Source organism: Flexivirga alba (genome assembly GCF_042661025.1).
In the GTDB taxonomy this organism is placed as follows: domain Bacteria; phylum Actinomycetota; class Actinomycetes; order Actinomycetales; family Dermatophilaceae; genus Flexivirga; species Flexivirga alba.
The window spans coordinates 3,347,797-3,461,219 of the sequence record NZ_JBHSWH010000001.1 but is presented as its reverse complement, the minus strand read 5'-3'; the positions used below and the strand labels follow the sequence as shown (position 1 = coordinate 3,461,219).

General features: G+C 64.8%; 110 protein-coding genes, 10 pseudogenes and 1 riboswitch (2 of these 121 only partly in view). Of the genes and pseudogenes, 43 read left to right on the top strand and 77 right to left on the bottom strand.

The window, feature by feature from the left end:
• Positions 1-214, bottom strand: the start of a protein-coding gene (locus tag ACFQDH_RS17050) for an OsmC family protein (protein WP_382403588.1). The gene continues 221 nt to the left of window position 1, outside the view; the window shows 214 of its 435 coding nt (coding positions 1-214); its start codon is at positions 212-214; the stop codon falls past the left edge of the window.
• A gap of 29 nt (positions 215-243) precedes the next feature.
• Here ACFQDH_RS17050 and ACFQDH_RS17045 point away from each other — a divergent pair, with 29 nt between their 5' ends.
• Positions 244-861, top strand: coding sequence for a histidine phosphatase family protein (locus tag ACFQDH_RS17045; RefSeq protein ID WP_382403587.1), 618 nt, complete (start codon positions 244-246; stop codon positions 859-861).
• 4 nt (positions 862-865) lie between these two features.
• On the opposite strand, the pseudogene ACFQDH_RS17040 reads toward ACFQDH_RS17045, so the two are convergent.
• Positions 866-2,346, bottom strand: a pseudogene (locus ACFQDH_RS17040) (glutamate-cysteine ligase family protein).
• 161 nt (positions 2,347-2,507) lie between these two features.
• On the opposite strand from ACFQDH_RS17040, the gene ACFQDH_RS17035 reads away from it, so the two are divergent.
• The 5 genes from ACFQDH_RS17035 (at position 2,508) to ACFQDH_RS17015 (ending at position 8,885) form a co-directional block, all read left to right on the top strand.
• Positions 2,508-3,695: an exonuclease SbcCD subunit D gene (locus tag ACFQDH_RS17035; RefSeq protein WP_382403586.1), complete on the top strand. Its 1,188-nt coding sequence runs from the start codon at positions 2,508-2,510 to the stop codon at positions 3,693-3,695.
• Entirely contained in the window at positions 3,692-6,382 is a 2,691-nt protein-coding gene (locus ACFQDH_RS17030) for an AAA family ATPase (protein WP_382403585.1), read from the top strand. Before ACFQDH_RS17035 ends, ACFQDH_RS17030 begins: the two co-directional genes overlap by 4 nt.
• Complete coding sequence (locus ACFQDH_RS17025) at positions 6,328-6,978, top strand: SbcC/MukB-like Walker B domain-containing protein (protein WP_382403584.1); 651 nt, start codon at positions 6,328-6,330, stop codon at positions 6,976-6,978. The genes ACFQDH_RS17030 and ACFQDH_RS17025 overlap by 55 nt, the downstream gene beginning before the upstream one ends.
• A gap of 67 nt (positions 6,979-7,045) precedes the next feature.
• Positions 7,046-8,290 carry a pyridoxal phosphate-dependent aminotransferase gene (locus ACFQDH_RS17020; protein WP_382403583.1) on the top strand — a complete coding sequence of 415 codons (1,245 nt, stop codon included), beginning with the start codon at positions 7,046-7,048 and terminating at the stop codon, positions 8,288-8,290.
• A gap of 52 nt (positions 8,291-8,342) precedes the next feature.
• Complete coding sequence (locus ACFQDH_RS17015) at positions 8,343-8,885, top strand: histidine phosphatase family protein (protein WP_382404892.1); 543 nt, start codon at positions 8,343-8,345, stop codon at positions 8,883-8,885.
• 21 nt (positions 8,886-8,906) lie between these two features.
• Here the strand turns inward: ACFQDH_RS17015 and ACFQDH_RS17010 are convergent, their stop codons facing one another.
• Both ACFQDH_RS17010 and ACFQDH_RS17005 read right to left on the bottom strand, forming a co-directional pair.
• On the bottom strand, positions 8,907-9,221 hold the full coding sequence (locus tag ACFQDH_RS17010; protein WP_382403582.1) for a hypothetical protein: 315 nt from the start codon (positions 9,219-9,221) through the stop codon (positions 8,907-8,909).
• A 35-nt stretch (positions 9,222-9,256) separates the two neighbouring features.
• Complete coding sequence (locus ACFQDH_RS17005; RefSeq protein WP_382403581.1) at positions 9,257-9,769, bottom strand: hypothetical protein; 513 nt, start codon at positions 9,767-9,769, stop codon at positions 9,257-9,259.
• Positions 9,770-10,027: 258 nt separating this feature from the next.
• On the opposite strand from ACFQDH_RS17005, the gene ACFQDH_RS17000 reads away from it, so the two are divergent.
• Positions 10,028-10,576, top strand: coding sequence for a hypothetical protein (locus ACFQDH_RS17000; protein ID WP_382403580.1), 549 nt, complete (start codon positions 10,028-10,030; stop codon positions 10,574-10,576).
• Between the two features lie 111 nt (positions 10,577-10,687).
• On the opposite strand, the gene ACFQDH_RS16995 is transcribed toward ACFQDH_RS17000, so the two are convergent.
• The 17 genes and pseudogenes from ACFQDH_RS16995 to ACFQDH_RS16915 form a co-directional block, all read right to left on the bottom strand.
• Positions 10,688-10,840, bottom strand: a complete 153-nt coding sequence (locus ACFQDH_RS16995; protein WP_382403579.1) for a response regulator transcription factor — start codon at positions 10,838-10,840, stop codon at positions 10,688-10,690.
• A 41-nt stretch (positions 10,841-10,881) separates the two neighbouring features.
• A complete protein-coding gene (locus ACFQDH_RS16990) occupies positions 10,882-11,340 on the bottom strand; it encodes a response regulator (protein ID WP_382403578.1) in 459 nt (152 codons plus the stop codon).
• A gap of 16 nt (positions 11,341-11,356) precedes the next feature.
• Positions 11,357-11,626, bottom strand: a complete 270-nt coding sequence (locus ACFQDH_RS16985) for a sensor histidine kinase (RefSeq protein WP_382403577.1) — start codon at positions 11,624-11,626, stop codon at positions 11,357-11,359.
• A 5-nt stretch (positions 11,627-11,631) separates the two neighbouring features.
• Entirely contained in the window at positions 11,632-12,495 is an 864-nt protein-coding gene (locus ACFQDH_RS16980) for a histidine kinase (protein WP_382403576.1), read from the bottom strand.
• Between the two features lie 72 nt (positions 12,496-12,567).
• Positions 12,568-15,434 (bottom strand): annotated as a pseudogene (gene gcvP / locus ACFQDH_RS16975) (aminomethyl-transferring glycine dehydrogenase).
• An 83-nt stretch (positions 15,435-15,517) separates the two neighbouring features.
• A riboswitch (glycine riboswitch) is annotated at positions 15,518-15,611 on the bottom strand.
• Between the two features lie 71 nt (positions 15,612-15,682).
• Positions 15,683-16,222, bottom strand: coding sequence for a MerR family transcriptional regulator (locus ACFQDH_RS16970; RefSeq protein ID WP_382404891.1), 540 nt, complete (start codon positions 16,220-16,222; stop codon positions 15,683-15,685).
• A 262-nt stretch (positions 16,223-16,484) separates the two neighbouring features.
• The gene (locus ACFQDH_RS16965) at positions 16,485-16,973 is read right to left on the bottom strand and encodes a bifunctional nuclease family protein (protein WP_382403575.1); all 489 of its coding nucleotides are present in this window, start codon (positions 16,971-16,973) and stop codon (positions 16,485-16,487) included.
• A 105-nt stretch (positions 16,974-17,078) separates the two neighbouring features.
• The gene (ftsR, locus tag ACFQDH_RS16960) at positions 17,079-17,666 is read right to left on the bottom strand and encodes a transcriptional regulator FtsR (protein WP_382403574.1); all 588 of its coding nucleotides are present in this window, start codon (positions 17,664-17,666) and stop codon (positions 17,079-17,081) included.
• On the bottom strand, positions 17,663-18,145 hold the full coding sequence (locus ACFQDH_RS16955) for an FHA domain-containing protein (RefSeq protein WP_465253881.1): 483 nt from the start codon (positions 18,143-18,145) through the stop codon (positions 17,663-17,665). The genes ftsR and ACFQDH_RS16955 overlap by 4 nt, the downstream gene beginning before the upstream one ends.
• 145 nt (positions 18,146-18,290) lie before the next feature.
• The gene (gene gcvH, locus ACFQDH_RS16950) at positions 18,291-18,680 is read right to left on the bottom strand and encodes a glycine cleavage system protein GcvH (RefSeq protein ID WP_382403572.1); all 390 of its coding nucleotides are present in this window, start codon (positions 18,678-18,680) and stop codon (positions 18,291-18,293) included.
• Positions 18,681-18,747: 67 nt separating this feature from the next.
• Positions 18,748-19,515 carry a DUF881 domain-containing protein gene (locus ACFQDH_RS16945; protein WP_382403571.1) on the bottom strand — a complete coding sequence of 256 codons (768 nt, stop codon included), beginning with the start codon at positions 19,513-19,515 and terminating at the stop codon, positions 18,748-18,750.
• The gene (locus ACFQDH_RS16940) at positions 19,512-19,844 is read right to left on the bottom strand and encodes a small basic family protein (RefSeq protein WP_171157714.1); all 333 of its coding nucleotides are present in this window, start codon (positions 19,842-19,844) and stop codon (positions 19,512-19,514) included. Before ACFQDH_RS16940 ends, ACFQDH_RS16945 begins: the two co-directional genes overlap by 4 nt.
• Positions 19,841-20,197: a DUF881 domain-containing protein gene (locus ACFQDH_RS16935; RefSeq protein ID WP_382404890.1), complete on the bottom strand. Its 357-nt coding sequence runs from the start codon at positions 20,195-20,197 to the stop codon at positions 19,841-19,843. Before ACFQDH_RS16935 ends, ACFQDH_RS16940 begins: the two co-directional genes overlap by 4 nt.
• Positions 20,137-20,589, bottom strand: a complete 453-nt coding sequence (locus tag ACFQDH_RS16930) for a hypothetical protein (protein WP_382403570.1) — start codon at positions 20,587-20,589, stop codon at positions 20,137-20,139. The genes ACFQDH_RS16935 and ACFQDH_RS16930 overlap by 61 nt, the downstream gene beginning before the upstream one ends.
• Positions 20,590-20,827: 238 nt before the next feature.
• Positions 20,828-21,418, bottom strand: coding sequence for a CDP-alcohol phosphatidyltransferase family protein (locus ACFQDH_RS16925; RefSeq protein ID WP_382403569.1), 591 nt, complete (start codon positions 21,416-21,418; stop codon positions 20,828-20,830).
• A gap of 73 nt (positions 21,419-21,491) precedes the next feature.
• Positions 21,492-22,174, bottom strand: a pseudogene (locus ACFQDH_RS16920) (formate dehydrogenase accessory sulfurtransferase FdhD).
• A gap of 144 nt (positions 22,175-22,318) precedes the next feature.
• Positions 22,319-23,143 (bottom strand): class II glutamine amidotransferase, encoded by an 825-nt coding sequence (locus ACFQDH_RS16915; RefSeq protein WP_382403568.1) that lies wholly within the window; start codon positions 23,141-23,143, stop codon positions 22,319-22,321.
• Between the two features lie 203 nt (positions 23,144-23,346).
• Between ACFQDH_RS16915 and ACFQDH_RS16910 the strand changes: the two genes are divergently transcribed.
• On the top strand, positions 23,347-23,850 hold the full coding sequence (locus ACFQDH_RS16910; RefSeq protein WP_382403567.1) for an HNH endonuclease: 504 nt from the start codon (positions 23,347-23,349) through the stop codon (positions 23,848-23,850).
• On the opposite strand, the gene ACFQDH_RS16905 is transcribed toward ACFQDH_RS16910, so the two are convergent.
• The 3 genes from ACFQDH_RS16905 to ACFQDH_RS16895 all read right to left on the bottom strand — a co-directional run bounded on the left by ACFQDH_RS16905 (position 23,775) and on the right by ACFQDH_RS16895 (position 25,295).
• Complete coding sequence (locus tag ACFQDH_RS16905; protein WP_382403566.1) at positions 23,775-24,395, bottom strand: M56 family metallopeptidase; 621 nt, start codon at positions 24,393-24,395, stop codon at positions 23,775-23,777. The genes ACFQDH_RS16910 and ACFQDH_RS16905 overlap by 76 nt on opposite strands.
• A 253-nt stretch (positions 24,396-24,648) precedes the next feature.
• The gene (locus ACFQDH_RS16900) at positions 24,649-25,002 is read right to left on the bottom strand and encodes a BlaI/MecI/CopY family transcriptional regulator (RefSeq protein WP_382403565.1); all 354 of its coding nucleotides are present in this window, start codon (positions 25,000-25,002) and stop codon (positions 24,649-24,651) included.
• An 83-nt stretch (positions 25,003-25,085) separates the two neighbouring features.
• Positions 25,086-25,295 carry a hypothetical protein gene (locus tag ACFQDH_RS16895; protein ID WP_382403564.1) on the bottom strand — a complete coding sequence of 70 codons (210 nt, stop codon included), beginning with the start codon at positions 25,293-25,295 and terminating at the stop codon, positions 25,086-25,088.
• A gap of 378 nt (positions 25,296-25,673) precedes the next feature.
• Here ACFQDH_RS16895 and ACFQDH_RS16890 point away from each other — a divergent pair, with 378 nt between their 5' ends.
• Both ACFQDH_RS16890 and ACFQDH_RS16885 read left to right on the top strand, forming a co-directional pair.
• A complete protein-coding gene (locus tag ACFQDH_RS16890) occupies positions 25,674-27,209 on the top strand; it encodes a S53 family peptidase (protein ID WP_382403563.1) in 1,536 nt (511 codons plus the stop codon).
• Positions 27,210-27,241: 32 nt separating this feature from the next.
• Positions 27,242-27,814, top strand: coding sequence for a DUF2231 domain-containing protein (locus tag ACFQDH_RS16885; RefSeq protein ID WP_382403562.1), 573 nt, complete (start codon positions 27,242-27,244; stop codon positions 27,812-27,814).
• A 233-nt stretch (positions 27,815-28,047) separates the two neighbouring features.
• Here the strand turns inward: ACFQDH_RS16885 and ACFQDH_RS16880 are convergent, their stop codons facing one another.
• Together ACFQDH_RS16880 and ACFQDH_RS16875 are read right to left on the bottom strand one after the other, a co-directional pair.
• Positions 28,048-28,494 carry a DUF732 domain-containing protein gene (locus ACFQDH_RS16880; RefSeq protein ID WP_382403561.1) on the bottom strand — a complete coding sequence of 149 codons (447 nt, stop codon included), beginning with the start codon at positions 28,492-28,494 and terminating at the stop codon, positions 28,048-28,050.
• 360 nt (positions 28,495-28,854) lie between these two features.
• Positions 28,855-29,346, bottom strand: coding sequence for a hypothetical protein (locus ACFQDH_RS16875; protein ID WP_382403560.1), 492 nt, complete (start codon positions 29,344-29,346; stop codon positions 28,855-28,857).
• A gap of 9 nt (positions 29,347-29,355) precedes the next feature.
• Between ACFQDH_RS16875 and ACFQDH_RS16870 the strand changes: the two genes are divergently transcribed.
• From ACFQDH_RS16870 to ACFQDH_RS16860, 3 genes are all read left to right on the top strand, one after another.
• Positions 29,356-29,562: a hypothetical protein gene (locus ACFQDH_RS16870; protein WP_382403559.1), complete on the top strand. Its 207-nt coding sequence runs from the start codon at positions 29,356-29,358 to the stop codon at positions 29,560-29,562.
• Positions 29,563-29,635: 73 nt separating this feature from the next.
• On the top strand, positions 29,636-29,827 hold the full coding sequence (locus ACFQDH_RS16865) for a hypothetical protein (protein ID WP_382403558.1): 192 nt from the start codon (positions 29,636-29,638) through the stop codon (positions 29,825-29,827).
• Positions 29,828-29,829: 2 nt separating this feature from the next.
• The gene (locus ACFQDH_RS16860) at positions 29,830-30,267 is read left to right on the top strand and encodes a hypothetical protein (RefSeq protein ID WP_382403557.1); all 438 of its coding nucleotides are present in this window, start codon (positions 29,830-29,832) and stop codon (positions 30,265-30,267) included.
• 168 nt (positions 30,268-30,435) lie between these two features.
• Here the strand turns inward: ACFQDH_RS16860 and ACFQDH_RS16855 are convergent, their stop codons facing one another.
• The 9 genes from ACFQDH_RS16855 to lysA all read right to left on the bottom strand — a co-directional run bounded on the left by ACFQDH_RS16855 (position 30,436) and on the right by lysA (position 39,882).
• Positions 30,436-30,732 carry a hypothetical protein gene (locus tag ACFQDH_RS16855; RefSeq protein WP_382403556.1) on the bottom strand — a complete coding sequence of 99 codons (297 nt, stop codon included), beginning with the start codon at positions 30,730-30,732 and terminating at the stop codon, positions 30,436-30,438.
• A gap of 12 nt (positions 30,733-30,744) precedes the next feature.
• On the bottom strand, positions 30,745-30,978 hold the full coding sequence (locus ACFQDH_RS16850; RefSeq protein ID WP_382403555.1) for a BrnT family toxin: 234 nt from the start codon (positions 30,976-30,978) through the stop codon (positions 30,745-30,747).
• A gap of 799 nt (positions 30,979-31,777) precedes the next feature.
• Positions 31,778-32,977, bottom strand: coding sequence for a dipeptidase (locus ACFQDH_RS16845; RefSeq protein WP_382403554.1), 1,200 nt, complete (start codon positions 32,975-32,977; stop codon positions 31,778-31,780).
• Positions 32,978-33,206: 229 nt separating this feature from the next.
• Positions 33,207-34,001, bottom strand: a complete 795-nt coding sequence (locus ACFQDH_RS16840) for an ABC transporter ATP-binding protein (protein WP_382403553.1) — start codon at positions 33,999-34,001, stop codon at positions 33,207-33,209.
• Complete coding sequence (locus ACFQDH_RS16835) at positions 33,988-34,668, bottom strand: ABC transporter ATP-binding protein (protein WP_382403552.1); 681 nt, start codon at positions 34,666-34,668, stop codon at positions 33,988-33,990. Before ACFQDH_RS16835 ends, ACFQDH_RS16840 begins: the two co-directional genes overlap by 14 nt.
• A 166-nt stretch (positions 34,669-34,834) precedes the next feature.
• Complete coding sequence (locus ACFQDH_RS16830; RefSeq protein ID WP_382403551.1) at positions 34,835-35,740, bottom strand: ABC transporter permease; 906 nt, start codon at positions 35,738-35,740, stop codon at positions 34,835-34,837.
• On the bottom strand, positions 35,740-36,747 hold the full coding sequence (locus tag ACFQDH_RS16825; protein ID WP_382403550.1) for an ABC transporter permease: 1,008 nt from the start codon (positions 36,745-36,747) through the stop codon (positions 35,740-35,742). The genes ACFQDH_RS16830 and ACFQDH_RS16825 overlap by 1 nt, the downstream gene beginning before the upstream one ends.
• 76 nt (positions 36,748-36,823) lie before the next feature.
• A complete protein-coding gene (locus ACFQDH_RS16820; RefSeq protein WP_382403549.1) occupies positions 36,824-38,428 on the bottom strand; it encodes an ABC transporter substrate-binding protein in 1,605 nt (534 codons plus the stop codon).
• 149 nt (positions 38,429-38,577) lie between these two features.
• Complete coding sequence (gene lysA, locus ACFQDH_RS16815; protein WP_382403548.1) at positions 38,578-39,882, bottom strand: diaminopimelate decarboxylase; 1,305 nt, start codon at positions 39,880-39,882, stop codon at positions 38,578-38,580.
• Between the two features lie 140 nt (positions 39,883-40,022).
• Between lysA and ACFQDH_RS16810 the strand changes: the two genes are divergently transcribed.
• Both ACFQDH_RS16810 and ACFQDH_RS16805 read left to right on the top strand, forming a co-directional pair.
• Positions 40,023-40,643 (top strand): hypothetical protein, encoded by a 621-nt coding sequence (locus ACFQDH_RS16810; RefSeq protein WP_382403547.1) that lies wholly within the window; start codon positions 40,023-40,025, stop codon positions 40,641-40,643.
• A gap of 413 nt (positions 40,644-41,056) precedes the next feature.
• Complete coding sequence (locus tag ACFQDH_RS16805) at positions 41,057-41,602, top strand: PucR family transcriptional regulator (RefSeq protein WP_382403546.1); 546 nt, start codon at positions 41,057-41,059, stop codon at positions 41,600-41,602.
• Positions 41,603-42,318: 716 nt separating this feature from the next.
• Here the strand turns inward: ACFQDH_RS16805 and ACFQDH_RS16800 are convergent.
• From ACFQDH_RS16800 to mobF, 6 genes are all read right to left on the bottom strand, one after another.
• The gene (locus tag ACFQDH_RS16800; protein ID WP_382403545.1) at positions 42,319-45,420 is read right to left on the bottom strand and encodes a type I restriction endonuclease subunit R; all 3,102 of its coding nucleotides are present in this window, start codon (positions 45,418-45,420) and stop codon (positions 42,319-42,321) included.
• Complete coding sequence (locus tag ACFQDH_RS16795; protein WP_382403544.1) at positions 45,417-46,487, bottom strand: hypothetical protein; 1,071 nt, start codon at positions 46,485-46,487, stop codon at positions 45,417-45,419. The genes ACFQDH_RS16800 and ACFQDH_RS16795 overlap by 4 nt, the downstream gene beginning before the upstream one ends.
• Complete coding sequence (locus ACFQDH_RS16790) at positions 46,488-47,588, bottom strand: restriction endonuclease subunit S (RefSeq protein WP_382403543.1); 1,101 nt, start codon at positions 47,586-47,588, stop codon at positions 46,488-46,490.
• A complete protein-coding gene (locus ACFQDH_RS16785) occupies positions 47,585-48,472 on the bottom strand; it encodes a restriction endonuclease (RefSeq protein WP_382403542.1) in 888 nt (295 codons plus the stop codon). Before ACFQDH_RS16785 ends, ACFQDH_RS16790 begins: the two co-directional genes overlap by 4 nt.
• A 26-nt stretch (positions 48,473-48,498) precedes the next feature.
• Positions 48,499-50,070 (bottom strand): type I restriction-modification system subunit M, encoded by a 1,572-nt coding sequence (locus ACFQDH_RS16780; RefSeq protein WP_382403541.1) that lies wholly within the window; start codon positions 50,068-50,070, stop codon positions 48,499-48,501.
• Between the two features lie 153 nt (positions 50,071-50,223).
• Positions 50,224-53,193, bottom strand: coding sequence for a MobF family relaxase (gene mobF / locus ACFQDH_RS16775; RefSeq protein ID WP_382403540.1), 2,970 nt, complete (start codon positions 53,191-53,193; stop codon positions 50,224-50,226).
• A 183-nt stretch (positions 53,194-53,376) separates the two neighbouring features.
• Here mobF and ACFQDH_RS16770 point away from each other — a divergent pair, with 183 nt between their 5' ends.
• Both ACFQDH_RS16770 and ACFQDH_RS16765 read left to right on the top strand, forming a co-directional pair.
• Positions 53,377-53,661: a hypothetical protein gene (locus ACFQDH_RS16770; protein WP_382403539.1), complete on the top strand. Its 285-nt coding sequence runs from the start codon at positions 53,377-53,379 to the stop codon at positions 53,659-53,661.
• An 83-nt stretch (positions 53,662-53,744) separates the two neighbouring features.
• The gene (locus tag ACFQDH_RS16765; protein ID WP_382403538.1) at positions 53,745-54,314 is read left to right on the top strand and encodes an HD domain-containing protein; all 570 of its coding nucleotides are present in this window, start codon (positions 53,745-53,747) and stop codon (positions 54,312-54,314) included.
• On the opposite strand, the gene ACFQDH_RS16760 is transcribed toward ACFQDH_RS16765, so the two are convergent.
• Together ACFQDH_RS16760 and ACFQDH_RS16755 are read right to left on the bottom strand one after the other, a co-directional pair.
• A complete protein-coding gene (locus ACFQDH_RS16760) occupies positions 54,282-54,752 on the bottom strand; it encodes an NUDIX domain-containing protein (protein ID WP_382403537.1) in 471 nt (156 codons plus the stop codon). The genes ACFQDH_RS16765 and ACFQDH_RS16760 overlap by 33 nt on opposite strands.
• A gap of 34 nt (positions 54,753-54,786) precedes the next feature.
• Complete coding sequence (locus ACFQDH_RS16755; protein ID WP_382403536.1) at positions 54,787-55,542, bottom strand: DUF5919 domain-containing protein; 756 nt, start codon at positions 55,540-55,542, stop codon at positions 54,787-54,789.
• 118 nt (positions 55,543-55,660) lie between these two features.
• Between ACFQDH_RS16755 and ACFQDH_RS16750 the strand changes: the two genes are divergently transcribed.
• Positions 55,661-56,257 carry a hypothetical protein gene (locus ACFQDH_RS16750; protein WP_382403535.1) on the top strand — a complete coding sequence of 199 codons (597 nt, stop codon included), beginning with the start codon at positions 55,661-55,663 and terminating at the stop codon, positions 56,255-56,257.
• A gap of 2 nt (positions 56,258-56,259) precedes the next feature.
• Here the strand turns inward: ACFQDH_RS16750 and ACFQDH_RS16745 are convergent, their stop codons facing one another.
• Positions 56,260-56,646: a hypothetical protein gene (locus tag ACFQDH_RS16745; RefSeq protein WP_382403534.1), complete on the bottom strand. Its 387-nt coding sequence runs from the start codon at positions 56,644-56,646 to the stop codon at positions 56,260-56,262.
• Positions 56,643-57,107 carry a hypothetical protein gene (locus tag ACFQDH_RS16740; protein WP_382403533.1) on the bottom strand — a complete coding sequence of 155 codons (465 nt, stop codon included), beginning with the start codon at positions 57,105-57,107 and terminating at the stop codon, positions 56,643-56,645. The genes ACFQDH_RS16745 and ACFQDH_RS16740 overlap by 4 nt, the downstream gene beginning before the upstream one ends.
• Positions 57,108-57,204: 97 nt before the next feature.
• Here ACFQDH_RS16740 and ACFQDH_RS16735 point away from each other — a divergent pair, with 97 nt between their 5' ends.
• Positions 57,205-58,236 (top strand): C40 family peptidase, encoded by a 1,032-nt coding sequence (locus ACFQDH_RS16735; protein ID WP_382403532.1) that lies wholly within the window; start codon positions 57,205-57,207, stop codon positions 58,234-58,236.
• A gap of 352 nt (positions 58,237-58,588) precedes the next feature.
• Here ACFQDH_RS16735 and ACFQDH_RS16730 read toward each other — a convergent pair whose 3' ends face one another.
• The 13 genes from ACFQDH_RS16730 to ACFQDH_RS16670 all read right to left on the bottom strand — a co-directional run bounded on the left by ACFQDH_RS16730 (position 58,589) and on the right by ACFQDH_RS16670 (position 70,927).
• Positions 58,589-59,503 carry an FRG domain-containing protein gene (locus tag ACFQDH_RS16730; protein WP_382403531.1) on the bottom strand — a complete coding sequence of 305 codons (915 nt, stop codon included), beginning with the start codon at positions 59,501-59,503 and terminating at the stop codon, positions 58,589-58,591.
• 35 nt (positions 59,504-59,538) lie between these two features.
• Positions 59,539-60,036: a GIY-YIG nuclease family protein gene (locus tag ACFQDH_RS16725; protein ID WP_382404889.1), complete on the bottom strand. Its 498-nt coding sequence runs from the start codon at positions 60,034-60,036 to the stop codon at positions 59,539-59,541.
• 32 nt (positions 60,037-60,068) lie between these two features.
• Entirely contained in the window at positions 60,069-60,299 is a 231-nt protein-coding gene (locus tag ACFQDH_RS16720; protein ID WP_382403530.1) for a hypothetical protein, read from the bottom strand.
• Positions 60,300-60,335: 36 nt separating this feature from the next.
• Positions 60,336-61,151, bottom strand: coding sequence for an IclR family transcriptional regulator (locus ACFQDH_RS16715; protein ID WP_382403529.1), 816 nt, complete (start codon positions 61,149-61,151; stop codon positions 60,336-60,338).
• Entirely contained in the window at positions 61,151-61,930 is a 780-nt protein-coding gene (locus tag ACFQDH_RS16710) for an amino acid ABC transporter ATP-binding protein (RefSeq protein WP_382403528.1), read from the bottom strand. Before ACFQDH_RS16710 ends, ACFQDH_RS16715 begins: the two co-directional genes overlap by 1 nt.
• Positions 61,927-62,568, bottom strand: a complete 642-nt coding sequence (locus ACFQDH_RS16705) for an amino acid ABC transporter permease (protein ID WP_382403527.1) — start codon at positions 62,566-62,568, stop codon at positions 61,927-61,929. Before ACFQDH_RS16705 ends, ACFQDH_RS16710 begins: the two co-directional genes overlap by 4 nt.
• A 15-nt stretch (positions 62,569-62,583) precedes the next feature.
• On the bottom strand, positions 62,584-63,231 hold the full coding sequence (locus tag ACFQDH_RS16700; protein WP_382403526.1) for an amino acid ABC transporter permease: 648 nt from the start codon (positions 63,229-63,231) through the stop codon (positions 62,584-62,586).
• 7 nt (positions 63,232-63,238) lie between these two features.
• Complete coding sequence (locus tag ACFQDH_RS16695) at positions 63,239-64,084, bottom strand: transporter substrate-binding domain-containing protein (protein WP_382403525.1); 846 nt, start codon at positions 64,082-64,084, stop codon at positions 63,239-63,241.
• Positions 64,085-64,141: 57 nt separating this feature from the next.
• Complete coding sequence (locus ACFQDH_RS16690; RefSeq protein WP_382404888.1) at positions 64,142-64,459, bottom strand: NAD(P)-dependent oxidoreductase; 318 nt, start codon at positions 64,457-64,459, stop codon at positions 64,142-64,144.
• Positions 64,411-65,097, bottom strand: a complete 687-nt coding sequence (locus ACFQDH_RS16685; RefSeq protein WP_382403524.1) for an NAD(P)-dependent oxidoreductase — start codon at positions 65,095-65,097, stop codon at positions 64,411-64,413. The genes ACFQDH_RS16690 and ACFQDH_RS16685 overlap by 49 nt, the downstream gene beginning before the upstream one ends.
• A gap of 679 nt (positions 65,098-65,776) precedes the next feature.
• Complete coding sequence (locus tag ACFQDH_RS16680) at positions 65,777-68,029, bottom strand: hypothetical protein (protein ID WP_382403523.1); 2,253 nt, start codon at positions 68,027-68,029, stop codon at positions 65,777-65,779.
• A 148-nt stretch (positions 68,030-68,177) separates the two neighbouring features.
• Entirely contained in the window at positions 68,178-70,211 is a 2,034-nt protein-coding gene (locus ACFQDH_RS16675; RefSeq protein WP_382403522.1) for a hypothetical protein, read from the bottom strand.
• Positions 70,208-70,927 carry a hypothetical protein gene (locus tag ACFQDH_RS16670; protein WP_382403521.1) on the bottom strand — a complete coding sequence of 240 codons (720 nt, stop codon included), beginning with the start codon at positions 70,925-70,927 and terminating at the stop codon, positions 70,208-70,210. The genes ACFQDH_RS16675 and ACFQDH_RS16670 overlap by 4 nt, the downstream gene beginning before the upstream one ends.
• Before the next feature lie 694 nt (positions 70,928-71,621).
• Between ACFQDH_RS16670 and ACFQDH_RS16665 the strand changes: the two genes are divergently transcribed.
• Positions 71,622-71,906: a DUF6112 family protein gene (locus tag ACFQDH_RS16665; RefSeq protein WP_382403520.1), complete on the top strand. Its 285-nt coding sequence runs from the start codon at positions 71,622-71,624 to the stop codon at positions 71,904-71,906.
• A complete protein-coding gene (locus ACFQDH_RS16660) occupies positions 71,906-72,691 on the top strand; it encodes a hypothetical protein (RefSeq protein WP_382403519.1) in 786 nt (261 codons plus the stop codon). The genes ACFQDH_RS16665 and ACFQDH_RS16660 overlap by 1 nt, the downstream gene beginning before the upstream one ends.
• Here the strand turns inward: ACFQDH_RS16660 and ACFQDH_RS16655 are convergent.
• The gene (locus tag ACFQDH_RS16655) at positions 72,648-73,382 is read right to left on the bottom strand and encodes a hypothetical protein (RefSeq protein WP_382403518.1); all 735 of its coding nucleotides are present in this window, start codon (positions 73,380-73,382) and stop codon (positions 72,648-72,650) included. The genes ACFQDH_RS16660 and ACFQDH_RS16655 overlap by 44 nt on opposite strands.
• A gap of 572 nt (positions 73,383-73,954) precedes the next feature.
• Between ACFQDH_RS16655 and ACFQDH_RS16650 the strand changes: the two genes are divergently transcribed.
• From ACFQDH_RS16650 to ACFQDH_RS16635, 4 genes are all read left to right on the top strand, one after another.
• The gene (locus tag ACFQDH_RS16650; protein WP_382403517.1) at positions 73,955-75,397 is read left to right on the top strand and encodes an SCO6880 family protein; all 1,443 of its coding nucleotides are present in this window, start codon (positions 73,955-73,957) and stop codon (positions 75,395-75,397) included.
• A complete protein-coding gene (locus ACFQDH_RS16645) occupies positions 75,394-76,863 on the top strand; it encodes an ATP-binding protein (protein WP_382403516.1) in 1,470 nt (489 codons plus the stop codon). The genes ACFQDH_RS16650 and ACFQDH_RS16645 overlap by 4 nt, the downstream gene beginning before the upstream one ends.
• A gap of 110 nt (positions 76,864-76,973) precedes the next feature.
• Positions 76,974-78,539, top strand: coding sequence for a type IV secretory system conjugative DNA transfer family protein (locus tag ACFQDH_RS16640; protein ID WP_382403515.1), 1,566 nt, complete (start codon positions 76,974-76,976; stop codon positions 78,537-78,539).
• 103 nt (positions 78,540-78,642) lie between these two features.
• Entirely contained in the window at positions 78,643-78,912 is a 270-nt protein-coding gene (locus tag ACFQDH_RS16635) for a hypothetical protein (RefSeq protein ID WP_382403514.1), read from the top strand.
• Here the strand turns inward: ACFQDH_RS16635 and ACFQDH_RS16630 are convergent, their stop codons facing one another.
• From ACFQDH_RS16630 to ACFQDH_RS16615, 4 genes are read right to left on the bottom strand one after another with little or no spacing between them, the layout of a single operon-like run.
• Positions 78,913-79,176 carry a hypothetical protein gene (locus ACFQDH_RS16630; protein ID WP_382403513.1) on the bottom strand — a complete coding sequence of 88 codons (264 nt, stop codon included), beginning with the start codon at positions 79,174-79,176 and terminating at the stop codon, positions 78,913-78,915.
• 51 nt (positions 79,177-79,227) lie between these two features.
• Positions 79,228-80,439, bottom strand: coding sequence for a Zn-dependent hydrolase (locus ACFQDH_RS16625; protein WP_382403512.1), 1,212 nt, complete (start codon positions 80,437-80,439; stop codon positions 79,228-79,230).
• Positions 80,440-80,447: 8 nt separating this feature from the next.
• Entirely contained in the window at positions 80,448-81,692 is a 1,245-nt protein-coding gene (locus ACFQDH_RS16620; RefSeq protein ID WP_382403511.1) for a metal-dependent hydrolase family protein, read from the bottom strand.
• Positions 81,689-82,936 carry a M20 metallopeptidase family protein gene (locus ACFQDH_RS16615; protein ID WP_382403510.1) on the bottom strand — a complete coding sequence of 416 codons (1,248 nt, stop codon included), beginning with the start codon at positions 82,934-82,936 and terminating at the stop codon, positions 81,689-81,691. The genes ACFQDH_RS16620 and ACFQDH_RS16615 overlap by 4 nt, the downstream gene beginning before the upstream one ends.
• 110 nt (positions 82,937-83,046) lie before the next feature.
• On the opposite strand from ACFQDH_RS16615, the gene ACFQDH_RS16610 reads away from it, so the two are divergent.
• The 6 genes and pseudogenes from ACFQDH_RS16610 (at position 83,047) to ACFQDH_RS16585 (ending at position 89,955) form a co-directional block, all read left to right on the top strand.
• Complete coding sequence (locus ACFQDH_RS16610) at positions 83,047-84,099, top strand: Lrp/AsnC family transcriptional regulator (RefSeq protein WP_382404887.1); 1,053 nt, start codon at positions 83,047-83,049, stop codon at positions 84,097-84,099.
• A 335-nt stretch (positions 84,100-84,434) separates the two neighbouring features.
• Positions 84,435-85,993, top strand: a pseudogene (locus ACFQDH_RS16605) (ABC transporter substrate-binding protein).
• Between the two features lie 37 nt (positions 85,994-86,030).
• The gene (locus tag ACFQDH_RS16600) at positions 86,031-86,960 is read left to right on the top strand and encodes an ABC transporter permease (RefSeq protein ID WP_382403509.1); all 930 of its coding nucleotides are present in this window, start codon (positions 86,031-86,033) and stop codon (positions 86,958-86,960) included.
• A gap of 76 nt (positions 86,961-87,036) precedes the next feature.
• Positions 87,037-87,855, top strand: coding sequence for an ABC transporter permease (locus ACFQDH_RS16595; protein ID WP_382404886.1), 819 nt, complete (start codon positions 87,037-87,039; stop codon positions 87,853-87,855).
• Positions 87,856-87,865: 10 nt separating this feature from the next.
• Positions 87,866-88,900, top strand: coding sequence for an ABC transporter ATP-binding protein (locus ACFQDH_RS16590; protein WP_382403508.1), 1,035 nt, complete (start codon positions 87,866-87,868; stop codon positions 88,898-88,900).
• Positions 88,897-89,955, top strand: coding sequence for an ABC transporter ATP-binding protein (locus tag ACFQDH_RS16585; RefSeq protein WP_382403507.1), 1,059 nt, complete (start codon positions 88,897-88,899; stop codon positions 89,953-89,955). The genes ACFQDH_RS16590 and ACFQDH_RS16585 overlap by 4 nt, the downstream gene beginning before the upstream one ends.
• Positions 89,956-90,127: 172 nt before the next feature.
• On the opposite strand, the gene ACFQDH_RS16580 is transcribed toward ACFQDH_RS16585, so the two are convergent.
• Positions 90,128-91,219, bottom strand: a complete 1,092-nt coding sequence (locus ACFQDH_RS16580; protein ID WP_382397973.1) for an IS630 family transposase — start codon at positions 91,217-91,219, stop codon at positions 90,128-90,130.
• Between the two features lie 204 nt (positions 91,220-91,423).
• On the opposite strand from ACFQDH_RS16580, the pseudogene ACFQDH_RS16575 reads away from it, so the two are divergent.
• Both ACFQDH_RS16575 and ACFQDH_RS16570 read left to right on the top strand, forming a co-directional pair.
• Positions 91,424-91,603, top strand: a pseudogene (locus tag ACFQDH_RS16575) (peptide ABC transporter ATP-binding protein); the annotation flags it as partial.
• Positions 91,600-93,389 (top strand): annotated as a pseudogene (locus ACFQDH_RS16570) (gamma-glutamyltransferase family protein). The pseudogenes ACFQDH_RS16575 and ACFQDH_RS16570, both read left to right, overlap by 4 nt.
• A 452-nt stretch (positions 93,390-93,841) precedes the next feature.
• Here the strand turns inward: ACFQDH_RS16570 and ACFQDH_RS16565 are convergent.
• Positions 93,842-95,023 (bottom strand): hypothetical protein, encoded by a 1,182-nt coding sequence (locus ACFQDH_RS16565; RefSeq protein WP_382403506.1) that lies wholly within the window; start codon positions 95,021-95,023, stop codon positions 93,842-93,844.
• A gap of 1,105 nt (positions 95,024-96,128) precedes the next feature.
• Here ACFQDH_RS16565 and ACFQDH_RS16560 point away from each other — a divergent pair.
• Entirely contained in the window at positions 96,129-96,344 is a 216-nt protein-coding gene (locus tag ACFQDH_RS16560; RefSeq protein WP_382403505.1) for a hypothetical protein, read from the top strand.
• A gap of 397 nt (positions 96,345-96,741) precedes the next feature.
• Positions 96,742-97,167, top strand: coding sequence for a hypothetical protein (locus ACFQDH_RS16555; protein ID WP_382403504.1), 426 nt, complete (start codon positions 96,742-96,744; stop codon positions 97,165-97,167).
• Between the two features lie 397 nt (positions 97,168-97,564).
• On the opposite strand, the gene ACFQDH_RS16550 is transcribed toward ACFQDH_RS16555, so the two are convergent.
• A complete protein-coding gene (locus tag ACFQDH_RS16550) occupies positions 97,565-97,966 on the bottom strand; it encodes a hypothetical protein (RefSeq protein WP_382403503.1) in 402 nt (133 codons plus the stop codon).
• Between the two features lie 114 nt (positions 97,967-98,080).
• On the opposite strand from ACFQDH_RS16550, the pseudogene ACFQDH_RS16545 reads away from it, so the two are divergent.
• The 6 genes and pseudogenes from ACFQDH_RS16545 to ACFQDH_RS16520 form a co-directional block, all read left to right on the top strand.
• Positions 98,081-99,178 (top strand): annotated as a pseudogene (locus tag ACFQDH_RS16545) (IS256 family transposase); the annotation flags it as partial.
• 121 nt (positions 99,179-99,299) lie between these two features.
• Positions 99,300-100,397: a tyrosine-type recombinase/integrase gene (locus ACFQDH_RS16540; RefSeq protein ID WP_382403502.1), complete on the top strand. Its 1,098-nt coding sequence runs from the start codon at positions 99,300-99,302 to the stop codon at positions 100,395-100,397.
• Entirely contained in the window at positions 100,394-101,425 is a 1,032-nt protein-coding gene (locus tag ACFQDH_RS16535) for a hypothetical protein (RefSeq protein ID WP_382403501.1), read from the top strand. The genes ACFQDH_RS16540 and ACFQDH_RS16535 overlap by 4 nt, the downstream gene beginning before the upstream one ends.
• On the top strand, positions 101,317-102,615 hold the full coding sequence (locus ACFQDH_RS16530; RefSeq protein ID WP_382403500.1) for a tyrosine-type recombinase/integrase: 1,299 nt from the start codon (positions 101,317-101,319) through the stop codon (positions 102,613-102,615). Before ACFQDH_RS16535 ends, ACFQDH_RS16530 begins: the two co-directional genes overlap by 109 nt.
• On the top strand, positions 102,612-103,004 hold the full coding sequence (locus ACFQDH_RS16525) for a DUF6262 family protein (RefSeq protein ID WP_382403499.1): 393 nt from the start codon (positions 102,612-102,614) through the stop codon (positions 103,002-103,004). Before ACFQDH_RS16530 ends, ACFQDH_RS16525 begins: the two co-directional genes overlap by 4 nt.
• 110 nt (positions 103,005-103,114) lie before the next feature.
• Positions 103,115-103,378: pseudogene (locus ACFQDH_RS16520) on the top strand (IS256 family transposase); the annotation flags it as partial.
• A 106-nt stretch (positions 103,379-103,484) separates the two neighbouring features.
• On the opposite strand, the gene ACFQDH_RS16515 reads toward ACFQDH_RS16520, so the two are convergent.
• The 9 genes and pseudogenes from ACFQDH_RS16515 to ACFQDH_RS16475 form a co-directional block, all read right to left on the bottom strand.
• Positions 103,485-104,312, bottom strand: coding sequence for a hypothetical protein (locus ACFQDH_RS16515; RefSeq protein ID WP_382403498.1), 828 nt, complete (start codon positions 104,310-104,312; stop codon positions 103,485-103,487).
• Positions 104,313-104,347: 35 nt separating this feature from the next.
• Positions 104,348-104,521, bottom strand: a pseudogene (locus ACFQDH_RS16510) (transposase); the annotation flags it as partial.
• A 240-nt stretch (positions 104,522-104,761) separates the two neighbouring features.
• Positions 104,762-105,991 (bottom strand): 2Fe-2S iron-sulfur cluster-binding protein, encoded by a 1,230-nt coding sequence (locus tag ACFQDH_RS16505; protein WP_382403496.1) that lies wholly within the window; start codon positions 105,989-105,991, stop codon positions 104,762-104,764.
• Complete coding sequence (locus ACFQDH_RS16500; RefSeq protein ID WP_382403495.1) at positions 105,988-106,896, bottom strand: FAD binding domain-containing protein; 909 nt, start codon at positions 106,894-106,896, stop codon at positions 105,988-105,990. Before ACFQDH_RS16500 ends, ACFQDH_RS16505 begins: the two co-directional genes overlap by 4 nt.
• 7 nt (positions 106,897-106,903) lie before the next feature.
• A complete protein-coding gene (locus tag ACFQDH_RS16495) occupies positions 106,904-107,683 on the bottom strand; it encodes an enoyl-CoA hydratase/isomerase family protein (protein ID WP_382403494.1) in 780 nt (259 codons plus the stop codon).
• Between the two features lies 1 nt (position 107,684).
• Positions 107,685-110,087 (bottom strand): xanthine dehydrogenase family protein molybdopterin-binding subunit, encoded by a 2,403-nt coding sequence (locus ACFQDH_RS16490; protein WP_382403493.1) that lies wholly within the window; start codon positions 110,085-110,087, stop codon positions 107,685-107,687.
• A complete protein-coding gene (locus tag ACFQDH_RS16485) occupies positions 110,084-110,431 on the bottom strand; it encodes an AMP-binding enzyme (protein ID WP_382404885.1) in 348 nt (115 codons plus the stop codon). Before ACFQDH_RS16485 ends, ACFQDH_RS16490 begins: the two co-directional genes overlap by 4 nt.
• 123 nt (positions 110,432-110,554) lie before the next feature.
• Positions 110,555-111,454, bottom strand: a pseudogene (locus tag ACFQDH_RS16480) (AMP-binding protein); the annotation flags it as partial.
• Entirely contained in the window at positions 111,433-111,651 is a 219-nt protein-coding gene (locus ACFQDH_RS16475) for an AMP-binding protein (RefSeq protein WP_382403492.1), read from the bottom strand. The gene ACFQDH_RS16475 and the pseudogene ACFQDH_RS16480, both read right to left, overlap by 22 nt.
• Positions 111,652-111,725: 74 nt before the next feature.
• On the opposite strand from ACFQDH_RS16475, the gene ACFQDH_RS16470 reads away from it, so the two are divergent.
• Together ACFQDH_RS16470 and ACFQDH_RS16465 are read left to right on the top strand one after the other, a co-directional pair.
• Positions 111,726-112,037 carry a PadR family transcriptional regulator gene (locus ACFQDH_RS16470; protein ID WP_382403491.1) on the top strand — a complete coding sequence of 104 codons (312 nt, stop codon included), beginning with the start codon at positions 111,726-111,728 and terminating at the stop codon, positions 112,035-112,037.
• Positions 111,983-112,258, top strand: coding sequence for a hypothetical protein (locus ACFQDH_RS16465; protein ID WP_382403490.1), 276 nt, complete (start codon positions 111,983-111,985; stop codon positions 112,256-112,258). Before ACFQDH_RS16470 ends, ACFQDH_RS16465 begins: the two co-directional genes overlap by 55 nt.
• A 396-nt stretch (positions 112,259-112,654) precedes the next feature.
• Here ACFQDH_RS16465 and ACFQDH_RS16460 read toward each other — a convergent pair whose 3' ends face one another.
• Entirely contained in the window at positions 112,655-113,329 is a 675-nt protein-coding gene (locus ACFQDH_RS16460; RefSeq protein ID WP_382403489.1) for a UbiX family flavin prenyltransferase, read from the bottom strand.
• A protein-coding gene (locus ACFQDH_RS16455) for a hypothetical protein (RefSeq protein WP_382403488.1) crosses the window boundary here: on the bottom strand, positions 113,322-113,423 show its 3' portion. The gene runs 213 nt beyond the window's last position; 102 of the gene's 315 nt are visible here — the last part of the coding sequence; its start codon lies off the right edge, out of view; the stop codon is at positions 113,322-113,324. Before ACFQDH_RS16455 ends, ACFQDH_RS16460 begins: the two co-directional genes overlap by 8 nt.

Below are 113,423 nucleotides of genomic sequence, written 5' to 3'. Positions count from 1 at the left end.
GTGTCGGCTCGCTGCGCCGCGTGGTGAAGATGTCGACGTCGATTCCGGTACAACCGGCGATCGCCGTCAGGAGCAACTCGACCGGCGTGAACTGGTCGTCGCCGCCACTGCCGAAGTCGAACGTCCCGCCACGCGCGTTGGTCGCGCGGAACTTGCCCGGTGCGGTGCGGCTGATAGTGACGGAGCGGTGTGCGTCAGAAGGCTGAGTCGTCATGTAGCAAGCTTCGCACTACCGTGTGAGCCGTGAGCGCGCACTCGGAGCACAGCATCGTCCTGATCCGCCACGGAGCGACCGAATGGTCGCGACACGGGCGCCATACCGGCACAACCGACCTGCCACTCCTGCCCGAGGGCGAGGAGGACGCCCGCAAGCTGCGCGACCAGGTCAGCGGGCTGGACGTTGTGGCGACGTTCTGCAGCCCGATGCAACGGGCGCGGCGTACCGCCGAGCTGGCCGGACTGACCGGCCTACGGATCGATGATGACCTGCGCGAGTGGGATTACGGTGCGTACGAAGGGCTTTCGACGCCGCAGATCCGTGAGAAGCTCGGCGACCCGTCGTGGGAGATCTTCGCCGACGGTGTCGAGCCCGGCGCCACGCCGGGCGAGACCGTCGAGGATGTCGCCGCACGTGTCAGCCACGTCGTCCGTCACGTCGTGCCGCTGCTCGAGGTCGGCAACGTGGCCCTCGTCGCGCACGGCCATTCACTGCGCATCTTCGCTGCCATCTTCCTTCGCCAGGAAGCACGCATGGGCGCGCAGCTGATCCTCAACGCCGGCTCGTTGTCGACGCTCGGGTTCTACCACGGCACCCCGTGCATCCAGATCTGGAACACCGGCGGCGACGTCGACGGGAGTTGAAGAGCTACGGCAACTTCCAGGTGTGCACCGGCTCGCCGATGTGCATCTTCTCCAGGTAGAGCCGCAGCATCTCGACCAGCGCACTCGCCCGGTCCTTGCCCTTGGCCTCCAAGGCGTTCACGCAGTCGATCTGCCATGACGCGCCGTTCTGACCGGAGCGGCAACGCTCCTCGATGACGCCGAGATAGCGGTCACGCACCTCGGTCGCGACCCCCAGGACTTCAGGCCCTCGTCGGCCATCGGCAGCAGGTGCCGCAGGGTGAGTTCGTCCGCCTGCACCTCGCCGAAGCCCGGCCAGTAGACCTTCGCGTCGATGCCCCGGCGTGCGCAACTGTAGAAATTCTCCTCGGCGGCGGCGAAGCTCATCCGCGTCCACACCGGGCGGTCGGAGTCGGCCAGCGTGCGCACCACACCGTAGTAGAACGCGCTGTTCGCCATACCATCGACAATGGTGGGACCCGCTGGCAACACACGGTTTTCGACCCGCAGATGCGGTTTGCCGTCAACGATGTCGTAGATCGGGCGGTTCCACCGGTAGACCGTGCCGTTGTGCAGCCGCAGCTCGTCAAGCTGCGGGGCGTTACCGGCTTCGAAGACGGCAACCGGGTCCTCGTCGGTCGACTCCGGCAGCAGTGACGGGAAGTAGCGGACGTTCTCCTCGAAGAGATCGAAGATCGAGGTGATCCACCGCTCTCCGAACCAGACCCGCGGCCGCACACCTTGGTTCTTCAACTCGATCGCGCGTGTGTCGGTCGCCTGCTCGAAGAGCGGCACCCGGCTCTCGTGCCACAGCTCCTTGCCGAAGAAGTATGGCGAGTTGGCTCCGATCGCGAGTTGCACCGACGAGATGGCCTGCGCGGCGTTCCAGTGATCGGCGAAACGATGCGGCTGCACCTGCAGGTGCAACTGGACCGAGGTGCACGCGGACTCCGGCGCGATCGAGTCGGCGAACATCGCCAGGCGCTCACCGCCGCCGCCCTCTATGTCGATGAAGATGTCCTCACCGCGTGCTGAGAAGATCGCCTCGTTGAGTGCGGCATACCGAGTGTTGGCGCTCATCCACTCGGTCGTGAAGTGCTCCGGCATCAGCGTCGGGAGGATGCCGATCATCGCGATCTGGGCACCGGCCTCGTTGGCCAGACCCTCTGCGCGGTTGAGGCTTTGGCGCAGATCTTTCTCCAGTTGCAACGCCGAGTCGCCGGGCAGCGGCCGAGGGCTGACGTTGAGCTCGATGTTGTACTGCCCGAGCTCGGTCTGGTAATCCTCGTCGGCGATGCTCTCGAGGACGCTGGCGTTGTTCATCGTCGGATAGAGGTCGTCCCCCACCAGGTTCAGCTCGACCTCCATGCCGGTCAGCTGCCGTTCGAAGTCGAAACTGTGGGTGTGCAGCATCCGCTCGAAGACGTCCAGGTCCTGGCGCACCTTCTCGCGGTAGCGCTGCCGTTGCTCGCGTGTGTATGACGTAGCGGCGACATCTTTGCCCATGGGGGCCTCCTCGGAACCGGCGTGACGACACGCTCGCACATTCTTGCCCCGGTCGGCGGCAAAACGCTGACGGCGGACACGCGTTCCTCACCATGCGGACGATCCGCCACACGCCGAGGGCGTTGCGGTGCCTTGTCGGCGGTGGCTCCTACTGTGCAGGCATGCGCTTGATCCACACCTCCGACTGGCACCTGGGACGTAGTTTCCACGGCGCCTCGCTGGTGGACGCCCAGGCGGCATACCTCGACCATCTCGTCGAGGTGGTGCGCTCGGAGGGCATCGATGCGGTGCTGGTCGCCGGCGACATCTACGACCGGGCACTGCCGGGTCCGGCGAGTGTTCAACTTCTCGATGAGACGCTGGTGCGGCTGCGCGACGCCGGGGCACAGGTAGTTCTCTCGGCGGGCAACCACGATTCAGCGGTGCGCCTCGGTTTCGGTTCTCGCGTGCTGCAGCACGGCGGCGTGCACATCCGGACTTCCGAGCAATCGGTCGGCACACCAGTCCTGTTCGACGACGTCGCCGTCTATCCGCTGCCTTACCTCGAGCCATCCCTCGCCGCACCCGCGCTCGATGCTGCCGAGGCGACCCACGCCGGCGTGCTGCGTGCCTCGATGCGACGAGTGCATGCCGACCTGGCGACGCGTGGGGTCCCCGGGATCGTCATGGCGCACGCGTTCGTCGTCGGGTCCGCGACCTGCGAGTCCGAGCGCGACATCACCGTCGGCGGCGCCAGCGCAGTCCCCGCGTCCACTTTCAACGGCATCGCGTATGCCGCCCTCGGTCACCTGCACGGCGCCCAGCAGGTCGGCGACGTCGGCCGATACAGCGGGTCGCCGGTGGCAATGTCCTTCTCGGAGGCCGACCACCGCAAGAGCTCGGTCCTGATCGACATCGCGGACGACGGCATCTCCACCGAGCTGATCGACGCTCCGGTCGCGCGGCCGCTCGCTCGACTGCGCGGCACCCTGGCCCACCTGCTCGCCGACCCCGACCTGCGTGCGGCCGAAGGTTCGTGGTGCCAGGTCACGCTAACCGACACCACCCGACCGCTCGGTGCGATAGAGCAGCTACGACGACGCTTTCCACACGCGGTGCAGCTGCTCTTCGACCAGCCGGTTAGGCAGCTGCGCGACAGCCGCTACACCAGCAAGGTCGCCGGCAAGGAGACCCTGGAGCTGTGCTGCGACTTCCTCGAACACACTCGTGGCGGCGCCGCGGCCACCGACCCGGAGCGAGACCTGCTGCAGCAGGCAATCGAGCAGACCCGGCTCGAGCGTGACTCCAACGACGGCGCCTCCTGGGTGCACACCGTGGACGACAACGGCGGAAATGCTGGCGTCGCATGAGGCTGCATCGGCTGCGGTTGCAGGCTTTCGGACCGTTCGCCGGCGCTGAGGAGATCGACTTCGACGAGCTGGCGGCCGGCGGGCTGCACCTCATCCATGGTCCGACCGGCGCCGGCAAGACCAGCATCCTGGACGCCATCTGCTTCGCGCTCTTCGCCGGGGTGCCCGGTGGTCGGACCCAGGGGCGGGAGTCATTGCGCAGCGACCACGCCGCCCCGACTGTCCGACCCGAGGTCGAGCTGGAGTTCGGCGTCGGCGAGCGGCGGTTACGGGTGCACCGCTCCCCCGAGCACCAGGTGCCCAAGAAGCGCGGCACCGGCACCCGAGCGCAGCGCGGCAGCGTGACCCTCGAGGAGAGGCGTGCGGGCAGCTGGCAGACGATCAGCACCAGGGCCGACGAGGTTGCCCAGACCATCGGCGACCTGCTCGGCATGGGTCTGTCCCAGTTCGCCCAGGTCATGTTGCTCCCCCAAGGTGAGTTCACCGCCTTCCTGCGAGCCAAGCCGGACGACCGCGGCAAGCTGCTCGAGCGACTCTTCGACATCAGTGACTTCGCTGCCGTCGAGCAGTGGTTGACCAACCACCGAAAAGACCTGGAAACACAGGCAGCTCGCGCTTCCACTGCGCGGGCAACTCTCATTGCGCGGGCCCAGGAGATCCTCGGCGGCGTGGCGCAGGACGTCACCCTCGAGAGTGACGATCAGCCCGCCGGCCTCGACGACCCGAACCAATCGGGCCGGGTGCTCGACGAGATCGTGCGCGACCTCTCCGGTCGCCTGACAGCCTCGCTCGCCGAGTCGGACGCAGCCAGCGGACGCGTTGAGCAGCTGCGTGTGCGGCTCGCCAGTGAGCAGGCAATGGCCGCGCTACAGCGCCAGGCAAGGGCCGCGCAGCAGACTCTCGACAGGGTCGCCGAGCAAGCCACTGCAGTTTCAGCGGCACGAGACCGACTCATGCTGGCCGAGCGCGCACAGCGATGCGGCTCGGCGATTGCCGCGGTCTCCCGTCGCCGATCGACGCACCGCACGACGCTTCTCGCCGCCGAGGCGGAGCGCGACCAACTCACACGGCTTGTGCCCTGGGCCATCCCGGAGCCGCGCGACGACGCCGGACTGACGGACACAGCCCTGCGACCGCTGATCGAGCGAGCAGCCGCCGGCTCCGTTGCGCTGTCGGGGCATGCCGAGCTGCAGCGTCAGCAGCTAACCCTCGAGACCGCTCTACAGACTGCGACCGTTCAGCTGGCGTCCGCCGAACGCCAGGCAACCGACCGGCAGAAGGCCATCGAAGCTGCCGAGGTGCAGCTTGCGCAGCTGGCCGAACGCCGTTCCTCCCTCCTCCCCGAGGCTGCCGCCGAGCCTCACTGGGCTCAATTCCTGGAGGACGTCGAGCGAGCCGGCCGAGCCCTCGAGGCAGCCATCACGGACCTGGACTCCGCGACGTCCGCTCACCAACGCCACCAACGGGCGCAGCACACCTGGACACAGGCCGAGCAGGAAGTCATCCGGCTGCGCAGCGCCCGGCTGGCCGGCATCGCCGCAGAGCTGGCCGATCAGTTGATCGACGGTGACCCCTGCCCGGTATGCGGCTCAGCAGACCACCCGCACACGGCGCAGCCCGCGGCGAATCACGTCGACGCCGAGCGGTTGTCGACGGCTGAGGAGGCGGCAGCCGCAGCGCTCACCGTCGCGAACGGTGCGGCGTCACGCTGGTCGGCAGCGGTGGGCCGCGCGCAGACGACCTGCGGCACAGCGTTCGAGACGCTGTCGCTGCTCGAACGATCCTGCGCGGCAGGCGCGGCCGATGACGACGCCGCCCAGGCTGAAGCTGCCGATGGTGGTGCTGCCGCCGAGCCGGACCCGACTGCAGAGGTGACCGCGCTGCGATCCGAACTGCTGGCCGCCGTGAACGATTCACGCGCACACGCCGGCGAGCTGGCAACCCGCCTGACCGCCGACCCACCAGTTCTGGACATCGCTCTGCCCGGCTTGTTGGGAGAGATCAGCGCCGTGGTCTCGGACTCACGTGCGACGGTGCGCCGCCGTGCCGCCGAGACCGCGTCCGCCGTGCAACAACTGCAGGTGCGAGAGAAGCAGCTACACGCCTTCGAGGCCGAGCTCCGCACCGCGCAGGACGCCGCAAGCACCGCGGCAGAGGCGGCGCGTCTCGGTGCCGCACGGGTGGAGTCGCTCGACGGCCAGGCAACAGCTGCCCGCGATCGGATCGACGAGGTCCTTCGCGAGCACGCGGAGTCGTGCGGTTGCACCGCCAACGCGACCCCGGTGCGTGCCCACGCTCGCTGTGTCGACCAGCTTGACCGCCTGGCGGCACGCGCCGCAGATCAGCGCACGACCTTCGCCGAGCTCGCCACGGCACGAGATGAGCTGGCTTCCCTACTGAAGCAGGCGCATTTCGCCGACGCCGAATCGGCCACGCAGGCAATGCTTTCCGAGTCAGACGCCGAAACCTTGCGGTCCATGGTCTCGACGGCCGAGACGGATGCTGCGAAGGCATCCGGAGTGCTCGAGCAGGCCGAGGTCGCCGCGGCAATCGACGCCCCCGCGCGGAGGTCGACGCGGTCGCGCAAGAGCTGCAGTCCGCCGAGAAGCTGGCGCGCCATACCCATGACGCTGTGGGCGAGATCCGTCGCGCCCTCGGCAGCCTGCAACGCATCGCGGCCGAGTTGACCGCGCACGACGAGCGAAGCGCACCGCTGGCCGATGAGCTTGCGGTCGCTACTTCACTCGCGTCGGCCGTCGCCGGTTCGGGCGACAACACCATGCGGATGCGGCTGACGGCATACGTGCTGGCCGCCCGCCTCGAGTCGGTGACGGCGCTGGCCAACGAACGCCTACAGCTGATGACCGACGGGCGCTACCAACTCGAGCACTCCGACGAACGCGCGGCGCGCGGCAGTAAGAGCGGGCTCGGCCTGCGGGTGCGCGACGCCTGGACCGGGACGACCCGTGACACGGCCACGCTGTCCGGCGGTGAATCGTTCATTGCTTCGCTCGCCCTCGCGCTCGGCCTGGGCGACGCCGTGCTCGAAGCAGCCGGTGGGCGGCGCCTGGAGACCCTCCTGGTCGACGAAGGGTTCGGCTCGCTGGACGAGGACAGCCTCGAGCAGGTGCTCGATGTGCTCGACGGCCTGCGCGCAGGTGGCCGCAACGTCGGCATTGTCAGCCACGTACCCGAGCTGCGGGCCCGCATCCCCGCCCAGATCCGCGTCTGCAAGACCGCCCACGGCTCCACGGTCCAAGTGGTCACCGCCGACGTGGCTTGAGCAGCCCGTTGCGGCCACGCCGCGGACAGTTCGGCGGTCGACCCACACCGCGTGGGAAACTATGGAGGTGCGGCCGATCAAGCAATCCAAGAAACTCCAGGGCGTCCGATACGACGTGCGCGGACCGATCCTCGTGGAAGCCGAGAAGCTGGAGGCTCAGGGCCACCGGATCCTGAAGCTCAACATCGGCAACACCGCACCCTTCGGATTCGAGGCACCCGACGCGGTGCTGCGCGACATGATCCACAACCTGCCGCAATCGCAGGGCTACAGCGACAGCCGCGGCATCTACTCCGCGCGGACCGCAGTCGCGCACTATTACCAGTCGCACGGGCTGACCGACACCACCGTCGAAGACGTCTTCATCGGCAACGGCGTCTCCGAGTTGATCAGCATGGTGCTGCAGGCCTTCGTCGACGACGGCAACGAGATCCTCATTCCAGCGCCGGACTATCCGCTGTGGACAGGTGCGGTCTCGCTGGCAGGCGGCACACCGGTGCATTACCGGTGCGACGAGAGCAACGACTGGAATCCGGACCTGGCCGACATCGAGGCCAAGATCACCGACAACACGCACGCGTTGGTCGTGATCAATCCGAACAACCCGACCGGCGCGGTCTACTCCGAGGACACCGTGCGCGGCATGGTCGACATCGCGCGCAGGCACGATCTCGTCCTGATGGTCGACGAGATCTACGAGAAGATCATCTTCGAGGACGCGGTGCACCACCACGCGGCCACCTTCGCCGGCGACGACGTGCTGTGCCTGACCTTCAGCGGGCTCTCCAAGGCCTACCGGTCCTGCGGCTACCGCGCCGGTTGGCTGATGATCGCCGGTCCGAAGCATCTCGCGGCGGACTTTCTGGAGGGCCTGACCCTGCTGGCCAACATGCGGATGTGTGCCAACGTGCCCGGCCAGCACGCGATCCAGACTGCCCTCGGTGGATATCAGTCGATCGGCGAGCTGGTCGGCCCTGGCGGTCGCTTCTACGAGCAGTCGATGACTGCGTGGCGGCTGCTCAACGAAATCCCCGGCGTCAGCTGCGTCAAGCCGCACGGTGCGCTCTATTGCTTCCCGCGTCTCGACCCCGACGTTTACCCGATCGAGGACGACCAGCAGTTCGTCATCGAGTTGCTGCGCGCCGAGAAGATCCTGGTCACGCACGGCACCGGCTTCAACTGGTTCGAGCCGGATCACTTCCGCCTCGTCACCCTGCCGGACATTGATGTGCTCACCGAGGCCATCGGCCGAATCGCCAACTATCTCAGTGCTGTTCGAGCTGGTGTGAAGGCAGGCACGTCGACGTCATGACGATGCTGCATTGCCCTGCGACGGTGTTGCTCGCCAGGCACGGTGAGGCGGCATACGAAGCAAGAACCTGGTCAGACGAGGAGGCTCGCTGACCCGTGACGGCCGGTCGCAGGCTGCGGCCCTGGCCGACCGGCTGCACGGCCGACGCGTCGCGCACATTTACACCAGCACCATGGCCCGCGCGGTGCAGACCGCCGAGATCGCTGCTGCCAAGCTCGACGTTTCCGTCACCACCCGTCGCGGCCTGCAAGAGTTCGGCGTCGGCAGCCACGTGGACGTCGGGCGCGACACCGACCCGTTCGCCGAGACCTTCGCCCAGTGGCTGGACGGTGATCTCACCGCGCGGGTCGCCGGCGGCGAGTCCGGGGACGAGATCGTCGCCCGTGCGAACGCCGTGCTCCAGGACATCGCCGACGCCCATCCCGGAGAAACGGTGCTCGTCGTGTCACACGGCGGCATCCTCACGCTCGCCATACAAAACTTGTTGACCTTCGAACCCGGTGTGAAACCAAAGCAATTCGCCAATTGCGCGTTCGCCGAGACCGAGCTGCGTGGCGACGGTTGGCGGCTCACCGGCTGGTCCGACCCCACCTGAGCTCCGAGCGCGCACAGAGCTTCAGAAGACGATCCAGGGTATGCCGGGCAGCTGCCACACGAAGGCCTGGCGGGGGTAGTACTCCGTGATGCGCATGTTCTCCACGTCCAGGACGGAACCCAGGGGCCCGATCTTGGAAGTGTTGCGCCAGAGCACATGCCCCGCAGGCGAAACCACGCCCAGTTGAACGGTATTGGTGAACGTCAAGTGGGAGCCGGCAACGTGGGTGTGGCTCTGCCACAAGACTTTCGATCCCCAGCGGTAGACGAGGTTGCCGTCCTTCTGCATCAGCAGCTTGCGGGTGACGGACGTGTTGTCGGCAGTCGACGCGGTCAATGATTGTCCTGCCCAGAGTCTGGACCCGGGCGCCATCAAGCGAGCGGTCGTGCCGCTGCGCCATACGATGCTGCCGCCGGCGTTGTAGAGCGCGAGGATCCCGGAGGGCAACAACGCGAGTCGTTTCCCCCGCTCCCCGACGTGTTGCTGTGCCAGAGCAGCGCACCGGTCGAGTGACGCAGCGTGATGTCACCGTCGCACAGCAGCGACAAGACTGTTGCATCACGGTAGTCGTGGTGGACACCGCGCGGGTCGGACCGGATCCAGGTCCAGACCTGCACGCTGTAGCTCCCCTTCGAGCCAGGGACAGGGGTTTCCTGGTCGATGCCCAACAGGTCGCCATTCAACTGCAGCGCGAAATCGCCGGCAAAGAAGAGACTGTGGAAAGTGTCGCTCTCCAGATGCGTCACGTGATGACAAGCGGTCAACACGGTTGTGCCTGCCGCAGTCGCTTCTGCACTGCTGACCGGTGCCGCGAAACCGACAGCGCCCAAGAGGACCGCACACGCCATTGCCAGGACGTGTCTCGTCCAGTTCCGATGTTTCATGGTTCCCCTTGCCTACCGCCCTGTTCCGACAAACCGGAGGTTAGACCCTGACGCATTCCGCCCGCGGTGGATTGGCTGAAGTGCATCGGCCCGCAGGCGTCCATCACAGCCCGTGGATCCCCTCGCCCGGGTGGAGACGCGCATCCACCCGGTCTCCACCCATAGGTCTGCCCACGGGCGGATCCGCTTTCCCTGCCGAATCCCGATGCTTGAAGTCATCACCGAGCACGACTCAAGCACTCGCGAAAGGCACAATTCATGTCCGACTTCCAGCAGGCGCTCCTCATCAGCGGCGGCATCGCCTTCTTCGTCCTCCTCACCCAGTACGGTCGCCGGGCGTTCACCGCTCACTCAATGATCCGACCGCTGCTGACGATCGTCGGGGTCGCCTTCTTCTACTTGCGCGGTATGCCGACCGACCTCTCGGAGCTCTGGTTGTATGCCGCCGGCCTCGGGCTGGGCCTCGTGTGCGGCGCCGTCGCCACGGTCTTCACCGGCATCGAGCGGGACGCGAAGACCGGCAAGGTCATGACCGTGTGCGGTGTCGGCTTTGCAGCGACCTGGCTGGTCGTCGTGGCCGCACGGCTGGCATTCGTCTGGGAGGCCGACCACAACGGCACCTTCCGGCAGCACCTGGGAACGTTCATGATGAACCACCAGCTGCACGAGGCGTCGATCGCACCGTTCTTCGTGATCTGGGCGCTGGCCATGGTGCTCTCTCGCATCGCGGCCAACGCGGTCCGCGCCGGACGGCTCCCTCAGGCCCGGCAGCAGCTGACGCAGGTCAAGGAGCCGGTCGCCGCCTGACCGCCCGCCGCCACGATTGACCGGCATACCTCTGCTTTGAGCGGCGTAGCGAATCGCCAGGATTCGCTACGCCGCTCAATCAGTTGGTATGCCGGTCAATCACGGGGCGGCTCACTCGGAGGTGGGACCGAGGCCGTGCTGGAACGCGAAAGTCACGGCAGCCGCCCGGTCGCGGACGCCGGCCTTCGCGAAGAGGTTGTTGATGTGCGTCTTGACCGTGCCCTCGCTCACGAAGAGGTGCCCGGCGATGTCCCGGTTGCTCATGCCGGATGCGATCAGCGTCAGCACCTCCTGCTCTCGCGGGGTCAGGCCGGCCGGAGCCACAGGCGGCGCGGCCGCCGAGCCGATCGGACCGCTGCGCTGCATCGCCGCACGGACCAGTTGCTGCTGCACCTTCGGATCGAGCACCGCCTGCCCGCTCGCCACCGTCCGTATGGCGCCAGCGATCTCGGCCCGGCCAGCGTCCTTCGTGAGCCGCGGGCACCCGCGTCGAGCGCCCGCATGATCGACTCGTCGTCGCCATACGTCGTCAGGATCAGCACGCTGGTCTCCGGAGCACGCTCGCTGAGCATGCTCGTCGCGCCGGCCCCGTCGAGGCGCGGCATGTTGAGATCCATCAGGACGACGTCGGCGTGTTCGGCGATCGCAGCGGCAACCGCCTGCTCTCCGTCGGCGGCGGTGCCGACGACCTCGATGTCGTCATAGAGGCCGAGCATCGCCGCGACCGACTCACGGATCACCGTCTGGTCGTCAGCGACAACCACACGAATCAGACTGTCTTCACTGGGCATTCGATTCCTCTGCGTTTCGTCGGCTCGGAAGCTGCGCGGACACGCGCCAGCCACCGGCGAACTCCCCGTCGTTCACCGGGCCGATGGTGCAGCTACCGCCCAACAACTCGACACGTTCTCGGATGCCGACCAGGCCCATTCCGCTGCCTGTGCCGGTCCCGACCGCCTCGCCGGGGCCGTTGACCACATCGACATCGACCAGCTCGCCCGCACACATCACGCGCACCCGGGTGCTCGCCCCCTGGGCGTGCCTGCGCACGTTGGTCAGCGCCTCTTGGACGATCCGGACCGTCTCTTGCCCGGTAACCGCTTCGAGTGCGTCGAGGTCACCGGCAACCTCGAGCTGCTCCCCCGGTTGGACCATCCGCTCGAGGGTCGAGCGCAGGTCGAGCGTTCCGTCCCGGAGCGCACGAACAGCGCGTCGCGCCTCATCGAGCCCGTCGACGACCAGACCGCGCGCGGTCTGCACGGTCCCCGCCCTTCCTCCTGGCGTCCGAGCTCGAGCTGCGCGTCCGCCAGATCCAGCTGCAAACTCACGCCTGACAGCGTGTGCGCCAACACGTCATGTATGTCGCGAGCGATGCGCGTGCGTTCGGCCATGGCACTCGCCCGGGCATCGGACTCGGCTGTGCGTTGCGTCTGCTCCACCAATTGGCGGCTCAGTTGTAGCGTCCTTCGTCGGCTCTGGGACGCCAAGCCGGGCAGGATCGTCAGACCCACGAGGATCACGGCATACCAATTCCAGGCCGCGGATCCGGCAGCCGGGTTGCTGATCATCGCGATCGCGACGGTCATCAGGGTGAGACAGATCGCAACCCGCGTCGGCCACCGCGCACCGAAATGACTGCACGCGACGAACGCCAGCGAGACGCACCACCCGGACGCACCGAAGGCAAGGCCGGCCGTGACACCGAAGGCGACACTGACCGCGAACCTCGGCCACAGGCTCAGCCACCGGTCCGAGAGCAACCGCACGAAGGCGAAGGCCCCGCACAACGCGACCAGTCCGTAGGTGAGCACGGTGTGCCCACCGATCGGCCGAACGGTCAGGAGGCTGAGTGTGACCAGAAAGGCGGCGAGCAATGGCTGCACGCGTTCGTCGAACAGGTCGATCCAAATGTTCGACACCGGGTCGTTATCGGACGACTCGAGCTCGCGTCGCAACCGATTCAGCACCTGATGATTCTGGCACCCTCCGGCTCAGTCCTCGAACGCCTCCGGCGGCGGGCACGAGCAGACCAGGTGCCGGTCGCCGTAAGCGCCGTCGATCCGGCGCACCGGAGCCCAGTACTTACGAAGCGGATCCACGCCACTGGGGTATGCCGCCTCGCGACGCGTGTAAGGGTGCTCCCATTCGTCGGCAGCCAGCGACAACGCCGTGTGCGGTGCGTGCCGCAGCGCCGAGTCGTCGGCAGAGACGGCGCCGTCGATGACCTGCTGGATCTCCGCACGGATCGCGATCATCGCGTCGCAGAAGCGATCCAGCTCCTCCAGCGACTCACTCTCGGTCGGCTCGACCATCAGCGTGCCGGCGACCGGGAACGACATCGTCGGGGCGTGGAAGCCGTAGTCGACCAGCCGCTTGGCGACGTCGTCGACGGTGACGCCCGACTCCTTGGTCAGGTCGCGCAGGTCCAGGATGCACTCGTGCGCAACGAGATCGCCCTCACCGGCATACAGCACCGGGAAGTGCGAACTGAGCCGTTTGGCAACGTAATTCGCGGACAGGATTGCCGCCTGCGTCGCCTTCGCGAGCCCGGCACCACCCATCAGCCGGACGTAGGCCCAGGAGATCGGCAGGATCGATGCCGAGCCGTATGGCGCTGCCGACACCGGCCCGGTCTCCCCCGTGAGCTCTTCGGCGAACGGGTGCGAGGGCAGGTATGGCGCCAGGTGCTCTCGCACACCGATCGGGCCGACACCCGGGCCACCGCCGCCGTGCGGGATGCAGAACGTCTTGTGCAGGTTAAGGTGCGACACGTCGCCACCGAACTTGCCCGGACGAGCCAGGCCGATCAGCGCGTTGAGGTTGGCGCCGTCGACATACACCTGCCCGCCGGCCTCGTGCACCAGCGAACAGAGCTCCGAGATGGTGTCCTCGAAGACTCCGTGCGTCGACGGGTAGGTAACCATGATCGCGGCCAGGTCCTCACCGTGCTCCTTGAGCTTGCCCTTGAGGTCCTCCATGTCGATCTCGCCGGTCGGTGCGGTCTTGACGACGACAACCTTCATCCCGGCCATGACCGCGGACGCTGCGTTCGTGCCGTGCGCCGATGCCGGGATCAGGCAGACGTTGCGGGCCAACTCGCCGCGCGACTCGTGGTAACCGCGGATCGCCAGCAGTCCGGCGAGCTCACCCTGCGAGCCGGCGTTGGGCTGCAGCGACACGGAGTCGTAGCCGGTGATCTCACACAGCCACTGCTCAAGGTCGGTGATCAACTCGCGAATGCCCACGGTCTGCTCCGACGGCGCGAACGGGTGCAGGTTCGCGAACTCCGGCCAGGTGATCGACTCCATCTCGGTGGTCGCGTTGAGCTTCATCGTGCACGAGCCCAGCGGGATCATGCCGCGGTCGAGTGCGTAGTCACGGTCGGCCAGCGTGCGCAGGTAACGCAGCATCGCCGTCTCGCTGTGGTGCGAGCTGAAGACCGGGTGGGTCAGGATCTCGTCGGTGCGAACCAGGCTTTCGTCCCAGCTCAGCTCGCCGTCGGCCGGGACGGGCGCGTTGACCCCGAACGCGGCGGCGACGCCGACCAGCTGCTCGTCGGTCGTCGTCTCATCGACGCTCACCGAGACGTGGTCGCTGTCGACCCGCCATACGTTGATGCCCCGCTCGCGAGCGGCCGCGACGACGGCATCCGCCCGACCGGGCAGCACCGCTGTCACCGTGTCGAAGTAGCTGTCGCTGACGAGGTCGACGCCGCCGGCGGCCAGTGCTTCGGCCAGGCCGACCGCCTTGCCGTGGACCTCGCGGGCGATGCGCCGTAGACCGTCCGGGCCGTGCCACACGGCATACATCGACGCCATGACGGCGAGCAGAACCTGCGCCGTGCAGATGTTGGACGTGGCCTTCTCGCGACGGATGTGCTGCTCGCGGGTCTGCAGCGCCAGCCGGTATGCCGGGTGGCCGTCCGCATCCTGGCTGACGCCGACCAGTCGGCCCGGCAGGGTCCGCTCGAGGCCCTTGCGGACACTCATGTAACCGGCGTGCGGGCCGCCGAAGCCCATCGGCACGCCGAACCGCTGGCTGGTGCCGACCGCGACGTCCGCGCCGAGCTCGGCCGGCGAGGTGAGCAGGGTCAGTGCGAGCAGGTCCGCGGCCACGGTCACGAGCGCCTTCGTCTCGTGCGCGGCGGCGATCAGGGCACGCCAGTCGGCGATGACTCCGTCGGCTCCGGGGTACTGAACCACGACGCCGAAGACGTCGCGCTCCCCGCCGCCGCGCGCAACCCGGCCTCATCCGTGACCGAGCGAAGGTCGGTCACCACGACCTCGATGTCGAGAGCGGTGGCGCGGGTTTGCACGACGGCGATCGACTGCGGCATCAGCTGGGCGTCGAGCAGCAGAACAGCGTCCTGGGCCGCCTTCGAGCCGCGGCGCATCAGCGTCATCGCTTCAGCCACCGCAGTCGCCTCGTCCAGCAGCGACGCCCCGGCCGTCGGTAGGCCGGTCAAGTCGGAGATGACGGTCTGGAAGTTGAGCAGCGCCTCGAGGCGTCCCTGCGAGATCTCCGGCTGGTATGGCGTGTAGGCGGTGTACCAGGCGGGGCTCTCCAGGATGTTGCGGCGCACGACAGCCGGCGTATGCGTGCCGTAATAGCCCAGCCCGATCATCGAGGTCAGCACCTGATTGCGATCGGCCTTGGCACGCAGTTCCTCGATCACGGCCGGCTCGGACGGCGCAGCGTCCACCGCGAGAGCCTCCGAGGCGCGGATACCACCGGGGACCGCCTTGGCGAGGAGATCCTCCATCGTGGAATAGCCGAGCAGCCCGAGCATCGACGAAACGTCGTCGTCGGTCGGTCCGATGTGGCGGGAAGGGAAGTCGGGCAACTCGACAGCACTCATGGGGCGGCACCTTCGGTCGGGGTCGTGCGTAACTGATGACAGTGTCCCCAACTGTCGTCACCCAACGGTGCCTTCAGAGCTGCCTCAGCCGGGCGGTCCTGGCGCCTGAGAGGTTCTGAGGAAGTTGCCCCTTCGGCGTCCGACCCACGTATGGCGGAACTCTCCCGCCCGGTGTCGTAAGCAGGCACAAATTTAGCACCTGCAGACAAGTTGTCCGCAGGTGCCGAAAGTTGTTTGTGTGTCGGAGCTCAGCCGGCGGCGGAACGGCGGGCGCGACGCTCGCGCAACTCGTCTCCGGGGTGTGCCGCAGGAGCCTGCTCGTCGGGGCGCTCGCCGGGCAACTCCGCCAGCGAACCCTCGACCTCACGCCATACCGAACCGAGCGCGATGCCGAAGACGCCCTGACCGCCGCGCAAGAGGTCGATGACCTGGTCGTCGGACGTGCACTCGTAGACGCTGGCACCGTCGGACATCAACGTGATGCCGGCCAACTCGGCAACCCCGTGCTCGCGCAGCACAGTCACCGCGACGCGGATCTGCTGCAGTGAGACGCCGGTATCCAGCAGCCGCTTGATGACCTTGATGACCAGGATGTCCCGGAAGCTGTAAAGCCGCTGGTGGCCCGAACCCGTGGGGTTGCGAACCGACGGCTCGAGCAGGCCGGTGCGAGCCCAGTAGTCCAACTGGCGGTAGGTCACGCCAGCAGCACGGCACACGGCGGGTCCGCGGTAACCGACCTGATCGGTCATCTCCTCCGGCAGGTCCTGCGTGAACAGCGCTTCCTGCATCGGCACGGGCGCGTTCGACTTCGCACTGCGCTGTGCTTCATCCTTGCTGACCACGAGATCCTCCACTGACTGCACTGAGACGCATCGTCCGTCTCGAGGGATGTTCTGAATCAACTGCTCTGACGGACCGGAGCACCAAGCTCGAACTCCCGCTCGGTGCTCCGCAAACGTATGGCGAGGGACCTCCGGAAGCAACGACCGAAACGCGTGTCGCGGTCGCCAAATCCTCCCCTAACCTTCAAGTGAAGGTTTGAACTGCGGCTCATGAGCCATCCGAACCCTCGTCGCCAACTTCGAAGTCCTCCGCGGACACGTTGTCCAGGAACTCGCGGAATCGCTCCACTTCATCCTCTTCTTCGACGGGCACGTCGACGCCGACCTCGGCCAGGATCTCCTCGTCGACGAAGACCGGCACCTGCGCCCGCAGCGCCACCGCCACGGCATCCGAGGACCGAGCACTGATCCGCTGGTCACCGTCGATGACCAGCTCCGCGTAGAAGATGCCTTCTTCCATGCGGGTGATCATCACGCTGGACAGCTCGTGCCCGAGGCCGGTGAGGACGTCGAGCAACAGGTCGTGGGTGAGCGGTCTCGGCGGGGTGACTCCCTGCTGGGCGTAGGCGATCGCCGTCGCCTCCGGCGCACCGATCCAGATCGGCACGTATCGCTGACCGCCGCGCTCCCGCAGCAACAGGATTGGCTTGTTGGTCGGCATCTCGACCCGCACACCCATCACATCGACCTGTTTCACAGCTCCCACGCTACTCCCGTGCGAGGTCGGCCCGCACCAGTGCGAGGTGCAGCTCCAGGCACTGCCGGACGAGTTCTTCGATGTCGACCTCGTGCGCCATACCGGTCAGCCCCTGCACCAGTGCGACTTCACGCTCGGCGGCCAGCCGGAACGGTCGTAGGTGGCGAGCTTGGATGCCATACGAAAGCAGGGTCGCCGCGGCGTGAGCGACCTGCAGGTCGAGCCCGCTGTAAAGACCCCCGCCTCGGCGCGGATGAGACCGAAGGACTCGAGATCGGCCAGCGCACGGGTGTCCAGACCCGTGGCCCGCTGCAGCTCGGCGCGGATCAGCTTGACGCCCGCGTCGTCTCCTACGGGTGATTGGTCCACCGCCGCCAGCGCCGGGTCGGTGCCTGCGGCCGGTGGCTGCGGGCCGTCGCTCTGTTCACTGGGTCGCAGCCCGCGGTCATAGGCGTCCAGGGCCTCGGCGATGACCTTCAGCGGCCAGTATTTGTCACGCTGGCACTGCAGTACGAAGCGCAAGCGCTCAACGTCACGCTCGGCATACCGGCGATAACCGGACGGGGTGCGCTCCGGCGACACGAGTCCTTGGGCGTCCAGGAAGCGCACCTTGGACAAGGTGAGATCGGGAAACTCTTCCTGCAACCGGGTCAGCACCGCGCCGATCGACAGGCCGGGTGACCCTCCGGTCACGACGTCGGTGCGCCGTAGAAGACCAGACGGAACTTGCCGACCATGACCTCGTCCCGGGTGGTCAGGTCGTGTGAGTCGACCAACTCGCCATTGACGTAGGTGCCGTTGAGCGAGCCGATGTCCGTCACGGCGTAGCCGGCGTCGGTCCGGCGGAACACCGCGTGCCGACGCGACACGGTGACGTCGTCCAGGAAGATGTCGCTGCTCGGATGGCGTCCGACGCTGACTTCAGCGTCGTCCAACAGGAACCGCGCACCGGAGTTCGGGCCGCGCAATGCCAGCAGCAGCGCGGTGCCCGGTCGCAGCGCGTCGATCGTCGCCTGGTCCGAGGATGACAATCGCACCTCGGTGCCACGCGGTTGCTCCGGGGCGGTCTCCTCCACCGGTGTTGCGGAGAATCGCGCGGTGGCATCGCCCGCCTCTTGGGCGGGATCGGCTGCGGCTTCGCCCGGCACGAAGTCGCTGTCGTCGTTGGTCATCAAATCAACCTCGGGGTCGGAGCCAGCAGAATGTCGGAAATATCGATCCTACGCTGAGGCGTGTTCTGCGATGGCAAGAACGTCAGCAACCCGCCGCCATACCAACGCAGTCCAGGCCGGCCGCGTTCGATCAGGACGACTTCGCTCAGCCGAGCGAGGCTTTGTAGGCTTCCACGTCCTGCAGGCCGTCGAGCGCCGCGGCATCCGAAACCTTCAGTTCGTACATCCAGCCCTCGCCGTACGGGTCGTTGTTGACCAGCTCGGGGGTCGCGTCCAACTGCTCGTTGATCGTGGTGACCTCACCGGCCAACGGCGCGTAAAGGTCACTCACCGACTTGGTCGACTCGACCTCGCCACAGGCGTCACCGGGGGCCACGGTGTCGCCGACGGTCGGCAGGCTCACGTAGACGACATCGCCGAGCGCGTCCTGTGCGAACGCCGAGATACCGATCCGCACCACGCCGTCGCCCTGGTCCTTCACCCACTCGTGATCGGGGGTGTAACGCAGGTCAGCGGGGTATTCCAGGTCGCTCATGAGTCTCCTTGACGTTGATTCTGAACAAGCACAGCGAGATTGGGTTCCGGCGTCGCGCTGTCGCGGGTCACGAACTGCTGGGCTGAGCGTAACGAGGCTTGCTCGTGGGCCGCAACGCAGTCACGTCAACCCGCTTCGCGGAGGTCACCGACGGGGTCGCTCCCAGCTGCTTCAGTGCATCGACCACGCCGCCCGGAATGGCCATCGCGGTCGCCATCGTGTGCGGGTCGCCGATCGCGGTGATGACGTATGGCGCTTGGACCGGCTTGCCGTCAGCCACCATCCCGCTGGTGCCGGAGTCCGTGAAGTAGCTGTCCGCGACGATGCGGACCGCATCCAACTGGATCGCCTCCGCACCGGCGTCGCGCAACTCCTCAACCGCGTTGAGCACGTCGCTCGGCTTCACGACGTTCTTCGGGTCCTTGATCGTGATGCGTATGCCGGGCCCGGTCGCCGGGAGGGTTCCGGCGAGGATCCCGAGGGTCTGCAGCCGGTCGGTCGCTGCCTGCAGTGCCGCTTCGTCACCACCGGAGCTCTCCAGTTGTGTCTTGGTCCGGGTCAGTCGGTCGGCTTCCTGGCTCAGCTTCAGCGATTGCTGGTTGACGCCGTCGAGCAGGGCGACCAGGTCTTCCTGACGCAGGTTCTCCAGTCCGGACGAGCGGGTCTCCTGGACCTGCGCAACCATCGCGAATCCCAGCAGTGCGGCCAGGATCGTGATGAAGCCGTTCGCACGAGTGAGCCGTGGCCGCGCAGCGCGCCACAGCCGCGACCAGCCGGTCCGGACCGGCTCATCCTCGGCCGCCGGGGACTCCTGCGCATTCGTCTCGGGTGTCATGCGTGGAAGAGGTGCCGCCGGATTGCGGCGACGTTGCTGAAGATGCGGACACCGAGGACGACGACCACGCCGGTGGACAGTTGCGACCCGACGCCGAGCTGGTCTCCCAGGTACACGATGAGCGCTGCCACCACGACGTTGGACAGGAACGACACGACGAAGACCTTGTCGTCGAAGATCCCGTCGAGGACGGCACGCACCGCGCCGAAGACGGCGTCGAGCGCGGCAATCACCGCGATCGGCAGATAGGGCTGCAGCGACAGTGGCACGTCGGGATGCAGGACGATGCCGACGACGAGACCGACGACCAAGCCGATGGCCGGAATCATGACCCTCCTTCGGGGCTGCGCGACGCTGGCGTCGCTGGAGATGGGGATGCGGCGCGTGCATGGCTGAGCGCCGCGGTGGCGGCGGCCGGCACCGTCACGGAAGACTTGCTGGTGAGCTTCTCCTGTATGCCGTAGGTCCCTGCGAGTTCGCGCAGGTAGGCACCGCCGGAGTTGTCCTTGAAACCGGCTGCGACGTCGGGGCCGCCGATGACCGCCACGTCATACGGCGGTAGCAGCGCGCGGAAGTTGACGAGGATCGCCTCACCCGCGAAGCGGATCGCCGTTTGGCTGGTCAGCCGCTGGCCGTTGATCGAGATCGCTTCGGCGCCGGCCTCCCAGAGCCCATTGACGATGATCTGCAGATCGGTGGAGGTGAGACGTCCGGTATCGGACGTGTCGGTCCGGGGTTGCCCTGTGCGTCGGTGCCGGCGCCGGCCGCGTCGTTCAGCGTCAGCACCAGGCCCGGTCCCTGCGCTGCCGCTGTGCCCGTGGTCAGCTCCAGCGCCTTCAGTCGGTCGGCTAGCGACGTATCGTGCTGGCGACTCAGCGCCTTGGCCTGCAGCTCGTTGATCTTCGCCTGCGTGCTGTTGATCGTCCGGCTGTCCTGGTCGATCGTGCGCTGCCGGTCGTTGATGCTGCTGATCAGCTCGGAACGCCTCTTCTCCGAGGCCGCCTGCGGCAGTCGCAACGCATGGGCCGCGACCGCCAGGCTGAGGCCGATGACGACGAGCGTGACGATGAGCAAGGGCGAGCGCAGCCCGACCGAGGAGGTTTGCCCTCTGCCGTGCGCTTGCTGGCTGCCGCCGCGTAGCCGGGGTCGAGCGGTGCCCGCATCAGGTTGTTGATGAGGGACATCGACTGCGCGGGGTCAGCAGGACCGGCGATGGCCGGCCGCGGAGGCTTGCCGTCCGACTCCCGTGGGCGGTCGGTCATTGCGCGACCGAGGCGCTGGCTCGTTGCGTGGGCAATTCATTCCTCATTGCCTACACCGCCTGTGCCTTCTGGTGAGACCGGACCATCCCGCGGACCTGACCGACATACATGAGACCGGCCAGCCAGTAGAGAACCGTGCCCCACCAGACGAAGGACCAGCCGATCGGTCGGGCGACGTCGCCCCAGCCGTTGTCGAGGCTGCCGAGGAGGACGAGCGGGAAGCCGTAGATGAGGCAGAACGTCGCGGCCTTGCCGATGAAGTGGACCGGCGGGATCGGCAGGCCGTGCTTGCGCAGCGCCGGGCCGAGGGCGAACACCATCACTTCCCGCAACAACAGGACGGCAACCAGCCACCACGGGATGATGTGTTTCCACGCCAGCGCGACGATCGTGGACAGGATGTAGAGCCGGTCCGCGGCCGGGTCCAGGAGTTGGCCGAGGCGGGTGACGAGGTTGAATTTCCGCGCGATTTTGCCGTCGAGATAGTCCGTGACGCCGGACACGACGAGCAACCAGAACGCCCACAGTCGGTGGTCACTGGCCATCAGCCACAGGAAGACCGGGACGCCGACGAGGCGGGCGATGGACAGCAGATTGGGCACTGTCCAGATCTGCCGGCTCAGCGGCACCGTGTCACTCACGGACCCAGGCTAAGTGGTGCGCGCCCGATGGGTGCGCACCTGCCCACCGTGAGTCAGGTCGCGGCCCCGATCGTTATGGCGCGACGACGCGGTCGGGGTGTGTGCAGACGGTCATCCGGCGGTCGCGGGTGTAGGCCACGAGCGTGACACCGAGCCGGTCGGCCGCCTCGATCGCGAGACTCGACGGCGCCGACACACAGGCCAGGACGGGTATGCCGGCCATCGCGACCTTCTGCACGATCTCGAAGGACGCCCGCGACGAGACCATCGCGACCAGGTCTTCCGTCGACTGCTCCTGCAGCAGCGCCCAGCCGGTTACTTTGTCGACCGCGTTGTGCCGGCCGATGTCCTCGCGTATGACGAGCGCGTCGCCCTCGACGGCGAAGAGCCCGGCAGCGTGCACTCCCCGGTCTCCTCGAAGACGGTCTGACCGTTGCGCAGCAGGTCCGGCAACTGCGCGATGCGCTCAGCCGGCACGCGCAGGGTGGAGGTGGCGACAGCTGCGTCATACGCCGGAGAAGCGGTGATGGCGTCGATGCTGGTCTTGCCGCACAGGCCGCAACCTCCGTGCGAGATCAGGCTTCGCTGGGCTGTTGCGGGCAGGCCGGCGGCCTCTCGCAACTGCAGTTGCAGGACGTTCATCAGCTCGGTGTCCGCGCAATAGCGGGCGATCAGCACGTCCTCGCGAGCGCGGATGATGCCCTCGGCCTGCAGCAGCCCGTGGGCGAGCTCGATGTCGTTGCCGGGCGTGCGCATCGTCACGGTCAGAACCTCGTCGTCGACGCGGATCTCGAGCGGCTCCTCGACGGCAGTCGTCTCGACCCGGGTGCTGACCCCGTGGTCGAGGTCGATGCGAACGACCTTGTGTCTGCTGGTGATTCGGCCCATGAGCGTCGTTTGTCAGGCGCTGCGTCGGAGCGGGGAAATGATGCGCTCAGGGATCTGACTGACGCGTGCCACGCCCCCACGATCGTCCAGCGTGACGACCGATGCGGCGTCGACTCGTGTCACGCCGGTCTCTTCGCGCAGGATCCCGCTGGAGGCCACGACGCTCAGGCCGTCGCGCTGCAACAGGCTCAGATCGAGGTATGGCGGGTGGGTCGTGTAGTCAGCCGGCCAGACCTGGACGTCGGCGGGTTCCGCCTCGGGGTCGTGCAGGCTGATCAGGTGCAACTCGCGCGGGGTGAGCAGCAGTGCGTTGAGGCTGCTGGCCGACATACCGTGCCAGCGCATGCGGGACAGGACCCGGCCCGCTGCGTGCGCGACGGCAGCACTGCCCTGCTTGTGCCCGATGTTGCTGCGCAGCCGGGAGAAGTAGCGCTCGCTGTCGGTGCTGCCGGCCGGCTGCGACGCGCCCGGTGGCAGGAGCAGGTCGACTTTGTCCTGCGGGAAGATCGCGCCGTTGTGCGCGAAGGCCGTGCCGCCGGCCACGAACGGATGGGTGTCGACGACTTCGAGCCCGAGCCCGGGTGTCGCCAGCCGAAGGTGCAGCAGACCACGGCGAGTCCTGGTCTCGTGGACGAAGCGCAAGAAGTCACCATCGTCGCCCGCGGCCAGCGCCGATCGATGGGCGTGCAATTCGGCATCGTCGTCGCCATACCAGGCCATCCCGCAGCCGTGCGCGTGCACCGCTGCCAACTCCTGCAGGCGCTCCAGCGCAGGGGCGCCGAGCAGCTCCGCGACCGTCACCGGGCGATCGGACGACCAACCGAGCAAGCGACACATATGACCTCCGTCCAGCCGCTTCGAAGGCGGCACGATTGCTGCTTCCATGATGCGCTCGAAGTCATTGCGGTCAGCCGTCGGGGCGGTCGTATCCGCGCTGTTCTGCCTGCGCCTGTGCGAACTTTTGTGGAAGTTCGCCGATAATGGCGTGCAATCGCGCGTGGCGGCGGTGACCATTCCTTGGTAGAGGAAGGAGGTCCACTGTGTCGGTCCTGGTGCTCAACGCGGGCTATGAGCCCCTGCACACCGTGTCGGTCAAGCACGCCATGAACATGCTGTGGCGTGGCGTCGCCACGGTCGAGGAGTCGCATCCCGAGGAGACCTTCGGACCCTTCCCGATGCCGACCGTGTTGCGGCTGGTGCGCTACGTGAAGATGACGTGGGCCTACGCCAGGCGCGGTGGACTGAAGCTCACCGAGGCGAGCGTGAAGATCACCTGGGAGCAGTTCTCTCGCGGTGTGCCGACCTACAGCCAGGCGGGTGTCCTCAAGCGTGACAACGGGCAATGTGCCTACTGCGGGCAACCGGTCGCGACGACGATGGACCACGTCATACCGAAGTCGCGCGGCGGCTCGACCACCTGGGACAACGCTGTCGCCGCGTGCGAGCCGTGCAACCAGCGCAAGGCCGACTACAGCCCGGAGGAGGTCGGTATGACGCTGCTGTGGGAGCCGTTCGTGCCGACCCGTGAGGACTTGGCCTGGTAGCTGCGGGCGGCTGCGCTGAATCCTCGGCGCAGCCGGTCGGCCCGCAGGGCCGCGGTCGGAGCACCGTGCAGGTCCGCGAGCGCGTCCAAGGCAGCGGCCGTGGCGTCGACGCCGCATGCGCGTGCGGCGTGATCATCTGCCGACATCTCGATCAGCAGATGCACGGACTTCTCGAACGCACGAGCGCCGCGCAGCGACGGGAAGCAGGCGACGTTCACTGCCGCGATGCGCAACACCAGATGATGTCGCCGCAGCAGGTGACAGCGTTCATGGTGCAGAACAGCTCGCAGCTCGGCCGGGCCGAGCGCATCCCGCAACCCGCGGGTCACCAGGATCCGGCGCCCGCCGAACTGCTCGGCCAGGGCGAGCAGAGCCGGGCTGTCGACATACAGGACCTCCACGCCGCCGATGTGCTCCCGGTCGTATGTCGCGGTGCGCGCGACCACGTTGAGCCGGCGCCGTGCGCTGCGGTCGGCGTCCGCGAGGGCTCGGAACGCTCCCACACCAGAGCGAGCACTCCACCGATCGCTGCGAGACTCACCCATGCGGCGAGGTTCAGAGCGGTCTGCTCCAACCACGCTGCCGGGTCCGGAGGTCGGGTGGCATTACGCACGGTGCTGAGCAACGCGCACAATGCGCTGGTCGCGAAAAGCGTTGCACCCGTAGCGATCAGCCCGATCCAGCACCTGATCGCCCGGTCAGGTCGGCTCACGGCCCACCGCTCGTTGCGCAAGGCATAGGGGGCGAGCACGACGACGGTGACGGCAAGCAGACACGGCACGAGCGCAACGACCACGACTAGGACTCCCCCAGCACCCGGCGCAGGACGTCGAGGTCGGTGCTGTCCAACTCGCCGGCGAAATGTGTCAGCGCCGCACGCCGGTCACCCACGTGGTCCAGCGCCTCGGTCATCGAGCGGGCGGCCGCGTGAGCGTCGGTTCGTATGACGCTGAACAGCGCCCCGCCTGCAGCGGGCGTGCGCTGGACGAGTCCTTTGGCCTCGAGACGGCTGAGCACCGTGAGCAACGTTGTCCGTGCGGGCTGGTCGGCGTCGAACGCGTCCCAGAGCCGCCGGCTGGTCACTGGACCGTCATACGACCTGAGCAGGCGAAGTACTTCGTCCTCCAGCCCGCCATGGCTGCGTCGCGTCACTCGATGTCCGTTCTCGTCAGAGGTCGTGCGTGATTCTACAGATCGTAGAACTACGTGCCACTGGCGCATCGCCGGTCAGCGGGTCACCGAGAGACCGGGAACACCAGGTGCGTGACGCGATCGCCCTGAATGCAGACCGTCGGGTTGTCCAGTAGGACGTCCTCGGATGAGAGCTCGCCGAAGAAGGGGCGATTTCCCGAGCCCATCACCACCGGCACCAGATCGACGGCGACCTCGTCCAGCAGGCCCAGGTCGAGACACTGTCGGGCGATGGTGCCTCCGGTGACGGACACAACCGCATCGCCGGCGAGCTCCTGTGCCCGCGCGATCGCGGCAGTGACACCGGAGGTCCGCCGCCGCCAGCGCGCCTGCCAACCCGCCGCCGCCCCAGACGATCACGTCTTCTCCGGGCTCACCCTTGACGGCGGCGATCTCGGCCGCCAGCTCACCTCGTGCGCTGCGGACGACTCCGTCAAACGACATCGACATGTACAGAACGACGTTTCGCATGGTTCTCGCTCCTCGCACGCGGCCGCCCCTCGTGAGCGACCCATACTTCGTCCACGAACGCATCTGCTGCGGAACGACACCTGTCCTGGAGAACAGGATCGGCGGACCTCGAGTGCCGCCGAGGATCCCGCGATGTGGGTGCATGGGGACATACTCAAGATATGAGCAGTCAACTGGTCGAACTTCCCGGAAGCTACCGTCGGGCCATCGGCACTCCGAAGGGCTCCGTCCGTCCCGACGAGACTGTCAACGCGACGCTCGTGCTGCGCCGTCGAGCCGAACTTCCGGCGTATGACGCCTCAGCCCGCATACTTTCCAGCGCCGAGCTGGCGACACGGTACGGCGCCGATCCGGCTGATGTTGCTGCGGTCCGGGAGGCGGTGATCGGAGCCGGTCTGACAGTCGCCGAGGAGCACCCCGAATCCCGGACGGTCCGCATCGTGGGCTTTGCACCGGCCTTCGCGAGCTTCTTCGGCACTCGACTACAGACGGTCGAACACGCCGGTGGTGGCCCCGCCCACCGCACGCGTGACGGGTCACTGTCGGTGCCTGCTGGGCTCGACGGCATCGTCGTCGCGGTGCTCGGTCTCGATAACCGGCCACAGGCGGCCACTCGCCACATCGTGGCCGACCTCAAATCGGTCTCGACGTCATACACGCCTCTCGATCTGGCGACTGTCTACGGCATGCCGCAGGCGGACGGATCCGGGCAGACGATAGCTCTCATCGAGTTGGGCGGTGGCTTCGGCCAGTCCGATCTCGACTCCTATTTCACGGGACTCGGCCTGACGTCACCAAAGGTCACAGCCCAGGGTGTCGATGGCGCACAGAACGTCCCCGGCCAGGACCCACAGGGCGCCGACGGAGAGGTCCTGCTCGACATCGAGGTCGCCGGCGCAATAGCGCCCAAGTCCTCGCTGGTTGTCTACTTCGCCCCCAACACCGATGCCGGGTTCCTCGACGCTGTCACGACCGCGACCCACGCGTCTCCGGCACCGGTCGCGATCAGCATCTCCTGGGGCCAGAGCGAGGATCAGTGGACGCAGCAGGCCCGCAACGCGATGGACAGTGCATTCGCCGACGCGGTCGCGCTCGGCATCACGGTGATCGCGGCCGCAGGTGACAACGGCAGTGGCGACAATGACACGAGTGGCAGCCAAACGCACGTGGACTTCCCGGCATCAAGCCCGCACGCCCTTGGCTGCGGTGGCACCACACTGCAAGCTTCTGGCGGCACAGTGCAGAGCGAAACCGTCTGGAACGACGGCGGATCCGGCGGTTCGACCGGTGGCGGGGTGAGCGATACGTTCCCCCTCCCGACCTGGCAGTCGGCGGCGGGCGTCCCGAAGTCCGCAAGCGGTGGCACAGGTCGTGGCGTGCCCGACGTCGCTGCCAATGCGGACCCGCAGACCGGTTACCGGGTCTATGTCGACGGCTCCGCCACGGTGATCGGTGGCACGTCGGCAGTCGCACCACTGTGGGCGGGGTTGGTCGCTCGGATCGCGCAGCAGACTGGCAAGCGACCTGGGCTCCTCCAGACGATGCTCTACGCGTCGGTCGCCGCTGGGAAGCCCGCACCCGCACTGCGCGACATCACCTCCGGCACCAACGGCGCCTACTCCGCCGGCCCGGGGTGGGATCCCTGCACCGGTCTGGGCGTGCCGGACACCTCGACCACGACGGCATTCGGTGGCTGATGTCGCCAAGTCCAATTCGCCAGGAGGTAACGATGAACGCACCCGAGAAAGCCCCACTGTTGGTGCGCTGGATGCTGCAACTCGAGCAGTCGAAAGCCCTCGACACACCAGTGCGCGCCTTCGAGCCGAAAGTCCGAAGCATCTTCGGCAGCGGAGCGAGGGGATCCGTGCTCCGCGGTGACTGGCTCGGGCACAGCCTTCACCCGGTCCTCACCGACATCGCGCTCGGCACGTGGACGTCGGCGAGCCTGCTCGACCTCACGGGAGGACCTCAGTCGTCGGCCGCTGCCCAGCGGCTCGTCGGCGCCGGCCTGCTCGCCGCCGGGCCCACCGCCTGGACCGGATGGGCGGAGTGGTCGGCCGCCGCGCCTAACGCCAAGCGAGTGGGCCTCGTCCACGCCGCCACCAACGGCGCCGCGATCAGCATCTACGCCGCCTCGTGGATTGCGCGCCGTCGCGGACGACACACCTCAGGTGTCCGACTCGCTGTTGCCGGAGCTGCCATCTCGACCGTCGGCGGTTACTTGGGCGGCCACTTGGCGCAAGGACGCAAGGTCGGCAGCCGACATTCCGCTTTCGACGGGAATGACAGGAACCACGCGTGACGGTCTTCCTCCGTCGGACCGGTCACACGCTCCCAGCGTCATGTTGCCCGACATACCCTCGGAGTGACGGGACTTGAACCTGCGACCCCTCTCACCCGGCGATCACACCGGATCTCCGCCCATCAGTTCCGCGCCCGACCTGTTGTCTCGATCGAAGCACGACGGCAATACCAGTAACACCGGGTGGGAGGCGAGAGTGCCCCAATACGGGTCACGGCTCCCTCGTTTCGCGATCATCCCGAGAACTGCGACGAGTAGATCGGGCAGTACAGCTTCACTGCGGTTTGCTCGAACTCCAACACCTCGGCAGCGGTGAACTGTGGGAGGCCCTTGCGTGAGATCGCGTCCGCATGCGAGGCCGACGATCCCGTATCCATTAATGCGCACAGCGCCTTCGCTGCCGAGACCGTCGTCTTGTCGACCTTGCGCGTATCGCTGTCGACCACAGTGTCGGGGTCGACGTGGATTGCCTTGTAGTAGATGGCTGACAGCGGAGGGACAGTTGAGGTCGGTGTCGGTCGCTCCGTCGTCGTGGTGTCCGGTGAAGGGGTGTATGTCGACGTGGTGGTAACGGCTGCCTTCGTCTTTGTCGCTGTGGCATGCGATCCTGCACCGCCACACCCGGCCAGCGGCAGAGCAACCGCGATTGCTGCCAGTGCCATGCCCGATCGTTTGCTCATGACCCCTCGCTTTCCTCGCAACACCAGCTCTGACGGGCCGGCGTCCCCAAGCCATACTCCCGCGCGAGCTTGGACACGTAGCTCTTGCAGGGAATCGCGAGCGTCGCAAGTGACAGGTCGGGTGCAGAGCGCTCGGGCACGACACACAGCTCGCGGCGGGTCCACGGGAGCTGTGGCTGTCGGGTGTGGCGCTACACCGGGTCAGTTAGTCGGCGCCGTCGTCGCGCTGGTCATCGAGCGCGCAGTACCCGGTCGTGCCTGGCACGCCGCTGTGGATGGGTGTCCAAGGTCATGAGCAACAGCTCGGTGTCGATCACCTCGAACACTTGCAGCCACCCGGCACGCGGCTGCGGCACAGGTTCAGAGGGTGCCAGCTGCGGTGAGCCGCATGAAGACGATGAACGACGCTCGGGCGTCGTCGTATGCCGTCTGCTGCGGCCCGGTCGGGAGGCCCCACTCCATGGTCACGTCGACGGCCGTGAGAAGCCGGTCGGCGTGTGACTGTGCGTCGTCATCGAGCAGGACCGCGAGCGCATCGGCGGCCCGGCGGGCGCCGATCTTTCCCTCTCGGATGATCCGGAAGGCCTCCTGCCGGTCCAGCTCCGGCCCCGGCCTCGGGTCGCTGTCGCGGGCCATGAGTTCGCCGACGGCCCGGCCGAGTTGGCTGTGTCCGCGCCAGACCTCGTCGCACGCCGTCAAGAACGCGACGGCCTCCACCCTGGCAAGGTCGGCGACCCGGTCCCTCTCGGCCTGCGAGCGCGCCTGGCGCCCCGCCAGCCAGGTCGTGACGACCCCGAGAACACCACCGAGGGCCACACCGCCGAGCGCCACGAGCGCTGATCCCCAATCCATCCGTGGAGTATGCCGAGCCCGCGGTTCCCCCGCCGGGTGCCGACCCGGCCTCGGATCCCCGTCGAGGTCCGGCTGGTGTGGGCCGACGGCGAGGAACAGGTTCCCGGGCAGGCGATCCGGTGGACCGGCCGCCACGTCTTCGTCGCTGTCTGGCACCCACGCGTCACTCCGGTCCACGGTGTCTGGGTCGACGCCGCCGACGTCCGCCGCAGGTGACGTTCTCCCGTTCGCACTGCCCGGCAACCGTCGTGCACCTACGCTTCCCCCAACCAGGAGGTAGGGAACCACGATGGTGTACCGATACGAGATCAGCGGACCGGCACGGGAGGGCGAGTTCTTGGGCGAGTTCTCCACCGCCGAAGAGGCTTGCAAGGTGCTGGTCGGCCACGTCGACGACCCAGAGTTCACAGCGAGAGTCGACCAAGCAGCCGGTGGCCCGGTCGAACACGACGGCCGCACCTACACCGTGGTGCAGGTCTAGACGTGGCCACGACGCTGGCGATCATCGCGATCGTGATCGCCCTCCTGTCGGCCGGATTCACCGGCTGGCAGGCGTACACGGACCACGACCGACGGCGGGAAGAGAAATCCGACCGCCGCACCCGCGTCGCCGCCGCGGAGAAGGCCGAAGTTCGCGCGACCTTCAACGGGCAGCAGGTCGTCGTCGAGAATCGTGGCCCGGCTACTGCGCATAACGTCACGGTCGAGTTGAGGCCAGCCGAGGGTGAGGCAGGCGAAGCGCCGACCTGGCTTGGCATGTCCGATGCCCTGCCAGAATTACCCAAAGGCAGCTTCTTCAGAGGCGACCTCGCAACCGATTACGAGACGGCAGCCGCGTTTATCGCGATCGTGACCTTCACTGATGGCGCCGGTAACCACGTCGAACCGTTCCCGATTCATCGGGCGAATCCGTCCGGTTGACGCCGGACACGAACCAGAACGGGTTCGGGCAGGCAACGACCAGGTCGCTGCCGACGAAACCCGGTCCGCGATCGAGGCTGGGATCGGTGACGAACCGGTCGACTGGTTCCCCGAATCCGACGATTTGCACTTCTTGCGGCGGGCTCGCTTCGCCCGCTGCAGCACCGATCACTTCGTGGGTGCCGCCGCCTTCTCCGTCACGGTCACTCGCAGTTCCGTGGGTTCAGGGGCGCGGGCCGAACCGTTGCGCGGCAGCCTGTTTCGACACACCGAGCGCGGCACCGATCGCCGACCACGGGTCGCCTGCCTGCCGAGCGGCGGCGACCGCGTCACGCAGTTCACGTTCTGCGGCTTCGAGTCGTTCGGTCGCCGCGATGATCCGCCGGAAGTGGACCGCGTCGCGTGCGGGTGTGGTTGCCGGGTCGAGGAGTCGAGCCCGGTTTCGTCCTTGTGTTTCGTCACCATGTCGTCGTCACCTCACAGGTAGTCGTAGAACTTCGGCCGAAGCCCGTCCGCGTGGATGATCCGAGTCGGTGTGTCCGCTGGCACGGCGACCAACTCGAGCAACCGGCCCGTGTCGTCGGGTCCGATCACGAGGAGCCGGTCCTCGCCGTCGTACTCGAACGGCACGAACCGGAGCGCGCTCTTCCAAGCGTGCTCGATGTCGGCGTCGTCGACGCCGTGTTTGCGGGCCGATCCGAGGATCTCCACACGTCAAGGCTACGTTGACCCGCACGAATCGTCAATGATTCGTTGACGTGCATTCCGGCGAGTACGGCGACCACTACCGGCGCGCCTACTTCGTCCACTTCCCCGTCCACGTTCAGGGCAGCCTGGCCGCGTCGTGGGCGCTGTCAATGCTCGCGGCCGGGAAGCGGGACCACGAAAAGCACTACTGGTCAGGCGTTCGCGGACAGCCTCAGAAGTCTGAGGGAATCAACTACCAGGCACCTATCCACGTTGTGAGTCGGTCGCTGGGTCATAGCTCCATAGCGATTACAGCCGACACCTACGGGCACCTGACCGACGATGCAGCTAGCTCCGCTGCTGCCACTGTTGCCGACGCGCTAGGGCTGTAGGGGTCAACTTCTGACCCTCGCGGGGTCAGAAAAGGGGTCAAACGCGAAAATCGCCCCCATTATCGGGAGCGATTCTCACTTTCAGACTCGAAAACCGTTGTCCTGCAACGATTTTCACTGTCGGGATGACAGGATTTGAACCTGCGACCCCCTGTTCTTGTCGCACGCCGCAGTGGCTTTGCGCCTGAGTGCCGGTTTATGCGGTTGACCTGCGGAAACGTCATGCCGACGCGCCGCCTTGATGACCAGAGATGCGCCCATCTGCCCGGGTTTGCGTGAATAAGTGGTGAATAAGTGTGTCACCGGTCGACGACCGTTGACGCGGCTGACCCGGCTCGTGGGCGGTGAGAGGACGACAACGGACACGCGACGTGACAGCTGCACAGCGACTGGTCGGCCCGCTCGAGTTGCCGCACTTGGGGTTGGCGTTCTCAGGCGGTAGCGCTCTGGTCGAGCTCTTCAATGGTTGCCAGAGACGGCGTCGTCGTCGTCTGCAGATCGTGCGCAACCTGCTCGACCGTGCGCATCACCCGAAGCACGTTGCCGCCAGCAACTTTGGCCAGATCATCGTCGGACCAGCCTAGGTCGGCCAGCTCTGCGAAGAGGCTCGGGTAGCACGACACGTCATCCAGGCCCACCGGCAGCCGGTCGACACCGTCGTAGTCGCCGCCAACACCGATGTGCTCGACGCCCACGACCTCACGCAGGTACTCGAACTGAGCGACAACATCCCTGATAGTTGCCACCGGCTTCGGGTGTTGCTGCTGGCGAGCAACAGTGAACTCGGCGAACTTCACATGATCCTTCAAATCGATCCCGGCACCCAGAGCCACGTCGCGCGCCTCGTCCTGCCAGTCGGCACAGGCCTGCGAGACGAAGTCCGGCACAAAAGTGGACATGATCACGCCGTTGTTCGCCGTCAACATGGCTAGGACATCGTCGGGTGCGTTGCGCGGCGAGGAGCACACCGCACGTGCGCTGGAGTGGGAGAAGATCGCCGGAGCCGCCGTCGTGGCGAGCGCATCGCGCATCGTGTCGGCGGACACGTGTGACAGGTCAACCATCATGCCGATACGGTTCATCTCACCCACGACCGCGCGCCCAAACACGCTCAGCCCGTGGTTGGCCGGGACGTCCGTGGCCGAGTCGGCCCACGGGTTGTTGTCATTGTGGGTGAGGGTCATATAGCGCACACCGAGCACGTGCAACATCCGCAAGGTGGCTAGCGAGCTGTCGATCGATTGCCCGCCCTCCGCACCCAGGAGCGAGGCAATCCGCCCGGAGGCAAACACAGCCTCCACCTCGTCGGCCGTCCGCGCCAGACCGAAGTCGTCACCGTAGCGCGCGATCATCTGATGGACGGCATCGATCTGCTCGAGTGTCGCAGTCACCGCCGTCCCGCCGGGAAGGTTCGAGGGCACGAACACCGACCAGAACTGAGCGCCGACGTGGCCCTCGCGCAACCGGGGTATGTCGGTGTGGTTGCGTCCGCTTGTGTCGGCCCCGATGTCTAGCTGGTTGAAGTCATAACCGACGCCCTGCCTGGCACACCACGGCAGGTCATTGTGCCCATCGATCAGGGGGTGTTGCTCTAGCAGCGACTTGATGTGGGCCAAGGCATGTGCGGTCATAAACTCATCAGATCAGGAGTGGTGGTCGATGTCACGATTTGAACGTCCCGGGTCAGGTCAGAATTGAGCATACAATCACCGCGATCGACCCGGGTGCTCTGGAGTTGATCAGCAAGCCGCGTCGCACACCGATCCACAGAACTTGACAATACCTCGCAAACGTATTCCGTTCGGATGAACTGCCTTACGTCTTGTGGTGCCTCTACTATTCGTACATTCCGCCGACTCCTCATGAAACCGGTCCGGACAATGGAATAGTGCCTAGGCCGTCGACCTTAGGTATCGCGCCGAGCAACTGCTTGGTGTACGGGTCACGCGGAGTATCCCAGATCTGAGCGGTAGGCCCGTCCTCGACAATTTTGCCCTTATTCATCACGATGACGCGGTCTGCGATTGTTCGCACTACGGCGAGGTCGTGGCTGATGAATAGGAGCGACGCTCCGGCATCGAGGGCGACCTGCCGCATCAGGTGCGCCAGCCTGGCCTGGAGCGAGGCGTCCAGGGACGCGATCGGCTCGTCGCCGATGAGGAGTCTGGGGCCACACGCGATGGCCCTAGCGATCGCGATGCGTTGCCGTTGGCCACCGGAGAACTGATGTGGAAACTTGGTAGCCGCATCTTCGGGTAGGTCGACCTGAGACAAGAGCTCCGGCACCGTTGGCGCGCCGCCCGAGTTCGCTCGACGGCCATCCTCGATCTGCTGTCCGACCTGACGGCGCGGATTTAAGGATGCGTACGGGTTTTGGAACACCATTTGTATTTCGCGAAGACTATTCGGCCGCGGCCGGATGCGTAGCGGCGTGACCTCGCGTCCGTCGAAGGTGATGGTTCCCGAAGCCAGCGGGGTTAGGCCACACACGGCCTTGGCCGTCGTGGACTTTCCGCACCCCGATTCGCCGACTAGGCCGACAACTTCCCCTGGGCGAACGTCAAAGGAAATGTCGTCGACAGCCACGAGCGTGCCTCGGCCCGGCTGTCTGTAGTTGACCACGGCGTGGGAGACAACAAGTTCACCCGACATCATGCCCTCCCGGTTCCACGCTAGCGCCTGACGCCGGCGTTTCCTGCTGGGGTAACGACTCGATCAGTTCTTTGGTATACGGATGGTTCGGGTGCCGAATCACCTGATACCGAGCGCCGTGCTCCACGACCTTGCCCTCTCGTAACACGGTGATGTTGTCCGCCAGAGACGACATCACTCCGAAGTCGTGCGTGATCAGAATGATGGTTAGCCCGAGCGAGTCACACAGTTCGCGCAGGAGTGCAAGAATTCCCGCTTGGACAGTCACGTCAAGTGCTGTCGTCGGCTCGTCGGCCACAAGGATGGCTGGCTCACACGCGATCGCGCCAGCAATTGCCACCCGTTGGAGCTGGCCACCGCTGAACTGGTGTGGGTAGCGTTTCATCGCCAGCTGCGGGGAATCGACCCGGACGCGCTCGAGCAGCTCCACGGCCCGTCGCTGCGCGGCCCGGCGTGACAGCCCTAGGTGATGACGGACGTGATCGGTCATCTGCTGGCCGATCGTCAGCATGGGATGGAAGCTTGAGGATGGGTCCTGAAACACCATCGCCAACTCTTTGCCGCGCAACGCGTTCATGTGTTTCGCGCCGAGATCGAGTAGATCCTGGCCGCGGAAGGTGATCGAGCCACTCACTCGCGAGCCCGATGGCTGCAGGCCCAACACGGTCAAACCGGTGATCGTCTTGCCGGAACCGGACTCCCCGCAAGTCCCATGACTTTCCCCGCGGGTACCTGGATATCGATCCCACACAAGATCTCGTGGTTGCCGAGCGTCAGTCGCAGGTCTTCAATTTCCAGCGAATTGGACGCGGCCGTTCCGCCTGTCGACTTCTCCATCACAGAGCACCGCTCTCGCTGATGGTCTCTTGCATTCGTGGGTCGAGCGCGTCACGCACGGCATCACCAATCAAGTTGAACGCAACGACGACTGTGAAGATCGCCAGGGCCGGGAAGGTTGCCATCCACCAGGACGAAATGTACTGGACGCCATCCGAGGTCATCGATCCCCACTCGGCTTCGGGCGGTATGGCCCCGAGGCCGAGGAATGACAGGCCGGCAAGAGCGAGAATCTGATTACCGAAATCCAGTGTCGCGAGCACCAGAATCGGTGAGATTACATTCGGTAAAATGTCCTTCCGAAGCGACCTGTGCCAACTGAAACCCATCAGCCGGCCCGCGATCACGAATTCACGGTTTCGTGTTCCCAGAACGAGCGACCGTGCAATCCGTGTGTACTGGGGCCAGCTGACGAGAAGGATCGCTATGACTGCGTGGCGAATACCAGGTCCCGTGGCGGCCACGATGATCATCGCCAAGATAACCGACGGAAAGGCAAGCACCAGATCTGTCAGGCGCATGATGATCTCGTCGACAGCCTTGCCGAAGTAGCCGGCGATCATCCCAAGGATCGTGCCTACTGTCATCGAGACGGCTACCAGCGCGATGGGCCATGGAATGGAGACACGTGCGCCGGCGACAACGCGAGAGAGTATGTCACGGCCTAGCTCGTCCGTGCCGAACCAATGAGCGCTACTCGGTGGTCGCAACGTATCTGAACTCTGCGTTAACGGGTTGGTCGGTTCGATCAACGGCGCAAAGATTGCGACGAGAATCCACAGCACGATCACCACCGAGCCAGTGATGGCCAAGGGACCACGCCATGCCTTGGGGATATGCAGGAATTGGGTCAGACGCCGCCTGTGTTGTTTGGAGACCGTCGGGCCTTTCGTCAATGTGGACATCAGCGTCTCACCCTTGGATCAATGATCCCGTACATCAAGTCAATAATGAAGTTGAGGATAATGTACACAGTTCCGATCACGATACCCGATCCCATAATCGCGGGGATATCCAGGTGGACCGCCGCGCTGAGAGAATACTGACCAAGCCCTTGCCACGAAAAAATCGACTCGGTCAAAACGGCCCCCGTGAGTAGGGACCCGAACGCTAGGCCCGACATCGTCAGGATGGGCAGCATTGCTCCTCGTAATACATAACTGAAGGTCACTACGCGAGATGGTAGCCCCTTCGCGCGTGCTGCCGTAATGTAGTCTTGATTGACCACGTCAAGGAGTGCAGATCGAAAGAATTTGATCAGCAACGCGAGAGTTAACAAGGAAAGCACGGTGACTGGAAGAATCAGATGTTCTAATGCGTTACCGAGAACGCTCCATTGCCCGGCCAGCGCCGCGTCGACCGTGTAAAGACCTGTCACTTTCGGAGGCGGAGACAACGCGGGGTCGAGACGCCCGGACCCAGGAAGTAGGTGCAGGGTGTACGTCATCAGGTAGAAGAGGATCATCGCGAGCCAGAAGATCGGCACCGAGATCCCGGCGATGCTCACGATTCGAATGATCTGGTCAATTATTCCGCGATGGTGCAAGGCTGCATATAACGATAGGGCAAGCGCGATCACGATCGACACGATCATCACGTAGATCGCTAGTTCCATCGTCGCTGGGAAGGCGATGGACAGATCGTGGGATACTGGATCCCGGGTCTGTGTCGACGTCTCGAAATCAAAATGCAACAGCCGTTTCAGGTAAAGCAGATATTGCACAGGAAGAGGCTTGTCGAGTCCCAGTTCATGCGTTGTCTGCGCAACGATCTTCGGGTCGTTCATCGCCGTCTCGCCAAGGACGGCCGCGACTGGGCTCGCGGGCACGAGAGTGGTAAGAATGAAGGTGATCAGCGTGACACCCCAGATCAGTAGCACGCTGATCCCGGCCCTAATCGAGATGTACCGCACGAGTGGGTGACCCGACTTTAGCGTCACCGATGGCTGACCCGGCACCTCTTCCTCAGCCGGTGGCGGATCGACACGACTACTTGATATCACGAAACTCGGTGGTCCAGATCGGGTTGGAAGGCACGTTCTTGATCCCCGCTGCGTAGATGATCAGCGCGCCAGGCTGCAGGAGCGGCACGAACGGGCCATCCGCGTTCATCTGCTTCTGGACAGACTCCCACGCGGAGACTCGTTTAGACGGATCGGACGTGGTCAGCGCCGTCGTCAGCAGCGGCTCAACCTTGTCCGCACTTGAACTTGTGCCAGTCTTCCATGCCACCCGCTTACCGAGATTCTGGCCCGGACCGAAGGCGATATAGTCGGATGGGTCGGGGTAATCGGCTCCCCAGCTCGCCAGGCCGGCAGGGAAGGTCCCACTACGGTATGTCGACAGCGACGTGACAGAAGGTTGCGGAACAAGATTCAGATTAATCCCGACCGCGGACAACTGGGCCTGGATCTTCTGTGCGATCGTCGTGTACGAGGCGTTACCGGCGCTCGCCTGACTGTCTACGGTAAACTTGATCGGCTGTCCATGATATCCAGACTTCTTCAGATACCTCTTCGCTTGCACGGGATCGTAGGTGTTGTGGGAGTCGCTCTTGAGGGCCCCGATAATCCCTTCTGGGATGACGCCGCCTGGCTGGGTTGACCCCGGGCCCGCGAGCTTGATGAGCGAGCTATAGTCGATCGCATGTCGGACGGCCAGAACGAAGTTGTTGTTTGCGACGGGGCCACCGTATTTGGCATCAGTGTTGAACCATGCGTAGATGGTGTTCAATGACGGGCTTGCGGTCTCGGCGAACTTCTTCGAATTGACCATCTGCGCCGCGCTCTGCGGATCGACGTCCAGCGCGAGCTGCGCCGTCCCGGACTGCAGATTTACCTTCTGAGTCGCTGGAACGACGTTCTGGATAACAACCTTGGAGTAACCAGGAGCCGTGCCGGTGTAGTGCGGATTCGTTCCCAACGACACGCTCGTTGCGATCTGAGAGTTCGTGATCTGGTACGTGGCACTACCAAGTGAGTGTTCATCGAGGTATTTCTGCGCCTTGTCCGACGACGTGGTGGTTCCACCATGGGCGACAAGGACTTTCTTCTCAAGAATACTCAGGGCGGGGTTCGGCAGGATCGACGGCAGAGCGGGGTTGGCCACACTACTGGTTAGAGTCACCGTGGAAGGACCTGACTTCTTGACGACCACCGGCTTGCCAGAGGGATCGTTGAGAAGGAATGAAGGGTTTCCACCGATGCCTTCGAGCCGGTTGTAGGAGAAGACGATGTCATCAGCTGTGACCTTGGACCCGTCGGCGAACTGGTGGTCACCGGTCAGTTTCAGGGTCACGACCCGGTCATCGGACGATCTAGAATACGTCGCCACCTCCGGGTAGAGCTTTGACGTCTCGTTGCCGTGATAGGTCAAGGCCGTTTCGTACACCTGGTGCTCGATCATGACGTCGGTGAACTCGAAAGCTCGTGCAGGGTCCAGCGTTTTGAGGTCGAAGTTGTTGTTGACGACGAGCGTTTTCCCCGAGGAGCCATTCGAATTTGAACTCTTGCTCCCACCCGTGCATCCGGAGACGGTGAGAGAGAGCGCCGCGATTGCTGCCAGTGCCGTGACCGGATTCTTCCAACGCATCATGAGGTGTACCTCCAGTGTGCGTATCGCTTCGGCGCAGTGGGCATGGCGGTTGCACCCCACGCTTGAGTCAGACTAGTTGCGCGTGTCATGAGCCCTCCTTGGATCGATGTGACCGGTTGTGCTGCCGTGGCCCGGCAAGCGGGTACGAATTACCATTTCCTGTCGAACGCGGGTGCGTGGGTGTCGAGCATGTCCTCATAGGTTTCACGACGCACAGCAAGGCTGGCCGATCCGTTTCTGCAGAACACAATCGGTGGACGCCGGGCGCCGTTGTAGTTGTTCGCCATCGTGTAGGAGTACGCACCTGTTACCGGCATGAGCAGCAGGTCGCCAACATGTGGATCGACCAGCAGTGCATCGCTAACCATCCGGTCCCCCGACTCGCACTGCCTTCCGACTACCTCGCAGCGGGTGTCCGGCTCACCCCTCATCTTTGTCGGTAGGCACGCCTCGTACTTCTGGCCGGTAAGGGCGATGTCCATGTTGTCCGCCATGCCGCCGTTGATGGCCACGAACGTCTCTCCGGTCCGCTTCACGGTGTCCACTCGATAGAGGCTGACCCCGGCTCGAGCAACCAGGGAGCGGCCCGGCTCGATCAGAAGGGTTGCATCGGCCGGAAGAACCGCCCGAGCCGCGTCGACCACGGCGTCCAGGTAGTCATCGACAGATGGCGCAATCTCGTCTGCGGTGTACTGCACTCCGAGGCCACCCCCGATGTCGTATCGGTCGTACTGCCCGATATTCGCGATCGCCTTGACGGCCTGCACGAAGGGATCCGTCTGCAGCACCTGCGATCCGATGTGCAGGTGCAGACCCGCCATCTGGAGCAGCGGATGCTGCACGATCCGATCGACCGCGATGGCGACCTGATCCAGTGGGAGACCAAATTTTGAGCCTCTACCACCGGTGATCTGTGACGCATGAGTGTCCGGGCTAATCTCCGGTATGACCCGGATGAGGACAGCCTGAGGCGTCTTTGCGAGCCGGTCCAGGCGGTCCAGGTCATCGAAGTTGTCGACGATCACCGCCTGGATGCCGGCCTGTAACGCCATCGTCAGATCCTCATCGGACTTGGCGTTGCCGTGCAGGTAGATCCGTGCCGGATCAACCCCGGCCGCCAGCGCCATCATCAGCTCGCCACCACCCGCGACGTCGATGCTGAGCCCTTCTGCCGCAGCCATGGCATACATCGCGACGCACGGAAGCGACTTGGATGCAAACAACACTTCTGACTTCGGCCACCTGGCTCGCAGCCCGTCGACGTATTTACGAATCTGGCGGCGCAGACCATCCTCATCGAATACGTAGGCAGGAGTGCCGAACTTCGCTGCCACTTCGTCGACACGACAGCCACCGATGGTCAGCACGCCATCGCTCGCCACGTCCGACTCCTCGGGCAGCACCTGCGACAGGTGCTCGTACACCGGACCAAGGGCGCGAAGACTACGGTCCATCTACATCCTCCAGGTTGGTGCCACGAATGCGCGGAACGGTCGTGCTGCCAGTCTGTTTTGCTCCAGGGGCCACGCGCTTCGTCGGATCCGCTAGAGTCAACAGGCGTTGCTTGTCGGAATCGCCAAAGAAAGGACCTTGCATGCCGCGCGATGAAATGCTGATCACCCTTGCTGGGCTGGTGGATGCCCTAGGCGCGCAACTCATCCGCCCACTCACCAATAGCGCAACCATGACAGCACCAGTCTCGGTGCCCGTGATCTATGACCCAGCAGACGAGATCCCGGACGTACCCGGTGGTGTGCTCCTACTTGTTGGTCTTCACCCCGACGACGAATCGGCGGCGCTGGCTATCGACGATGCGGGTCACCACGGATTCAGCGCGGTGGTCATCAAGCTGCGCGGCCAGTCCCCCGACCGGCTCCTCCTGCGCGCACTTGAGGCAAGCTGTGCGGTGCTGGCCGTGGATGACGCGGTGCCATGGCGGCAGCTCGACAGGCTGATAACGGTGGTGGTCGGCGGCGGCTCCGGAGGTGAGAGCGGCGACGCCGGCCAAGAACTGTTCGTCCTCGCCGACGCGATCGCTGCAGCCGTGGATGGAGCGGTGGCGATCGAGGACCTCGACCGCAACGTGCTCGCTTACTCCAACCTTGAGCGGCATAAGGTCGATCGCATGCGGCGCAACGGGATTCTCGCCCGTCGAGTGCCCGACATGGACAAGAATCTGCGCCAGTATCGCGACGTCATGCAGGCCGAGGGGTAGTGCACTTTCCCCTCGACTCCGCAGATGGCGAGCTCCCTCGGTGCGCCGTCGCGGTGCGCGCGGGCCAATACGCGGTCGGAACCATCTGGGTGATCGAGCAGGACAGCGCTCTGGACAACGATGCCGCAGCGACACTGCTGGACGCGAGCAGGCTCGCCGCGGTCTACATTCTTCGGCTTCAGAGCGCCGTCGATGTCGATCGCCAAGTCCGTGGTGAATGGCTGCGCACACTGTTGGAGGGACACACATCAGGATCTGTGGCCGCCGCACGATTCGGGCTGACTCCATCCCTGCCGTCTGTCCTCCTCGGCTTCCTATTGCGTGCCGACGACCAGGAGAATCAGCCTCTAACGCGACAACTCGCCTCTGCGGTAGAACAATATTGCACCGCATTTCGCACGACCGTCCCGTGTGTGTCGATCGGACACATCGTGTACGTGCTCTTCCCGTCGGTGCGAGATCTACAAATGCCCCATCGACTGGCGAAGGGTGCCGCAACGGCACTTGAGGCGCGACTCGGGTACCCCGTGCTGGTCGCATCCAGCACCCCCGAGTGCGGGATCGATCAGCTGCCGGCACTCCGCCGTGAGGTGGACGATGTCCTCGATGTCCAAAGCGGTCATCCGAACGCACACGGGGTGGCGACCGCTCGCGATGTGTATGCCGAGTTGTTGCTGCGTCGGCTCGGGGCCGAGATCACCAGTGATGATCGGAACCAGCACCCGGGGGTGCGGATCCTGTTGGAGCACGACAGCGCACACGGAACGGCCTATCGCGAGACATTGTGCGCGTACTTTGCGGCCCTGGGAGACATTGGTGTCGCCGCTGGCGCTCTGAGGTTGCATCCAAATACGGTGCGCTATCGGATCCGTCGAGCCGAAGACCTCTTCGGGCTCAAGCTCGACGATGCGGACGAGACACTAGTGATTTGGCTGGCAATCCGCGTTGCGCAGAACTGAAATCCCTAAGGAGGTGCCTGGTCCAAAGGCAACTTCTAGACATGGCGCACCAGGCGGTTCGACCGGGGCCAATGAATCATGTTGACCGGCGCCTGCCTCCGTCACACCCAGCCTGAGGGACATGCCCACCCCGATGCCGATCGCAACCGCAGCACCGGTGCGCGACGGCCGCGTGTTCCTGGTGCATCGCCATCCCTGCATGAGGCATATCTGGACAGCTGGGACCTCGCTGGCGGATCGATCAGGGCGAGAACCCGGTCCAAGCACGGCGAGAATGCTGCGAGAAGCTCGCGGTCGACATCGCGGAGTTCGTTCCTTTCGACGTGAGGGTCAATGCCCGCACATCGCGGTGAGTGTTCACATTTCAAGCGTCGAAACTGACCAGTTTTCAAGCGTCGCCGACAACGTGCCGGCAGGGCGAGCCCGAGAACGCCGAGCACGACGACCTTGACTGTTGAGCGCCGGGAGATCACCAAGCGCACACTGGCGCACCCGGAGAGCCGGACTGATCTAGAGGCGGCATCCCGATTGCAGCCGTCGTAGCTCCGACCCTCGTGCCACGCTGATGTTCATGGAACGTGTTCCGCCCGGCACCAGTAACGAACGCGCGGCGCTGGTCGGCTTGCTGAACTGCCAGCGCGCGACTGCATGGTTTTGAAGGTTTGCCGGCAGAAATGATGATCACCAAGCGGGATCGCACGGGACGGATGCAGCCGTCACCTGGTGCTGCCTAGTTCCCGGAAACGATCGAAAAATTCGATCAGCCTGCTAACGACGCGCCGCTTCTTCTCAGCTCGTCCACCATCGGGCGAGAAACGTGACGCCGGCGGAAGCACCTTGGTTACTGCGGTACCTGTCGTCTGCACGCTGCCGTCGCGGAACGCTGAATCGATGAAGCTACGGGTTGCTTCGGGCTTCAGACTCTCCTCGCTGATGATCGCTTCAAGCTCGGCCTCCCGCCGCTCCGCAACGTAGGCCTGCCACTCGTCGTCGACGTCTCCCTTCGGCGACACCTGGTCGACGAAGTCCTCGATGAGGTCGCGCTTGTTTCGCAGGCTCGGGCTGGCATCAACAGCGCGGCTGATTTCGGCGCGGATTTCCTTGTCGTCCCCATCGCCGTGTTGGTCCCGATACTTCTGCACGAGCATCAGGATGTAGTCGACGTTGATGTCGACCTGCTTGATCAGCTCGATCTCGAAGACGACGTCGTCGACGATCGACTCCTTCTCCGGCGTGCTGTCCTTGCGAAACTCGGCATACAGGTCGAGGTAGACACTGCGGTAATCTTGATTCTGCCGATCGGTGAGCATCTCGTTGCCCTCGAACTCGTCGAACGAGGTCAAGATGTTCTGCAGTCGCAGGATCATGCCGAAGAGCTGAATGAATTCCTTCTGTGCGGCCTCGCCCTCGATCTCCTGCCCGAGCGGGAACTGTTCCAGCAGCTTTTGCACGGCCTTCGTGTATTCGCTGTAGTAGTCGCCGTACGGCTTCAGCACGACGATGCCCTTGGCGTCCTTGTTGCCGAACAGGGCGATGGCGTCGTTGGTCTCCTCCTCCAGGTCGCGGAAGGTGACGATGTTGCCTACGACCTTGACCGAGTTGAGGATCCGGTTGGTGCGCGAGAACGCCTGAATCAAGCCGTGCGACTGCAAGTTCTTGTCCACGAACAGCGTGTTGAGCGTGGTGGCGTCGAACCCAGTCAGGAACATGTTGACCACGATGACCAGATCGATCTGACGGTTCTTCATCCTCAAGCTGAGGTCTTTGTAATAGTTCTGGAACCGGTCGGCACTGGTGTCGTAGCTCGTGCCGAACATGTCGTTGTAGTCCTGGATCGCATCTTCCAGAAAGCTCCGCGCATCACCGGACAACTCGGATGTGTCGAAGTCTTCCTCGTCCAGCGCCCCATCTTCGAGGTTGGGGTTTGCCGCATACGAGTAGATCAGCCCGACCTTCAGCTGTCGGTCCTTGGGCACGTCCATCTGCTGGATCTGGAACTGGTTGTAGTAGAGCTGAGCGGCCTTGATCGAAGCCGTCGCGAACAACGCGTTGAAGCCCTTGACCCGCTGCGCCTGCTTCAGCTCCTCAACCGCGCCGCGTCGCTGACCGGCCATCTCGGCAACGTTGGTGATGATCGAGTGGGTGTACCCGCTGGCCCGCTTGGTCTTCTGATCGAAGTGCTCCAGGACGTAGCCAACGACCTTCCGAATCCGCTCTTGCGACAGCAGGGCGCGTTCGCGGTCGATCGCCGAAACTTCCTTGTCGATGACCGATCCGACCTTGATCGTGCTGATGTAGTCGATCTTGAACGGCAGGACGTTCTTGTCGGTGATAGCGTCCTTGATCGTGTAGGTGTGCAGCTTGTCGCCGAACGCCTGCTCGGTGGTGCGCAGGTTGACGTTGCCACCGCTCCCCGCGTTGGCCGCGAAAATTGGTGTGCCGGTGAAACCGAACAGGTTGTACTTCTTGAATGCTTTGGTGATCGCGGTGTGCATGTCACCGAACTGCGAACGGTGACACTCATCGAAGATGATCACGACGTGGCCATCGAAAATCGAGTGGCCCTTGTTGGCGTTGATGAACGTCGCCAGCTTCTGGATCGTGGTGATGATGATCCGCGCACCCGGGTCTTCCAGCTGCTTCTTCAAGACGCGCGTTGAGGTGTTGGAGTTGGCCGCGCCCTTCTCGAAGCGGTCGTACTCGCGCATCGTCTGGTAGTCAAGGTCCTTACGGTCGACGACGAAAAGCACCTTGTCGACCGGCGCCAGCTTGCTGGCCAGTTGCGCCGTCTTGAACGAGGTCAGGGTCTTTCCTGACCCGGTCGTGTGCCAGACATACCCACCAGCGGCGACTGAGCCAAGCGTCTTGTAGTTGGTTGATACGTCGATCTTCTGCAGAATCCGCTCGGTCGCGACGATCTGGTACGGCCGCATCGCCAGCAACATCCGGTCACTGGTCAGCACGCAGTAGCGGGTCAAGATGGCCAGGATCGTGTGCTTGGCGAAGAAGGTCTTGCCGAACGCCGTCAGGTCACGGATCGGCTTGTTGGTCGCGTCAGCCCACCACGATGTGAACTCGAAGGAGTTCGAGGTCTGCTTGCCGCGCTTCTTGGTCCTGCTGGCGTCCTTGATGTGCTGATTGCGGGTGGTGTTCGAGTAGTACTTGGTTAGAGTGCCGTTGCTGATCACGAAGAGCTGCACGTACTCGAAGAGTCCTGATCCGGCCCAGAACGAGTCGCGCTGGTACCGGTTGATCTGGTTGAACGCCTCGCGGATGTCCACCCCGCGGCGCTTCAGTTCGATGTGCACCATCGGTAGCCCGTTGACCAGCACCGTCACGTCGTAGCGGTTGGCGAACTTCCCGCCAGCCTCGCCGCCCTTGTCAACCGCGTACTGGTTGAGTACCTGCAGGCGGTTGTTGTGGATGTTCTTCTTGTCGATCAGGGAGATGTTCTTGGTTGTGCCATCGTCCCGGCTGAGGAGCTGGACGTGGTCCTCCTGGATCCGGACGGTCTTCTCGGCGATACCGTCGTTCTTGCCCGCGACCTTCTCGTTGAAGAACCGCTCCCACTCCGCATCCGAGAAGGTCACCTTATTGAGCGCTTCGAGCTGAGTGCGCAGGTTCGCGACGAGATCGGACTCCGATGTGAGCGTCAGCCGCTCGTAGGCCTGTGATTCCAGCAGGGCGATGAACTGCTGCTCCAGCGCCGCCTCAGACTGGTACGACGCACTGTCATTTGGTTCCGGGATGTACTCCGCGACGACCGTGGTCTCCGCACTGATCGCGATCGGGTCGAACTTCACGCACTGACCCGTCATGCTGCACCCTCCCACCTGAACGTCCTAAGAAACTCGTGAAACTCACCCTTCAAGGCATCCCTGTATTCCTCAGAAACTTCAGACGAATCCACATCTGAAAAACGATCATGGCTGTATAAGTTTAAAACCTTTGTCAGCAAAGCCGCGTCAGGTCCGGTGAGCAGCTCGCCCCAACCTCCCGCATATCCGAGGAAGTTTGCCGTCTTTTCAAGGAGTGCCCGAAATTGATTAAAATGGCTTCGTTGAATCGAACCACCGGAGATTGCTAACTCAATATCGTTGACAATCCCAAGGTGATAGCTGAAAGGCGAATCGTGGGGCTGAGATTTCAACGTCCACCCCATAGCTGGCCCTCGCAGAAGCGTGTACGCTCGACCCTTCTTGGACCGACGAAGCGAGTTAAATAGAACATTAAAAAAGAGGGCATGGTGCGTTGTTATCAAAAACTTCACGTTGAGACCTGAAGCACGCTTAATAAGCTCCGCTAAAGCAAGTGCAACGGTGACGATCCGCACATCGTCCATCGACGAGACCGGATCGTCAATTACTGCGAGTGTTAGACCATCATAGTCCTCGGAAAGACGTAAGTCAGGACTATCCCTAAGCGTATCGATCGCCGCGCTCAGGACCGAATAGTAGACACACCAGACGAATATGCGCTCCTCTGCGCGCGATATCTTGATGCCGTCAGCCGAACTATCGTCGCCCTTGTGTATTCCGAAGCTAACCTCGCCACTCTCGAAGTCAATCGACGGCTCAATTTTATCGTTCGTGAAAGCCTGGAAAGTGTCGACAATCGCTCCGTCGAGACCCTGTGTCTCGATGGTTTTTAGTAGTTCTGATTTCACATTCATTTGGAGTACGACTCGTTCGTTGTCCCAGGTAAAAACATCCTCAACAGAAGAGTTATAGAGGACTACACCTTCCGGATCATGATCCTTTAGGTGTTGAGCCAGCCTAGTCTTTCCAGTCGTATTTTGTGCGTAAATTAGCGCGCTACGCGAATCGGCTAGACTCTGTAATACATCATCAGCCAGGCTCTCGATTGTTTCGTGATGATTTATCATCTAGTCGGTCTCCTTGAAGGCCAGAAGCTTGTCCCGGTAGTACTCGTACTGCTTGCGACGAGCGCGAAGCTCGGCGGGTAGACCGACAGACAGGCTGTTGACGAGCGCGTCGAAGGAGTCGAGGGTTGCCACAATCTTGAGTTGCGTTTCGATCGATGGCACAGGAACCGCGATACGCGACATCGGTCCAGCCATTAGCTTCGGGTTGCCCATGCCAGCACTTACGGCCTTAGGTGCGAGTTCGCGAAGTTGGTAATAGAGGTATCTCGTCGAGATCTGAGTAGGGTCAATAACGCGGAGCAATCCACACACGTTCGTGATGCTGAACTTTTCGTTCACATGGTAGAAGATTGACCCTGCATTGGCTCCGTCGGTCGTCCATGTCAAGGACTCCTCATCACATGCATAGGAGTCAATCCTGCCGAATATTCCGTTGTTCTGGGTCTGTGATGAATAGACTGGGTAAGGTCCATTATGGCCACGAAGGTAGTCTTTGGACATAACCTGTCCGCGCGACACCCGACATAAATCGCCAATTGTGACGGATGCAGTCGGTGCGCCCGATGCCACAAGAACACTCGCACGGTAGTGCTCATACTGGCGATGCCTCGCCTCCAGCTCCGCCTCCAGCTCCGCCTCCAGCTGAGTGAACTGATCCAATATTTTCACGATCTCGCGCTGAACTTCGAGAGGTGGTACCGGGATTCTCAGTGAATTGAGCACCGTCTGAGTTTGACTCGGTACGCCACCGGCCTGATTCATGTCACCTAATCCCATGGTTAGGAGTTGGTAATACAAGAACTTCGGCTCAAGAAGATTTCTATCAATCTCCGTGCGAAAAATTGTGTCAACGACCCAAAACGGTCCTTCGACGTAGAAAATGTTGCCGAGTGATCCCTTTCGAGGAATTAGCACGGATGGACCTTCGGCCGCGCCAGTGTCGGCGTATCGCATGATGCCGCCGCTCCCGTAGACAGGGATGTCACCATCGCCAAGGGCTTTGTGGTCTTTGCCGTTCCTGATGCGAAGCACATCACCCAAGGCCTTAAACTGCACTCCGCCAGGAGCGAACTGCGCAATCAAATCGTCGATCTTGCTCATGCGAAGAAGTCCTCGTCAATCTCTACGATCGCGTAGGTCTCGCTGGCCTGTACGCCGACGCCGAACTGGATCATAAGGTCAGTGAGGCGTTTGCCGTCGATCAGAACGATTCGAGTCGGGGAGGATGCGACATAGTCGCGGGCGCCCTGCGAGAAGTGGCTGGTCGTGATGAAGACGCCGCTGTCGGCCCGGCCGTGGAGTGCGCCGACGAAGCCCTGAACATCTGGGCGACCCACGCTGTTGCCCGTTGCGTAGCGCTTGGCCTGTATGTAGACCCGGCTCAGCCCAAGGATGTCTTGGTCGATGACGCCGTCGATCCCACCGTCGTTGGTCAGCTGGGTGACCGACCCTTGTCCGTTCGCACCGCCATAACCCATCGCCACCAGGAGCCTGACCACGGCGTGCTCGAAGAAGGCTGGGTCCTTCTCCTGGAGTCGTTGCAGTAGTTCGCTTGCGACCTTGTCATGGATGCGCTCGACACCGTTCTGTACCTGCTCGATTGGAGTCAGCGCCGAGGACTCCGCCGCCGCTTCAGCGGTCTCGCGTTTCCTGGTCACTGTTGCGACGTACGGACGGATCGGTGACGAAGGATCCTCGCCGAGCGCATTGATGTCCCGCTCAAGGACGCCCTGCGGGAACTTGTCCAGCAGGAATCGTCCTGCGTCCGTGATGGTGTAGTGACCGCGGCTCGGCCGGGTGAGGGCTCCGATGTTGGTCAGGAACGACAAGCCCCATCCGATGCGGTTCTCGTAGGTCGGCTGGCCCGAGGCAAGCGTCTCTTGCATCTGTACATCGGTAAGTCCAGCCTCCCGGCCGACAAGCGGCCGAATGTCGCGCCGGGTGCGCACGACGCCGTCGCTCAGCACACGCAGCGTCGGCACCATGAAGCCTTCCCAGGTCGGCATGTCACTCACAACTTCGCACCCTCCAAGTCGGCGACAATCTCGTCGATCGAGGCTCGGAGCTGCTGCTGGCGGACGACGATGCGGGCGATCTCAGCATTGAGTTCGTCGATGTTCACAACCTCGCGGAGGTCTTCCTCCTCGACGTACGAGGAGACCGCGATGTTGTAGTCATTGGCAGCGAGGTCCTCATTGCTGACGAGCTTGGCGAAGTGATCGACGTCCTGGCGTTCGGTGAACAGGTCGAGGATCTTGTCCTGGTGGTCCTGGGTCAGCTTGTTCTTGTTGCCCTGCCGGGTGAACTCGGAGCTGGCGTCAATGAACAGCACCGAACTGTCCTTCTTCGACTTCTTCAGCACGATGACGCAGGTCGCGATCGTGGTGCCGAAGAACAGGTCGGGCGGCAACTGGATGACGGCGTCGACGTAGTTGTTGTCGATCAGGTACTGGCGGATCTTGCGCTCGGCTCCCCCGCGGTACAACACGCCCGGGAACTCGACGATCGCAGCGGTGCCGTTCACGGCCAACCAGCTGAGGATGTGCATCGTGAAGGCCAGGTCGGCCTTCGACTTCGGTGCCAGCACGCCAGCCGGGGCGTAGCGCGGATCGTTGATCAGCAGCGGGTTGGCGTCACCATCCCACCGGATCGAGTACGGCGGATTGGACACGATCGCCTCGAACGGCTCATCGTCCTCGTGCTGGGGATCGGTCAGCGTGTCGCCATGGGCGATGTCGAACTGCTCGAAGCTGACGTCGTGCAGGAACATGTTGATGCGTGCCAGGTTGTACGTCGTCAGGTTGATCTCCTGACCGTAGAAGCCGTTGCGGACGTTGTTCTTGCCGAGCACCTTGGCGAACTTCAGCAGCAGCGAACCCGAGCCGCAGGCCGGGTCGTAGACCTTGTTGACCGTCTTCTTGCCGACAACCGTGATGCGCGCCAGCAGCTCTGACACTTCCTGCGGCGTGTAGTACTCGCCACCGGACTTGCCCGCCTGCGAGGCGTACATCTGCATCAGGTACTCGTAGGCGTCACCGAACAGGTCGATCGTGTGGTCGGCGAAGTTGCCCAGTGGCAGGTCACCGATCGCGTCGAGCAACTTGACCAGCTTCTCGTTGCGCTTGGCGACGGTGTTGCCCAGCTTGGAACTGTTGACGTCGAGGTCGTCGAACAGGCCCTTGATGTCGTCCTCGCTGTCAGCACCGAGCGCCGAGCCTTCGATGTTCTTGAAGACCGCCTGCAGAGTCTCATTGAGGTCCGGGTTGCTCGCCGCGTGCTTGCGGACGTTGGCGAACAGCTCCGACGGCAGGATGTAGAAGCCCTTCTCGGCAACGGTGTCCTTGCGACCGAACTCGGCCTGATCGTCAGCCAGCGATGCATAGTCAAACGCGGCGTCGCCCGCGCGGCGCTCCTCGTCGTTGATGAACGCGGTCAGGTTCTCGGAGATGTAGCGGTAGAACAGCATGCCGAGCACGTAGCTCTTGAAGTCCCAGCCGTCGATGCTGCCGCGCAGGTCGTTGGCGATGCGCCAGATCGTCTTGTGCACTTCGGCGCGTTGGGCTTCTTTGGTGATCGGTGGCATGGGTGTTGGTCTCCTGCCCTTACGGGCCCGTTACGTGTCTGGGTGGGTGGGTGACGCAGACGCTACCCCGCGGCGATGACACGGACGGTCTCCACCTCCCCGACGCACGTTCTCAGCCAAATGTAGGTGTCCTGATCCACGCCCTACAGCGTCTCAGAGCCGCGTTGCGCGCACATCTCGGGGAAAGCAAGCGCGGGCTCTGTCGGGCGACGGACGCCACGTGCCGCGGTGCTCGGCCCCGCGAACTTCCGACGCGGACGCGTCAGCACCGCTCGCGGCGATCACAACTCGCAGGACCGACTCAGGTTCGGTCAAGCCTTGCTCGCCACCGTGGTCTCGAGCTGCGGCCAAGTCGACAGCGGTGTCGATATACAAGCGGTTCGACTCTCGGCCGCGGGAAGCCATGACGTACAGCGGCTCTCGCATCGTTGCCGCGTTGAGGAACGCGTGCGCGGTGTCAACTGTGCGCCCTTGGGCACGGTGTGCGGTGGTGGCGTAGCCGAGCTCGAGGTGATTCGTGGCGTACTCCGGCGGCAACAGTGCGATCGCTCCCCCGCCGGGCCGCGCTAGCCGGATCGAGCCATCCTCGTTGATTGCTTGCACAATCCAGTCGTCGCCGTTCTTCACCCATCCGCGACCGGTGACAAGAGCGCGCTGGTTGAGTCTGGTGATCACGGTGTCGCCGACTCCGGCGGTCGTGCCGTCGCCGAGGTGCACTCCAGTTAGGCCGATTTCGCCGCACGCGACCCGGTATGCGTGGGCTCTCGTGTTTAGGTCAGTCACGGTTTCCGCGTCAGCGGCGAGCATCAGCGAAGCGAGGCCAGCGCGGGTGTCGGTGCGCCAAGCGTCGAAGAGCAGGTCCAGCAGATCCTCCCGTTGACCGAATTTGACTCTTCCGTGCGCGAGGTAGGTTTTGGCGACGGTGACGTCTCCTGCACGTAGCCGGAGGCTGGCGTCGCGTTCCCATTCGTGCTGGAATCGGCGTACGTCGTGCAGCGTCGGAGCCTCGGGGTGGGTGTCTGCGAGCAGCTTGAACGCTCCGCCGGCCTGCACCGGGGACAGTTGAGCCCAGTCGCCGACGAGCAGGACCTTGGCACCCGCGTCGTGCGCGGCGGCGGTGATTCGATCGAGGTCGCGCGTGCTGGCCATCGATGCTTCGTCGACGATGACCAACGTCCCCGGCCCCAGCCTCCACCGTTCGAATTCTGCTCTTGCTGAGACATATTCGGCCTGCACGCGCCGCGTTTCCGGCGACGGGTACGCGCGGGACAGGCGGGTGCTGAGCTGTTCGAGGCGCTTTGCTCGGTGGGGATAGCGGGCCTGTTCGCTGATCCATTTGGCGGTGTTCTCTGCTGGGACGCCGACCGCATCGGCGAGCACTTGAGCAGCAGCGGCTGACGGCGCGAGTCCGACCACAGAGCCACCTCCGTACCCCGTTTCCCAGACGGCCCGGACCGCAGCCATAGTCCGGGTCTTGCCCGTCCCTGCCGGTCCAACGATCAGATCCAGACGCCTCCCAGAGGTGGTGACTGCAGCGACTGCGGCGGTCTGCTCCGGCGACAGTCCGGCCGCATTGCCGTCAGCGGCGAAATCCGGTGGTGGTGCGGTGGGTGCGTCGGTTGCGTCGGCAGCGGCGAGCAGTCGTGTTTCGGCGTCGAGGATTTCGCGAGTGGAGAAGAGTTCACTGTCCCGGGGGCGTAGCCGGCTCGTGCCGTCCTGACGGCGCAGCTCGGCAGGCACCGGCTCGGGATCTTGCGGGGTGAGCATCACCGCCTGTTGGGTCGCGAACGTTGCGGCTTTCTCGGCTGCTGTGATGCGGTCGGCGGGGGCGGCAAAACGAATGCCGTGCAGCTCCCGAAGTGCTTGTGCCAGCAAGTTGGCTCGGTTGAACGTGGCCCGCTTGTCGGACACCCTCGCCAGTGCCGACGCCGCTGTCGCTTCGAGGGATTCGTCGCCTATCTCGTCGGCGGTCAGTAGTCGTGGCGGGGTGGTTCGGCAGGAATCTGGCTTGTTCGACCCGCGTGCCGTGTTGAGGCCATTAAGCCACTCTTGCGGAGTACCCCCGACAAACGCGCGGGCCCGGTCACGCCATACCCGCATCAGCTCGGACAGCGGTTGCACGTCCTTCTTGTCCCGAGTGGCGAGAGTGGCCTGCTGTCGGAGTTGGATGATTTCGCGGCCGACAGGCGGCCGGCCGTGAGACTGCGTGAACTGGGCAGCGAGCGCGTCTTTCGCGAACTCGATCACCGACGACCGCTGAGAGAAGTGGTCCCGTAGATCGGGCGGTATGCCGGCGATCTCCCACTTCGGCTCGGGTGAATGGCGACGCTGCTCGGGGGTCCACTCCCAGCCGAGCTCCGCGGTGATCTCGTCGGCGAGGATCCCGTTGTACAACTCCGACAGGCCAACCGCGGCACGGTGCAACGCCCTTGAATCCACCGTGCGCCACAACCCATCGCAGGCAGCTTGGACGCGGTTGAGGACCACCACGTGAGTGTGCAGCTGCGGATCATGCGCTCGGGAGTCCCAGTGATCGAAGGCCGCAGCGACAACCCCCAAAACGTCGTCCTGTATGACGCCGCCCTTTCCGACGCGGGTGGCGAACACTCGTCGCTCGGCATACCCGATCACTGCCTCTAGGGCACGGTGATGGGCCGCGTAGATCCGGTCTCGGGTCGCGTCGTCGGCCAGCGCCCAAGCGACCGACACCGACTTCGGTGCGGAGAAGGTCAGATCGAAACCGGCGACCGGCCGTCGGGCCTTCCTGACCTGGCCGGCCTTGTCCACGTACACCGTGTCGGAACTCGGCGGACGGCGACCCAACGGATCCCGGGTGACCGGATCCTGCAGCATCCCGAGCATCCGCCAGAGCGCCTCCTCCGTCACGATCGAGCCCGACGCGACGCCGCGGCCGTTGTTGAGCCCGGCCAGACCAGCACCGAGAAAACGGCCCGGCGGCGTGCCCTCGGCTGCGTAGTACGCCGTCAGGCCCCTGGCCGGACCGACCTGGTCAAGGCGTGCGACCGATGACATCAGGTAGCGGTATCCCGCACCCAGGGTCATCCGTCGGATCGACATCGTCACGGCAAGGGGACGTCCGCGCCGGGGCACCCCGGCAAGCACCCCGCGCACCTTGGTGCCAGACGTGTGGCACGACTGATGTGAGCTGTGGAGAGCTCGGCCAGTTGCGGCGAGCTTGGTTCGCGGTCGCCCTGGTGATCGTTGATCAGGACGGAATCGTGCCGGTCGAGCGGGCTGGGTGACCCGAACCTGGCGTTGTCTCCGCAAACGACGAAGGAGACGACCGTGTCGGCATACCCGGTGAACGACAATGCGAGACAGAGACTGCGCGACGCACAACGCGCCGAAGCCGAGGCGCTAGCCGCGGTCACGCGAGCGCAGCTGGCCCGAAGCAAGCTCCAGACCAAGGTCGACGCGTCCGACCTGGCGGTTGCCGCCGCGATCCGCCGGCTGGTCGACGTCTCGGGCGCTGAGCGGACTGCGCAACTGCTCGACGAGACGACCAGAGCGGTCCGCCGGTGGATCCATCTCGCCCGCTCAACGCCAGATGCGCCTCGGAAGGATTCATGAGGACACAAGTCGTGTATGCCGTCAGAGTGCGCACCAGGATGTTCCGCCCGCGCCTACCCGACACGCCAACTACGGTGGACCCCGTGCCTGCAGGACCTTCCGAGGCTGAATCCCTGGCGCGACGACTGTTGGAAATGTCGGGCGCGCGGTGGCAGCACGTCCGTGGCGTCGCCGCTCGCACTCACGAACTCACGCACGGGCACCCCGACCGTAACGAACTCGCCGCTGCAGCCTGGCTGCACGACGTCGGCTATGCAGATGAGGTTTCGACCACCGGTTTTCACCCGCTTGACGGAGCGCGCTACGTCGCGTCGCGAGGCTTTGCGCCTGACGTCGTCGGACTGGTCGCCTATCACTCGGGCGCCGATGTCGAGGCTGGAGAGCGCGGTCTCAGCGAAGAGCTCCGGCTGATCGACCGACCGAAGCAAGCCCTGCTCGACATTCTCATTCTCGCCGACATGACCACGTCGCCGATCGGACAGCGAGTCGGTGTCGACGCACGGATCGTGGAGATCCTTGGCAGGTATGACGACTCGCACCCTGTGCACCGCGCGGTTGCACGCTCCCAACACGAGCTTCGAGCGGCCGCGCACCGGGCCGCGGTCTCGCTGGGCCTGCCGTCAGCCGATGAAGGCCTCCCGTTCACCGGCTAGCGCCTGATCGATGCGCAGTCTCATCGAAGGGTGCATCGACAATTCGGTCAGGTCCTCCCGATCGACCCATCGAACTGCTTTGCTTTCATTGCTCGTTCGCGCCTCCCCACCCACGAGACGACAGACGAAGCAGAGCGAGAACTGCTGCCGCACCTCGCCGTCGTCATACGCCATGACGTGCCGCGGGTTGGTGTAAGTGCCTGCGAGCCGGAGGACCTCGACGCGGTAGCCGGTCTCCTCCAGCACCTCGCGCACGACGGTGTCACGGATCGACTCGCCAATGTCATGACCACCACCAGGCAACGCCCACAGGTCGTTGTCGACCTTGCGAATCAACAGGATTCGGGCACGTTCATCCTGGACCACGGCCGTCACGGACGGCACCACACTGTTGGCCTGCGGGGCGTTCGGGTCGTCGATGTAGTCGATGCGTCCCATGCGTCGACAGTACGCCGCGCATGTGTCCGCGTGCCTAGACGACGTGATCGGGGCCGGCCTCGACCGCGCGCTCCCAGGTGCGCTCGAAACCTTCGAGGTAGTCGCTGAACATCCGCCCACCCGCGATGCGGTGCAGATGGATCACCGGCGACTGGTTGGCCGCAGAGCCGTAGACGTGCGTGTTCGCGAAGAGGTCGTCGTCGAAGCGGAAGATCGAGGTGTAGAGCGTCGAGCGGTGCGTCCGGGCCTGCACTCCGGACGTGGCGATCAACGGACGCAGGTAGCGCCAGGTCAGGACGCATCGTCCCGCGAGTGAGTCGCCGATGCCCTCCTCCTCGCCGCGAAGTCGCACAGCGTCGCTCGCCGGGTCACCGAAGAGCAACCGGACACGAACGCCCGAGCGCGCGCAGCCGGCAATCGTGTCGATGAAGTCGGGGACGGTGTCGACGAGGAAGCTCGCCGCAAAGGCAAGAATGTCGATCGACTCGTGTGCGTCGGCGAGCAGGGCCGCCCAGGTGCTGGAGGGCACCGCGCCCCGGCTGGGGTAGATCATGACAAACTCTGCCTCACTGACCGATCGGGTGCGAGCCTCGGATAGCGTTGACGGCCAAAGAAACTCGGTGCACTTCCCGACCAACGTCGCCACTGCGAACCGGTTCGTCGCATGCGGGACCCTTCCCGTCGAGATCCAGCGTTCCACCGTCTTGGCGTCGACCTCGACGCGGTCGCCGACCTCTTCGAGGGTCAGGCCAGCCGAAGCGATCGCCGCTCGAAGCCGTTCGTTGCTCATGCTGGTCTTCTTTCCGCGGACGTTTGGTCAAGCGCAAGACGTCCTGGGGTGTCCCTGCGCGCGGTGGTCCCGTCTCCCCCGCCGCGATGCGATGGACTCACCCGACGAGGAGGCCCCCATGACCACGCACCCGGCCCGGAAGGCAAGCACCACGGCTCACCTGTGGACAACTTCGGTCGATGCCGCCCTTCGTCCACAGGACGACGACGGATCCCGCGCTGGTGCCGACGATCGGTCTTACCTGGAGTCCGAAGACAGCTCAGACCTCGAGCCGGGAGAAGGGGATTCGGTGATGGCACGAGAAGAGCAGTGCACCAAGTTGGCGGCAGCGCTCGCCAGATGTCCCGATCTGCGGGGACAGACGTGCGAATCAGAGGCGTTGTGGCTTGCGATGCGTGCGGCGATCTGCACCCGGACGCGTTGTCATATTGTGCCGCTCGGAGCCTCAGCGCCTGTTGAGGTGACCGAGGAGTATGCCAGCCAAGAGCTCGCGGAGGCGATGGTGTGGCTGCGCAAGAACGAGAGTGAGGCGCGATGTCTCCCTCCGGTGACGCTGTTCCGGCTGTTGCGGGCGGCGGCGACCAAGGGCGCGCGCGGATCGGCTCGAATGGCCCAGCAGGACTCGCTACACGGCGTGACCGGAGTCGTGCCTGGTGAACCGGTCGCGTTCGTGGCCTACGAGTCAGACGCGTATTTCGGGGTCGAAGCCTCATGACCTCACCGCAATTCGTGCAGTGGGCGACCGACCAGCTCGCTCTCACCGATGAGGAGGTAACGCGCCTGAAGCTGACTGCGGTGTTCGACCTGTTCATCTCGCGCGTTGAGGCCGCACGTGCACGAGGCGCCACCGCTCCCCTGCTCACCGTGACGGCCAAACAAGCCGGCGGCAACTCCCGGGCGACAACCCGCCGGATGCTGGATCAGCTGCGATTCCAACCACATCAGCGGCGAGCCGTGCACCGGCTGATGGCCGGCAGCCCCTCCGGCTGGCCAGGGCTGCTGACGCTGTTCGCACTCGGCCGTGACCTCGACCAGGACCAGCGACGGTACGCCCGGCGGCAGGTCGGAGCCGCCATCCGAATCGAGCACTTGGAACCGGCTCATCGGCCGCGCCGCACGCTAGCCAGTGCCCGGTGTGTCAGCAGCGCTTCTGCGCCATACAACGCCCAAACCGCAGCTACCGCAAGCACATTGAGTGCCGGACCGAGGATGGCGCGCGGCATCCCGTCGCCGTAGTCGAGCACCAGCCAGCCGCGTTCAACATCGATCTCCACACCCACGACACCGGCCCACCACAGCGCGGCAAGTTCGCCAGCGCCGAACCGGAGCAGCAGCCGCTCCGAGGTGATCAGGACGGAAGCCGACTCTCCTACGGTCCACTGCCCATCCAGCCGTATGGCGAACGACGCGGCGACCACTCGGAACGCAGCTTCCTCCGGCCGAAGCACGACACCGAGTGCCATCGGATCAAGCCACTGGCACTGCCGGACTCCGGCCAGCTCCAGCGCAAGTGCGCGGGCGTCGGATACCGCACCATCACTCGTCGGCGTCTGAACCGTCTGCACGGGCCTCACCCCACCTTCGTCAATTACGGCACCGGCAGGACGGGGCACCATCGGGCTGTCTGGTCGGATCGTGCCCCTGCGCGCCGGTCCAGCACCTGTGACCAGTCATGCGGGAGCAGCGGCTGCCGCGGCCGCCGTGGTGTTCGCCGGAGGAGGGATCCTCGGCTTGTCGACCGTCGCCGCGGCAGGACAGCAACCGAGCGCGGTCGGACCGGTGTGTGCGGGATCCGGACCGATCGCGGGGCTGCAACCCGACCAGGCGCAGAACGCGCACCTGCTCGTCGCCGTTGCCGAGTCCCGCGGTGGCGACCGAGCCGCGTTGATTGCCGTGATGGTCGCGCTCGCCGAGTCCGGACTGCGAGTGCTCGACCACGGGGACCATGACTCACTGGGACTCTTCCAGCAGCGGGCGAACTGGGGCACCGCTGTGCAACGCATGGACCCGACGACTTCGACCAACCTGTTCCTCAACGCTTTGCTCAACGTCCCTTCCTGGGCTGGCATGACGCCCTGGCAGGCCGGTCAAGCGGTGCAGAAGTCGGCGTGGAACGGACGCCCGACCAGCGCGAATGGCTGGTCCAGCGTTGTCGGCGGCAACTACCTCAAGGTGCTCGGCAGAGCGAACACGATCCTGGACGCAGCGAAACGCACCACTGCGCATCTCGACTGCGGCGGCCAGACCGGCGGCAAGGCACCCCCGAACGGCGGATCGTTCGGATTACCAGTCGGATTCACCCTGCCGGCCGGCACGAGCGCGCCCGCAACCAGCGCCGTGACGACCGCGCTCGCGCAACTGGGCAAACCCTACGTGTGGGCGGCATCCGGGCCGAACGCCTACGATTGCTCCGGGCTCACGTCTGCATCCTGGGCAACGGCCGGAGTCCAGCTCGGCCGGACCACCAAACAGCAAGTCAACGACGGCGTGCCCACGGACGTTGCACAGCTCCTGCCCGGTGACCTCATCCTCACCCCCGGCTCCTACGGCACTCTCGCGTCGCCCGGCCACGTCGGCATGTACATCGGCCGCGCTCTCGTCGTCGAAGCACCCCACCCCGGTGGCGTCGTTCACGTCGTCACCTTCTCCTCATTCGTCGCCGGTGGATTGTCAGCGATGAGGCACATCGAGTGAGCACTCCGCGTCGCAGGTCGAACGTTCGGCAACCGACAGTTGCCGAACGCTGGTTTGCAGAAAGGGCTGCTGCGCTGGGACAGAGCGCTGCTGGTCCTTTGCCTTGCCCCGGCGCCGCTGCCGTAGGTCGAGCTGTCGCGGAACTTCGACTTCGTCACTCGCGGCGGTTAGACGCACGGCTGAGTCCGGATTCGTGCGGCGGACGACTGCGCCGTCCGAGTCAGCGAGGCCGAAGACAGTCGCCGCCGGTGAGGGCAGCGATCTCCCAAGATTTCCGTCAGTCATCGACGGGCTCTTGTGGCGCGTCGCGCAAATCTACACGTCAGGCTGACCCGGAGAAGCGTGATTCGCCCTAATCGAGTTGACCACGAAGGAGTCCCTCGCGGAATCCATCGACATCCGGGAAGAGCACGCGACGGCGCCGATTGTAGGTGCGCTTGAGCGGATCGCGGATCTTATCTTTGACGGCCGCTGGAATAACTATTGCACAGAAAGGGACGCTGGCGGGGCGACCTTGCCCACGCTCTGTCACGAGAAGCTTGCGTAACCTTTCCTCGCCAGGGACTGAACCTATCGGATTGAATCCCTTTACGCCGGGCGCTCTATGACGCGTGGGGACTGCGCTGCTGATGAAGAAACCTTCCTGCGCTTTCATTCGCTCATCCGGAAGCGCAGGAAACGCCCGGAACATTTCTCTGTCGACTCGGGACTTATCGAGCGCGAGCTTGTAAGAGCCGGCGAGGGGATTCTCTAACTGGGCAACTGTCTGGCCACCAGCGTGCTGGAACGTTTCGTACCAGGGTGTTTTGGTGACGTCGATTGCGAAGAGGACACCTGCGCTGCGTCGCACGACCCCTTTGTCCGGTTTGTGTTCCTCAACCGCGAACCATAACGCCGTCATCGGGTTTGAGGTCACGTCGATGAGCCGGGTCGGGACTCCGTGATGTTGCAGGACCGCAAGCATGTGCATGTCGGTGGCCGATGGGCCAAGGTCACGCCCCAAGCCCCAGCGCCTTGCCTCCTCCAGAATCTGCAATTCACGAACACGCATCACGTTCTCAGTGACGTTCATGCCAGGCTGAGCCAACTGGCGGTACAGCGAGGAACTCAGGTCCCACGATGCATCGTTCTGGCCGCGCCATGCGTAAGTCCGGCTCTGCTCAAGTAGAGCGATGTGGCTGATGATACGGAAGAGCTGATGTGGGGTGTCTACCTGGAGAGCCCAACCATGGGATAGCCACTCATCGAACTTCGGAGGTTTGGCCACACCGCGACTCTAGAGCCTGAGCGCTCTTGTGGGTGCTAACGACGCACACACAACGCCAAGAGGTCCCCGTGCCGATCGATCGTTCGCGGCGGTATGACGCACGACGTCGAGTGCGTTTCGAAGAGGTGCAACACGGTGATCTTGTTCGGCCACGTCGGGTCCGGTGTACGCCTTCCGAGTTCGTCCCGAGGGTCAGAACGAGCTATATCACGTTGTCGAAACGTCTCTCGCTCTTGTCCGCCCAGGTATCGAGGCTTTGCAGGCACTGTTCCGAGACTGGTGGCGTCAACGTACTCCAGCAGCGATCCGACGTTCTTCTCAAGTTCGGCTTTTACTTCTGCGGGCGTGGCGAAGAAGAATTCGCGACGCAGGTTGACGTTGTTGAGTTTGCGGCCGGCGAAGGCCTGGTGCAGTTGGGCCTCGAGGGTGACGGCGTCGTCGGGGAAGTACAGGATGTGGACGTCGAACGGGAAGGGGACGGATGCGCCGCCCAGTTCGCGGACGCGGTCCATCGGTTCCAGGCGGCGGGTCAGGCCGATCTTGACGACATTGGCGCCGAAGGCACCTACGTTGCTGATGACGTATAGCTGGCGCGGATGTTCGCGGCGCGGTAGTCGTTGCGCTCGATCGCGGCGTCGATGGCGGTGATGCGCTCCCGGATCTGTTCGGCTTCGTCGGTGCGTCCTTGCGCGATGAGCTCGTCGTAGACGTTGCTGTAGTGGGTGTGTTCTTTGGTGAGTCGTTCCCGCTCGGCGGCGAGTTCTTTCTCGGCGAGTCGTTCTTCGCGTAGCCTCACCAGCGCCGCCCGTTAGATCCGTCAGTGCCCATATTCCTACTCACGGGGCATGGTTAACGCAATCTCTCGGGCGGCATCCCGCAACCGGGGCAGCCACTCGTACATTTGCGTAACCTCCACCCTTAGCGACGGACCAGCGACAGAGATTGCCAGGCGGGCACCACGTCCGTCAGGATCGAGTACAGGAACAGCGACTGCACGGATGCCGGCTTCATGTTCCTCGTCGGCCGACGCCCACCCTTGATCTCGTACCTTCAGAATCTCCCGTCGGAAAGCGTCCCGATCGGTAATGCAATTCGGGCCGAAGTGGCTCAGATCCACCGTCTCCGTGAGCTCGATGCGAACTGGCTCGGGTGCCATCGCTACAAGAATCTTACCCATTGCGGTGCAGTGCAGCGGACCGACAGTTCCTGGGCGGCCGACGACGGAAACTAGGTGCGGGCCTGGCACATAGTGCACATATATCTGCCGCCCTCCGTCACGTGCGGCAAGGAGCGTCGCTTCTCCCGTTTCGCGTGCGAGAGATTCCAAAATAGGCCGAGCAACGCCCGTCAGACCGCGCGATTGCGCCAGTGACTGACTCAACGCATATATCTCAAGGCCCAGGCTGTAGCGTTTTGTTTGGCGGTCGATCTCGACAAACCCGTGATCGACTAGATCACTGAGTAGGCGATAGGCGGTACTCAACGGGACCTCGCATGATCTCGCGAGTTCGGCTGCCTGTTCGCCCCCGGTCGGGCTAGCCCCGAGAGCTTTAAGCAGCTGAAGCGCCTTTTCGAGCATGTTCCGCGAGGGTGTCGGCGCCGATCCATCAGCGATCAGTCGATCATCCGGAGCAACCTGGCTCGGCATCACAACACCTTGTTGAGAAACATCTTGGTTCGCTCCATCTTGGGCTCACCAAGGACCTCCGTCGGAGTGCCGGTCTCAATGACGACCCCATCGTCCATGAACACGACCCGGTCCGCGACCTCCCTTGCGAAGCCGATTTCGTGGGTCACGATAATCATGGTCATCCCGGCTGTGGCGAGATCCCGCATCACGCTGAGCACTTCCCCGATGGTCTCAGGATCCAGCGCTGACGTCGGTTCATCGAAGAGCATGAGCTTGGGATCCATAGCTAGTGCCCGCGCGATTGCAACCCGCTGCTGCTGCCCTCCCGACAATTGGCTCGGGTACGCGCTCTCGCGGCCTTCCAGTTTGACCTGTCCGAGAAGCTCTCTGGCACGCTCCGACGCAGCCGCGGTAGGGGTCTTCTTTACCTTGCGGGGGGCGAGCGTGATGTTATCGATGACACTCAAGTGCGGGAATACATTGAATGATTGGAAAACCATCCCTGTCTTGCGGCGGACCGCTTGCAGTTCTGCGTGCGACTTGCCGACTTGGTGTCCGAGTACTGACACCGTTCCTCCGTCGAACTCTTCCAAGCCGTTCAAACAGCGTAATAGGGTGCTCTTCCCCGAGCCCGATGGTCCGAGTACGCAGACAACTTGATTTTGAAAAACATCAAGGTCGATTCCTTTTAACACCTCATGCTGCTTGAAGTGTTTGTGCAAGCCGCGCACAGTGACAACCGGCTCATCCGTTGTTTGATCGTTCGGACTTAAGGGGGATCTTGCTGCACTACTCATGCGAGCTTCCGTTCGTAGTGACGGCCAACGAGGGCGAGCGGGTAAGAAATAATGAAGTATAAAACCGCGACGACGATGAAGACTGTCAGTGGCTCATTGTTCAACGTGCTCACGATGTGGCCCTCATCGGTGAGCTCCGTGACACCGATAACTGACGCGAGGGCCGATGCTTTCACTAAGGAAATGAGGAACCCAACTCCAGAAGGGAGCGCAATCTTCGTAGCCTGGGGAAGCAGAATGTATCTGATCTTCAGGAAATAACCCATAGCGAGCACGTCTGCTGCTTCGGACTGACCACGTGGCACGGCTAGGACGCTTCCGCGAATGATTTCGGACATATAGGCAGCGGTATAAACCGAGAGGCCGATTATACCCGTGACCATGGCGGAGAAGGCTAGTGCAGGGAAGAGGATCGGCAATGCAAAGTACATGAAGAATAATATCACGAGAGGCGGGATCCCCCGTATCACGTTCGTATATATCGCGCTGATCCACCGTGCGGGGGCGAGAGGGCACGTCGCAGCAAGGCCCAATGCGACACCGATGACGGTGCCGGCGAGCGCTGATATGACGACGAGCGTGACGGTCAATTTGAGACCGGTCAGGAGAGCTGGCAGAAAGTGAATAATTTGGCTCATGCATCGGCTCCTTAGCTACCAGCGAAAGACGGTTTTCTCGGCCACACGCGACATTAGTGCCAGGACGGCTGAAACCGCGTAGTATAGGGCTGCGCCGAAAGCGAACAGTTCGAGCGTCAGCTGAGTCTGTGAGACGAGCTGGTTGAGTTCGTTGGTGAGTTCGTTGAGCGATATAACCGACGCGACTGACGAAAACAAGAACAGAACGATGAGTTGATTCGTCAAGGCTGGAAGCGTGTTACGGATCGCGGGCTTCAAGAGTATGTATCTGAATTCCTGCGTACGAGATAGCCCGAGAACGGTGGCAGCTTCTTTCAGTCCGTCCGGGACAGACTGGAGGCCCGCACGAAATATCTCGGCGGTATATGCAGCATTGTTCAAAGTCAGACCGAGAACGACGGAGACGATCGGGCTGAGGTTTATCCCAATCTGACCGAGTCCGAAGTAGAATAGATAAAGCTGAACAAGTAGTGGCGTATTTCGAAATACCTCGATATAAGCGCGGCTTGGCCAACTGAGAAGCGCGGTTTTTCCAGATTTCGCCAGCGCGAGCGGCATTCCAATGAGCGCGCCGGCGATGAAACCTATCGCAGTTACGTAGACGCTCGTTCCCAGCGCTTTAAGCAGCTCTGGGAGGTACTGAGCAGCAATTTGGAAGTTCATCTACAACTTACGGCTGGTTGGTGATGATGCTCGGGAGGTCCGCATTAAACCACTTCTTATAAAGCTTTTGGTCTTGCCCAGACGCAATCATGTTGCGGATGAAGTTATCCAGATAGTTCTTCCAGATTTGTTGATTCGGCAGAACACCCATTGAGATCAGGTCGGGGCTGATGGGTGCAGTTTTGAGCACTGCGAGCCCAGGATTCGCTTTGGCGTCCTTGGCAACAGTTGTTGACTCCTCCATGACGGCGTCGGTCTTGCCTGACTTGAGTGCTTGGAGCGCATCCGCGATGTTGTCAAACCGGACAGGCTTCGCCTTGGGGAAATCGTTGGTCACAATAGTGTCGTTTGTGCTACCCCGTGCGACAGCAACCGTCTTGCCTTCGAGCCCCTGCAAGCTTGAGATGGGTTTCGACTTGCGGAAGAGTACTGCCGCACCCTGGGCCTTGTAGGGGATGGTGAATCCGACCTTCTGAGCGCGTTCGTCGGTCGCGGTGTACGACGAGATGTTGACGTCGGCGCGGCCAGATTGCATGACGGAAAGACGAGCGGTTCCGTCGATGGCGACGAGTTGAAGTTTCACGCCAAGCGATTTCGCCAAAGCTGCCGCGATGTCTGGCTCGTACCCGACGATTTTGCCGTTCGTGTCCTTCACGCTGCTCGGGGGAAGTCTGGCAGGACCGCTACGCGAAGCGTGCCGCGCTTGATGATCTTCTGGACCTGTGAGCTGGATGAACCGCTTCCGGCAGTTCCACCACCTCCACCCGAGCAGCCAGCGAGTACGAGCGGCAGCGCTACGAACGCTGCGATCGCGGCAGTACGTCTGGTCTTCATGCCAATCTCCAATTCTCATGGTGAGAGAGGGACTTCCACCTCGTGAGAACGAGCATTATGCTGATCGAGGCCGATGTCAAGGGTTACGCCGCGAACTCGTCACGAGATTCTCGATCGGCAGGTGCTCCGCCAAAGCGCGTATGTTGCGCTCGATCAGGCGCGCTGCCCCCACAGGACGTCCCCCGGCTGCGTGTGGCGTGATGATGAGTCCTGGTACGTCCCAGAGGGGATGCTCAGGGGGTAACGGCTCAGGTGCCGTCACATCCAAGGCAGCTCCCGCAATGTGGCTCGAGCGAAGGGCCCGGGCGAGGGAATCCTGGTCGACGACTGATCCGCGCCCCACGTTCAGGAACAGTGCTCGGTTCGGGAGCGCGCCGAACATTGGTGCCCCGATGAGGCCTTGCGTTTCGTTCGTTCCCGGCAGGAGACTGATGAGGACGTCTGTTCGGGGAGTTCGGCCATCATCGCCTCCAGAGCGATGACCGGGAAACCAGCCCGCTCGCCAGTTGACCGCGCCACGCCCGTCACCGACGAGCCGAACTGCTGAAGGATCCGACCGAGTGTCTGTCCGATTCGTCCGAACCCCAATATCAGCGTTCGGGTATCAAGCAGGGTGGTAATTTTCCCGGGCGGATGCAGATCGCGTACTCCGCCGAGGGCCGGACTCCATTCATGCCGCTCCTGGCAGTGGAGGGCGATTGGAAGCTCGCGTACGAGGGAAAGCAGGAGTGCCATTGTGTGCTCAGCGACAGTCTGATCGTGTAAGCCTGAGCCAGCCGCGAGGATGACGTCGGAATTGAAGCCCGCGTCGACCACTACATCTGCGCCGGCGGACAACGTCTGAACGAACCGAAGCCGGTGCAGATTACGACTTGCCGACAAGATGTGGTCGGGCGTCGATCCCCAGAGCACGAGCGCTTCGGCATCATCCTGCTCGTGCGGGATCGGCTTCCGAGCATCGACGGTGACCGCTTGCCAGTCCGCGGGCAGGACTGGGTCCAAGCTGAGAGTGTCAGGGAGCAGAATCTTCATGATTCCCATGATATGAGCGTTGCTCCCATATCGCGATATAGATCGCGTAGGTCTTGTCTCTCTCTCGTTCGGCGCGCTCCGCCTCTCCGTGTCGCGTACGTCCCGCGCCGGTGGAGCCGTCACGAGTCGACAGCTTCAGAAGTGGCAGAGATGCGGACGATGGCCCCACCATGGAGCCGTCGGGAGGGCGATCGACACGAACTTTGCTCCCGACGCGTTCGGGTCGGGCTTCGACCATCGCGCTGCGATGACCCGCGCACGGCGGTCCGGGTGAGTTGGCGCGCCCGCTCGACGCGGAAAAAGAGTCGGTCGTCACCACCGCGTGCGTGTGGCGCGGGAAACTCATCACCAGGTTCGCGGATCGACCCGCTCGCACATCTAGATCTGTCCTGCGACCCCGTGAATCATGCGGCTCTGTTACGTGGCGGGAAGGGCGCCCATAGTGGGCGATGCGCCGCCCGGTCCCGCACGGCTCGCGCTGGCCGCGTCCGCTCGCGGCGGTAGGACGCACTGATCGCGGCAGATCCCCGAAGTCGCACGTTATGCGGCAGGCGGTCTATGGAGGGCTCGCGTTGCGTTGTCCGGGGCTCGGTCAGAGGCTGGGTGACCGCATTCGCGGCGTCGGACCGCGATTAGGACGCGACCGAAGGCGTGGCACGTCACTGCGGCAGTCCGTGCGCTACTTCTTCATCTGCGACGGTGCGGTCCGGTCGCCGGGCACCTCGAGCATCACGATGTGGCTCTCCGCGGCATCGAGGGTCACCTCGAAAGCAGCGTGCGTGACGAGGTCGCGAAGGTTGGGGTGGGGCGAAGTGGCCTTGGGCGCCTTTGAACGGAGCACGACGAGGAATCCGATGCGAACGTCGGCGGCTCCGTAGGTCACGGCCTGCTTAATGTAGTCGACCTTGCCCTCGACAGGGGTCTGGGTCGCGGTCTCCTTGAGCTCGATGTAGAGGTGGAACCCGGGGAAGGTGACCATCAGGTCGACACGACCACCGCCGACCTGCTGAACCTCGACGTTGGTGGCGCTCGAGAGCTCACCGCGCATCAGCCAGTCGTAAAGGTCCTTGTGCAGGTCGGCCTCGTCCGCGTCGGGCTTGAACAGGTACTCGCACCATGACGGCTGCGCGCCCTGTCGGGTCGCGACGAACCGAATCAGCTGATCGAGAACCAGGGTGACCGCGTCTGCGACGTCACCAGTGAAGTCGGCGCTCGCGGCCAGCTTCTCCAGCATTTCCCTGCGGACGGCGGTCACGACGAGGTCTGGTTCGAGCAGGGTGGATGCCCTCCGGTCAGCGAGAGCGGCGGCGAGCTGGTCGAGCTTCGCCTGATCGAGAGCGTCCAGGCTCGTGTTCGCGTCGAGGCCGACCATCTCGGCGAGCAGGGGCGGGACGTGTCGCTCCTGCTCAGGCGGTTTTCCCGGCGGCTCCGCAACTGCGGCTTCGGCACTAGTCTTGGCCGCTGTGAGCACCGTGTCAGCGGTGGCGAGTCGGTCGCTGAGGTCGGCGAGTTCCTGGGCGAGGCGGTCCGTGGCATCCGCGTCGTCTTCGGGTCCGAAGTCGCCAAGTTCGATGCGCGCATCGAGGGCGGCGACGCGACGGCGCATGGACTCTGTGTGGTCGACGAGGTTGCGCAGGAGACCGCTGCGGGCAGCGAAGCCCTTCGAGATGGCCGGTCGGATGATGCGGACGACGTTGTCGACGCCGCGACCGGGCGCGATCACATCGAAGGCGTTCGACGTCGTGTAGATCGTGAGGATGTCGTCGATGACGGTCGCTGCGTCGTAGATGCTGTCGCGGCCGAGGTGCTCGCGCAGGTAGCCGAGGTCGGCCGCGAACCGGTCCCACGCTTGGAGCACGGAGACCTTGCGGTCGCCGCTCCAGTGGCTGAGGCCGTGGGTGTCGACAAGCAGCTCACGTGCACGAGCGGCCACGTCGCTGACGCTGTGGAGGGTTATCGCCCATGCCTCGGCATCCTGCGGGCCGGTGTCGGTGCTGAGCGACGACAGCAGGTTGCGCAGTAGCTCGAGTGCGGACTGCAGGAGCACGGCATCGGGTCGGTCGCCCTGGGCGATGACGAACGTCAGCGACGCCAGCGCGTCGTCGAGACGCGCAACGAGTTCGGTCCCGGACTCGGTACGGACGGCGCGGGCGACGTCGGTGTGGGCCTTGGCCCAGGCGGCGTCGCCCGCGATCTCGCGTCGCAGTTGCTCGTCCGCGGCGGCGAGGACTCCGGCCTCTTCCTTCGATGCTGGAGCCGCACGCGTCGCGGAGGTGACGCCCGTGAGGACGTCGAGCACGTCGGCGACGTCGTCGATTCCCCCGGCGGCGTCCCAGTGGTCGTAGGCAACTTCGACAGTTCGCGCGACAGCGCGGGCGTAGCGCAACGGCTGAGGCTCGTTCACCTTCGCTAAGGTCGCGAGGATCTCGTGGCGAGTGCCGTGTCCGAGCAGCGCCAGGCGAGTCGCTGACTCCAGAGCCACCGCATGACGCAGCACCTCGGCCTCAGTAGGCGTCGTGGTGCCGGAACGCGGTGGGCTGGCGAGCGCCACGCAGGCGGCCGCGACCTGGCCGCCGACCACGTCGGCGAGATCAGCGTCCGAGCAGATGCTGCCCATCGTGTCTTCGAACAGGCCCGGGTCGGTCGTGGCCGTGATCGCGTCGGCAAGCGCGGCGGCCGCCGGCCGGAGCGCGGCAACGATTGCCCCGGCGTCGTTTCCGGCGTTGGTTCCGCCAGCGTGGGCCTTGGCGATGCCACGGGCCAGGAGCCTCAGCGTCGGCCTCAGGAGCGGCTCGTTGACCAGCGTGGGAGCGAGCACCTCGACGGCGTCCCAACCGCCGAGGATGTCGACGAGGTCGGATCTGGGCTCCGCCCCGGTGAGGTGCCTGCGCAAGGTTCCGGCGATGGTCGCGGGGTCCAGCTCACCTGCCACGGTCTTCCTCCCATCGCGTCGTGCATGTTCGGCCCTACGGTGCCTGGTGCCACGGACGACGCAGTGATCCGGCGAGCATGTCACCTCTCGGATGTCGCCGCTGCCCGACCTGGCGCCACTCGGCTGACGGCTGTCGGGCGGGCCCTGATCACCACACGTAGTCGTCGCCGGTCGCGACGAGAAGGTGGTCGGCGTCGAGGACGTCGCTGAGCGTCGCAGCGTGCGTGGTCGCGACGACGATCTGAAGCTCGGTCTCCGCAGCGACCTCGATCATCGCCTCGAGCATAGTTCGCAGCACCGACTCCGGTATTTCCTCGGCGGCGGGTGAGTCGACGAACAGCAGCCCGGGGTGGCGACCGACGTTATCTCGGAATCCGACCTGGATGAGGGCGATTGCGGTGGACAACTTGATCCGGAGCTTCTCACCGTGGGTCAGGGCGCTGTAGGTCGCCTTTACGCCGCCCTTGACGATGTCCATGTTGCCGTTGCCCTTGATGCTTACCGACTCCAGGGTGGAGACCCCGAACCTGCGGGCGAGGTCGGCGATCGCCTCGGACACCTTAAGCAGCATCGGGTCCTGGTCGCGCTTGACCCATCCCTTGACGACTTCCGAGGCCGTCTCGAGCACCAAGATCTTCTCGTCGCGCTCCGACGTCTCCGCGTCAGGTTCGTCGGGACCCTCGGGTTCGACCTGGCGTTCGAGACCTTCGAGAGCGTCCAGGGTCGCCTGGGCAGCGATGAGTTCCTGGGTGGCCGCGGTGCGTGCGCGGGCTCGATCGAGGCTCGCGCGGGCGGTGTTCGCCTCCGCCTCAGCGTTCACGCGTGCACTCTCGGCTGCCTGGTAATCCTCGCGGAGCTTCGAGACTGCCGCGTCGGCCTCTGTGACGGCTTCGGTGAGGGCGGCGAGCGGATCCTGGGGGTCCTCGACCTCATCGTCCAGGTCGTCGCCGGCAGGCTCGTGCTCGTGCGGCGTAGGCGCGTTGCTGGCGACGGCCACGTCGAGATGCAAGGTGTTGTGGCACAGCGAGCAGTTGTGGTCGGTGACCTCTGCTTCATAGGCCTCAACGGTGACCGTGCTGGCACAGCGTGGGCACGCGGTCGGCTTCATTCCGTTGAACAGCGCCTGCGCGACCGCTGTCTCCTCTACCGCGCGCTTGCGATGCTGCTCGGCGCGCAGCTGCGACCTGGCCTGCGTGAACGCCGCGCCGGCCGCCATCAGCTGCAGCTCAAGCTCGCGCGCTTCACGAGCGCGTTCGGAAGCACGGGCAGCGAGGTCGTAGACCGCGTCGACGTCCGGCTCGTCCGGGTCGAACAGCGTGAGCGCGTCCAAAGCGCGCGCGACCCGGTCCTCGGCATCGCCGAGAGCGCTGCTCGGCACCCGGGTGCTGGTCGTGCGGACCCGCTGCTCCTGTTCGCCGCGTTCGAACAACGACACATTCAGGGCCCTGGTGATCTGGGCGTCCATCGAGGCCCAGCTCGTGCCGACGAACATCTGCAGGATCTTGGTCTTCAGGTGGATGTCCGGGCCGAGGATCGGGTCGAGCTGGTCGGCTCGCACCGTCAGTGAGCTCGCGTACGTCGGCCATGTGTGCGTGTGCGAGATCCCGTCCTTGGAGAACGTCGGGATTGGGTCGAGCCGTAGCCGGCCCAGCATCACTGACCCCATGAGCGACTCGAACTCATTGCCGTCGGAGAAGTTGCCGATCTGGGTGCGCCGTCCGCCGGACTCGACCTCGATCGATCCGGTGGGCACGCCGTCGGCGACGTCGAACTCGACGAACAGGGGCACACCGTCGACCAGCAGCTCAGCCGACACGTGGTCGATCCACGACTCGACGTCGGCCTGCAGGTGGCTGCGCCCGGTCAGAGCCCATGTCGCGAAGTGCACTACGGAGGACTTGCCGCGCAGGTTCCGCTCGCTGCCGACTCCGTTGACGCCGTCGAGCGGGGTCCAGTTCAAGTCGATCGGGGCGGTCACATCTGTAGCGTCTTCACCCTCGCCTTGCTGAAACTCACGAGTGCCGGAGACGTGAACTCGCCTGATCCGCAGCTGTGCCGGAACACCGGCTGAGGCGGTCGATGAGACCGCGGCGTCGGTCAGGATCGTTTCGACGCGGTCCTTCGCGATCACCTTCTTGCGGCGCTCAAGGACCTCGACGACAGCGTCACCGAGCGTGCTCATGTGTCTCCTTCCGCGGGTGACGTCGAGGCGTCCGTCCCGCCTTCGTTCGCCTGGGCTGCCTGGGCGATCTCCAACCGTTCGGCGACGCCGGCGTGGATCGGCGCGATCTTCGTGCCGAGCTTCGTCGAGGCGTACTCGGCCTGCTGGTACTGCCGCTTCTTGAGCGTGGAGCCGTTGTCGTTGCCGGCGACGAGCTTCACCAGCTCGGCCTGGCCGATGTACCACGACAGCAGCGGGTCCTTCTTCAGCTCCTCCACCGCTCCTCGACCAGCCTCGGTGAGGAAGAACTGGCTGCGCGCGGTGCTTTTGGCGCTGCCGACACGGCGCACCACGGCGAGCCCGTAGGCGCTCAGCACCGAGAACGCGTCGTCGATCACTTCGTATGCACCATGGAACCAGCGCGGCATCGGATACCAGTGCAGGTCCGGCTCTTGGCCCTCCAGGAGGTCCTCGACGACCTGGAGGTAGGAGGCGCCGAGCTCGCCGTTCTCGACCTTCGTCATCAGCTCGCCGGCCAGGTAGTCCGGGTTGCGCAACCAGAAGTCGAGCGCCTGCAGCTGCATCTCCGCGCGCAGCACCGCTACGGTGCCGGACGGATCGGCCGGCTTCGTCGGCAGGCCACAGCGATCGAGCAGGACCAAGAGCCGCACAGCTTGCTGCAGCACGGTCGGCTCGTCGCGACCCTGTGGATCGGCGGCCGTCAACGGCACCGACATCGAACACCCCCGGACACCTGAACACCCTGTGGCCCCGTCACACTACCGGCGCATGGCAGCGTCTGCAGGCCGAACAGCTCTGCAGACAAGTCCGGCAATCCGCGTTCCTGATCGTGATGGCGATCTGGGACCGGGTGACAGAGCGGACCGCACAGCTCGACCTCCCCAACGACTGGCGGCACGACCAGGCGCCGACGAACGGACTCGTCGGCTAGAGGACGCGTTGATGACACCGTGGATCGAGGCCGGGCTGGGTGCCGCGCGAGGCAGCACTCTCCATCAACGCGCTGAATGCCAGGCTCAACGCGATGAGCGGCAAGACGACGTCACCCTTTTGGACGCGAGAGGCGCTCGCCCATCACGAGGCGAGGCGCAGCGTCCGAACCCTGGCGGTCGCGGTGTTGATCAAGTTCAACTGGCGTCCGGCTTTCGGCAGATCCGTGCGCCCTCTGAGCCGGACACGGTGCGTCTATCTGGGCGGTAGGACGCACATGCCGTGTTCTCCCGGACTCAATGAGGTAGCCGACCTGATCCGATGAACTTCTCGCTCACCGGCACCGACGTCGCGCCACGTTTCCGTCTGTTCGACGAGTCCTGCTGAACACGAGCGTTCCCGATGGTGCCCCGGCTTGTACGTCGTGCTTGACATCGCGCGCGGGACGGGCTCGCGCACTTGCTGCGGAAGGTGTCTGCGATGTTGAACCCGATGGTGGATGTGCATCCGAATACGAGTGGGCTGCCCGGTTTGCAGGCGTTCGAGAAGATCGCCGGTGCCCTTTTGACGTTCGGCCTGGTGGCCGCCGTCGCCGGTGTGGCGATCTCGGCGATCGCGTGGGCTGCCGGATCCCACTCGTCCAACCCGCACGTCGCCGGTCGGGGAAAGAACGGTGTGCTGGTCGCGTGTGCGGCGGCGTTGCTGATCGGCGGCGCGAACGCGCTGGTCACGTTCTTCCACAACGCTGGCGGAACAATCCACTGATGTCTCGCCTCCCCTTGCCAGCACGCTGGCTCTGGAGTACGGCGGCCGTCTCGCTGCTCGCGCTCGTGGTCGGCTGGCTCGCGATGGCGAACCACGCGAATCGATCCTCGACCGCCGCAACGCCGGCTCGATACTCGTCCACTGGCGGCCATCCCGCGGCGAGCTCCTCCGAGGCCGCCAAGTCACCCGTCGGCAACTCTGCGCTGGCGCAGGACATCGCCGCGCTGAATGCCGCTTCTGCCCCGCCGACCGGCGCCGCTCCCCCGCCGATCACTGGTCTCGCGAGCAAGCAGCCCGACCTGTATGCCGCCGAGTTCGTCCGCCGTCTGCTGACTCAGCACTACGACACTCCACGTGACTCTCAAATCCGTTGGGTTCAAAGCGAATCCGGGCAGACCCATGACCCGACGGTCGTCGGACTCGTCCCACCCAACCTCAGAGGCCGGCTTGCGACATACTCGGTCACGGCGGAGAACCCGGGCGACAATCCGATCCCTGACGCCGCGACGTGGGCACGCCTCGGCCATGCCCACGCATCCACGACCGTGACCGTCCAGAACGTCGAAGAGCCGCTGGCCTGGACGAACGCGGTCGCGGACGGCAAGGTGCAGGACCCGGGCGTGACGGCCCGGGAGGTCGCCGCGACCGTCACCAGACACGTCGGTCACGAAAGGTCCTCGTACAGCGTCGATCTCACCCTCAACCTCGAGGGGCCACCCGCCTATCCGACCTGGCGGTTCGTCACGCTCGTGACGTACACGTCCATCCCGCTGGGGCCGTCCTGATGAGCTGCTCCGGCATCAACCGACTGAACCCGATCTGCTTGCCCGGTGAGATCGTCAACAACGCCGCCAACGACGCGTTCACCAACATCGCCCGATCGTTCGGCAAAGCGGCGGCGGAAATAACGACCTGGTTGTGGCGGCAGATCGACGTCGCGACCCGGCTCGACCTGACCTCCCCGTCGCTGGTTCGTGAGCTCGCGATGACCGGCGCCATTGCCGGGGTGCTGTGCCTGGCGTTGTTCGTGATCCAGGTGATCAAGGGCGCGCTGTGGCGTGACCCGGGTGCGCTGCGACGCGGCGTGATCGGGCTGGCGCTCTCGTTCGTGGGGTCGGCGTTCGCCCTGGCGACGACCCGGCTGTTGCTGACCGCGGTCGACGCCCTGTCCGCCGGGGTGGTGCAGGAGACGATGGGCACCAACATCTCCGGCCTCGGCAAACGCCTGCTGGTCATCAACGCCGAAAGCAACATCAACCCGGCAGTGCTGCTGATCTTCTCACTGCTCGTCATCGCCGCGTGCGTGATGGTGTGGGCGGCGATGATGATCCGCAAGCTGATGATCCTGGTCGCAGCGGTGCTCGCGCCCTTGGCGTTCGCAGGTGCCGCCGCCGACTTCTCGCGCGCCTGGGTGCGGCGGTGGATCGAGTTCGTTTCGGCGATGATCGCGTGCAAGTTGCTGCTCGTGATCGTCATGTCGATCGGGGTCACCGTGCTGGACGGCGGGGGCTCGACAGGGCACGGCGCCACCCAGACCATCACTCAGCTTGCCGGCGGCGCGCTGATCCTGCTGATGGCGGGGCTCTCACCGTGGGTAGCGGTCAAGATGTTCAGTTTCCTCGGCGAATCGATGCACACCGCCCATCTCGCGGCAATGCAGACGACTTCTGGTGCCCGCGCCGTGATCGCCGCGCCGCAGAAGGTGCAGGCGACCGCCGGCCGCGTCGCGTCCTTCGTGCCCACCCCGGCGGGACAGGCGGCCGGTGGTGCAGCGCGAGCAACCGCCGCCCGCGGCGCTCAATCGGGTGGGGCGCGGCTGAGCGCGTCCCGCTTCGCAAGTTCGCCGGGTGGCGCAGGCCAGTCCCCGAAAGCTGCCACCGCCGCCAAGCCGTCTTCTGGGGTCGGTGGTGGCGTCGGGGCCGGGGCAGTCCGACCCGAGGCGATGTCCGCAGCCAGCGCCTCACGGTCTGCCCCGGCGCAACCCCCAGTGCCCCAACCTCCTCCGAGCGCCGAACACCCGACAGCCCACCCGAGCCAAGGAACGAACAATGACCGAGTCCCACGAAGTGCCGGTCCGCTTTGCTCGCCTGCCCCGCCGCGGGCTGCTGCTCGGGCTGTCCACGCCGCGGGTCGCCTGCTTGGCGGCGAGTCTCGCGTTGTTGATTCCGTCGGTATTCCTGACCGGAGTTGCCGGCGCTCTGCTGACGTTGCCACTGTGGCTGACCGTCGGGTCCGCGGCAGTCGCGCGCTGGCATCGGCGACCGATCATCGAGTGGGCTCCGACGGTCGGACACTTCGTGCAGCGGCGTCTGGCCGGGCAGACCCGGTTCCGCGCCCGCGTCGACCGGCCACGGCCCACCGGGACGCTCGCGCTGCCCGGCGACGCCGCGGCGATGCGGTTCGTCATCGACACCGACACCAGGCGGGCCATGCTGCATGACCCACACGCCAAGACCCTCACCGCCGTCGCGTGCGTGCGCCATCCCGCGTTCGTGCTGCTGTCCACCGACGAACAGGCGCGCCGGGTGTGCGGGTGGTCACGCGCCCTCGCACACTTGGCCACCACGGGCAGCGGCAGTCGCGTACAGGTCCTGGAGATATCGATCCCGGATGGCGGCCACGGCATCAACAACTGGTGGGCTGCCCACCGTGCGAGCAGAGCAAACCCCTGGGTCACCGCGCAGTATGACGAACTGGTCGCCACCGTCGTGCCCGCCTCCGCCACCCACCGCACACTCGTCGCCCTGTCGATCGACACCCGCAGCAGCCACTCGTCCAGCCGCGCGCACGGCAGGGGTCTCACCGCCGCGGCCGCCCTGCTTCAGCAGGAAATGGCCTCCCTGACCGCGAGCTTGCGAGCCGCCGACCTGCGCGTCGAGTCCTGGCTGGGTGAGCACGAACTCGCCGCGACCTTCCGGACGGCCTACCAACCCGGTTTCGAAACCGGCGACCACCCAGCGCAATCGCTGGAAAGGGCCGGACCTGTGTCCATGGACGAGCAGTGGGACCACCTCCATCACGACAACGGCTACTCCACCGTGTTGTGGATCAGCGAATGGCCGCGCGTCGACGCGCCACCCAGCTTCCTGCACACCCTCATCTTCCAGCAGGGCGTCCGGCAGACCGTGTCCATCACGTACGAGCCGGTGCCCGCGGACGAAGCCATGCGCGACATCCGCCGCGCACGAGTCGAGTACGCCACCGACGCCCACCAGAAGGCGAAGCTGGGGATGATCTCCGATCTGGCCGACAGCGTGGAAGCCCGTGACGTCACAGACCGGGAAAGGTCACTGGTTGCGGGACACGCCGACATTCGCTTCACCGGTCTGATCACACTCACCGCGACGACACTGGCGGACCTCGAAGCGGCAGCCGCCGAAACTGCCCGTGCCGCAACCCAATGCGGCTGTGAGACCCGCCGCCTGTACGGTCAGCAGGCTCGCGCGTTCACCGCCGCCGCACTCCCGATCGCCCGGAAGGTGTCGCCGTGAGCGCCCGGTCGCCAGCCCCGGCCGATTTCTACGTCGCCGAGCCGGCGCGCGGCATACGACGCTTCGTGCGCCCGCGCAAACCGCGCACCAAAAATCACGCGCACGCCGCGGACCCGAAATCTGCCGACACCAACGAGACTCCCGCTGCACAAAAACAACCACCACCGCTGCCGGCAGGCGGCGAACGAGGCACCGAATCCGCCCGGTCCTTGCGACGATTCCGCACGCCCGCGCATCGAGCCACCTCCAACGTCGTCGCCGGCGCATACCCGTTCCTCGCTGAAGCCGGCCTCGGGTCCGACGGCGTGTACGTCGGCCAGGATGCCTGGTCCGGCGGCGCCTTCTGTTTCGACCCGTGGGTCCTCTACCAGCACGGTGTCCTGACCAACCCGAACTGTGTCCTGGCTGGAGTCGTCGGCAAGGGCAAGTCCTGCCTGGCGAAATCCCTTGCGACACGGTCGATTGCGCTCGGGCGGCGGGTCTACGTGCCCGGCGACCCCAAGGGCGAATGGACCGCCGTAGCGCAGGCCGTCGGAGGCGCTTCGATCCAGCTCGGCGGCAGCACCAGCCACCGGCTGAACCCGCTCGACGCGGGCGTCCGCGACCACCGCCTCAGCGACCAGCAGTGGACGAGCGAAGTGTCGAAACGACGGCGCGTACTGATTGGATCCCTCGCGGCCTCCACGCTGGGGCGGCCGTTGCTGCCCGTCGAGCACACCGCGCTCGACATGGCACTGGCTCAGGCCACCCTCGCGCGGGTGCCCACGCTGCCGATCGTCGTCGACGCCGTGCTCTCCCCCGACAAGTCCATGCCGGGCGCAACCGTCGCACAATTGGCCCGCGACGGCCGCGACATGGGCCACGCCCTGCGGCGTCTGGTCGCCGGAGATCTCGCCGGACTCTTCGACGCCGAGACGAGCGTGACGTTCGACCCGAGCCTGCCGATGCTGACCCTCGACCTGTCCCGCATCACCGGGTCCGACCAACTCATGGCCATGATCATGACCTGCGCATCAGCGTGGATGGAAGCCGCGCTCGCCGACCCGGATGCCGGCGCCCGTTGGGTCATCTACGACGAAGCGTGGCGGCTCATGCGACAACCCGCATTGCTCGCCCGGATGCAATCACAATGGAAACTGTCCCGCGGCCTCGGGATCGCCAATCTCCTGGTCATTCACCGGCTGTCGGACCTCGACGCCGTCGGAGACACCGGCTCCGAGGCGCGGGCCCTCGCTCGCGGGCTGCTCGGCGACTGCTCCACCAAGATCGTCTACCAACAAGAAGTCAGCGAATCCGCAAACACCGCAACCCAACTCGGCCTCACGACCGCCGAACGCACCATGCTCCCCGACCTCCTCACCGGAGAAGGACTCTGGCGCGTCGGCACCCGCGCGTTCGTCGTACGCCACACCGCCACGCCGGACGAACTGCGTGTGTTCGACACCGACCAGCGGATGCGCGCCTGATCGTCCGTCTGAGGCGTGACCAGCCTGGCCAGCTGACAAACGGGCGCCGCAGGTCGAGTGCCCCCAGGAACCCGTCCACTCGGTAACCGAGCGGAACGGAGGGTCTGGCCATGCTGGATGAGTTGTCGAGGATCGGCGCAACGCTGACCCAGACAGGCCCCTTCGTCCTGGGTGGTCTCGGACTGGCCGGACTCGCCCTGCACGGATTCCTCGGACGAAACGCGGGAACACGGGAGCAGTCCCGTCGCCACGCGCAGCCATCCCGGCGCGAGGTACGCCGGGCCGTCGGGAAGAGCGCACTCATGCGGAGAGCAGCAACGCTGCGGCCGGCCCAGGCCCATGCCACCGCCCCCAACTTGGGGTACCGGCTCGGCACGGCACGCAATCTCGACTGTTGGGCATCGGTCGAGGACTCGCTCGTTGTCCTGGGACCACCCCGCTCGGGCAAGGGCCTGCACGTGTGCATCCCTGCAGTCCTGGACGCACCTGGCGCGGTCGTGACCACCAGCACCCGGCCGGACAACCTCGCGGCGACCGTACGTGCTCGCGAACACCGTGGTCCGGTAGCGGTTTTCGACCCGCAACACCTCGCGCCCGCCACACCGAGTTCAACTCGCTGGTCACCGATCCGCGGCTGCGACGACCCGCACACCGCCATGGTCCGGGCCAAAGCGCTGACAGTTCGCTCTGCGGCCGGAATCGCGGACGCGAGCTTTTGGCAGGCCGCCGCCGAACAGGCCGTCCGCTGTCTCCTGCACGCTGCCGCGCTCGGGAATTGCACCAGCGAAGACCTCTACCGCTGGTCCCTGTCCGCGGTGCACGCCCGCGAGGCGGTCATGATCCTGTCCAGTCGTCCCGCCGCGGCACGGTCCTGGCACCAGGCGCTCGACTCCATCGTGTCCGCCGAGCCCAGACAGCGCGACAGCATCTGGGCGATGGTCACCATCGCCTTCAACGCGCTCGCCGACCCCGCAGTGTTGGACGCCGTATCTCCTGCTCCCGGTGAGCAATTCGAACCAGAGCAGTTCCTGCGCGCCAACGGGACGCTGTATCTGCTCGGCACCTCCAGCGGGTCGTCGGCGACCGCGAACCTGGTCGCAGCGTTAGTCGAAGACGTCGTCGAAACAGCCCGCCGCCTCGCCGCGCACCAGCTCGGCGGACGGCTCGAGCCACCACTGACCGTGGTACTCGACGAGGCCGCCAACTACCCGCTCCCCTCCCTGCCGTCGCTCATGTCCGATGGCGGCGGCTGCGGCATCGGCACCCTTGTCGTGCTGCAGTCGCTGGCCCAGGCCCGGCACGTGTGGGGTGAGCACGCCGCCAGCGCGATCTGGGACGCCGCGAGCATGAAGATCATCCTCGGCGGCGGCTCAAACGCCCGCGACCTGGATGATCTGTCCAAACTTCTCGGTCAGCGCGACGAACGCAGCGTGTCCACCAGCCGCGGACCGGGCGGCCGCCGATCAACCTCGACCACCCGCACCCGCGTGCCCATCCTGGAACCAGCTGCGCTACGCACGTTGCCGTTCGGAACAGCGATCCTCCTCGCCCGGTCCGCGCCCCCGATGCGTCTCACTCTGAGCCCCTGGACCAAACGGAAACAGGTCCGCGCGCTGACGCAGACAACCGCAGTCGCAGGCCCGTCTGCGGCCCGGTCCGGCGGCTTCCGCACCTGACAAGCCCGTGCCGAATCCGTACGGCGGGCAACGACGCCCGCCACTCCCCCAACCGGCTGGACCGATCCACCTCCCCTCACTGGACTCCACCCAACGAGAGGCCTTGCTGGAGGACCTGCGCGGCTGGGTCACCCAGCTCATCGACCGCTACACACTGGACCTCCGCACCATCCCACCGTGCTGGGACCGCCACAACGCGATCGTCGAGGCACTCGCGGCCCTGCGCGACTGCGAACGCGGTTGCTACGACCTCGACGCGACGCCGTCATCTGGGATCGACTGGCTCCGCGCGCTCAGCGACGTCACCGCCTACCTGCGCGAACAGACCGCGCGGACGGGCTGTGCAGCCACTGAGCACCGACGCGACCGTTGATCAGCCCGACAAATGCTGGGCGATGCGGGGCAATGCGTCCGATATGAGCGTCCAGCGCATCTCCAGTCGGCTCAGCCGTTCACAAGTGACGACGCCGATTTCGCGCAACATGTGCAGCTCGTCGATTCGGGATGGCAGTTCCTTGGACAGTTTCGGTCCGTCCATCAGCAGTTGCAGCGTCTCCAATCGCGACCTGGTGCCCAGCACCCGTGGGATCGACGCCAGCGGCGTGGTGTCTTTGGCGCGCGACAACGTCCCCACCACACCCCCAGTGTCAACCAAACCGGGGCAGGTCCTGGGCTATTCACCTCGAAGTTACCGTGCCAGGCTGACGAGGGTCTCCAGGAGCACGGTCGCACCATTCTCCAGCAACTCGGGATCTGTGTGCTCGAAGCGCGAGTGGCTGCGGCCCGCATGGCTTGGGACGAAGATCATTCCGGTAGGAGCTATCCGGGACATGTTCTGTGAGTCGTGGCCGGCGCCGGATGGGATGTCCATAGTGGGTAGGACGTTCCTGACTGCGGCGGCGCGGATGATGTCCCGCACCTCGGCGTCCAGTTCCACGGGGCTCACCGGCTGGTCGAGATGCACCGCGCACCCGACATCGTGTGCTGACGCGCACTCATGGGCGGCTGTCGAGAGCGCTCGCGTGAGAGCTTCGACCTGATCGCTCGTCGGCGCCCGGAAGTCGAGGGCCAGGTTCGCCGCGTCCGGCACCACGTTGGACGCGCCGGGCTGGAAAGAGAATCTGCCACAGGTGATCACGGCGTCATCACCGATGGACGCGGCGATGTCGGCCAGTCGGGTGAGGAATGCGCCAGCCGCACGACCGGGGTCTCGCCGCATCGTCATGGGCGTCGTCCCGGCATGATCGGCACGGCCGGTGAACACGACCTCCGCGCCACCAAGACCCACGATCGAGGTGACGACCCCGATCGGGATGTCTCGCTGCTCAAGGATCGGACCCTGCTCGATGTGCAACTCGACGAAATGCCGGATCCGCCCCGGATCGAACGGTTCTCCGGTGCGCCAGGAGAAGTCGCGCAATGCGTCGGTCAGGGCGTCACCTTCTCGTCCGGTCATAGCCGCGAGCTGACGATCGCTGTACCCGTGAACGAGTCCGTAGGAGCCGAACAGGTGGCTGTAATTTCCCTCTTCGTCGGCGAACACGACCGCTTGCACGGGATGGGCCAGCTCCAGGTGCTCCTCTGTGATCCGACGCACGCACTCCAGGGCCGCGACAACGCCAAGGGCTCCGTCGAGTGCACCACCGTCCGGCACCGTGTCGAGGTGCGATCCGGTCCATACAGCCGCTCCGTCCCACGAATGCGCAGCCCCCGCAACCATATTGGCCCACTTGTCGCAGCGCACCTCGAGCCCGGCCTCCTGGCAGCGGCTTTCGTACCATGTGCGGGCAGCAGCATCCTCGGCGGAGAGAGCGGTGCGATCGATCCCACCGTCGCTGTTGCGGCCGATCTGGGCAAGCGCCTCCAGATCTGCTCTGAGCCGTGGCCCATTCACTTTCATGTCGTCCCCTACTCGGCGTCGTCGCCGAGGCCAAGCCGGTCGATGCTGAGGTTCCCTGATTGCCAGACCTGCCGTATACGGTCCGGTAGCGACTTCAGGTCGTCCACCGCTCCCTCCACCACCACGAGGTCCGCCACCATGCCCGGCGCAACCCGGCCCACCCGATCCTGCAGCCCGCACAGCCGGGCCGCGTCACCCGTGGCTGCCGTCAGCGCCTGGTCCGGAGTCATCCCGCACTCGACGAGCAGCTCCAGCTCCTCGAGGTTGCGCCCATGCGGGCCGACACCACTGTCCGTGCCCATCGCGATGTTCACACCCGCCTCGATCGCCAGCCGTGCCGACTCCCGGTGCGCCTGCGACACTGCCCGCGCCTTGTCCACCACCACCACGGGCAGGTTCGCTCCTGCCGCGGCCGCCGCCAGCACTGCACGCGGAGCTGCCAGCGTCGGCACCAGCCAGGTCCCCCGCTCGAGCATCATGCTGATCACCTCGTCGTCGAGGAAGATGCCATGCTCGATCGAACGCACCCCGGCGCGCACCGCGTTCTTGATGCCCTCCGTGCCCTGGGCGTGCGCCATCACATAGCTGCCATGAGCCGCCGCCTCGGTCACGGCGACCTCGATCTCCTCCGGAGTAAGTTGCGTGTGCCGCGGGTCGTCCCGCGGGGACAGCACTCCGCCGGTTGTGCAGATCTTGATGTGATCTGCCCCTGCCCGGAGCATCTGCCGCACCACCCGTCGCATCCCGTCCGGTCCATCTGCGATCCCTGCCGGTCGCCCTGGGTGAGGGGCGGAGATCGGCACGTCCGCCCCGGAGGCAAACCACCCGTCGGTGTGGCCACCAGTCTGCCCGATGATGTTCACCGCCAACAGCACTCGTGGCCCAGCAATCAGCCCGTCTGCGACCGCCTGCTGGATGCCGAGGTCCGATCCTCCGGCATCCCGCACTGTGGTCACCCCCGTCGCGAGAGTGGCGCGTAGGTTGACCATCGCCTCATAAAACTGATACGAGAACGGCGTCGTCAGTCGGTTCATCAGGTCGACGCCGGACGAGGTCAGGTGCACGTGACAGTCGAAGAATCCCGGCAGGACCGTGCACCCGGTCACGTCAATTACCCGGTCACCATCCAGACCCGTGCCGATCTCGACGACAGACCCTTCCTGCACCACCACGTCGGCGGCCGCGACCGCCGCGCCGGTCCCGTCGAAGACTGATCCACCTGCGAAGACGAGGCGTTCACCGGGGGCGCTCATGCCACTCCTCGCTGCCCCGGCGCGAGTGCGTCCCGCTGAAGCGCCCGGATGGCGAGCTGCGCATGCAGCAGGACACCGTCGGGGATGACGTCATCCGAGAAGGTCGCTCGCGGACTGTGGTTGTTCGCCTGGCCCTCTGCGGTCTCGCCGGTGTGCGCGCCCAGGAAGAGATAGCAGCCCGGCACCTGCGTCAGCACCCGTGAGAAATCTTCCGCGCCGGCGCTCGGGGTGGGCAGCTCTGCATACCGCTGGCCGCCGAACACCTCATGCACCACCTGCGTCGCGAATCCCGTGTGATCGGAGTCATTGACCGTCGGCGGGTACTCGTCGCGGTATTCCGCATCCGCGGTCAGCCCGTGCGCGGCGGCGATGTTCTTGCACAGGCTTGGCGCAAGCTGCCGAACGCGGTCGCGAGCCTCGGTGCTGAACGACCGGATCGTCGCGTCAAACGTCGCTTCGTCCGGAATGATGTTCCACCTGGTTCCGGCATGGAACGATCCCACGGTCACCACAACCGGATCGAAGACGTCGAAACGCCGGGTGACCATGGCGTGCAGCGACGTGACCATCTCGGCGGCCACGGACACCGGGTCCAGGGACAGGTGCGGCATCGATCCGTGCCCGCCACGGCCGCGCACGGTCACATGCAGGCCGTCGCTGGCCGCCATCAAGATTCCCGGTCGCGTCGTGAACGAACCTCGCGGGAACCGCGTCGAATACACATGCATTCCGTAGGCGGAGGCCACCGTTGGGCCCGCCGCGTCAAGCACACCCTCGCGGATCATGTGACCGGCCCCGTCCCAGCCCTCTTCTCCGGGCTGAAACATGAACACCACATCACCGGCCAACTCGTCACGGTGCGCGGCAAGGAGCCGTGCGGCCCCGACCAGCATCGCCGTATGCAGGTCGTGCCCGCACGCATGCATCGCACCGTCGATCTCACTGGCGTAGTCGAGGCCGCTCTGCTCGGTTACCGGCAGTCCGTCCATGTCGCCGCGCAGCAGCACCGACGGACGGCTACCGGGTTCGCCCGAGCCGCCCCCGCGCAGGACCGCGGTGACCGAGGTCAGCGCCTTTCCGGTCGTGATCTCCAGCGGCAGACCGTCCAATGCCTCCAGCACCATCTGCTGTGTCAGCGGCAGCTGCAGACCGATCTCTGGATGCCGGTGCAGCCGATGCCTCAGCTGGACCAGGTCACCACTGAGGGTCCGAGCGTCGTCACGCAGCCTGTCATCCAATCCCACTGAATTCTCCTCACCACGAATCCCGCTTGTGTCAAGCGTGATCGACACTGTGGCACCGCAACCCAGCTAGAGTGCAAGTTCGCGGAAAACAGTCTGTGAGTGGGTATCAAATGATCGATTTCGGCATCCTGTCGGAGATTGACCTCGCTTTGATCGCGGTGCTACAGGCGGAACCTCGAGCGTCATGGGCCACGGTGTCACGAGTGACCGGTCTGAGCCCGGCGACTGCGGCGCGTCATTGGGAGCGGCTGGCAGCAAGCGGTGTCGTGTGGGTGACGGCCAGCCCAGGTGAGGCTGTCTGGTCGGCCCATTGCGTTGCCTATGTCGAGGTCACGTGCACTGCCGGCGCCACGCTTGAGGTGGCCCACACCCTGGCGCAGGACCCCCATGCGCTCACGGTCGAGGTCACCGCTGGTTCGGCAGATCTCTTCCTGACCGTTGCGGCCGTTGATCTGAGCACCATGTCGAATTACCTGTTACGCCGGGTCGATACGGTTGCTGGCATCACCCATACCAACACCCGCATCTCGACCAAGCTCTACAAGGACGGCTCTCACTGGCGCCTCGACGCACGCCCACGGCGCAGGTCCGCGCCACCGAGCGCCGGCCTCGTCACGCGCCCCGGACGGGAGTCCGCGGCGCAACATGCGGACCTCGACCGCAAGCTGTCGTTGCTGCTCGGTATGGATGGGCGGGCCAGCTATGCCGACCTCAGCCATCAGCTCGAGGTCAGTGAGGCGACGGTACGGCGCCGCGTGGACCAGCTTCTGCGAAGCGGAGCGGTCATTCTGCGCACCGAGGTCTCTGCGGAGCGGGTGGGCTGGCCGGTTTCCGCCATCATGTCGCTCGATGTGCCCGTCACGCTGCTCGGCGAGGCGGCACGCACCGCCACCCGGCTGCGGCAGGTACGCCTGGTGGCCACCGTGGCTGGTCGCCCATCGCTGATCGTTGTCGCCTGGCTCAAGTACCTCGAGGAGATTCACGAGCTCGAAGGCCAACTTGTTGACACGGTTCCCCAGCTACAGGTGCAAAATCGCCTCACGGTGCTGCACACGGTCAAGCGCATGGGCCGCATCCTGGATGAGCACGGAGACGCCACCGGTGTCGTCCCGATGAGTCACTGGCAGAACCCGTTCGAGTCCGCTGACCTCGCTCCTGCGTAGACAGTCGCGCCACCCCCAGAGCAGGAAACGTTCCGTTTGGCTGATCAAGCCGACGGAATGCACCTGCCCGGGCGTATCAAATGCCGGTTCCACGCAGTTTGCAAATTGGCCGTATCCGCGCCGCTCGCCCGGGACTAACCTACCCGCACAAAGAGTACGACCCCTGCCCGCGAGTGACGTTGTCCTCCAGTGCGTCGCGTGCTCACAGGTGAGCTTTCCATAAGCTTTCGAAGGAGCTAGCGGTGAAGAATCGGCTCGTCTCAGACACAAACACGACCCACAAGCCTGCTCGTCGGGCAGCGCTCCGCACCGCCTCAGTGGCTACGGTCGCGGCGATGGCGATCGCCGGATGCACGACCGCGAGCTCCGGCAGTGCAGGGAGCGGCTCGAGTGCATCCGGTAAGGGTGGCAGTCAGAATGCCGGCACGAGCAATGCAGCCTTCAACATCGCAATCGGCGTGGATCCAGACACCCTCGATCCAGCGCAGCAGACCACCAGCACCGTCCAGAACATCCTGGACTATGACCTGCAAGGCCTGGTCAATTTCGACCAGAAGGGCAATCTGCAACCGCTGCTCGCGACCTCCTGGAAGACGGCTCCAGATGGCAAGTCAATCACCTTCAAGCTGCGCCACGGCGTCACGTTTCAAGACGGAACACCGTTCAACGCCAAGGCGGTGAAGTACAGCCTCGACCGGCTGATCAGCGGCAAGGTGAAGGTGCCCATCGGCGGTGCCTACCAGGTCATGAAGAGCATCGTTCCGGTGGACCAGTACACCGTGCGCATCGAACTCAAGCAGCCTGACCCCGATCTGCTGCCGAACCTGGCGGCCACTATGGCCGAGATCTTCTCGCCGACCTCCGCTACCAAGGACGGCAACAAGCCGACCAACATCGTCCATCCGGTGGGCACCGGGCCGTACAAGTTCGTGAGCTTCCACAACGGTGAAAGCGTCACGATGACACGTAATTCCGGGTATTGGGGGCGAAGCCCTACTACAAGGACGTCATCTTCAACATCGTTCCCGAGGCAAACTCCCGCGAAGCAGGACTCAGGTCCGGTCAGTACAACCTGATCATGAATCCTCCCGTTAGCGACATGACAGCACTGGGATCCGGCGGGAACATCACAGTCTCGAAATTCCCGGACGACCGGTCGGTCTTCTTCGCCTTCAACGTCACGCAGGCTCCGTTCAACAACAAGTTGGTGCGCCAGGCGTTCAACTACGCCATTGACAAGAAGGCCCTCATCAAGAACATCCTTTTCAGCTCGGTCGACCAGATGGACTCGCCGTTCGCCAACAGCATCACCTCGCACTGCACTGCAGGCAGCTATGCCTACAACCCCACCAAGGCCAAGCAGCTGCTCAAGCAGGCGGGCGTCGGGAAGATCTCCTTCACGTTGGGAACTTCGTCAGGTCGCTACCTACAGGATCAGCAGACTGCGCAGGCCATCGCCGGATATCTACGGGCCATCGGCGTGTCGGCCACGGTCAAGACATCCGATTGGCCGACGTACCTCAACTCCATTGAGGGCCCCAACAGCAAGACCGGACCGTATCCGCTGCACATTCTCGGCTGGGCGCCATCCGCGCTGGACGCGCCGGTCCAGATGCAGATGTTGCTGAAGTCGGACTGGCCGACAAACGGCGGTCTCAACACCTCGTTCTACAGCAACCCGAAAGTGGAGAGCCTCTTCGCGAAGGCGAGCACCAACCTGGACGCGACGTCACGTAACGCCCAGTACTGTCAGATCCAGAAGATCGTCTGGCAGGACGCTCCCTGGATCTTCCTGTGGAGCCAGACGCTGATCCTCGCTTACCAATCGAACCTGGCTGGCATCTCCTACCAGCCGAACGAGAAGTTCGTGACGATCGGAGCGCACCCGAAGTGATCGACGCGCCCCGATGTCGTAGCAGGAAGGCCCCGGCGTGAGTGGGTTCGCCGCATACCTGGTCCGCAGGCTCGTGAGCTCGGTGGTCACCCTACTGGGGGTGATCGCTGTGGTCGTCGCGATGGTGCAGGCACTGCCAGGCGATCCGGCACGGGTGATCGCCGGCATCCAGGCCACTCCGGAGCAGGTCGCCAAGGTGCGGCAGTCGATGGGCCTGAACGAGCCGGTCTACGTGCAGTTCTGGCGGTACATCCAGGGCCTCCTGCACGGCAACATGGGTACCTCAGCACGAACCGGTGGTTCCGTGTCATCACTGGTGGCAACGGCTCTTCCGTTCACCCTGGAGCTGGCGATCCTCGGCACGGTCTTCGGCGTCGTCTTCGGCATCGCGCTCGGCGTGGTCGCTGCCACCCACAAGGGCAAGTGGGCCGATGCGCTGGGGTCGATGATCGGTGTCGCGGGTGTCTCCATGCCCGTGTACTGGCTGGGAATCCTGCTAATCACGGTCTTCTCGGTGGATCTCAAGCTGCTGCCCGTCGGGGGTGCCGCCACCGTCTCCAGTGTCATCCTGCCGTCGGTGACCCTGGGCGTCTTCTCCATGGCTGTCGTCTCTCGCATGACCCGCTCAACCATGCTGGACACGCTGGACCAGGACTACGTCCGGACCGTCCGCGCCAAAGGTGTCCGCGAACGCACGGCTGTTCGCCACGCCCTGCGGAACGCGTTCATCCCGATCCTGACGGTCATCGGCCTGCAGTTCGGCACGCTGCTCGGTGGAGCCGTCCTGACGGAGACCGTATTCAGCTGGCCAGGGATCGGGCAGCTGCTGGTCACGTCGATCAATGCCCGCGACTTCCCCGCCGTACAGGGGATCGTCCTCACGTTTGCCGCAATGTTCGTGATCGTCAACATCATCACCGATCTGCTGTACTCGGTGGTCGACCCGCGAGTGAGGCTGTACAGATGAGCGATACGACGCCCACGGTCCTGGTTGCCAGTCCAGAGCTCGATGCGCCACCCGACGGCTCTCCTTTGCCAAGAGGCTGAGAATATTTGCCGCTAACAAGGCGGCCCTGGCCGGCCTAGCGATACTTCTGATTTTCGTGTTCCTGGCCGCGTTCGCCCCGCTGCTGACGAGCCAGGATCCGACAGCGCAGAATATCGCCGCGGCGTTCCAGACACCCAGCTCCCAGCACTGGCTGGGCACGGACGATCTGGGTCGGGACATCCTGGCACGCATCATGTATGGAGGTCGGTACACCTTGCTGATCGGGCTGGTGGCGGTGTCGATCGCCACAGTGATCGGCGTGCCGTTGGGGCTGATCTCCGGATATCTGGGCGGCCTGGTGGACACCGCGATCCAGCGGTGCACCGACATCATGCTCTCGTTCAACCCGTTTCTTCTGGCCTTGGTCCTGGTCGCCGTCTTCGGAGTTGGCGCGAAGAGCGTCACCATCGCGGCCGGAATCGGTGTGATACCGCAGTTCATTCGACTGGCGCGTGGCCAAGCACTCACGATTCGCGAGGACGTCTATGTCGAGGCCGCGATCGCGTTCGGGGAGAAGCCAATGGCGATCTTGCGACGCCACGTCCTGCGCAATTCGTTAACGCCGATCATCGTGTATGCCACGCTGAACATCGGACTGACGATCCTGGTCGCGGCCGGCCTCGGGTTCCTCGGGCTCGGTGTGCAGCCGCCTGCCCCTGAGTGGGGGACGATGCTGGGCGAGGCACGGGCATACATCTTCCACTCGTCATACCAGATGACCTTCCCGGGGCTGGCGATCTTCCTCGCAGTCCTCAGCTTCAACCTGTTGGGGGACGGTCTGCGCGACGCGTTCGACCCGAGCCTGCGGGACTAGGGGGAACGCGATGACTGAGCCGATTCTGTCAATTCAGGACTTGAGAGTGACGTTCCGCAGCCGTAGCGAGAGCGTGCACGCCGTGGACGGAGTGAGCTTCGACGTGTACCCGGGCGAAACGGTAGGCGTCGTAGGCGAGTCAGGCTCGGGAAAGAGCGTCACGATGCTTTCGATCCTTCAGCTGCTGCCACAGACCAGCCGCGTGGTGACCTCCGGGCGGGTTCTCTTTCAGGGCAAGGACGTCCTGAAGGCATCACAGCGCGAACTACGCCACATCAGGGGCCGCGAGATTGCGCTCATCCCCCAGGACCCGATGACCTGTCTGGACCCGGTGCTGCGGGTGGGCGGGCAGTTGCGGGAGGCGATCCGGGCGCACAACGCGGTGCCCAAGGCTGAGCAGCGTCGACGCGGGGTCAAGCTGCTCGATTCCGTCGGTCTCCCCCAGCCCGAGCGGCAGTACGGACAGTTCCCGCACGAGTTCTCCGGCGGGATGCGGCAGCGGGCAATGATTGCGATGGGCATGGCGAACGGCCCGTCGCTCCTCATCGCGGACGAGCCGACCACCGCGCTGGATGTCACGATTCAGGCGCAGGTGATGGACATCCTCCGCGCAGCGCAGGCCGAGACGCAGGCCGGTCTGGTGCTCATCACGCACGACCTGGGGCTCATTGCGGAGATGGCCGATCGGGTCGTCGTGATGTATGCGGGCCACGTCGTGGAATCCGGCGACGTTCGGACCATCTTCGCTCAGCCTCGCCACCCTTACACGCTCGGGCTGCTGGGCAGCCTCCCGCAGACGGGCGGAGACCAGGACTGGCTGCGTCCGATCCCGGGGAGTCCGCCCGATCTGGCGCGGGTTCCGTCCGGGTGCCCGTTCCATCCTCGCTGTCTGCACAGCCGTGGCCGAGAGATATGCAGCACGCAGCGGCCGGAACTGACGCCGGCCGGAGAGACCGGGGCTCATCAGTCCGCCTGTCACTTTGCGAACGAGCTCGACAACGAGACCGTGCACGATCTGCTCAAGGCCGCGGAGGACATCCAATGAGCCCCTCACCAGAAGCTGTACGTGATCTGTCCGAGAACGCCGAGGTCATCCTGGAGGCGACGGACCTCGTCAAGCACTTTCCCGTCACGCACGGCCTGATGCGGAGGCAAACCGGAGCCGTGCACGCCGTCGACGGAGTGAACCTCCAACTGCGCGTAGGAGAGACACTGGGTGTTGTCGGCGAATCCGGTTGCGGCAAAACGACACTCGGTCGCACCCTGATCCGCCTGCTGGATCCAACTGAAGGGAAGCTCGAGTTCCAGGGGACGGACATCACGACCCTCGCGGCCGGCCAGATGCGCCCGCTTCGGCAGGACATGCAGATCGTCTTTCAGAACCCGTTCGCGTCCTTGGACCCACGGATGACCGTGCACGACCTCATCGCCGAGCCGCTACGTGTGCACGGCAGGTACAAGCGTGGCCGCTCGGGCGCTCGGATCGCGGAGCTGATGGACACGGTCGGGCTCAGCACGCAGTACGCGAAGCGGTATCCGCACGAGTTCTCCGGCGGGCAGCGCCAGCGGATCGGCATCGCCAGAGCACTTGCCCTGAACCCCAAGTTGCTCATTCTCGACGAGCCCGTCTCCGCGCTGGATGTGTCCATCCAGGCGCAGGTCGTCAATCTGCTCAAACGGATCCAGGACGATCTCAGGATCGCCTACGTCTTCATCGCGCACGACCTGACGGTCGTGCGGCACATCTCCGATCGAGTCGCGGTGATGTATCTGGGCAAGATTGTCGAGACGGGCACCCGTAACGACGTTTATCACGCACCGAGCCATCCCTACACACAGGCGTTGCTGTCTGCTGCCCCTGTCCCGGACCCTACGGCGCGCGGTGTTCGGAAGAGAATCGTCCTCACCGGTGACGTGCCCAGCCCGGTCAATCCGCCCTCCGGTTGTCCCTTCCGCACGCGGTGTTGGAAGGCCCAGGAGATCTGCGCGGAGGAAATGCCGGAGCTAACCGACCGCGGTCAGGGTCATCCTGTGGCGTGCCACTTTCCTGCGATTGACCAGTCGGTGACACTATCTGCCCAACCCATCACGGACCGATGAGCTCAACACAACATGCGATAGGGAGCGTGCAGAGGAGGGGGCGACCGCATCGCATCGGTCAACCTAATGTCGACACCCACAGCGATGTGCGCTGTCCGGCTAGCCTCCTGCGCCCATCGCGGGCATTGACCACCAGGACGCCCAGGTAGGTCACCGCTAGTGGTCCGTCTCGTCATTGATTAACTACTTCCGTGAGCTTGCGGCGTGCGCGGGTGACCTTGGCCAGGATCGACTCGGCGGTCGCGGTCCATACGAACGGAGTCGGATCCTCGTTGTTGGCCTGCAGGTAGTCCTCGATGGCGGCGATCAGATCGGGCACCGAGTTGAAGCTGCCACGCCGGATCGCCTTGACGTCCAGGTCGCGGAACCAGCGTTCGACTTGGTTCAACCAGGACGACGAGGTCGGGATGAAGTGCAGGTGGAACCGCTTGTGCCGCGTCAGCCAACGCTGAACGTCGGCGTGCTTGTGAGTGCTGTAGTTGTCCAGGATCACGTGAATCGCTTGCCCTGTGGGCACTTCAGCGTCGATGACCTTCAGGAACTTCAGGAACTCCTCGTGCCGGTGCCGGTCGAAGCAGCGCCCGGTCACTTCGCCGGTGAGCACGTTCAACGCCGCGAACAAGGTGGTCGTGCCGTTGCGTTTGTAATCGTGAGTCATCGTCGCACCGCGGCCCTTGATCATCGGCAGCGATGCCTGGGTGCGGTCCAGCGCCTGGATCTGGGATTTCTCATCCAGGCACAGCACTACCGCCTTGGCCGGTGGGTTCAGGTACAACCCGACCACGTCGGTCAGCTTCTCCTCGAACCGCGAGTCGTTGCTGACCTTGAACGTGTCGACCCGGTGCGGCTTGATCCCCAGGTCGTGCCAAATACGTTGCACCGTCGCCGAACTCACGCCCGCATGCTTAGCCATCGTGCGGCACGACCAGTGCGTCTGCCCCGCGGGCTTGGTGTGCAATGTGTCGTGCACGATCGCCTTGACCTGCTCCTCGCTGATGCTCGCCTTGCGACCGCGTCCCTGACGGACCTGCCCCAGCTTGGCCAACCCCTCTTCCTCGAACCGCGCCCGCCATGCCCGCACCGTCACCGGCGTCACCCCGACCTCCGCCGAGATTCGTGTGTTAGCAACACCATCCGCCGCCAGCAGCAACACCCTCGCCCGCTGCACCTGCCGATGCGCAGCAGTCTGAGACCGGGACAACTGTTCCAAAGTGGCCCGCTGACTATCCGACAGCAGCAACGGCGGGGCTGCAGGTGCGCTCATGAAGCAAGAATACAGCGAATGCCACTATTTATTTGCGAGACACACCACTAGAACACCTCCAACGGTCGGGGAACTGTGCTCGATATGGAAAGTTCATCTACCCCTTTGGAGGCCGAGTATGGCCCGACAGACACCCGCACCGCCGCCGAAGAAACCACCTAGGCCGGGGCGACCAGCGCCCAATTCGGTGACGACCTCCCATCCCCGTCGGATCCGCCCTCCGGATGCCGGTTCCACACCAGGTGTCCGCTGGCGTTCGACCTGTGCAGCACGAAGGTCCCCGAGTTGCGACCCGTTCCCGGTGGCCTCGCCGCCTGCCACCTTGTCCGACCCGATGGAACCGGCAGCGAGTTACAAGTCAGCCTGTTGAGGAGAAATGCGTGATGTTCACCACCCGTCCCACTCTTGAAGGCACCTTCGGCGCGGTGTCCTCGACGCACTGGATCGCCTCGCAGGTGGCAATGCGCATTCTGGAGCAGGACGGCAATGCCTTCGACGCCGCAGTCGCAGCGGGGTTCGTGCTGCATGTTGCCGAGCCGCACCTCAATGGCCCCGGTGGCGAGGTCCCGGCGGTCGTCGCCACTGCGTCCGATCCTGAGCCCCGGGTGCTTGCGGGGCAGGGACCGGCACCGGCGGCGGCCACCATTGATCACTACACGTCGCTGGGGTTCGAGCTCGTCCCTGGCTCGGGGCTGCTGGCCGCAGCAGTGCCCGGAGCAGTCGACGCGTGGCTGCTGTTGTTGCGTGACTACGGAACGAAATCGTTGGGAGTCGTTCTCGAACCAGCAATTTCATATGCGGAGCACGGCATTCCCGTTCTGGAGCGTGTTACCGCCACCGTGGAGAGTGTGCGGGAGCTCTTCGAGCAGGACTGGTCGACCTCTGCCTCGCTGTGGCTGCCTGGTGGCAACGCACCACAACCCGGCTCTTTGTACCGCAACCCTGCGTACGCGCGCACGCTGCAGCGCCTCGTCGAGGAGGGCCGGGCCGGTGGCACCGACCGGACCGTCCAGATCGACGCCGCGCGACGCGCCTGGAGTTCCGGATTCGTGGCTGAGTCAATCGATGCCTTTGTCCGCACGCCGCACGCCGACTCCAGTGGTCAGTCGCACCCCGGAGTGCTCACGGGCGACGACATGGCGTCCTACGAAGCACAGTGGGAGTCCCCCGTCACCGTGGACTGGGAGGGTGTCACGGTGGCCAAGGTTGGCGCCTGGTCTCAGGGCCCGTCGATGCTGCAGACCCTTCGCCTTCTAGACGCGCTTGATGATCCAGCCGCACTCGATCCCGACACTACGCATGGCATCCACGCCATCACCGAGTCGATCAAGCTCGCATTCGCCGATCGGGAGGCCTGGTATGGCGACGTGGACGACGTACCGATCCATTCACTCCTATCGTCCGAGTACGCCGCTCAGCGAGTTGGCCTGATCGGCGATCGGGCATCGGCGGAACTACGTCCAGGTAGCCCCAGCGGCCGCACCCCGAAACTGGCCACTTACCTCAGTGAGCGCGCCCGACAAGGGCCGGCCTCCAAGGACGCCACGCTGGGCGAACCGACCGTCGACGCCAAGGGCGTCACTCGCGGTGACACCTGCCATGTGGACGTCGTCGACCGCTGGGGGAACATGATTTCTGCGACCCCGAGCGGCGGCTGGTTACAGAGCTCGCCCACCATCCCTGAGCTCGGCTTCGCACTTGGCAGCAGGCTTCAGATGCTCTGGCTGGAAGAGGGTTTGCCCACCTCGCTGCGGCCCGGTAAGAGGCCACGGACCACCCTGACGCCAACGATGGTCCTTCGCGACGGACTGCCGATTCTTGCCTGCGGCTCCCCGGCGGCGACCAACAGGAGCAGTGGCAGTTGCTGTTCCTGTTGCGGCATCTGGTCGGAGGGCAGTCTCTGCAAGAGGCTATCGACGCCCCCGCGTGGCACACCGCCAGCTTTCCGGCATCCTTCTACCCCCGCGACATGTCGCCTGCGACTCTCATCGTCGAAGATCGTCTGCCCCTCGATGTCAAGGATGCTCTGTCGGCCAAGGGGCACGATGTTCGTGAGGCGGGCCCTTGGGCGCTCGGCCGCATGTGTGCGGTGACCCGGGACCCCGCCAGCGGGATCCTGCGCGCAGGCGCCAACCCCCGCGGGATGCAGGGCTATGCGTGCGGCCGCTGAAAATCCACTCAGCGTTGGGTCGGCGGTGACGAGACGGACGAGCGCGGCGGCGACCGGCGGATGACCTCCTCCGTCCCGCGGGGTGTGCCATACGGCGCAGCCCAAACTCGTCGCCGATTGACGATCGGTGTACGGGACGATCTCTCCCCCGCCTGCCGCAACTCGCCCATACTGGTGCGCGAAGAGGATCGCCAATCGTCGACCCGTGGTGCCGACCTTCGCGCCGGCTTGTGCTGCCGCGGCGAAATATCCGGTGATGGTGGCGGCGGATGCAGGCAACGGTTCGCGCCGTGCAGTTGCGTACCAAGACGCGAATTCACGTAGTTCGAAGGTATCCGCGCATTGTGTTGGCGGCTTTGGCCGCTTCAACGTAACCAGCTTCCGCCTCCGACAGTGGGACTTTGTCGAGAAGGGCAGCAGGGTCACTACTCTCGATACCTGCGGGGAAGTGGTCACTCATCGGTTGCTTCGCTCTGGCCACGAGCTATCAACCGGTTGGTCAGCTCGACCGCCGCGAGGTAATTCCAGAACACCCAGTCGAGGAACACGTCCTGGTCGTAGTCGGTGTGCTGCTTCGCATCGTGGTGGCGGATCCAGAATTCGTTGGCGATCTGGAAGAGCGCGCCTTCGTCCTTGCTGCGCAGATGCACTTTGAGGAGCGGGCGCCTGTTTTCCAGGACGTCGGCCAAGTCTTTGCAGGCACTGCGCTTATCGGCGGTGGCAGCGGACCGACTTCGAAACAGTCTGATCGCGTGGTCGATGCGGTCCTGATTGCTGGACCCGTCGGGGATATCGACCCGCACGGCCTCGATCAACTCGTCACGAGGGTCCTGGGTGACGGTCACGACCAAGCCGCGGTCACTTCCAGTATCGGCCAGCCGGTAGCCAAGCTGGTACTTCTTCAAAATTGTGTTCGTCTGCCACCGGTATACGGCCTGACCGCTGCGCTCGTCACAGTCCCCGTAGTCGTAGTGATCGGCGTAGAAGCTGTGCTCGTAGCGGACTCGAGGTCGAGCCACAAGATCGTGCACGACCTCCACCAGAGTGAGGAACTGCTCTTGAGGTAGGCCGTCTGGCTGCGCAGGAGTCACAAGCATGAAAGGGACTCGGATGTCCTCGAGCAGGTGGGGCCAGATCAGTCGGCGCAGTGTCGCGTGGTGGTCGCTTTCTGTGTCGCTGTCAGGACATTGACTGCCCGCCGAGAGTTCGAAATACCCGTTCCTGTCCAGCCCGTTGACAGCGTTCGCCCATTCAGCCTGGGCGCTGGCCCATGGTTCGTCGATGAACGGAGGGGCATCCTCGATCGATCCAACCAGGCCCATCCGTTCGGCGTAGTACTGCTTCCGCCGATATGGCGGCAGTTGATCCACGATCTCCAGAAGCTGCTGGCCCCATCGCCGACTGGGGTCCAGCGGCTCCAGCGCAGACCGCCAAACGTTGGTATCCCACGAAGGATCCGCCAACGCCAGCAGGTCGGCGCGCGGATGCGGACCTCGGAACGCCTCGTCGACCAGCAGCTCAAGCTGCTTTCGAATGTTGTCAGGTCGTTGCAGGATCATGGTCAGCTCATCGCGCACAAGCTGGTGAGGCCACATCAGCGCGTACCCGGAGGGCGGATCAGTCGGGTCGATCATGCTCCAAGCGTAGGGACGCCTCACCGGCTTGCTGGACACAATCAACAGTTGTATTCGATTGGGTTAGTCGTCGCGAACGATCCGCAAGAGAGGTAATGGGTCGTGAGTCGTCCGGCAGTCGCTCCCGTCGATCACCAGTACCGGATAGCGCACCAGCCGGGGCAGTACCTCGTCGGGTTCACCAACCGGTTCGGTTGCTTACACAGCACTCGGTGCGCACGTGACATGGGGAGGGTCCGATCGTGGCTGCAGCAGTTCTGCCGGCGACAGTCAGCGCGGACAGCTCGACATTCGCCTATGTAGCGTTTCAACCCGTGGCACCGAAGTCGGGCGACTTCGAACTAGGCGCGGTCGGTCACGGGGCCGCGGCCGGCACCGTGGCGTCGCTGTTATGTCATGTCGTCCAGGCGTGGGGTGAACACCGCGGGCCTAGCAATCAGCGACTACCAGGCACGAACCGCCCAAAGCTAGCCCATCCACTCATTACATAGCACCGCTCCGGCAGACAATCCTGCCGTGGCGAGGCAAAGCGCTGACTGCAGCCCAAGTTGCGGCACTGTTGGTAGGTCCCCGCGTTGAGGGGTTGTGATAAATCGGCTGTATGCCGTTAGATCCTCGGTTGCGTTGGAAACGCGCACTCGCTCAGAGCCTTCTTCACGGGCACTTTCGCGAAGTAGCCCGCCCCGAAGCAGATGCATTGCAAGACGTACCAGAATTGCTCGGCAGATGTGAGTTTCGCGGCTCCGATCTCACTGAGTGCCTTCTTCGTTGGGATTTTTGTGAAGTAGCCCGCGCCAAATGCGATGCATTGCAAGACGTACCAGAACGCTTCAGCGCCTGTCGTCGTCGGGGTGCGGGCCACCCCCTGATGCGAAGCGGCGGCGCTCCCTGTTGATGGAGAGCCCCCGGGGTTGAACCGTTTCCCCATTCGCTGCCTGTGGCGTCGTCCCTGCTCATGCCTGCTCCCTCCGCGAACTGCCGTCTCCGGCGTGACGCGGCGATCGTACTCGGTCGGCAGGAACAACATGATTTCTTTGCGCATTCGGAGCGTGCCCGCAAGACGGAGCTTGTCCGGCGCTAGCGGGCTTGTGAAACCATCGGCGGCATGAGCCGCCCGCCGCGCACCCTCCGCCAAGTGCGCATGCATTTCTTTTTGGTGGCGATTGTCGCTGTCGTTATGGCAATGAATTTGGCCGTGGCTTTGGGGGAATCCTCGCGGGTGCGATCGGTCGTCTGCTGCGTTGCCCTGGTGTCGTGCGTTGTCATGTTCGGGTTGGATGCCCGCTCGATGAAGGCCGCACGTCTGGCTCGTCGAGAATGAGTGGAACATCTCACCCGATATCGATGCCGACGATCTGTACAGCCAAGTTTCCGTCCGTCGTGCTTCTTCGCAAAGCTGCCCGATAGACGAACCATCACCGGTGACAGCCGGCGGCGAATCGGACCTCGGCGTCCAGATCTCCGAGACCGTCCCGCACGGTGTCCTAAACGGGACGGTCAGCGCAGTGACCTTCACCGATTGCCGATCGGTGGGTGAGACGCGTTGGTTCCGGATCGCCGCGCGGTTAGCTCGACCTGATCGTTAACGATGATGAGCGTGTGCCCCAGTGGCGACTTCGCGGCTCGCGCCCTGTTAGGACAAGCGGACTACCCATGGGTGCGGCAGCAAGGCACCATTCCTTGCGCGGTGACTGCAGCGTCCCGCTACCGTCGTGGTCGTGGCCGTTCTGAACTGCGACAGGATCGTCGATGACGGTGACTCCCTCCTGGGTCGACGGAGCCGCACCTGGCCGACGGTGTACGCAGTCGTGTCCGGGTTTGAGCTGCTGTACGGAATCTTGCTGCTCGCGCAGGCATCCGCGCGCGGGGGTCTCTATGTGCTCCCTGGTGTCTGCTTTGCACTGTTGGCAGTCACATGGAGCGTTCCTGCGGTAGTCGATGTTCAAGGCGTGCGTGCCATCGGCCGTCTTCGCCGAGTCCCCTGGGCGAACATCGCAGCCATTCACAGCCCCGACAGTCACGAAAGCAGCGTGGTGGTCGTGCTCGCGAGCGGCAAGCGCGTGCAAACCGGCTTCCCGGTGGCCATGTTGTCGCGCATGGCTGCCCTGCGGGATAACGCGCAACATCGCCTCACAGCAAGCTGACCCGACCATCATGTCGGCACCATCCACGGCAGTTGAGATTTACGTTGGCGTGACGATCGTCCTACGGGCATGCTCCAAGTCGAGCGTGTTGTGAATCGGCTTGGGTGCCCGCTGCTCATCGAGGCCGCTCGGGCGCACGACTGGTCCGCCGTGGTTGTAGCCCAGGCACGTTGCGGGGTCAGTCCGGCAGGGTCACTTGCGGCCGAAGACGTGCAGGAGGTTCGCACGGCGGCGTTGACGGCGTTCACGTCTCTCGCGTCCAGCTTTTTGGTATGGATATTCGAATCCGTCAACCATTGGTCGCACACGGTCGAGCTCGCGATGGAGCACGTCGTCATAAGTGCGCCGATCGAATCGGATGCTCGGAAAGAGACCCGGGTCGCCCAGCGCGGATATTTCATCGGTGTATTCGTACTGCAGTCCGATCAAAGCGCCAAGTGACGGTTGCTGCATCGACGTCGAGGCGGGTGGTGATGACACCGCAGTCGCGGCCCGCGCATTCCGGGCAGTCGTAGAGAGAGACCCCTTCGCTGCCGAGGTCGGGCGAAGTTAGACCGAGAAGGCGCTCCAGCGCAGCCCCAGTCTCGATCGGCCACTCTTCTCCTACGACACCGACCTTGTCCAGTGGTGCACCAACGGTCGCCGTCAAGTAGTTGAGAACACGGTCACCGTCGACGGTGAAATCCAGGTAGCTCACTGGTGATTTACGCAGACCGTCGGCGCGCAGGAAGGTTGTTGCCCCGTCTTTGACGGTCAGGTCTCGGTCAGCTGGGACGAATCCAAATCGCGAAGTCTGCACGGTCCACATCCTCCCAGTCGGGCGCACCGGTGTGGCAATCATTTCAGGGCAGCGGACGTGGAGGGTGTCAGATCTTTTGTGTAAGTGATCGGTCTTGATCCGGAAGGAAGACTGATGACTGTGACGAAGAAGCCGAAGAAGGACGAGCAGGATCTGGAACCGGGCGCCCGCAAGCTCGGGCGGGCCTTGTTCAGTGAAGAGTTCTTGGACGAGATGGTCACCCGATCGCGTGAGCAGGGTGTGCCCTTGACGGGCAAGGACGGGTTGATGGGCGAGCTGCTCAAGGCCACTCTCGAGCGCGGGATGCACGTCGAGCTGACTGATCATCTCGGCTACGACAAGCACGAGCGCCGCCCCGATAGCACTGGTAACGCAAGAAATGGGACCACGCCGAAGACGTTGGCGACCGAGGTCGGCGACGTGACCGTGGATCAGCCACGTGATCGGGCCGGGTCGTTCGCCTCGGCGTTGGTGCCCAAGCACGCCCGCCAATTGGGCGGGCTGGCCGACATGATCATCAGCTTGTACGCCGGCGGGATGACGATCCGCGATATTCAGCATCACCTGGCATCCACCATCGGCTCGGACCTGTCACACGAGACGATCAGCAACCTGACCGACGCGATCGGTGAGGAAGTCAAAGCCTGGCAGTCGCGGCCGTTGGAGCCGTTCTACCCGGTGATCTACCTGGACGCGTTGATGATCAACATCCGCGACGGCGGGCACGTGTCCCGGCGTGCCGCGCACGTCGCGGTCGGCGTCGACATCGACGGCGTCAAACACGTGCTGGGCATCTGGATCCAAGCCGCCGAAGGCGCGAAGTTCTGGGCCGGCGTGTGCGCCCAGTTGGCCAACCGTGGCATCAAGGACGTGCTGATCATCTGCTGCGACGGGCTGAGCGGGCTGCCCGAGGCGATCCAGGCCCAGTGGCCGCGCAGTGTGGTGCAAACCTGCACCGTGCACTTGATCCGGGCGTCGATGCGGTTCGTGGCCTACGGCGACTACAAGGCCTTCACCAAGGCGTTGAAGCCGATCTACACCGCGGCCGATGAGGCTGCAGCGCGTGCGGCCCTGGACGAGTTGGCCGCCTCACCACTAGGGGTCAAGTACCCGGCCGCGGTCGCGACGTGGACCAGCGCGTGGGACCGGTTCACCCCGTTCCTGGACTTCGGACCGGCCGTGCGCAGGGTCATCTACACCACCAACTCGATCGTTATCTTGAGGCAATCCTGTGGTGTCTTTGACGTCGTTGAGGGAGTGAATCGGTCCCTGATCCTGCGTGCTGGACGTGCTTATCTACAGCCGTCCAGCAGGCTCGGTCTTGGGAGGTTCGTTGTTCGTAACACGAGTGGTGGTGTCCGGCTCGCGGCGTGAGTCGTGGACGGTGGTCGGCGACGACGGACTGGTCGTCGGGCCCGCTGAGCGGTTCTTGTCGTTCCTGACCGACGCGGGCAGGTCGCCGAACACGGTCAAGGCGTACGCGCACGATTTACGGGACTGGTTCTCCTACTTGGCGCATCACGAAATCGATTGGGCTGCAGTCGATACGGAGAACGTTGCTGGTTTCGTGGGCTGGCTGCGGCTACCACCGTCGGCTCGCGGTGAGGATGTGGCGGTGCTACCGGTCGGCGAGTATTGCTCGGCTGCGACGATCAACCGCAAGCTCGCCGCGGTCGGGTCGATGTACCGGCACGCGAGCAGGTGCGGGGTGCCGGTGCATGCGTCGTTGACCATGTGGCGCCCGTCGGGCCGCCGCGGTGGTGCCCGCTCGTTCCTGCACCATGTGTCCAAATCGAAGCCGACCCAGGTCCCGGTCGTGCGGGTTCGGGCGGCGCGCCGCACTCCGAGGACGCTGACCGGTGACGAGGTGGCCATGTTGCTGGGCGCGTGCACCCGGGCCAGGGACCGGTTGCTGGTGTCCGTGTTGGCCGACACGGGCATGCGCGTGGGTGAGGCACTCGGGTTACGGCATGAGGATTGGGATGCGGCCGAGTGCCAAGTGCGGGTCGTACCCCGCGACAACGATGATCGGGCACGCTCGAAATCGGCTGTGCCACGGACGATTCCGGTCCCTGCTGGGCTGGTGCGGTCGTATGCGGACTACTTGCATGACGAGTACGGCGACCTGGACAGCGACTACGTGTTCGTCAACTTGTGGGGCGGCCGTATCGGCTCACCGATGGCCTACCCGGCGGTGTATGACCTCGTCCGCCGGCTACGCACAAGGACCGGGATCGACTTCGACCCGCACTGGCTGCGACACACCTACGCGACCGAGATGCTCCGCCGTCAGGTACCGATCGAAGTCGTCTCGACGCTGCTGGGTCACGCGTCGGTGACCACGACCTCGACCACCTATGCGCACCTGAGCGTTGCCGACACCCGCGCCGCGCTGGTCCGTGCCGGGCTGCTGGACCAGGACGCGTCATGACCGGCGACGTCACGTTGTCGCTGATCGACGGCGGCGTTGATGCTGCGTGGACGGCACGTGTCCAGTCCGTCGTTCGGCCGGAGTTCGCTGCCGGCCGGCTGATCTTCGACGCGACGGATCCGGCCGTGTCGGCTGGTGCGTGCCGGGTAACCGGCTGCGACCGGATCGCCCGCGGCCAGGGGATGTGCGCCGGTCATCACCTGCGGTGGGCCAAGGCCGACCGGCCCGACATTGACCAGTTCGTGGCGACGACCGACCCGGGCTGGGCTCGTGGGCGCCCGAACCGGTGTTGCCGCGTCGCTGGCTGCGGGTACGGTCTCGCCCGAAAAGGACTGTGTCAGTTGCATGCTCAGCGGTGGGAACGCTCCGGACGCCCGGACCTGACCAGCTGGCTCGCCTCGGATCCACCGCCGGTGAAGGCGCCGATCGGCGCCGCGTGCCTGATCCCCGGGTGTCCGCTATGGCCTCAAGCAGCCGGACCGTTCTGTCATACGCACCACAACACGTGGCGGACCAACGGACGCGGCGACCCAGCGGTGTTCGCGCAGCAGTTCGCCGCCAAGCGTGTCCCGGCCGATCAGATCATCGACCTGTCCGGGCTGCCTGAGCCGTTGCGGTGGGAACTGGCCTACGTCATCCAGCGCCGCCACGACGAACGCACCACCCGCACGCCGCCGGAGGTCGTCGCCCGCGTCGTGACCTTCCTGACCCGATCCGACACCACGAGCCTGCTCGAGCGCGACGAGCGGTCGTGGCGGGACGTGTTCACCACCAGCGGCCGACACGACACCAACGGACGAGCGCTGCTGGTGCACGCGCACCGGTGTGTCAGCGACTTGGCCGACGGTGCCGGGTGGGATGCCGAATACGTCCGTGGGACATGGCGATTGCGGCGCCTGGGGTACCCAGGAACCTCACCTTGGACTTCACTGTGGTCACCCAGTCGTGGCTGGTGGACCTGGCCAAGCGATGGACCAGGCAGCGGATGTCCACCGGTGTCGGCTTGGAAGCAGTCCGCCGCGGACTGACCGCTGTCACCCGGTTCGCCGGATACCTGGCCCGGGCTGGAGTCACCGGGCCCGAGCACGTCACCCGGATCGTGCTGGAGGGCTACCTCGCCGAGTTGGCCGCCGGCATCGACAGCGCCCACCGGCGGCAGGTCCACATCGGGCAGCTCCGCGCGTTCCTCCAAGCGATCCGGCAACACGCCTGGGCAACCTTGGATCCGACCGCTGCGCTGTTCAAGGACGACAACCCGCCCCGACCCGTGCGAGGCCCCCGCGCGATCACCGAGCAGGTGATGGCGCAACTGGAAACACCCGCCGCGATCGCCGCGTGGACCGACCCGGCCAAAGCGCTGATCACCCTGATCTTGATCCGCTGCGGGCTACGCGTCGGCGACGCCACCCGACTGGACTACGACTGCCTGATCACCGACGGCCACGGCGGCACCTACCTGCGGTACACCAACCACAAGATGAACCGGGAAGCCCTCGTGCCCGTCGACGAGGAACTTCACGGCCTGATCACCGACCAGCAGACCCGGATCACCAGCGGACCCGCACAGCCAGTGGTGTTGTTCCCGCGCCCGACCAAGAACCCCGACCAGGTGATCCCGATGAGCACCGGCACCTACCGGGCCGCGCTGTACCAGTGGCTCGAATCCCTTGACGTACGAGACGAACACGGCCACCGGGTGCACCTGACCCCGCACCAGTGGCGGCACACCCTGGGCACCCGGCTGATCAACAAGGACGTCCCCCAGGAAGTCGTGCGCCGCATCGTGGACCACGACTCGCCACAGATGACCGCCCACTACGCCAGGCTGCACGACGACACCGTCCGCCGTCACTGGGACGCTGCCCGCAAGGTCGATATCACCGGCGCCGTCATCACCGACGATGCAGTCGGGCCGTTGGCTGACGCCGCGTGGGCCGGTCACCGGATCGCCACCGCGACCCAGGCATTGCCGAACGGCTACTGCGGGCTACCGATACAGAAGGCCTGCCCGCACGCGAACGCCTGCCTGACCTGCCCGATGTTCCTGACCACCAGCGCACACTTGCCAGCACACCGGCAACACCGGTCCCAGGTCATCGAGCTGATCACTCGTGCCGAAGCCGAAGGGCGCACCCGGGTCGCCGGCATGAACCAGCAAGTCCTGACCAACCTGGACGCGATCATCACCGCTCTCGAACAACCCAAGGAGAGCCGGTGAGAGCTGACAACAGTCGCCACCTTGCCCGGGCCGCACGGACCCGCGCCGAGCAGACCCGCCGCCGCGCCATCCTGGCCGTCCGACACCTGACCCGGACCGGGCAACCCCTGACCGTCACCACCCTCGCGAAGGAAGCCAGCGTGTCCAGGTCATGGCTGTACACCCAGCCCGACCTGCTGGAGCAGATCCACGCCCAACAGCACCGCACCCCAACGAGATCCACAGTCCCGGCACGGCAAGCAGCCAGCGATCCTTCCCTCAAACAGCGGCTCCAGATCGCCAACCAACGCATCCGAGACCTACAGGCCGACAACCAGCAACTACGCGACGCCCTCGCGCAAGCACTCGGAGACCACCGTGCGACACGCCCGGCAACCACCCCAGACTGACCAAATTCCCAGGCGTCAGCAGCCCGGCAGAACGATGCCTGCCGGACACGTCCACCACGCAAACCCGCAGGTCAACGGCCTGCCAGCCACCAGCGCTCAAGATAACCACCGAGTCGCTGAACTACCAGCTGCGCAAGATCATCAAGAACCGCGGCCAGTTCCCCTCCGACGACGCGGCAATCAAACTGCTATGGCTCGCGATTCGCAATATCGAAGACAAACGCGACCGTGAACGCGCGAAACAAACCAGCCGCGGGAAGCAACGTCAATCAGTGCCCCGCCTCGTCGAAGGAGCCGTCGTAACGAACTGGAAACAAGCGATCAACGAGCTCTTCCTGAGCTACCCCGACCGCGTCGAGCCCTACCTCAACTAACCAACACCGACCGCATCACTTACACAGAAATCTTGACAGGCTCCGGACGTGGCCGAGCGGTGCACGGTGCACACCAGGTGTCCGATGACAGATCCCCCTACGGCACCTAACACGCTCGCCCTAGCTCTGCTCCCGTGCAGAGGTAGTGAAGCCCGTACCACAGGGCGTTGTGCATCCCTCTCACCAACGTCACCGCGTCCTCGAAGGTGTCCTCCTCATTGTCGAGAAGGGGAACGACGGCCCCTCTGACTGTCCCCGACGCGCCTGTGATCGGGCCGCTGAAGCGCACTCGTAGGACGACGTCACCGACCTGCGTAGCCCGTGGCTCACGAATTGCCTCAGGGGTCATTGTCATTCCACCGTGACCACCGGGAAGCTCAATCAAGCCCTGCAGTGCCGCTGGCTCGAACAGCGACATGATCTGAAGTGGTGACTTGTGCTTGTCGGTGTTGTTCAGTTCCGCGATCGCTGACATCGCGACCAGCCACTGACCATCATGTGCGCCTCGAAGGTCTTCGAACCTCCCCAGCAGATCCGGGTGGACGTCACCGAGGGCATCCACTCTCTGCTTCCACACTTTCGGCTTCTTCGACATCGGAAAGTAGACCGTCTTCGGATTCGGCGGGGTCTTGCCGTCGAGATGCGCGATCTGCCACGCGAAGGAGTCGGCCGCCGACCGAAGACTCGCAATAGCATTGCCCACGATCGCAGACCAATGCGTCACCGGAGGAGAAGTCCACTCGGTGATCCGATACTCGACGATCCGTCGATCATCCGACACATCCGGCGTTGCCACAACGGGGTGCTCGAGGTTCCAGATATCGACATGAGCACTCAGCTCGTCCACTTGTCCGAGGGCCATGCGCATCTTGATCCACGGCCACGTCGTCAAGTCCTCGCCGCGACGGACCGTCAGCGGCTCATCTGCTGTCACTGTATGGACTCCCTCGAACGCGACGTTTGCCACAGTATGCGTTCGTCGGTGCGGGTGCCGTAATCGGCGCCGCACACGGTGTCGGCCTGCACCGACAGCAGGGGCATTGACGAACGTTTGCAGCAGTTCCACAGCAGATCGGGGCTGGCTTGGGCGAGGTGCTCGTGCAGGAACTCCTGCGGGTCAATCTCGTGGGGTGCAGCGGGCATCGGGGTGCTCCATCCGAGTGGGTTGTGAGAGATTCCTCGAAGGATCAACCCCGGTGACCGCGTTCACGTCGTAGCGACACGATCACCGGATCGGTCGTACACCTAAATCTTTGGACGCAATTAACTGTCCACGCCTGACGCCGCCCCTTCAGGCTCCGGCGATCGCCGAGCTATGACCAACAGGCGAAACCCCGCGGCAGAGTTACGTGCCCCCTGGCCCAACTCTAAAGAGCTAGCAGCTCACCGATTCTTCGATCGCCTACGGCTCAGCGGCCTCAGCACTCGGGCGAGGGAAACCCGGGCATGCGCCCTCAGTGCGCCTCCAAGCAACGCGACTGCGCTCGGCGGACGAGCGCTGACGTCGGGTTCAGCGCCTGCAGCCGCTTGGTCGATGGCGCGAGCGAAGTCTTCGAACATGCGCTTACTCACGTCTCCAGCGAGCGAGCGACCGAATCCCGCGATGCGGCCGGTCAGGAACACCTTGGCGTCCGCATGCAACGAGGTGCCCGCCCCCGATGCAGTGGCGAGCATGACGATGCCTGCCTGCGCGCTTCCGCCGCCGGTGTCCTTGCCCTGAGCATTGAGAACGATGCGGTCGGCCCGCTGCTCGAGGACCTGCGCCAACCCTTGGAAGGAGAGGCGGACCGGCCCGAGTGCGATCCGGGCGCGGCCTCGGTACCAGCCGTCGCCTAGGTCATCCGTAAGTTCGGCACCCGGGAGGCATCGGGCCAACAGCCGCACGTCGCCCAAAACTCGGGCCACGTCAGCTGGGCCGGAGTTGAGTTCACTCGTGAGGTCGATGGCGATGGTGGGCTCGCCCGATGGCAGCTCAATGTGCCGAGGCCCGGAGGTGTCCTCGGGGGCAGCCGTCTCTTGGGCTACGCCCCCGGCCGCGCCAGAGGCGCCAGCAGGAGTGCGGCCCACAAGGGTGCGACTGCCGCAGTTACCCGGACCGGGGATGCCGCAGCGGTGGGCTTCGGCCACTTCATCGACCGCGTCGATAATGTTGCGGTAGCCGGTGCAGCGGCATAGGACTCCGGACAGTTCGGCAGGAAGGTCCTCCCTTGCGACACCTGGTTCATGGGAGAGAAGGTCGTAGGAGCTCATGAGGAAGCCCGGCGTGCAGAATCCACACTGCAAAGCGTGGTGGCGCCCGAACGACTCCTGCAGAGGATGGAGATCATCGACGCGCCCCATTCCTTCGACTGTGGTCACCTCCGCGCCATCGAGCTGGACCGCGAAAAGCAGGCATGATCGGGCGGCCTGGCCGTCGACGAGGACAGTGCACATGCCACAGATGCCGTGCTCGCACCCGACGTGCGTCCCGGTGAGCCCGAGGTGGTCACGCAAAGCGTCGGACAGCGTGACTCGGGCCGGCAGCGTCATGGACACCGGGCTACCGTTGACGGTCAAGGTGACCTCGATCTCGCCGTCGGCCTGCGTCAGGGCCTGCGCGCTGGGTGGGTTCATGCGGATGACACCTCGTGACGGGAGTTGACGGACTTCAGGTAGGCGCGACTGATCTCGCGGGACAGCAGGCCAACGGTGAGCTGCCGGCGGTAGGCCTGGCTTGCATGGGCGTCGCCAACCGTGTCCACGACCTGCGCGGCCACCTCTTCGGCGTACTCGCCCAGCGCCCTGCGGAGGTCCGGTTCACTGGGTGCGCGACCGGTTTGTTCCAGCGCAACTTGGAGCTGCGCAGACACGTCGGCCTTTGCCGGGCGGTCGGAAACGCCGAAGCAGGTGATGGACGCCGCGACGTGGTCGGCGTCGGTCTTCACACGGGCCGCCACCCCCGCCAAGGCGAAGTCGCCATGGCGCCGGGCGACTTCTCCGAAGCCGAACCCCTCCCCCGCCGCCGCGACAGGGAACCTTACGGCTGTAAGCAGCTCGTCCGGTTCCATCACGGTCGTCATCGCGCCGGCAAAGAACTCGCAGGCCGCCACGTCTCGGCTGCCCCGGGAACTGCGCAGCGTCATGGTGGCGTCCAGGCAAGTTGCGATGGCAGGTAGCTCAGCCGAAGGGTCGGCGTGCGCCAGGCTGCCGCACACCGTCCCTCGGCTGCGGATCTCTCGGTGACCCACCCACGGGAGGGCTAGCCGCAGAAGGGGCACCGCCTCTGACACGGGGTCGTACTGGACCTGGCGCTGGCGCACCATGGCCGCGACTCGCACATGGCCGCCGTCCCGACTCAGCTCCTTCAGCTCTGGCACCGCGTTGAGATCGACCAAGGTCGAGGGCCGACCCAGGCGCATCGCCAGCACCGGCACCAGGGACTGGCCGCCGGCCAGTATCTTGGCGCCCTCACGCCCCAGCTCGGCGAGGACTTCCTCGACCGTGCCCGGGCGCACGTAGGCGAATGCGGCTGGCTTCATCGGCCCGTCACCGCCCCTGGAAGACCGGGGGACGCTTCTCCCCGAACGCGGCGACACCCTCGGCGAAGTCCTTGGTCGCACGTAGCATGGCGTACGCCTTCCGCTCGAGCTCGATGCCGGTGTAGAGCGGGCCGTCTACCCCTCGGTCGAGGACCTCTTTGGCTGTCCGCAGGGCAACGGGCGAGTAGCCGAGCAGCATGGTGACGACCTCGTCGACGCGCTTTTGCAGTTCCTCGGCATCCGCGCAGTTGTGCGAGGTCAGGCCCCAGTCCAACGCCTGCTGGCCGGTGATCCGCTCGCCGGTGAGGATGTGGTATTTCGCCCTGGACAGGCCGATGAGGCGCGCCAGACGCTGCGTTCCGCCGCTACCCGGCATCATGCCCAGCTTCATCTCGGGCAGCGCGAAGCGGGATCGGTCGGTCGCGATCCGGATGTCGGCCGCGAGGGCCAGTTCGAGGCCCACTCCAAAGCAGTAACCGTCGATCGCGACGATGACCGGCTTGGGGCTCCTCGCTGCCGCGGTGACGTTCTGACCGAGGTCGGTCAGGTCGATGGGGTCGACCTCCATGAATCCAGCGATGTCGCCCCCGGAGGTGAAGTGCTCGCCGTCGCCGCGGATGACGACGACCTGCACCTTGGGATCCGCGTCGATCTCGTTGAAGCGGTCCTGCATGAGCTGCCGCGTCTCCAGCGTGATGACGTTGTACCGACCGTGGTCGATGGTGAGGTTGGCAACCCGTCCGTCGTGGCTGCGATCAAGCCGGATGTGGCCTCCGGTCAGTGGCATGTCACTTTCCTTCTCTGGTGTTTAGCAGTTGGTGCAGGACGTTTCCGTGGAGAGGCAGCGAGGTGATCTCGATGCCTTCTGGTTCGAGCGCGTCGGCTACGGCGTTGGCGATGGCCACCGGAAGGCTCATAGAGCTTCCTTCACCGCAGCCCTTGGCGCCCAGACGGGTCAGCGGTGACGGCGTTTCAAGATGGTCGCTGACCAGGGGGAAGCAGGACTCCGCCGAGGTCGGGCACAGGTAGTCCATGAAGGTCCCGGCTGTGGGTTGACCTGAGTCGGAGTAGGTCATCTCCTCGAACATCGCGCCACCCATCGCCTGGACGATGGCGCCGTGCACCTGCCCCACCACGAGTGTCTGGTTGAGGATTGTTCCCGAGTCGTGCACCGTCGAGAGCTTCTCGATGTTCACAGACAACGTTTCCTTATCGATGCGGACAACCACGACGTCGGCGACGAAGCCGTAGCAAAGACTGGAATTCACCTGGTCGGTGCGGGATGGCGCTTTGGCCTGGGGCGGGGTGAACGCCGCCTCCTCATAGAGCCGGGCAGAGACTCCCTCGGGCAGCGAGCCGGGGTCCCAGTGGACCAATCCGGCAGCGTGCCTGAAGGCCACGGCCCGGTCGGGCTCGTCGATGACGCGAACCTTGCCGTCCGCCAGCTCGAGCGACGCCGGGTCAGCCTCAAGTAGGACTGAGCCGGCGATCTTGATCGTCTCGGCGATCCGGTCGCAGGCTTCGAGCAGCGCGCTGGTCAGTAGCGGCGCGAAGCGAGAGGAATAGCTTCCGGAGCTGATGGTCCATGGGGTCGTTGCGGTGTCCATCTCCACGCGGGGGCGGACCTGTTCGACGGACAGCCCGAGATGTCGGGCCACGATGTCTCGGGCGACCGTGGCGTGCCCCTGGCCTTGCGGCACGGTGCCGAGCAGAACCGAGACGACCCCTTGGAGGTCCACGCTGACCCGGACGTGCTCCGTCGAACCGGACTTGCCGCGCTTGGCGGTCCGGTCCTGGACCGGCGTAGCCAGACCGACGTAGCCGATGTTGGTGGCAGAGGGATCCACGATGGTGGCTACGCCGATGCCCATCCACTCCCCTCGTTCGCGCGCCAACCGCTGTTCCGCCCGCAGGGCTTCGTAGTCGGCGTTCTTGAGGGCGAGCTGCAGGGCAGCGTGGTAGTCGCCGGAGTCGTAGATGCCCCCGCTGGGGGTGGCATAGGGGAACGCGTCCGCGGGCACCATGTTTCGGCTGCGAAGCTCAGCCGGGTCAATGCCGCACGTTGACGCGACTTTGTCCATGAGCCGCTCAAGCCCGAAGTAGAGCTGCTGGCCGCCGAAGCCCCGGTTGAGTCCGGTCGGCGCCTTGTTGGTGACGACTCCGCGGGCGCGGATTGTGACGTTGTCGATGGTGTATGCGCCAGTGATGTTGCCGAAGCAGCGGTAGAGCGTGCTGGGCTCAGGCGGGCGTAGGTACGCCCCCACGTTATCGATGAGGTCGACCCGCAGGGCGCTCACCAGCCCCTCGTCGTCAACAGCGGCCTCGAGCGTCATGAGGCGGTCGGAACCGGAGGAGCTGGCCAATAGGTGCTCCAACCGGTCCTCCGTCCACCGCACCGGCCGACCCGCATACTTGCTGGCCACGGCCATGAGCGCGATGTAGGGATAGATGGCCGACTTGATGCCGAAGCTGCCACCGATGTCGCCTGGGACGATGAGGCGAAGTGAGGACGTTGGAATGCCCAACGCACCGGCCAAAACGGGGGCCATGGAAAAGGGACCGTGGAAGTTGGCATGGGCGACGACCTCCGGGCCCTCGCGCCCATCGCGCCAATCGGCCACCACCGAGTAGCACTCCATCGGGGTGGAGGAGTATCGCGGGAAAGAGTAGCTGCTGGTTACAACGTGGCTGGCCGCTGCGAAGGCTCCTTCGACGTCTCCGAAGTCGAAGGTCCGATCGGTCGCCACGTTGCTCTGGGCCTGATCGTGAAGTCGGGGAGCGGTCGGCTCCATTGCAGCATCCGTGCGGACGACGGCCTGGAGGGGCTCGTAGTCGATGTCGACGAGCTCTGCCGCATCCTCGGCGGTGTAACGGTCAGAAGCCACGACCACGGCGACCGGCTCGCCAACGAACCGCACCTTGTCTGTTCCCGTCGCGTAGTACGGAGTGGGTGCGGACACGGAGAGGGGAAACGGCTTGAGGGTAGCGAGAATCTCTTCCGGCCCGATCACCGCCGCTACACCGGGGTGACGTCGAGCACGTTCCAGACTCACACCGCGGATGCGCGCATGCGCATGTGGGCTACGCACCACCGTGGCCACGAGCGTGCCGGGCAGCGGGTCCAGGTCGTCGAGAAAGCGTCCTTGCCCAGTCAGCAGGGCGGCATCCTCGATGCGTGCCGATGTCGTCATGTGGTGGTTCCCTCACTGGAGTCCGCTAGGTGGGTGAAGTCGCCCTCGACGAGTCGACAGCGCAGGATCTTTCCGACCGCAGACTTGGGGATCTGGTCGACGACGACGAAGCGTTTGGGCCTCTTCATCGACGGCAGCCCCGACTGGAAGCGGGCGAACCGCTCGACCTTCGCGATGGTCTGGCTCGGCGAATCGCCCGTTGCGCCGACGACGAACGCGGTGACCGCTGAGCCCCATTTGTCGTCGGGAGTCCCGATCACGACGACCTCTCGAAGATCCGGGCACCTCGCGAGGACATGCTCGATCTCCTCGGGGTAGATGTTCTCCCCACCGGAGTTGATCATGTCGTCAACCCGCCCCGACACCCAGATGTCTCCCTCGTCGTCTGTCGTGGCCAGATCACCGGTGAAGTACCACCCGTCCCGGATCGACTTGTGGTCGGCATCCGGTCGGCGCCAGTACCCACTGAACGCTTCCGGGCTACGCAGGGACACAGCGACCTGGCCTTGTTCACCGGGTGCGACAACTGCTGCCGGGGACGCACCAGGGTCTGGGTCGACCAGGCGGACGTTGGAGAAGATGCCGGCACGGCCGGCACATCCCGGCTTGATTGCGGCGTCGGGACCGATGGTGAAGGTATAGATCTCCGTGCTGCCGAAGTGGTTCACGAAACGCTCCGGACTCAGCGTGTCACCAAGCTGCTGGGCCAGCGTGGGCGTCATGGACGCTCCGGCGTAGGCGATTCGGCGCACCGATGTCGCCTCCCCGAGCCGGCCGGTCTCGGCGAGAGACCAGTAGATGGTGGGAACGAGGTAGAGCGCGCCCACGTTCTCCGACGTGATGAGATGCAGCGCCGTCTGAGTCTCGAATTTGGCCAACGGAACCCAGGTTCCGGCCGCCAGAACACTGGCCAGCAGTGTCCGCAGGCCCATGGTGTGGAACATAGGCATCACGCCGAGGGTGACTTCACCCGGCCGGTGCCCCGTCTGGATGAGGTGTGCCAGAGCCGCATAGTGCTCTGCCCGATGAGTGCGGGGCACGCCTTTCGGGCGCCCGGTGGTGCCCGAGGTGTAGAGCATGACGCTGATGTCCTCCTCATTGGGAGTCGAGGGGACCGGCGTTGAGGGGGAGCGCCGAGCAGCGGCATCGATGGACGGCATCCCGGGCGGGGAGTTCTCGGGCCGCCCAGCCCACACGACTACCGGCGGTAGTCCGTCGAGGTCTTCGAGCGCCTGGCTCACGACGGCGAGCGTCGACTCGTCAACAACGACCAGCGACGGTTCGCTGTCAGCGAGGCAGTAAGCCACCTCCTCCGAACTGAACCGAGTCGAGAGCGGCATCGAGATCACGCGCGCCTTCTGAGCGGCGAGGTGAAGCGTCGCAAGGGGCTCTCCCCCGCCAGCAGGAGGCCGGCGCGGCTGCCCTCGGGGGCACCGAGCTCATGTAGAGCGTGGGCGACGCGCTCCGTGCGGGCGTCCCATTCGGCGTACGTCAGCGGGGCCGGTCCCCCCACAGCACGACGACCCGGATAGCGCGCTGCGGTCCAGCGCAGCGCCGTTGCCATGTCCACTTTGCGCCCTCCCTATGCGTCGGATGATCCGGTTCATACCATAGTGAGGTTACGGTACGCTTCGTAGCATGTCAACGTCGCGGTTAACCACCACGTCATACGTCGTGCTCGGCATGCTCGCGATGCGAGGACCCTCGACGAGTTATCAGCTCAAGCGGGCGGTAGGCCGGTCGGTCGGTTACTTCTGGCCCTTCCCGCACGCTCAGCTGTACTCGGAGCCGAAGCGCCTGGTCGAGCTCGGACTGCTCGATGTCCAGACGGAGGAGGAGGGGCGTCGGCGGCAGACCTTCAGCGTGACGGGCGCCGGGCTGACCGCCTTGAGGCGATGGCTGCGCGAGCCTTCCGAGGACCCCTCCAGGTCCGCGATATCGGCGAGCTGAAGCTGTTCTTTGCAGAGCTCACGGATTCGGCGAACATCTTGGCTCTCGCCGCGCGGCAGGTCGCCCAGCACGAGGAGCGGATTGCAACGTACGAGGAAATGCAAGGTCGCTTCGGCGGCCGCGGGGAACTGGCCCACCGGATGGTGCCCCTGCGATTGGGCCTTGCGATGGAGTATGCCGCTCTGCAGTTCTGGCAGGACCTGCAGAAGGAGCACAGCTGAGACGGGCGCCCTCAGGCTGCTGCTGCCCGGACCTGGCCCCAGCCGACCTGAGCCGCGATCATCTTGCGGAAGGGCAGCAGCCAGCGTGAGGCATTGTTGCCGGCCACACCGCCGAGCCGCGAGCCGAATCGGTACAGGGCGAGCGTGGTGCCGTCCTCGGGCTCGTGGTGGGCGATGGGGATCTCCTCGGCACCAGAGTGCGACCGGCCACCTGAATGGGGCGCCCATACTGGTCTGACGACACGTAGGGCACCGGGGCGTAGGGCGCGCCGGTTGCGGCCCCGAGGCCGTAGTCCGCGAAAGCTCGTACGCACGTTCCGGAGTCAGGTCGCGCGAGTGCGGGTCGACGACGAGCCCGTCGTCGACGGCGGTCGCGTCTCGGGCATTGTCCCTCGGTCATGGTTGAACTTCCTGAAGAAGTGTCGCGGCCTCCGTGGCGGGCACGCCTTGTTCCGTCGTGGTGTTCAAGTAGGGGGCGCGCCGGTCGTTACCCCATCTGCGCGCAGATTCCTGGCTGAGCCCGAGCAGGTCCAGCGCCCGGTGCACGGTGTCGTCGACGATCTCCTGCACCGAAGTGGGCCGCGTGTAGAAAGCCGGGACTGGGGGCATGATGACGGCGCCCGCCTCGGTGGCTTGGGTCATCAGCCGCAGGTGTCCGGCGTGCAGCGGCGTCTCCCGCAGCAGGAGGATGAGCTTGCGTCGTTCCTTGAGAGTCACGTCTGCCGCGCGTACGACAAGGTTCTCGTCGTAGCTGTTGGCGATGCCGGACAGGGTCCGAACGCTGCAGGGCGCCACCAGCATCCCGACCACCGGGAAGGAGCCGCTTGAGATCGACGCCCCCAGGTCGTGGGGCGAGTGGACGACGGAGGCCAGATCCTTGACGTCCGACACCGACTTTGAGCTTTCCTGGGCAAGGGTGGCGACTCCTGACCTGGTGAGCACCAAGTGGGTCTCTACGCCTGCCGCGCCGAGCAGCTCGAGGGCTCGGATCCCGTAGCTGACACCTGATGCGCCCGTGATGGCGACGATGACGCGGGTTGGCTCGGTGTGCTTGGGTGCGGGCTCATGCATGGGTTGGCTCCAATTGGTCCATCAGCTCGGACAGTCGGGCCGAACCGGTGGTCGTGGATCTCATGCGGGCGTGGCTCTGCCGCTTCTCGGCGGG

Bases quoted from the DNA above. Each gene is read 5' to 3' on its own strand.
- ACFQDH_RS17035 (WP_382403586.1), top strand. From the start codon at position 2,508: ATGCGCTTGATCCACACCTCCGACTGGCACCTGGGACGTAGTTTCCAC.
- ACFQDH_RS17030 (WP_382403585.1), top strand. From the start codon at position 3,692: ATGAGGCTGCATCGGCTGCGGTTGCAGGCTTTCGGACCGTTCGCCGGC.
- ACFQDH_RS17005 (WP_382403581.1), bottom strand. From the start codon at position 9,769: ATGAAACATCGGAACTGGACGAGACACGTCCTGGCAATGGCGTGTGCG.
- ACFQDH_RS17000 (WP_382403580.1), top strand. From the start codon at position 10,028: ATGTCCGACTTCCAGCAGGCGCTCCTCATCAGCGGCGGCATCGCCTTC.
- ACFQDH_RS16995 (WP_382403579.1), bottom strand. From the start codon at position 10,840: ATGAGCAACCGGGACATCGCCGGGCACCTCTTCGTGAGCGAGGGCACG.
- ACFQDH_RS16970 (WP_382404891.1), bottom strand. From the start codon at position 16,222: ATGCAGGAAGCGCTGTTCACGCAGGACCTGCCGGAGGAGATGACCGAT.
- ACFQDH_RS16955 (WP_465253881.1), bottom strand. From the start codon at position 18,145: ATGACCAACGACGACAGCGACTTCGTGCCGGGCGAAGCCGCAGCCGAT.
- gcvH (WP_382403572.1), bottom strand. From the start codon at position 18,680: ATGAGCGACCTGGAATACCCCGCTGACCTGCGTTACACCCCCGATCAC.
- ACFQDH_RS16945 (WP_382403571.1), bottom strand. From the start codon at position 19,515: ATGACACCCGAGACGAATGCGCAGGAGTCCCCGGCGGCCGAGGATGAG.
- ACFQDH_RS16940 (WP_171157714.1), bottom strand. From the start codon at position 19,844: ATGATTCCGGCCATCGGCTTGGTCGTCGGTCTCGTCGTCGGCATCGTC.
- ACFQDH_RS16915 (WP_382403568.1), bottom strand. From the start codon at position 23,143: ATGTGTCGCTTGCTCGGTTGGTCGTCCGATCGCCCGGTGACGGTCGCG.
- ACFQDH_RS16905 (WP_382403566.1), bottom strand. From the start codon at position 24,395: ATGGGTGAGTCTCGCAGCGATCGGTGGAGTGCTCGCTCTGGTGTGGGA.
- ACFQDH_RS16890 (WP_382403563.1), top strand. From the start codon at position 25,674: ATGAGCAGTCAACTGGTCGAACTTCCCGGAAGCTACCGTCGGGCCATC.
- ACFQDH_RS16885 (WP_382403562.1), top strand. From the start codon at position 27,242: ATGAACGCACCCGAGAAAGCCCCACTGTTGGTGCGCTGGATGCTGCAA.
- ACFQDH_RS16880 (WP_382403561.1), bottom strand. From the start codon at position 28,494: ATGAGCAAACGATCGGGCATGGCACTGGCAGCAATCGCGGTTGCTCTG.
- ACFQDH_RS16875 (WP_382403560.1), bottom strand. From the start codon at position 29,346: ATGGATTGGGGATCAGCGCTCGTGGCGCTCGGCGGTGTGGCCCTCGGT.
- ACFQDH_RS16870 (WP_382403559.1), top strand. From the start codon at position 29,356: ATGCCGAGCCCGCGGTTCCCCCGCCGGGTGCCGACCCGGCCTCGGATC.
- ACFQDH_RS16865 (WP_382403558.1), top strand. From the start codon at position 29,636: ATGGTGTACCGATACGAGATCAGCGGACCGGCACGGGAGGGCGAGTTC.
- ACFQDH_RS16855 (WP_382403556.1), bottom strand. From the start codon at position 30,732: ATGGTGACGAAACACAAGGACGAAACCGGGCTCGACTCCTCGACCCGG.
- ACFQDH_RS16845 (WP_382403554.1), bottom strand. From the start codon at position 32,977: ATGACCGCACATGCCTTGGCCCACATCAAGTCGCTGCTAGAGCAACAC.
- ACFQDH_RS16840 (WP_382403553.1), bottom strand. From the start codon at position 34,001: ATGATGTCGGGTGAACTTGTTGTCTCCCACGCCGTGGTCAACTACAGA.
- ACFQDH_RS16830 (WP_382403551.1), bottom strand. From the start codon at position 35,740: ATGTCCACATTGACGAAAGGCCCGACGGTCTCCAAACAACACAGGCGG.
- ACFQDH_RS16820 (WP_382403549.1), bottom strand. From the start codon at position 38,428: ATGATGCGTTGGAAGAATCCGGTCACGGCACTGGCAGCAATCGCGGCG.
- lysA (WP_382403548.1), bottom strand. From the start codon at position 39,882: ATGGACCGTAGTCTTCGCGCCCTTGGTCCGGTGTACGAGCACCTGTCG.
- ACFQDH_RS16810 (WP_382403547.1), top strand. From the start codon at position 40,023: ATGCCGCGCGATGAAATGCTGATCACCCTTGCTGGGCTGGTGGATGCC.
- ACFQDH_RS16800 (WP_382403545.1), bottom strand. From the start codon at position 45,420: ATGACGGGTCAGTGCGTGAAGTTCGACCCGATCGCGATCAGTGCGGAG.
- ACFQDH_RS16795 (WP_382403544.1), bottom strand. From the start codon at position 46,487: ATGATAAATCATCACGAAACAATCGAGAGCCTGGCTGATGATGTATTA.
- ACFQDH_RS16790 (WP_382403543.1), bottom strand. From the start codon at position 47,588: ATGAGCAAGATCGACGATTTGATTGCGCAGTTCGCTCCTGGCGGAGTG.
- ACFQDH_RS16785 (WP_382403542.1), bottom strand. From the start codon at position 48,472: ATGGTGCCGACGCTGCGTGTGCTGAGCGACGGCGTCGTGCGCACCCGG.
- ACFQDH_RS16780 (WP_382403541.1), bottom strand. From the start codon at position 50,070: ATGCCACCGATCACCAAAGAAGCCCAACGCGCCGAAGTGCACAAGACG.
- ACFQDH_RS16760 (WP_382403537.1), bottom strand. From the start codon at position 54,752: ATGGGACGCATCGACTACATCGACGACCCGAACGCCCCGCAGGCCAAC.
- ACFQDH_RS16755 (WP_382403536.1), bottom strand. From the start codon at position 55,542: ATGAGCAACGAACGGCTTCGAGCGGCGATCGCTTCGGCTGGCCTGACC.
- ACFQDH_RS16750 (WP_382403535.1), top strand. From the start codon at position 55,661: ATGACCACGCACCCGGCCCGGAAGGCAAGCACCACGGCTCACCTGTGG.
- ACFQDH_RS16745 (WP_382403534.1), bottom strand. From the start codon at position 56,646: ATGAGCCGGTTCCAAGTGCTCGATTCGGATGGCGGCTCCGACCTGCCG.
- ACFQDH_RS16715 (WP_382403529.1), bottom strand. From the start codon at position 61,151: ATGCCGAGCCAGGTTGCTCCGGATGATCGACTGATCGCTGATGGATCG.
- ACFQDH_RS16710 (WP_382403528.1), bottom strand. From the start codon at position 61,930: ATGAGTAGTGCAGCAAGATCCCCCTTAAGTCCGAACGATCAAACAACG.
- ACFQDH_RS16705 (WP_382403527.1), bottom strand. From the start codon at position 62,568: ATGAGCCAAATTATTCACTTTCTGCCAGCTCTCCTGACCGGTCTCAAA.
- ACFQDH_RS16700 (WP_382403526.1), bottom strand. From the start codon at position 63,231: ATGAACTTCCAAATTGCTGCTCAGTACCTCCCAGAGCTGCTTAAAGCG.
- ACFQDH_RS16695 (WP_382403525.1), bottom strand. From the start codon at position 64,084: ATGAGAATTGGAGATTGGCATGAAGACCAGACGTACTGCCGCGATCGC.
- ACFQDH_RS16685 (WP_382403524.1), bottom strand. From the start codon at position 65,097: ATGAAGATTCTGCTCCCTGACACTCTCAGCTTGGACCCAGTCCTGCCC.
- ACFQDH_RS16675 (WP_382403522.1), bottom strand. From the start codon at position 70,211: ATGAGCACGCTCGGTGACGCTGTCGTCGAGGTCCTTGAGCGCCGCAAG.
- ACFQDH_RS16670 (WP_382403521.1), bottom strand. From the start codon at position 70,927: ATGTCGGTGCCGTTGACGGCCGCCGATCCACAGGGTCGCGACGAGCCG.
- ACFQDH_RS16665 (WP_382403520.1), top strand. From the start codon at position 71,622: ATGTTGAACCCGATGGTGGATGTGCATCCGAATACGAGTGGGCTGCCC.
- ACFQDH_RS16660 (WP_382403519.1), top strand. From the start codon at position 71,906: ATGTCTCGCCTCCCCTTGCCAGCACGCTGGCTCTGGAGTACGGCGGCC.
- ACFQDH_RS16655 (WP_382403518.1), bottom strand. From the start codon at position 73,382: ATGACGATCACGAGCAGCAACTTGCACGCGATCATCGCCGAAACGAAC.
- ACFQDH_RS16650 (WP_382403517.1), top strand. From the start codon at position 73,955: ATGACCGAGTCCCACGAAGTGCCGGTCCGCTTTGCTCGCCTGCCCCGC.
- ACFQDH_RS16640 (WP_382403515.1), top strand. From the start codon at position 76,974: ATGCTGGATGAGTTGTCGAGGATCGGCGCAACGCTGACCCAGACAGGC.
- ACFQDH_RS16625 (WP_382403512.1), bottom strand. From the start codon at position 80,439: ATGAAAGTGAATGGGCCACGGCTCAGAGCAGATCTGGAGGCGCTTGCC.
- ACFQDH_RS16620 (WP_382403511.1), bottom strand. From the start codon at position 81,692: ATGAGCGCCCCCGGTGAACGCCTCGTCTTCGCAGGTGGATCAGTCTTC.
- ACFQDH_RS16610 (WP_382404887.1), top strand. From the start codon at position 83,047: ATGATCGATTTCGGCATCCTGTCGGAGATTGACCTCGCTTTGATCGCG.
- ACFQDH_RS16590 (WP_382403508.1), top strand. From the start codon at position 87,866: ATGACTGAGCCGATTCTGTCAATTCAGGACTTGAGAGTGACGTTCCGC.
- ACFQDH_RS16585 (WP_382403507.1), top strand. From the start codon at position 88,897: ATGAGCCCCTCACCAGAAGCTGTACGTGATCTGTCCGAGAACGCCGAG.
- ACFQDH_RS16580 (WP_382397973.1), bottom strand. From the start codon at position 91,219: ATGAGCGCACCTGCAGCCCCGCCGTTGCTGCTGTCGGATAGTCAGCGG.
- ACFQDH_RS16565 (WP_382403506.1), bottom strand. From the start codon at position 95,023: ATGATCGACCCGACTGATCCGCCCTCCGGGTACGCGCTGATGTGGCCT.
- ACFQDH_RS16560 (WP_382403505.1), top strand. From the start codon at position 96,129: ATGAGCCGCCCGCCGCGCACCCTCCGCCAAGTGCGCATGCATTTCTTT.
- ACFQDH_RS16535 (WP_382403501.1), top strand. From the start codon at position 100,394: ATGACCGGCGACGTCACGTTGTCGCTGATCGACGGCGGCGTTGATGCT.
- ACFQDH_RS16505 (WP_382403496.1), bottom strand. From the start codon at position 105,991: ATGAACCCACCCAGCGCGCAGGCCCTGACGCAGGCCGACGGCGAGATC.
- ACFQDH_RS16500 (WP_382403495.1), bottom strand. From the start codon at position 106,896: ATGAAGCCAGCCGCATTCGCCTACGTGCGCCCGGGCACGGTCGAGGAA.
- ACFQDH_RS16495 (WP_382403494.1), bottom strand. From the start codon at position 107,683: ATGCCACTGACCGGAGGCCACATCCGGCTTGATCGCAGCCACGACGGA.
- ACFQDH_RS16490 (WP_382403493.1), bottom strand. From the start codon at position 110,087: ATGACGACATCGGCACGCATCGAGGATGCCGCCCTGCTGACTGGGCAA.
- ACFQDH_RS16485 (WP_382404885.1), bottom strand. From the start codon at position 110,431: ATGATCAACTCCGGTGGGGAGAACATCTACCCCGAGGAGATCGAGCAT.
- ACFQDH_RS16475 (WP_382403492.1), bottom strand. From the start codon at position 111,651: ATGGCAACGGCGCTGCGCTGGACCGCAGCGCGCTATCCGGGTCGTCGT.
- ACFQDH_RS16470 (WP_382403491.1), top strand. From the start codon at position 111,726: ATGTCAACGTCGCGGTTAACCACCACGTCATACGTCGTGCTCGGCATG.
- ACFQDH_RS16465 (WP_382403490.1), top strand. From the start codon at position 111,983: ATGGCTGCGCGAGCCTTCCGAGGACCCCTCCAGGTCCGCGATATCGGC.
- ACFQDH_RS16460 (WP_382403489.1), bottom strand. From the start codon at position 113,329: ATGCATGAGCCCGCACCCAAGCACACCGAGCCAACCCGCGTCATCGTC.